The organism is Paenibacillus sp. UNC217MF (genome assembly GCF_000686865.1).
In the GTDB taxonomy this organism is placed as follows: Bacteria; Bacillota; Bacilli; order Paenibacillales; family Paenibacillaceae; genus Paenibacillus_B; species Paenibacillus_B suaedae.
On record NZ_JMLT01000003.1, the window covers coordinates 461,374 to 576,716 of the forward strand.

Here is a 115,343-nt window from a genome sequence, read left to right on the forward strand (position 1 = left end):
GACCTAGCGTTCCTTCTACTGCTGCGCACAAGGCACGAACAGCCCCTGCATTATTGAGAAGCGTCGCATAACGCTCATCGGTCTCCTGCACATGTCCGCTTGCTTGAGTCATGACGACGCCTCCTTTACCTTGATTCGTTATTTATTCCAGCGCTGCGGCAGCAACGCAAATTGACTCGTTAAATGATTCATCAAATTGATGACCTTCGCATACTCCATGCGTGTCGGCCCCAATACGCCTATCGTACCCAACGTCTGGCCATCTATCGTATATGTCGCCGTAATCAAGCTGCAATTGGCAATCGCCTCATGTGGATTTTCCTGCCCGATACGGACTTGGATACCGGTGGGCGCACTGCCTACGACCTTGATAAGCGTCGGTGTTTCCTCAAGCAGCTCCCAGATCGTCTTAATCTTATCAACGTCCTTGAACTCAGGCTGCGCCAACATATTGGTTGTTCCGCTCAAGAATACTTCACGATGGTTGTCATCCCCGATGAGCACACTCTCAACCAGTGTCATCAGTTCTTGCACATGAGAGACGTATCTACCCATCTCATTGCCGACCTCGGTATATAATTGAGAACGAAGCTTATATAATGGAACACCGACGAGCTTCGCGTTGAGCAGGTTCACGACCTGTTCCAGCTCCGACACCGATATTCCCGGAGGAATCGGCACCGTCTTATTCTCTACATGCCCCGTATTGGTAACAACAATAGCTACTGCAGTATCCTCGTTCAGCGGAAGCAGCTGAAAATGGCGGAAGGAAGCTTCAAATACTTCTGGGCCGAGCGCAATCGACGTATAGTTCGTCATCTGCGACAATATCGAAGCCGTATGCTGCACGATTTCTTCCATTGCCGTTATTTTTTCCGCGAACGCGGATTTCAATCGGCCAACCTCTTCACTCGACAACTTATCCAACTGGACTAAGTTATCAACATAGTAGCGATATCCCTTTTGGGAAGGAATGCGACCTGCAGACGTATGCGGCTGCTCCAAAAAGCCGAGCTCTTCCAGATCGGCCATCTCATTGCGAATGGTCGCCGGACTAAATCCGACATCGCCGCGCTTGGAGATGCTGCGGGAACCCACCGGTTCCGCAAAACGGATATAATCATCAATGATGGCATTCAAAATCATACGTTGTCGTTCCGTCAACATGCGCATTCCCTCCTCGTGAATGTTCTAGCTGTAGTCGTTAGCACTCATCAACGTCGAGTGCTAACCGTTAATACAAAAATACCAAACGGACGAGACCATTGTCAAGTCAGTTCGGTACTTTGGGCGTGCCTATTTTATATGTAGAGCCGTATTCAGCAGTATTATTGATCGAATGCATATTATGTTTGTTGTCAGACCACTCCATCTCTCACAGACTGACTCTAACTTAAATCTAATCATACCAATTCACATGACCTTTCCTATATGGTAAAATATAGGTGATAGTTTTGTAGTGAGAAGGGAGGTATCTATTTGAGTACAACTCTCGTTATGTCATTAGGTGAGTTGTTTAAACAAACTAGACGAGCCACTGGTATGACACAGACTGAACTATCTGAACGATCAGGTATTCAAAAAGGTACAGTATCCAAAATCGAGAATGACGAAGTAAAGAGACCTGAGTTTTCAACCGTTCAACCTTTGGCTGCTGCATTGAACATCTCTTTAGATACATTGATAGATTATTATGTAGAGATTGAAAAGAGGCCAGATTCGTTGCTGCACATTCTCCAATTCACGATACAACACCAGAGCAGCAAAGAAACGGTTTGTAAAGTGGCATCCAAGTATCTCGAATCTGCCAACGAAGATAGTTATGATTTAACTAACAAACTGTACACCATCATCAACTCTATCGAAGATTCTACTATTCAGTTGACATTATATAACCTCATCATTGGATATTCACGTTCACATGGAATCATGCCTTACATTGCTAAAGGAATGTATCAGCGCTACCTTATTGAAAGAAATGACTTCAGCAAACTGAAGGAAACCTATCACGATGGGAAATATATACTTCTCTATTCGGATTTCCTATCGCTATCAGAGCGTATTGAGCTCTATTACAAATTAGGGGTTCATGCATATAACATTAGACTATATTCAGAAAGCATCGAGCACTGTAAGGAAATTTTGACTGAGAACATCATCGAACATAAGGTAAATGCACTAGGTATCCTTAGAGATGCTTACTTTGCATTAGAGGAATACGAAGAATCGGAATTTTACGCTCTTCAATACAAACAATTTAACTACCCGTATGTTCAAGATAACATCATCCTAATGGACGCGATGTTCGCTTCACATAGAGGAGAATTTGAGAAAGCACAATTCATGCTCACTTCGTTCCTAGAAACCTGTAAAAGTGATGCAGCAATTCTAGCTATTAATCAACTGCTGCAAATACACATAAAACAAAACAATCACAAAATGGCTGAGGTACTTATTAACAATAATGAGATTAGCCCCATAAGTGAGGATAATCCTTTTGTTTATCAAAAGTATGCAGATCATCTTCATCTTCGCGGACAGTATTACCTGTCTATTGGTGATTATGCAAAATCTATTAACTCCTTGATTCAAGCAGCCTTGTATTATGCTAAAGTCGATGATACATTCAAGGAGAAAGATTGTCTTAATACTGTAATGCGTATCCACTTGGATTATGACATCCCTACGCAGGATACGTTCGAAAAGTTGAGTACATACTATAAGAAAACGGAGGAGTAAGTATGAAGTTTTTTAAGAAGCTCTATTCCCAGTCTTTTCTTTGCACTCTCGTATTTATTACATCTACTGTGGTAGTTTTGTCAGGCGGTCAGGGTGGAATTCATCCTTGGTAGATTCTTTTAGTAATCCTGACTTAATAAGGTCAGGATTACTAATTTACTATATCTATGGCTTTTTCATAAATGCTAGTCCAAATCTCCGCAGAATCAGCACTCAAGTTCAGCTGTAACCTTTTTTGGGTTATGATTTATAGAATTCTTTATTCAAAATCATTAAAAAAGCCGCCGAATAGTCAGCAGCTCCTTTTGTACCTGATATAGGGCACCAAGTGCAATCTTCTGGATCTTCACCAAGTCAGTCCAACACCTTCATCACTGCGATCTCATCACAGCAATGGAGCTTGCTGCAATGAATGCAATCCGTCCATACCTTCTCTGGGAAGATCTCTTTTTCTACAATATCAAAGCCATTTTTCTGAAAAAACTTCGATTCATAGGTTAAGGCCATAACTTTGGGGATAGCTCGCGCCTTTGCTTCTATAAGCAATTCATCCACTAGCATTGTTCCGATGCCTCTCCCTTTATAGTCAGGCGATATGCCCAATGAGCGAATTTCAACCAAGTCAGCTCCAAGCTGGCAGAGCGAGCCACAGCCAATCAGTTCTCCTTCCCATTCAGCAACGACAAAATGTTCAATCTGCTTCGCCAGCACCTCTCTGGAACGAGGAAGCATAATTCCTTGCTGTGCATAAAATTGAATAAGCTCTGCCAGTGATTCAATATCGTTCTCATCTGCCTTGCGAATCGTTGCTACCATAAGTATAGTCCCTCCAACACAATCTCTATCTATGGATGTACATCCCTGATCAACTCCAAAATATGTACGTATTAATATACATCCAACTGCATATATTATCAAGACTATTTTTACCTGCTTCTCCTTATGTGTAAACGTCGTATTAGCGACTCCTTCAAGCAACATCATGTCCATTATTCATTATGTAAAATACGTAAACAAAGAGAGGCCTGAGCAGATTCTGATGAAACCTCTACAGACATGGCTACTATTACAGGCAGGCACCGTATCGAAATCATTCCTTCTCTTTTTACAACAAATAAAAAAAACGAGCAAGAGAAACAAATCCATGTTCTCAAGCTCGTTTTATCTATTATTGTATCTATTACTGTACCTACTACAACAGTACATAACCAATTGTGATGCCGTTGCCCGTTAAGAGACCAGCCATCCTTATCGTCGCACTGTTATTCCTTCGCAGTGAGCGTACCTACAAACTCTCCGAACACATTATTGCCGAACAGCAGACCTTGCTCCGTCAAACGATATCCGTCATCCGTAGCTTCGATTAATCCCTGTTTCAACAGTCGGCGAATCGGATCAGAGAATACTTTGTCCAGCAGCGCCCCATCGAACTGCGACGCGAAGCGTGTGCTGCTCACACCCTCCAGCAAGCGAAGACCAACCATCATGAAGTCCTCCATCGCTTCACTCTCTTCAATGGTGAACGAATCGAGTCTCGGCAAGCTCTGCTTGCAGGCCTCCACATAGGGATTAACGCCTTTAATGTTCAGATGGCGTCCCCGATTCACATAACCGTGCGCACCTGCACCAATGCCATAGTAATCCTCATTGCGCCAGTAGACGGTGTTATGACGGCTCTCATAGCCAGGCTTCGCAAAATTACTGATCTCATATTGCTCATATCCAGCTGCCTTCATCCGATCCATAATGAGCATATACATATCCAGCTCATCCTCTTCGCTTGGCAGCGGAAGCTCATTGCGATGGTACATGGCATGGAACAAAGTGTTCTCTTCTACCTTCAGGCTGTATATCGACAAATGAGGCAAATTCAGCTCCAATGCCTTCGTCACACTATGATCGAGCATTTCGACCGTCTGATTCGGCAAGCCGAACATCAAGTCGATGGACATATTGCTGAAGCCCGCCTTATGTGCATTTTCAATACTGCGATACACATCATCCGTATTATGAATGCGGCCAATGCCATGAAGAAGGTCGTTATTAAACGACTGAACTCCGAAGCTGATCCGGTTCACTCCTCCGTCTCGCATCGCCCGCAGCTTGTCTAAATCCGTCGTACCCGGGTTCGATTCCATACTGAACTCAATCGAGGGACTCCAGTTCGGAAATGCCTTACGAACGGACTCCAGGAAGTAAGACATTTGATCTGGCGTCAAGACCGTTGGGGTACCGCCGCCTACAAATATCGTATCAATGACGCCTGGAGGATACTGCTCCACTGTATATGCCATCTCCTGCTCCATCGCCCGCAAATAATCCATAACAGGCTGTCCTTTCAGTACGTAGGAGTTAAAATCACAGTAATGGCATTTGTTCGTACAAAATGGAATATGAATATATACCGCGCGTGGAGCACGTGCCGGTATTGATGCTTGCTTTGGTGAAGGTTGATTCGCCGGCATGGCGAGACCCTCCTTTCATGGCTGTATGACACCAGCCTATCTAATAATGATCTTTCTAAAAAAGAGGAGGCGTTCCGCCCCCTCCTCCGAATTAGTTATCGTCGATTTTCAATACGGCCATGAACGCTTCCTGCGGCACCTCAACGCTGCCGACCTGCTTCATGCGCTTCTTCCCTTCCTTCTGCTTCTCAAGAAGCTTCCGCTTACGGGAAATATCGCCGCCGTAACATTTCGCGAGTACGTTTTTACGCATTGCCTTAACCGTTTCACGCGCAATGATCTTCGTTCCGATAGATGCCTGAACCGGTACCTCGAACATTTGACGCGGAATCAGTCCACGCAGTTTCTCACAAATGAGTTTACCACGATGGTAGGCACGATCCTTGTGCACGATAACAGACAGCGCATCGACTTGCTCGTTGTTAAGCATGATGTCCATCTTCACAAGATTAGACCTGCGGTAACCGGACAATTCATAGTCGAAGGATGCATATCCTTTTGTGCTTGATTTCAATTGATCGAAGAAGTCATATACGATCTCCGACAATGGAATTTGATACGTAATCGTTACCCGAGTCGTATCCAGATACTGCATATCCACGAAATCACCGCGTTTGCCTTGGCACAGTTCCATAATCGCTCCTACGAAATCGTTAGGAACGATAATAGATGCTTTGACATAAGGCTCTTCTACAAAATCGATCTTTCCCTGCTCTGGATAATTCGACGGGTTATCGATGTCTAGAGAAGTGCCATTCGTCAACGTAACGCGATAGATAACGCTTGGTGCTGTCGTAATGAGCGGAATATTGAATTCACGCTCAATTCTCTCCTGGATAATCTCCATATGCAAAAGACCAAGGAAGCCACAGCGGAAACCAAAGCCAAGCGCTGAGGAAGTTTCCGGTTCGAATGTAAGAGACGCATCGTTCAATTGCAGCTTCTCCAACGCATCCCGCAGATCGTTATAATCCGATGTTTCGATCGGATACAAGCCGCAGAATACCATTGGATTGATCCGACGGTAACCTGGAAGCGGCTCCAGAGTCGGCTTCTTCGCATCCGTGATCGTATCACCGACACGAGTATCCCCTACATTTTTAATACCGGCTACAACAAAGCCAACATCGCCAACATTAAGTTCATCGACAATTGACATACGCGGCTTGAACGCACCAACCTCGATAACTTCAAATGTCTTATCCGTTGCCATCATTTTAATTTTGCTGCCCGCGCGAATTGCACCGTCGATAACGCGAACGTACACGATTACGCCTTTATACGGGTCATAATGGGAGTCGAAGATAAGCGCCTTAAGCGGCTCTTCTGGATCCCCTGTTGGAGCAGGCACCTTCTGCACCACTTGCTCCAAAATTTCCTTAATTCCGATACCTGCTTTGGCAGAAGCATGAACCGCCTCAGAGCAATCCAGACCGATAACTTCTTCGATCTCCTGCTTCACACGGTCAGGCTCCGCACTTGGAAGGTCAATCTTATTAATAACCGGGATGATCTCCAAATCATTATCTAGCGCCAAATATACGTTCGCCAGCGTCTGAGCCTCAATCCCTTGCGCAGCGTCTACAACGAGCAAGGCGCCTTCACAAGCAGCCAAGCTGCGGGATACTTCGTACGTGAAGTCGACGTGTCCCGGTGTATCAATCAGGTTCAGGATATACTCTTCACCGTCATCTGCTGTGTAGTTCAAACGCACAGCCTGCAATTTAATGGTTATCCCACGCTCACGCTCCAGATCCATCTGATCGAGTACTTGAGCTTGCATTTCACGGGACGTTAACGCCCCGGTATATTCTAATATCCGGTCGGCGAGTGTTGATTTACCATGGTCAATATGTGCTATGATGCAAAAATTCCGAATTTTCTTTTGTCGTGACAGCAATTCCGTCATTCGATTTCAATACCCCCACCACTATGCCAAGATTCAATTTATTTATTATACCGGAATGACCCTCTAACAGCAATGGGGGCATGCAATCCTCTCATCCTGGTAACCTTTAAGGCACACACATGTCGCTTAGAATAGTCCATTGAACAAGCCAACAACCGCTTGAATACCAGCTTGCGATGCACGCTGCAGCATACCCGCCGTCTTGTCCGCCAATTGATTCACAGTAGCATCTTTTACCGGAGGAAGAGGCGCTACATTCGTATTGTTGATATCATTTTCATGATTATTCGCCGTATTACGCTCGGTATCTACTGATGTATTACGATACTTTTCTATAGGAGTGGACTCGTTAACTGTCAAACGAGAGTTGTCTTGAGCGGCAGCGTCTTCGTTCATCTGACGGTTATCCGTCGGCAGATTGTCTCGATTCGAATTAGCCCTGGAATATCGTTCAATCGACTCTGGGGCGCTTGTTATGCGAGATGGATCGATCGGGCCATATATGCGCTCAATCCCCGAAGTAGTGATTTCCATGCCGATAAATACACCAAGCGTTAGCAATACCACGATGCCGATCAGTTGTCTCATAAACCGTGTCATGCAAGCGCCCCCTTGGGTTATCCCTTCGTCCCCACAGATTTCGACTGCGTTTTACCCATCACTGTTTTGCCGACATCTTTCCCGTTCGTTGGATTTGGAATTGGCTTATTGACTGGTTTGGCATCCTTTTTCTTCTGGACAATGTCTGCGATATAATCAGCTAATATGTCAGCAGTACGGTATAATTCCTCCATTGTGTTATCCACACCGCCAACTTCAATAACGACACTATTTGGTGAAAGCGATTGATTATACTCTCCATTGCCTTGTAATGCAGTCTTGCCGAATATTCCCCGGGAAATCCCTGGGTAGTTCTTCTCGAGACGTTCATGGATCTCATTTGCAAACTGCTCATTCTTCTTCCAATTTGGATTTAAGTGTCCGATTATAAAATAAACCCTTGCATAATCCTTCCCATTAACTGTTACAGTGGATTCCTTGCGTCTATTCGAATCCCGATGAATGTCGAAGAAAAATTGCAGTTCCTGATTCGCGCTCATTGCCTGCTTCACCGTCTGCTTCGAATACTTATAGGACATGTTCCAGTTGTAGCCCTCTACACTGGAAGAATAGTCTTTGTTGGAATGGGAAGCTCCAATTCCTCTCTTCTCCAGTTGCTCCTGCAGACGCTTGCCAACAAGCGTAATATTCTTCTTGGGATCATTCGGATTGCTGCTTTCTTTTTTTAATAAAGGATTGAAGGATTCACGGTTATGAGAATGATAGATGAACACAACCTTGCGTAATTTCGAGTCTCCTTCTGTTTGCGTGGGAGAATCCCCTTTATCTGTTCCTGGTTTTGTTGGTGGATCTGTGGACTTAGGCGGTTCTTCTGTCCCATTATCGTTCTCTTCTATAACTTCACCATGCGTCACATCTTGTGGAGGCTCTCCGCCATGCTCACCCTGTGCATTCCCACCTTTGTCTAAGGACGTTGGATAATCCTGCGGTTCGATGCCTGTCTGATTGCCAATACTTAGACGAAGTGGAATTGCGGCATCTCTATTAATCCCTGGCACTTCACCAGCTAGCAGCGTTTTTGGGTCAAGCGGATTCACGTTCGTTGCAAGTCTTACAAGGAACTGAGCCACTTGATTGCGTGTGAGTGTGGCCTCCCCCTCCCCTTGTGGAAGACTCGGCATCTCCAAGGCCATCATGTCTACGAAGAATCGTGTCGAGAGCTGTGCTGCAACACCCTTCATGGAAGACAATGGAGAGGAATTCAGCTTATTCTCCGCCATTCCTCCTAGACCTAATACGATAAAAAACATGGCCGTTCCGATAGACAACAATGCAAACGTCCGCCCCATGACAAGCGCCTGCAGCCATTTCCGCTTCCACTTTCCTACATTAAATGTCCGAAACATGTGCTGTCCTCCTTCATCCGTATTCCCTCTCAGCTCAGCTAAGGATGATTCATCTAAGAGAGTACGTTTACTAGAATCTATGAGGACAATCTATGAAATAGAACAATTAATAAATGTAAAATAAGCAACATAAGCACTATAACAATAGACTCTATGAGTCTACCGAAGCTGGGAAGGTGAAAATGATAGATGTTCCCTCGCCAAGTATGCTTCTGGCTATCACCGTACCCCCATGCAATTCTGCCAATTGTTTAGCAATCGCCATCCCCAATCCCGACCCGCGTACAGATTCATCCGTAGAAGTCCCTCGATAATAACGATTGAAAAGGTTTGATAAAGTCTGCTCGTCCATCCCATTCCCATCATCAAAAAACATTACCTCTAGTTCTTGCTCCTTACGGGTTACCTGTACATGCAGCTTCGTCTCCGGCGGATTATGCAAGAAGACGTTTGCACATACATTATCGATCATTCTCCGGAAATAACGCGGATCTAGCGAGAATAGGACCTCTTCTTCTGGCATCGAACAGACGATACGGTCGGTCGCATTTTCGGGCAGCGGCTGCAAATGTCTCAATTCTTCTCGGAGCCAATCCCGCAAATCCACGATTTCCAACTGCAAGGGAAGACTCCCGCTTTGAAGTCGATAGGTTAAATTCAATTCTTGAATGAGCTCATCCATTACCTCTGCCTTCTGCTTCATCATATTTGCGAATTCGGCGATTTCTTGCTCTGACCACCGATATTGAGGGGCGTTTAAGAGATGCGCATATCCAATAATGGATGCAAGCGGTGTTTTCATATCGTGCGAGATGCCTGCGAGCCATTCTTCCCTCAGTCTCTCATTCCCCTTCCGCGCTTCATCCGCTTCCTGCAAGCGCTGGGCCATGCGCTCTAACGCATGAATTACATCCCCGTAAATTCGATAGTTCCGTTTCCATTTGCCATTGGATTTCTGCGAACGAGGGATTCCACGCGCGTTTACTGGCTCCTTATAATTCCCGATCTGAATCTGCCCCGTCCAATTCATAATATGCTGAAGCGGTCTCGCAAGCCGGGCGCTCTGCCACCATGCCATTCCAATAAAAACAAGGATCATTAAGACAATGACAGCTGATACGGCTATCCAGATTAACTGGATGTTGCTGCTTACTGCAAATCCTGCCACATGGATTGATGACTCTGTTGAAATGTGAGGGCGGTACAGCAGCCATGTTTCCTTCGTCTGAGGTTCATAGCGGTAGGATAGACTCCAGCCGTATCGTTCAGGATACGCACTACGAAGGGCGATATCATATGCGGCATACTGTGTGATCCATTCTCCCGGCTTGCGCCACGATTGCAGTTCTCTTCCATCCGCATTAATATGTTGGATCCAGCCATTCTCATCACGCAGCATCTTATCAGCTTCCGTAAAAGCGTCTTCCGTCCCCTTCGCTCGCGCAGCCAGCCATCGTTCAAGCAATATGTCTTTGGAGGAATCGACACCAAATAATACGGTGATCATATGGTTATTAATAGTTGTTACATAGACGCCTAAATGATAAGGAAAAGGAGCATTCTTCTCCGAGTAGGCAGTAATCTCTCCAATCGCATAATGATTCGGAACATCCGGCGGTACATGATATGACTTGATTACATCTCCCTTCTCATTCACAATTTGCAGCCATCCTCCGCTTGTATTGACACGATTCAACAATTCATCATCCCATGTAACTCTACCTTCATCATCAATTGAAATTGATTCTGAGATGAACCCCCACCCATTACGCATAAAATTGCGATTAAGTTCAAGCTCGTTCATCCGATCGACCATCCAGCCGAAGGTAATCAACACGAAGAATAGCAAAATTGCCCCAATCAATATCCATTGACCACCATAATGCCACGCCAACCGCTTCCCCGTCTTCATCTGTTGTCTCCCTGCGCGTATATTGGCTCTGATTGATCGGCCTCTTCCTTCTCAGGCGGGACAAGCTTGTATCCTAGTCCTCGAACCGTGACCAGCAGACGCGGATTGCTCGGTTGATCCTCAATTCGCTCCCGTATTCGGTGAATGTGAACCATGACCGTGTTATCATCGCTGAGCGAATTATACCCCCATACTCGCTCATACAATTCAGATTTCGAGAAAATCCGATTCGGGTGTTCGCAAAAAAACAACAGCAATTGAAATACCATTGCCGGACACTCCGTAACTTTCCCCCGAACACGAAGCTCTCCTGCAGCCGCATCAAGCTGGAAGTCACCATAGCGGTATATCCGCTTCACCTCCGGGAAAGCAGTAGCAATTGAAGGCTCTGACTTCATCTTATTCGTCATATAACGCTTCAACAATGCTTTGGCTCGAGCAGCCAGCTCCAATGGATTGAACGGCTTCGTGACATAGTCATCGCCACCAAGCGCAAACCCCGTTAACTTATCCAAATCCGTCACTCTTGCTGTCACAAAAATAATTGGGGCATCACATTTCTGGCGGATAAAAGGAGCGATATCAAAACCGCTCTTCCCCGGCAGCATCACATCCAAGATGATCAGATCCATTTGTGAATTATCGATACAACGGATTGCCTCTTCCCCGGTCGAGACACAAGTTATGTATTCCATGCCTTCCTTTTGCAGCACTGCTTGAACCATCTTGCTTAGCGCGAGTTCATCCTCAACGATGAGAATGCGTGCCTCTTGCAAATTCATATCCTCCATCTCCCATTCACTGTGAGATTTATATTTCTATCCTACTTTTGTGCCCATTGTATCACACCGTTCTGTCCCCTTTAGCACCGCTTTCTTAACGCAACCTTAACTCTTTAGGCAGAATGGCTTTAAAATTAAGAAACTAATGAGCTCCTGTTTTCTTTCTGTTCAGCTTTGCATTTTACAATAGCAATAAAAGGCGAGCTTAATTTTTTTAAAATAGGGAGGATGAAAACGATGAGAGTACCTCAACGAAAAATTGCTTTATTGACCGCCTGCATCGCAACGAGCCTGATTGTAGCATTGCCTGCACAAGCTGAACAAAAAACAGGAGGTACAGCCGAGATTGAGAAGTCCGTAACTGGACAGATCGTATCCGTACAACCAGAAACAGCTAATAAACTAACACCTGAACTGGTCTCAACATGGATCCAAGAACGAAATGACTCGCAATTGTACCGCTATTTGTCCAAGGAACTGAAAGAAGCAATACCGGAAGGTTACCTACCAAAGCTGCTTCAAGCACTATGGAAAGAGGGCGAGCGTCCAACCCTTGTCGCCCACAAGAGCTTCAGCGGTATTGAATCCTATGTGTGGACAGATGCAACTGGACTGCGAGGAGTTCAAACAGGAATAGCGGGCAATCAGATCGTAACATTACAGATGTACCCGCTTCACAAATGGGAGTCTGATCTTCATCCAACCAAACAAGCTTATAAGCCACCATTTGTGGGACAATGGTTTGTATTCTGGGGCGGCAATAACGAGTTCTTGAACTATCATTACGAATCATTAGTACAGCGGTATGCCTATGATCTGATTATGGAGCGTGATGGATTCAGCTACAAAGGCGATCCGACGAAAAATGAAAGCTACTACGCATTTGGCCAACCAGTCGTAGCTCCGCGAGACGGAACAGTCGTCCGGGTTGAGAACAATGTTGCAGACAATAGTCCTGTTGGCGTCATGAATGAGAAAGAAATGGCGGGGAATTACGTGGTCATTGATCATGGAAACGGGGAATACAGCATGCTTGCTCATTTCAAAAAAGGCAGTGTTGTTGTCAAAAAGGGCGACGTTGTCAAGCAAGGCCAGCTGCTAGGAGAGTGCGGCAATTCAGGCAATTCAAGCGAACCGCACATTCATTTCCAAGTGTCTGATACACCACAATTTGAAGAGGGCATGTCGATCCGCATTCGTTTTGAAGGCGGGATTGACCCTGTGTACGGACAAACGATTACAGGCCAAAGCGCCGTCGCAACGAAGTAAGCACTTACGAATGATCACTTATTCCCTTATATAGGCAACTTCTATGAAATGAGATATCGTTTCTTCATAGAAAGAGAACAACGAATAGGATCGTCAGAGAACAAGCGAAAAGATCGAGTGCAGGCACACTGAGCAGGCCAGAACTCGATCTTTTTCGTTATAGTCGTGGCGTTATTCCATTGCATAACCACGTCATACTTGTATCGACGACTTAATGCGTATACGCATTCACATTCTCCGTATCGACTGCATCATGCAGTGCAGCATTCAACCCACTCGCAATAATATTCGCCATATCCTCCATGAATTCGTCCACTTCCTTCGGCGTAACGACCAAATCATGGCCTAGCGGCTCCAGTACTTCCTTGACAAGCATTAACCGTTCCTGTTCGTTAATATCGTCCAGCATGCCAAGGATTTCTCTCGTCTGATTCGTTTCCTGCTTGAAATGCTCCTTCATATAATCAATTGCATTATTCACAATCGTGGATGCATAGCAGACCGTTGGCACCCCTATTGCTATACACGGTATGCCAAGAATGTCCTTCGTCAATCCACGGCGCTTATTACCTACACCGGAACCTGGATGGATACCGATATCTGCAATTTGGATGGTCGTGTTCACTCGCTCGAGCGCCTTGGACGCCAATGCATCTATCGCAATGATAACATCAGGCTTCGTCCGTTCTACAATTCCCTGTACAATTTCGCTTGATTCAATCCCTGTTACTCCAAGTACTCCAGGTGCAACTGCACTTACCTCTCGGTATCCGGGACTTACTTGATCCGGCATAATTTCGAAGTAATGCCGAGTAACAAGTACGTTCTCAACGACAAGAGGGCCAAGCGCATCCGGCGTGACATTCCAGTTGCCTAGACCAACAATGAGCGCCTTGGAGTCTTGATTCACCCCGACCTCTGCCAAGAACCCTTCGAACAACTGTGCGAATTTGGTTGCCACTCGATCCTGCAGCTGACTATCCTTGCGCCGCAAACCCGGTACTTCAATCGTAATATATCGTCCTGGGAGACGGCCAATGGCTCGTGATCCTTCCTCGGTCTGAACATGAATCTTCGTTACTTTAATCCCGCGAACATCCTCCACTTCTTCGGATACCCCAGGTATTGGAATTGCACTGTCCGGCTGAGCAATTTCTCTCGATTCTAATGCTAAGTCGGTTCGAACTGAATAAGATTTCAAATCTGCTGTCATGGTAAACGCCTCCCGCTACGCACATCATTTTCTAACGTATATTTTGCGCACAGACGCATTTCTTATACGAATCATGATGTAAGCTAAAGCCAACCGTGACAGAGCTTTGAACGTTCCTTATCCATCGTTCGTGTATTCCGATACCAACATGGTAAATGTATTGCTTTTTAAGTTGTGGCGTGATAGAATACTTTAAGTTGTGAATCTATTTTTCTTAAGAACGAGGGAATTGGATTCTGTTGTCGCACTACGATGCAACGGAGGTGAAATCAATGCCAAACATTAAATCCGCTGTTAAACGCGTTAAAACAAACGACAAGCGCCGTCTGTTGAACGCTTCCCAAAAATCAGCACTTCGCACAGCTGTTAAAGCTGCTGACACTGCTTTGGCGAACAACGAAGCAGAAACAGCTAAATCTGCTGTCGCTTTGGCTTCCAAGAAATTGGACAAAGCAGTGACAAAAGGCTTGGTACACAAAAACGCGGCTGCCCGCAAAAAGTCTCGCTTGGCGACGAAATTGAACGCTCTGCTTGCACAAGCGTAAGCTGGAGCCTTTTCATACTTAGCTAGAAGCGAAGAAACCAGAAGATGAACGCCTCGGCGTTCATCTTCTGGTTTCTTTTTGTATTCTTGCTATTCCTTTAGACATCCGCATAATGAAGAGCTCCAAGCCTAGTACCTTCTCTACTCGGCCTGACTTCATTTCATAGTCGAGTTCTGCCGCCTCCGCTATCCATTGCGTCAGCTTATTTCCATCATAGTCACGCGCTTGCTCGTAAGCCATTTTGACGGCGTATGGATGCAGCCCAAGTTGGGAAGCTGCTTGCTGCTGACTGAAGCTGCGGCTCGTCAATTCCTTCACCTGTACCATAATCCGCAATTGCCGTACGATAAGCGCCATAATCTTAATAGGCTCTTCTTTCTGCTTCAACAATTCGTGCAGAGTATCGAGCGCCTGATCCGCTCGCCGTTTGATAATATCTTCAACAAGCTGAAATACATTCTGTTCTGTGTTCTTGGCAATCAAGGAGTGGATGGTCTCTACCACAACCGTTCCGCCTCTCCCTGTGAACAGACAGCACTTCTCAATTTCAGCCGACAATGTCTGCAAATTCGTCCCTGCACTGTTCAGAATTGCACGGATAGCCTCATCCTCGATCGAGCACTCATGCTTCTCCGCTTCCTTGCGAACCCACATCGTCAGCTCGTCTGCGCTAAGCGGCAGGAAAGGAAGCACTGCTCCAGCTGTCTTGGCTTTCTTAACCGTCTTCTTCCGTTCATCCAGCTTGTCCGCCTGCACGAGAAATACAACAATGCTCGTGTCCATTGGATTATCCATATACTCAAGCAATCGCTCCGTCTGATGCTCAATCTTGCCATCCTTCCCAGATGCGAATACTGTCGAATCCTTCACCAGAATACATTTGCGTGGAACTAGAAACGGCATCGTCTCCGCCTCTGCAACGACTGCCTCAACCGGGTGTTCCGAAGTATCCATCTTCATAATTGCTAATTCACGATTATCTTCACCGACTGCATGCTCTATTAAGAATTGTACGAACTCCTGAATCCGATATTTTTCAGTACCGTACAGAATATAGATAGGGCGCGGAAAGCCGCGCTTAATTTCCTTGACGGCTGCTTTAATATCTACCAAATTGCTAGCCTCCCCTTACGATATAACGAACCTCATCATAGCAGACTTTGACACAAAAACAAAGGGACTGGCACAACATCACTGTTGCGCGAGTCCCTTTGTCCCCTAACATCTATAATAAACATTTGCCACGAAGCTCTAGAAACTCCGCACAAATGGTCATTCGACGTACGGGAAAGCATTCTGTCTTCTTGATACCATACTATACGCAAGGACGTAACAATGTGTGCATGATAGCCCTGCATGTAAGCCCTTTTTATTTCGATTGTTGAATTGTTCCTTGAATGACTTCTTTCTCCGCTGGATTGCCTGCGTCCACAATCGGCTCGAGCGCATCATTCTTCAGTTCATACTGGAGCTTACTCGACTTCCCATCCTCTCCGGATGCGACAACTGTCAGCTTCGAGCTGTCTGCCGACCAAATCAGCTCAGATGGCTTCTCTGCTACAGCAATCGTCTGCAGCTTCGTTCGCTCCTGACCATTTAGCTTATAGAGCAGCAGCTGTCCATTGTCCCATGTCGCCATAAGGCTACCGTTCGGTGCCGTCGCTTCGGCTACAGATGTAATAGAAGGGCCAACAAAGGAATTAATTTCCTTCTGTTCTGGCATCTTATCGCTTCCATCCTTCTGAGGCTCTTTCGGCGGCTCTTCTGCCAGAACCTGTTCTGTATCCTTCTGCTGTGGATCCTTCTTCGCATCTTGTTTCTGCCCATCTTGATTTGGCGGCTGTTTGTCTGCATCCGGTCTTGTTCGCGTCTGTCCACCTGCCACAGAACGATCTGCTGAAACTGTCTCCTGATCCTTCTTAGGATGAGAAGTGCTTTCTTTCTTCTCCACATCCTTCGGTGTCGGAATGCCGATCTTCTGTTGGGATGAGTCTTTCATTTCCTTCTGTCTATCTTGAGTAGACTTCTCCTTATCCGCTTCTCCCGTTTCCTCTGTTGTCGCATATGAAGAAGGTTCGGTTGAATTGTTCTGTGGATCGTTATTCGACGGTTTTTCCTTCATCGGAGAGCTAGATTCGGATTTCGTAACTTGAGAACTATCGGATTTGTCTGCAGTCTCGGTCTTCATGAGCTGCTCGTTCCTAAGCTCACTAAACTCGCCAGCCTGTTCCTCTGTAGGCGGCTTGAAGTTGACAATAAATAGACCAAGCACAAGCCCTGCTGCGATGACAGCGCTGGTCGCACGCCAGCGGATTCGTTCGAACCAACGTTGCTGAGTTGATTGAGGCGTCGCAGTTCCCTTGACGATACGCGGCTCGATAGGCGATCCAGTCGCTGCATGGCCTGCTGACACAGCCTCTTGCGGATATGCTTCTGCATTTGGTTCGACCGCAGCTAGCTGCTCATCTCGATCAATGATATCCAGCGCTGGCATAATCGCATCAACTAGGCTGAATTTCGGCTCGACCTTAGGCAGCTGAACTAATTCCGTATGGAGTCGTTCCAATCGCCTAGCCATCTCACTGCAGGCGGGGCAATGGTTAATATGCTCAGTCAGAAGGTGCTGTTCCGAATCATTCAAGTCTCCATCCAATTTCCGCTGCATAAGTTCCATCACCTCTGAACAGTTCATCCTCGCACACCACCTTTCTCGTAATCTTGCAGCATAGTCTGCAGCTGTTGTCTGGCGCGGAATAGATATGATTTCACCGTATTGAGAGGCAAGTTCAAGCTATCAGCAATTTCGTTATACGAGAAATCTTGCAAGTAGCGAAGAACAACGACAGCACGGTGATGTTCCGGCAGTTGATCAATCGCTTCTCGTATATCCTGCGCTGCATGGGAGGATAGGACATCCCTCTCTACGCTTTCATTGCCAAGGAATGTGAGATTATGCTCCTCTATCGATACAGTCGGCTTCGTGCGGCGGAATTTGTCGATGCAAATATTCGTCACGATGCGCTGTACCCAAGTCTTGAACTGTGCTTTCTCCTCATACGATTGAATTTTAGTATATATCCGGATTAAGGCCTCTTGGGACGCGTCCAGTGCATCCTGCTCATTATTCAGTATGTAATAAGCAGTTCGATACACATATTGTTCGATTTCCCGCAAAAGAGTGATAAGCGCGTCTCTATCGCCAGACTGAGCGGATCGAATGAGTCCTGGCTCTACCACCTTGATCCCCCTCTCTTGCATATCCATTGACGTGAGAACGTCTGAAATGGTTGCAGATGATCGTTACCAATTTGTAGATTAATTTTAATACTTGAAATTCCCATCAATAATTCAACATTAGCATAGCAAAAAACACCCTGAAAAGCATATCAAATTGTCACGAAACTTAAAAAATAGAAGAAAGAAACAGGAAAAGAGCACGTCGCATGACGTGCTGTCTGCTCCATTCTATAAATGTATCCTATCACGCTTCGCCCTCACCTTCAAACCACTAGGCGTCAGCTTGAATTGGATCTCCCCTTCCATATCTGTTCGTTTCACAGGAACCTTCGCATCATGCAGTGTATCCAGCACCTTCGGATGAGGGTGTCCATATCGATTATTGCGCCCTGCCGATATGACCCCTATCTGGGGCTTCCATTGCTCAAGCCATTCAGGTGTAGTAGAGGTTTTGCTTCCGTGGTGAGCCACCTTCAAGACGTCGATAGACTTCGATTGCTGCAATGCAACACGCTCGAGCATCTGCCTCTCGCCATCGGCTTCCAGATCTCCTGTAAGCATGAATACCGCCTGCTTCCTACTTGTTGGATGGGTAAGTGTCAATTGGACGACAAGGGAGGCCTCGTTCTGATTGTCTTGAAAGTAAAGGGTAGAACCATCCGTCGAAGGATAAGGATACATCACCTCTAAGGAGCTCCACGAATCTAGCTCCCATCGCTGGCCTGCTTCCCATTTGCGAATAGGGATCCCTTGATCAATCGCAGTGCGGTATAGACTGTTCATCGAGGCGGAATACTTCCATGTCCCGTTCATAATGAACTGCTTCACCGGGATATGCTTCAGTACAGCTTGCAATCCCCCAGCATGGTCTTGATCGGCATGCGTTAACAGAACAGCATCCAATTCTCTGATGCCTCTCTGCTTCAACAACGGAACAACTACCTTCTCCCCTACCTCAAAGGGCACTCTGCGTTCCCTCCAGCGATCTTCTGGCTTGCGAAAATTCACAGTACCCCCGCCATCAATAAGCATGTGTTTGCCCGAAGCCGTTGAGATTAAGATGCTGTCACCCTGACCGACGTCGATAAAACTAACAACTGCATCATTCGAACGCCCCATGGAATATCCTTGCAGCACGATGAACCCAAGCAAGCAAGCGGCTGCAAGCGCAATTGCTCCTCTATATCGATATCCGCCTGCCGGGATCTGGATAAAATCGAGCGGTTGTGTATCATCAGCATGGTTCAAATTATGCCCTCGATCTCTTTCTCTGCGGTTAATCTGCCTCGCATCCCACCAACGCCGAACAGAAGTCAGCGCCAAGGCGAATCCGAGATAGTAAAGAGCGATCCACCATAATGGAGGGGTCGGCCATATGATCGTAGCACCTTCCATTTGTGCCAGCCAATACACTAGTTGGAACGTAACCTCATTCAACCGTTCAACAAGCCAAACGATCGGTACTGCCGCAGGTTCATATAGTGAACCGACAATCAACGATACTGAGCCAATTGGCAGCACAACAACGCTGACGAGGGGGACAATAACAAAATTAGCCAAAAAGGACAACAGCGAAAATTGATTAAAGTAATAGACAGTAAGAGGCAGCGAAACAGCTTGTGCAACCAGTGTAACCGAGAGCGAACTGGCCAATGTCCGCGGCAAAGAAGCCATTAGCCTCATAGCGAGGGGAACAAATAAAATCAGCCCAGCCGTGACAATAAAAGACAATTGAAATCCGACCTGCAGTACATAACGAGGCTGCCATACCGCCATGAAAATGAAGGCAGCTGCCAGAAGATGCAGCCCATCCTTCAACCAGCCTCTCTTTGCCCCATAAAGGGCTAGGAAAGCCATCATACCTGCACGAATAACCGATGGCGACGCCCCCGTCAACAATACATACATCGGGATGAACCCCATCGTGATCGATATGCCCGTCTCCTTCGTCATGCGCAGCAATCGGAAGAGATACAATAGAGCTCCGATAAGTACACCTACGTGCAATCCAGATATGGCGAGTATATGGGTAAGTCCCAACTGCGAGAACTGTTGATAAATATCCGGATCCATATCTCCCCGTGTTCCCAGGATAAGCCCTTGCATATAGCCGCTATGGGGCTGCTTGTACATATGCTCCAATATCGCCGCCAGACGCTCCCTGCCTTGATCCACATATGCCAGCATTCGATTCCACATGATAGTAGGTGCATAGGAAGAGGTCGTCTCAAGTGCTATTTGCGAGGTCATATGCTGTAAACCCGACACCCTTAACAACCAGTCGATTTGTAAATTATGTAAATATTCTCTGTAGCTGAATCCGCCAAAGTTCCCCGCATCACCGGGGATCTCAAGCTTACCTTGTATACGCACCAATTGCCCTCGGTTCCATTGATGCACCTGTTGCAGTTCCTGCTTACTAGATAGCTTGATTTGAACTAACAGCGTCTCCCGTACACTTTCCATTTGCTTCATTTCTGGAGTTCTCCAGCCTGTAACTCCGAATTGGAACTGCATCCGATCTCCGTCCAACTCCGGCGAGGTTAGGATCACCCCTTCCCATTCTCCGTTCAATTCTTGTACCTGCTCTACATAAGAACTAACCCCCTCATCCGACCAGACACTATCTCCACTCTTCACCGTCAATTGATAGTAGAGTAGAGCCATAAGCAGCAGCAGCGCATACAAGACTGCTTGCATACGTCTGCACCAGCCTCCTAAGACACAAAGCGGCAATACCAGCACAATCCCGAGAGCTGCAATCCAAGCTTCTCCATTCGGGAGGACTGCGCTTAGATGGAAGCCTCCGGCAATCATACAGGCAGCCACAACCAACGGTCGACGTGCCAGCATATCATCCCCCCTGCCCATATACAAAAAACCTCTATACTCGCAAGCACTGCTCTTCGCATTTAAATACGAAACGAACAGTGCTGCTTGAGCACAGAGGTTCTTCCTCATCCCTATTCACAACGATACATTTATCATTTATTCGCTAACTTCATCCATTACCGACTCTGCCGGCGGATGATAATGATCAAGTTGACGGAACACAATTCCTTTATGCTCCATCATCGCAGCCACTTTATCGCTGTCCTTCAAATAAGGACGGTGATATACGATCTCGACAACACCACTGTTGGCGAGCATATTGGCACATGTCCAGCAAGGCTGATCCGTCACGTATACCGTAGATCCCTCTCTATCATTCCGATCCGTGAATAGCAGCAAATTCTGTTCTGCATGGATCGTGCGAATGCAGCGCTGCTTCTTAACCATCTGCGCTTCGCCGTCTACGACAACTTTCTCATATTGTTCTGCGATCATGCAGCCAGCCTCACTGCAGTCAGGAATCCCCATCGGAGCGCCATTATAAGCGGTACCAAGCAGCTTCTTGCCCTGTACGAGCACAGCGCCCACATGCCGCCTTGGACAGCGCGAGCGAGTAGACACCATATAGGCAATATCCATAAAATACGTATCCCAGTCTTTGCGCATAGTCGTTGTCATAACTCCAATCCCCATTCTTCTGCCTTTGTCTATGTTGTGTATGTTATCCTTATTGTAAGCAGGCCTGCGCATTCATGCAACTAAAGACATCACAATGTTGCACATTTCACGCATTTTATTCCACACGTACCTGATCCCGGATCTTGGCCATCATCTTCTTGCCGATTCCCTTCACCTTCATGAGATCGTCAACGTGGCGGAAGGCCCCCTTCTTCTCGCGATATTCAATGATTGCTTTCGCTTTACTCGGGCCAATACCTGGAAGTGTCACCAGTGCAGATGCATCAGCTTCATTAATGTTAAGAAGTTGGGATACAGCTCCCTTAGCTCCCTTGTTCCCAGACGCACTGGAATGCTCCTTCTCCGTCTTAAGGACATCCGTTGAAGGAAGTAAACTAGCGGCCTCCGATTGTCCTCCCTTTCCCGCATCAGCACCATCATCCTTATGGGCTACTGTCGATACGGAAGACTGCTGCTTGTTCTGTGCATGTTGTTCCGCGGCGGGAGTCGACTTCGAAGACATCTTCGATTCCGTGATCTGGGCTTCCTTCCCTTCAGCAGTCATTATCGAATCAATCTCATCATTCAAATCCGTCCAAGTCCCTGCTTGCAGTGACCCTTGCGGCTTCACCCATATCCACATACAGATTGCAACACCGATTACTGCTAGACTCATTGCAATTAGCCATCGCATTGGCAATGCTCTGGTCTTCCTCATTCCTTCTCTCATGTCACCACACCCTTCGTCAGCGAATGACGGCATAATGGTCAACCATGTCATCATATGGATCAATAAGCTTGATAAACTTGTGTTCATCACAAATGAATACGAAGTGAACATAATCACGTCCTACGACAACAGCGGAATAGGCAGAAGCAAAGGGAGGGAACGTACTTGAAAGTCGGGTTTATAGGTACGGGAAGCATGGGGTCTACAATCATTGAAGCACTTATTCAATCAGGTGCATTGGAACCATCTCAGCTTATCGCGAGCAATCGCACGAGGAATAAGGTTCAACAGCTGGCTGCGCAATATCCTGGGCTGCAATTGGCCAGCAGCAATGTAGAAACTGTACAAGAAAGCGATATCGTCTTTTTATGTGTGAAGCCTTCAGAATTCAAAGCCGTTCTGAACGAAATCGCACAATATGTAAAGCCTTCTCTCATCGTTGTATCGATAACGAGTCCAGTGCTCATTAGCCATTTGGAGCGGCAGCTGTCCTGCAAGATAGCAAAAATTATACCAAGTGTTACGAATTATGTATGGAGTGGAGCATCCTTATGTATGTATGGAAGCAGAATTCAAACAGAAGACAGGCTACTATTGGAACAGTTGATGATGTCCATAAGTCGTCCAGTTCAGGTATCCGAGCAGTATACGCGCATCACTTCGGATATCTCAAGCTGTGGGCCGGCATTTATCGCCTTTTTCGTGCAGAAATGGATAGAGGCTGCAGTTGAAGTTACAGGAATCGAAAGGAATGAGGCAGAGCGCCTGGCCAGTGAGATGCTGCTTGGTACTGGCAAGCTGCTAACGGAGGGAGGATTCAGCCTGGAGCACTTGAGACAGCGGGTAGCAGTCCCCGGCGGCATTACCGCCGAGGCGCTCCGTCTGTTGGATGGTGAGCTGGATGGGGTATTCCAGCAGCTCATTCAAGTCACCCATGCCAAATATGAGGAGGATCTACACAAGGTCGAATCCCAACTATTTGGCGAAGAACTTAACCGACCACAATGTTAACAAGTCTGCCTTTTACTGCGATGACTTTGCGAACCGTCTTGCCAGCGATGGCATCCTGAACGTTCGCGAGGGACATCGCTTTTTGCTGCATTGCTTCTTCGTCAGCATCTGCTGCTACATTTGCACGGCATACAATCTTGCCATTCACTTGAATAACAATTTCTGCTTCCGCATCAACTGTAAGCGACTCATCATAAGTCGGCCACGCAGCGTACGTAATCGACTCTTGGTAGCCAAGACGCTGCCACAATTCTTCCGCGATATGTGGCGCGAGCGGTGCCAGCAATTGAACGAAGTTCTCCATTGCTTGGCGTGGAAGAACCTCTGTCTTATACGCCTCATTGATGAAGATCATCAATTGACTGATTGCTGTATTGAAGCGGAATCCTTCTATGTCTTCCGTCACCTTCTTGATGGTCTTGTGCCATGTACGAACGAAGGCCGGATCTGCTCCATCCGTTCCGTCAGCAATCTTGCTGTTCAGGGCTCCTGTCTCCTCGTTAATGAACAAGCGCCAGATGCGGCTCAAGAATCGGTAGCTTCCTTCTACACCATTCGTGTTCCATGGCTTCGTCGCTTCCAGTGGACCCATGAACATTTCATAGATGCGCAGCGTATCTCCGCCGAACTCGTTCACAATATCATCTGGATTGATGACATTGCCGCGGGACTTAGACATTTTCTCGCCATTTGTACCAAGGATCATCCCTTGGTTAACAAGCTTCTGGAATGGCTCCTTCGTATCTACGACACCAAGGTCGAACAATACCTTGTGCCAGAAGCGCGCATACAGCAAGTGAAGAACCGCATGCTCAACGCCGCCAATGTACAAATCAACTGGAAGCCATTTCTTTTGCTTCTCTTTGGAGCAGATTTCATCGTTATTGTGCGGATCGATGTAGCGCAGGTAGTACCAGCTGCTTCCCGCCCATTGCGGCATTGTATTCGTTTCACGGCGAGCTTTCATGCCCGTCTCTGGATCAACTGTGTTCACCCATTCGTCTACATTCGCAAGCGGAGATTCTCCAGTTCCTGATGGACGAATCTGATCGACATCCGGCAGTGTAAGCGGAAGTTCGGATTCCGGTACAGGCTTCATTGTTCCGTCTTCCAGATGAAGAATTGGAATCGGCTCTCCCCAGTAGCGTTGACGGCTGAACAACCAGTCGCGCAGGCGATACGTTACCTTGCCTTCGCCCTTGCCTTCAGCTTCAAGCCATTCAATCATGCGCGCCATTGCAGCCGCATTGTCCATTCCGTTCAGGAATTCTGAATTCACATGAGCTCCATCGCCGGAATATACTTCTTCCTGTACATTGCCGCCTTCAATCACTTCGATGATCGGCAGGTCAAATTGCTTCGCGAATTCCCAGTCGCGCTGATCATGTCCAGGAACAGCCATAATTGCACCTGTACCGTATCCAGCAAGCACATAATCCGCAATCCAGATTGGAAGCTTCGCTCCATTCGCCGGGTTCACCGCATAGCTGCCTGTGAATACACCCGTCTTATCCTTCGCCAAATCCGTACGCTCCAGATCGCTCTTGCGTGCCGCCTGCTCTTGATATGCCTTCACAGCAGCTTGCTGTTCAGCCGTCGTGATGCGTTCGACAAGCTCATGCTCAGGAGCCATGACACAGTAAGTTGCACCGAACAGCGTATCTGGACGAGTTGTAAAAACAACCAGTTCCTCTTCGTGACCGTCGATTACAAAGCGAACTTCAGCTCCCTTGGACTTCCCAATCCAATTGCGCTGCATGTCTTTCAAGCTCTCCGGCCAGTCAAGCTCATCCAGATCTTGCAACAAACGCTCTGCATACTCCGTAATCTTCAATACCCACTGACGCATTGGCTTACGAATAACTGGGTGGTTACCACGCTCCGAACGGCCATCGATGACTTCCTCATTCGCAAGTACTGTACCGAGGGCTGGACACCAGTTAACAGGAACTTCTGCAACGTAAGCGAGTCCTCTCTTGTACAACTGAATAAAGATCCACTGCGTCCACTTGTAATATTCCGGATCAGTTGTGCTGAACTCACGATCCCAATCATAAGAGAAGCCCAAGGACTTGATCTGACGACGGAAGTTGTCGATATTCTTCACCGTGAATTCACGCGGATGCTGTCCCGTATCGATCGCATATTGCTCAGCTGGAAGGCCGAATGCGTCCCATGCCATCGGATGAAGGACATTGTATCCTTGCATGCGCTTGTAACGAGACATGATATCTGTAGCCGTATATCCTTCCGGGTGTCCTACATGAAGTCCGGCGCCAGATGGATATGGGAACATATCCAGTGCATAGAAATTTGGCTTGTTCTCATCTTCTGTCGTTGCAAATGTCTTATGTTCATCCCAATAGGATTGCCATTTCGGCTCGATCTGCTGCGGCACGTAACCGTGCGGCTGCTTCGCTTCTTGACTCATGCTTACTCCTCCTACGATGCCCAGACGGCTGCTCGCGCATGTCCGTCATACTTGTGGCAATGAATAAATGTGATTAAAAAAGCCTCCCATCCTTAGCGATAATCGCTAGGGACGAGAGGCATTATTCCCGTGGTACCACCCTAGTTAGCGGACAGCATGCTTTGCTATCCACTCCCTTTACACCATTAACGCTGGCAATACGTCGCAGCTTACCGCTCCTGATTCTGCTGCGCGACTCTGAGGTGAGTTCGCTTCTGCACCATCACCGGCTTGCACCAACCGCCGGCTCTCTGAAGATGGGACCTGAGGTACTATTCCTCTTCGAAGTCTTTCCATTCTACCTATTCAGCTTGAATATGATTATGATGCATCCAAATAGATGCAAGTAGCTATATCATAATGAAAAATTTTCTTATTGTCAATGATCGCCATGCAACTCCAAATCTTTCTTGTTCATTCGCCTTGAATTGAGAAAGTAACACCGAATTCTACATCTCACGACGGATCAATGTGCATATCACATGCATCTTCAGAAACTATGCACATCTATCTTTATGGCTTCACTGCAACAAAAAAGATTCGGCGCGACTCTTCGTCCGGCGACTGCCATTCAAAGTCCGCAAATTGCTCGACATGATCGAAACCAGCTTCTTTCAGCATACGTTCTAACCAGTCTGGATCATAGGCGCGTTCAACATGCTCCTCGTCAATACGCTCGTACAAGCCTCCAGACTGCTGACGAACGAACAAGGTCAGCTGGTGCTCAATCTCCTGGCGTTCTTCATCATAATCCGAAAACCAAATGTAAGAGATATCTTCATCATCATAGGCAAAAGGCTGGGTCTCCGCATAATGTTCGAATTGACGGACATGAAGCACATCGAACAAGAAAACGCCGCCAGATCTCAAGTTGTTATAGGTAGCTTGAAAAGCACGCTTCACGTCGCCCTCTTCTGTCACATAGTTCAAGCTGTCACAGAACGAAACGACGGCATCCGCTTCTCCAGGCATGGCCCAATCGCACATATCTTGATTCACCCAACGCACGTCGCCCTTCAGCGGTCCAGCCTCTATTCCCTTGCTGCTCGCAATTGACAGCATCGATTCTGAAATATCGATGCCGATTACATCATAACCGAGCTTCGCCAGTGGCAATGCCGTACTCCCGGTTCCACAGCCAAGGTCAACGATGGAACGAACCTGGCCGCTTCCAAATCGTTCCCAAGCCTGCCGAGCAAATGACACCCACTGGTCGTATGGCATGTCCTCCATTAAGCGGTCATAAACCTCCGCTACACGCCCATATGAAATCATCTATCTTCACTTCCCCTGCCGGAGGTTGTTCCCTCATTCCATCATTCGTAATGCATGTTGAACGAACGACTTAGCGTGCATTGTCGTTGCCGTACGAGCGAGCCTTATGTGCTTCACGCGCTTCGGCTTGTGCCGCCGACAGTGCCTTGTGAAGCTGTGCCGTATCCATTGCAGCAGCCGTTTCCGTCAATTCGGTCCAATTTCCATTTTGACGAATGAGACCTGCCTTCATCAAGCGGCCGATAGCACGCTTGAATGCTGACTTGCTAATGCCGAAGCGCTGCTTCACAATATCGGCAGGCGTCTCATCGGAATATGGCATTGTGCCGTTTGGGCGCTCCTTCAAGAAGGTGAACAAGCGTTCAGCATCTTGATCCATGCCGACTTCTTTGCGCTCTGCCATCGTTACATTCACGCGCCCATCCTCACGGACATGCGTAATGCGAACACGGACAGACTCACCAAGACGAAGCAGGCGCGGACGGAGTGATTCATGAATGAATCCAATAACACCTTCTCCAACAGGCGCGCCATCTACGACAACGAACGTTCCCATCTTGAGAGCACGGTACACGACCGCATCGCGCCATGTGTTGTTCCAAGACTCAGGAGCTGCGAACATATAAGGTACCAAATCATCTTCACGAGCTGGCAGTGCAATAAGTCGTCCGTAGCGATCCTGTTCCATCCGGACGTATACCTCATCGCCAACCTTCGGGTGAAGCGGTTCGAACTCGGGAAGCTCTCCCTTCGGAAGCAGCAGTTGACGCCCAATCCCCATCTCCAGGAAGCAGCCGTACTTCGGATGAATATCCGCTACCGTAAGCTTAGCAATCTCTCCGAGTGTCAACAAAGGACGCTTCATTGTCGCAGCAATGCGATCTTCCGTGTCATAGTATAAAAACACTTCCACGTAATCGCCAGGCTCTACTTTGCCCGTAAGCTCTGTATAATGCAGCAACACGTCCTGCTCTCCGTTCGTCAAGAAATATCCGTACGGAGATACTTCACGGTCGATTATTAATCGTTGAATCGTTCCTGCTTCCCAAATCATGCAAACTCCACAACTTTCGCATCGGACCACAGCTTCTCAATGTTGTAGTACTCGCGTTCTTCGCGGTGGAACACGTGCACGATTACGTCGCCCAAATCAATGAGAACCCAGCGTGCGGAGTCAAATCCTTCTGTACCGCGCACGTGTCCGCCTACTTCATGCACACGCTTGCGAATTTCATTCGTAATCGCTTGAACTTGTGTATCCGAGTTCCCGTGGCAGATTACGAAATAATCTGCAATGAGGGAAATGCCTTGCAGGTCAAGCGCAATAAGATCCATCGCTTTCTTATCTTCAGCCGCACTTACGGCGATTTCGAGCAATTGTTTAATGTTGTCTGCCATTCAATTACCTCCACATTGTGTTTGAGCCATTCTTATTTTTGTATTTCTAAGCCCATTTCGTGATTAAGTTGCTGACTGTTCAAGTTCTGCCTCCAGTTCGAGGATCAGCCCATTGCGAGCATGGATCGTCAGCGGGAATACCCGGCGGCGGCGCTCAATCAAGAATCGAATGGTCGAGTCAAATCCGGCAATTAACGCCGCATTTAGATTCTGCTCCGCCAGTTCACGTATATGATTAACTCCAGGGAAATCCCGCCCTGGCTCGATGTAATCTGCCAGACACACGACCTTATCCAGCAGGGTCATCTTCTCTCTGCCGGAAGTATGGTACTTGATTGCATCCAGTATTTCTACATCTTCAATTCCATATTCATGCTGCGCCACATGTGCGCCCACAGGCGCATGCCATAATTGCTTGTCATACTCCAGCAATTCGGATGGCATGTTATGTTCCCGAATCATCTGTTCCATTCGATCTGTCTGCCAGTACTTTGCTACATCGTGCAGTATGGCGGCGATATCCGCCTTATTCGGGTCTGCTCCATACTTCTTGGCCAATTGAACGGCTGTTGTCATAACCCCTTGCGTATGCTGCCATCTTACAGCTGGCATCTGGGATTGTACAGCCTCAATCAGTTGTTCGCGCGTCCGATTCATATAGACCCCACCTTGCTATATACTGTTGAACCTCGTCCGGCACAATATACTTGATCGATCGCCCTTCGGCCAATCGCTGCCGAATATCGGTCGATGAGATATCCATCTGCGGCATCTCGCTCTCGATGAGCCGAGAAGACCACGCAGCAGGCAGCTTGGCAGCATCCCAGCTTGATCCAGGACGATGCAATCCAACAAATTGAATCTGCTCCATCAGCTCATCGATGTGATGCCACTGGGGCAAGTAAGCGACCATATCGCCGCCGATAATCCACGCCCACTTGACGTCGGGATACTCCCGGCGCAGCCCATGGACAGTGTCTAGCGTGTAGGATACACCGCCATGCTTAATCTCCCAGTCGCACACTCGAAAATGCGGATTACTTTGCACCGCCAGCCTCGCCATTTCCAAGCGCTGCTCCGCAGAAGCAGCTGGTCGATGCGCTTTATGCGGCGGCACATGCGCTGGCATGAACCATACCTCATCTAAGGAAGCTGTCTCCCTAGCGCATTCCGCTGCCACTAGATGCCCGAGATGAATAGGGTCAAAAGTCCCGCCCATGATCCCTACGAACTTCATTCGGTAGCCCTCCAGTGATCGTTATGGCAGTTCAATCTGCTTGTTATCCGTCGATTCCTTGTACAGCACGATCGTTTTGCCAATGACTTGAACAAGTTCGGATCCGGAGCGTGAAGCAAGCTCCTCTGCGATTTCGCGCGGATCTTCCAAACAATTGTTCAATACCGATACTTTCATCAATTCGCGTTTCTCGATTGCATCCTCAACGTGACGTACGAGTTGATCATTCATACCGCCCTTGCCTACTTGGAAAATAGGCTGCAGATGATGTGCAAGAGAGCGAAGATAGCGTTTTTGTTTACCCGTTAGCATATAAGTTTAACCTGCCTTATCTATTCATGAGTGATAGTATTGAGCCTCTTTCCATGTCTGGAACGTGCGACTCCTTCGTGCCTAAATGTCTTCTGTATTAGAGTATCCACATCTTGAAATTAGGATTGCAGCGTCTCAAGTACGCGCTGCCGCATAAGCGCTGTCGGCGCCTTCAAGCTTGTCCACAATTCAAATGCGATTGCCCCTTGATGAACGAACATGCCGAGCCCATTATGAATCCGGCACCCCTTCGCCTTTGCTGCCTGCAGCAGGGCTGTCTCTAGTGGATTATAGATGATGTCACTTACAAGCATATGGGCTTGCAGCCATTCCGCGGACACGGGTGACGCCTCTATATGGGGATGCATACCGACGGAAGTCGTCTGAATGACGATATCAACATCGTTCGGCGCAATTGCAGGCGCATCGCCCAACATAACTGCTCTTACGTTGCCGAATCCCGACAAATCGTCTGCAAGTGACTGCGCTCGCTCCACCGTACGATTTGCAATGACGAGCTCCTTGCAGCCCTCTGTAAGAAGAGCGTGCGCAATCCCCCGAGCCGCACCGCCAGCCCCTATAATTACAATGCGGGAGGATGGGATATCTGCTTGCATCTCTTCCTTCAAAGAACGAACATATCCAAGACCATCCGTGTTGTAACCATGCAGCTTGCCGTCACGTTGGACAATCGTATTGACCGCACCAATCACCTGAGCGCTGCCATCAATCTCGTCCAAATAAGCCATCACCCGCTCCTTATGCGGAATGGTGACGTTCACCCCTCCGAGACCAAGTGCGCGAATGCCTGCTACGGCATATTCAAGCTGTTCTGGCCTTACATGAAATGCAGTATATATCCCGTTCACTTCCATCGCCTGCAAGGCTGCATTGTGCATGAGCGGCGACTTGGAATGTGCAATCGGATCCCCGATTACCGCATACACCTTGGAACTGCTATTCATGTTCTTTACAAGATTGTTCGAATATGATGCATCCTTATCCGGCATGAACCCCATCCCCCTGCTTATTGACTGTCTCTTCTCTTTCGAAAACTTAAATTAAGGAGTGGCGTGCCAGCACCTTAACTCCCTTAGGCGCATGGATCTCAACCAGCGCGCCAGTTGTACCGTTGCACTTGATCCAGCCCAAGCCGGAAATGAACACGTCTGTCTCTCCTCCACGCCCAATGCGAAGCTGGTGCTTCGTCCATGCTGGAAGCTCGTCAATTCGTTCCCGAGTCGGTGGAGCAAGCAGTTCGCCGCGGTGATCACGATAGAGCTCGTCCGCACGTTCCAGCTTCGTCCGATGGATCGGAAGATCGTTCGACAAGTAGCAAGTGAAGGATTGACGCTCGCCTTCCACGAAATCAAATCGAGCGAACGCGCCAAAGAACAACGTTTGCCCTTCATTTAATTGGTATACCAGTGGCTTCAATGATTTGTCCGGCAGCAGGGAAGATAAGTCCTCCCGGCTCGCAAGCTCAGTCAAGCGGCTCTTGTACACAATCCCCGGTGTATCAATGATATGCTTCCCGTCGTCAAGCGGGATATGGATCATATCAAGCGTCGTTCCCGGGTAGCGAGAAGTGGTAAGCTCGCCATCCAAATCGCTATAGTCCCGAATCAAGCGATTAATCAATGTTGACTTGCCTACATTCGTTGCACCAACGACATAGACATCGCGATTGCCGCGCCACTCGGAAACCTGATCGATCAACCGATCGAAGCCAAGATTGCGCTTCGCGCTCACGAGCGCAATGTCTACAATCCGAATGCCGTGTTCCTTCGCTTGGCGCTGTACCCAATTGATGATGCGGTTCCAATTCGTTACCTTCGGCAGCAAATCGATCTTGTTCACGACGAGCAGTACTGGATTACTCCCCACAAATCGCTGCAAGCCGGAAATAATACTGCCGTCAAAGTCGAATAGATCGACAATGTGTATGACGAGCGCGTCTTCCTCGCCGATACGTCCCAATAGGCGAAGAAACTCGTCCTGATCGAATGCGACGGATATTGCTTCATTATAATTTTTTATCCGAAAGCAGCGCTGGCAAATTACTGGCGTCCGTTCCAACGCTTTTGCCGGCACGTACCCGGATGCTTCCGTACTCTCCGTTTGCAGAGCTGTACCGCACCCGCTGCATTTCCGTGCCATTTGTTCTTCTGTCAATGTCGTTCCTCCTCGTGCCACATTCCTTTTTTACGAAAACGTTTCGTTACGATGCGTTCGACTCGCCGATTAATGCGTGTCATCCAACCCTCATCTTGGATTGCGATTGGATCAACTAATATCGTATACATCCCGATGCGGTTGCCTCCGAGCACATCGGTCAACATTTGATCTCCAACTACCACCGCTTGCTCAGGTGTCAGCCCCATCAGCTTCAATGCTTGATGAAAGGCCCGTTGCGAAGGCTTCCGTGCTGAATTCACAAACGGAATATTAAGCGGCGTCGCAAACCGGGATACTCGCGGATGATCGTTATTCGACACAATCACCACTTGAAACCCCATTTGCTGAGCTTGTTCAAGCCAAGCCGTTAATTCGGGCGTTGCCAAAGGTTCCTTCGCGCCTACAAGCGTATTATCCAAATCCGTAATAATTCCCTTGTATCCTTTGTCCATCAGCTCCGCAAGGTTAATATCGTACACCGTACGAACCCGAAGACGGGGAATAAGCCTTTCCAACAAAGCGGTCACCTCGTTTTCATACGAAAAACTATACCATATTCTTTGTTTTTCGTGCAAAAAAAAGCCGTTCCTATGCGGAACGACTTTCATTTGCCACATTTACGGATACATCTTCCTCGCATTGGATTCACAAAAACAACTACTTATTGGAAAATGGTCACATGCTATATAACCTGTTATCCGATGTGTTTGTACGCCCGAATTGCTTCTTTCAGTTGCTTCACATCTGATTCCATTATAGGATGCCCGCCATACTTCGCCTGCTCGAACTTATTGACGATCACTGCCGCTGGATCGCTTCTGCCCTCTCGCTGATCCGACCATCTCTTGGCAGCTTCACGCACAGTCTCATGCGCTCCCTTGCGCATGCCCTTCCATCTGCAATAGCTTAGCCACAAGTCTGTATGCAGAATGATCTGTTCCTTGTAGGTTAAATTACGCTTCAACAGCCAGAAGAACCGCAGGGAGAACCCGATCGTTCTCCATTTCCACAATAATAGAAGAAAACATACGGCAGCCATCACGATAACAATCCACTTCGCCCCCTGAACGAGCCAAGCTGGAAGTGATGCGTCTTGCCGCTCCTGCTTCGGTTCTGGCTTCTTCTCCTCTTGCTTCTCTTCCGGCTTCTGTTCTTCCTTCTTCTCTGGCTCCGGCTTCTTCTCTTCCTGTTGCAGACGCGGATAGGTGAAGCCAGGCGTCGGCTCAAATGCAACCCAGCCATAGTCACCCATGTATACTTCGACCCAGGAATGAGCCTCTGCATTCGTCACCTGATACGTGCCAGCTCCACTGTCCTGCGATTGCTCGGCCAGCTCATGAGTGGGAACGTCCCCGTTCTGACGCGTTCCTGGTGCGTATCCCTTCACCCAGCGTGTTGGGATGCCAGCAGAACGAAGAAGAATGGCCATCGATGTTGAGAAGTGATCGCAATACCCTTCCTTGATTTCGAACAAAAAGGCATCGACGAAATCCTCGCTCTTGCGCAAGGATAAATTCGGCGCATTTGTATATCGATACTGCGTACGCAAATAATTTTCTACCTTTTTTACCTTGTCGTAATAGTTAGTTTCGTCATGTGTTAATTCCTGCGCCAAATCCTTGACTCGCTGTGGAAGCGTGTTTGGGATCTGCAAATATCTCTGGAATCGATCCGCGTCTGTAGATATTGTTTGTGATGATTTGCGCAAATCTTCCTCGGTAAAAATCGGGACTCGCGAAGTTAGAGTGTAGCTAGTCGGATATTTATCTGTCTTCGGATCTTCATACCTGACTTCCCCTTCCTGCTCGTTCCAACGCAGAACCGCCTCAAGAGAATTACTAATTGACTCTACCGACTCGATCATTCCTAAACCGAATAACACGGGATACGAGTCTTTATTTTGCATCGTAATTGTTTGTTGAATCATTCTTGTAGGAATGTTTCGAGCAGGCTGATCCGCTGCTGTGAGCTGTTGTCGAAGACTAAAAATGGGATTGCGTCTTGGTGTTTTATCCCATCCCTGTCCAGTGTACCAGTCCTTTGATTCCCCTCTCCAGTAGCCGCGCATTTCCGTTGTTACGGACATAACAGGCATATAGTCCATGTTAAAGCCATTGCCCAGCTCTGCATCCGAATGGCTGTAACCGGATGTACTCGTACGAGATCCGCTCCCGCTACCCGTCACTTTCGATACGAGATCCGACATCGGGTTATTCCCATCGCCATAGCGATTGCTCCAAGCGGTATACGGGTCAGTCAAGATTGGCTTGACTTCTGGTACATTAACCCCTACAGAAATAATGAGAGAAATCACGAACACAGCGAGCAGCCCCATTTGCAGCGGGTAACGTACGGATCCGCGCCATATGTTCGGATAGTCCGTGTTCATTTGTTTATAGTGAATACAAATGAGCCAAATCAATGACGCGCCAACAATCCACGCCACCTGCATCCACAATATTTCGTCGGTAAATGAATCCAGTATGCCGAAGATCATAATTTGGACAAGCAGCCATAGGAGAACACGCGCCTTGCCTTGCACGAGCACTACAAGAGATTCGCAGCATAACCATAGTCCTAGCAGAAACCAGATGTAAGGGTGAAATTGAAGGAGCTTGTCCCACCGTTCACCACCATCTATCCATATATTAAATTGTACGAGATTCCGATATACGATATAGCATAAAGCTGGGAGGGCAATGATCAGTCTGCCTATGAATTGGCATGGGAAGAGCATAACTGCACCCCATAATCCAATCATGAACATGCGCGACATGGCTAGCGTCTCGTCGTACCAATACGGTTCCAGCATGACAAGCCATTGCCAGACCATCACAATCATACAGGTCCAGATCATCCTCTCTGTCCAATAGGAGGATAACCACACTTGTATTCGATCATCTGCAGCCTTCTGTACGGTTGAGGTACGTGAAGGAGCGGAGTACGGCTGTTCCGTCTTCATGCGGCCCCACCTCCTAGAAGCTTCGGCAGATCCTGTACTTGAGACAAGGAAATGTAGTGCAAGCGCTGAGAGGCCAGCAAGCGTACAAGAGATTGACTCCTCTCGTTATGCGGGGCTGACACCTCTTCCTTCACATGAATAAAGCTCCCGGAACACCCCAGCTTCGATAATGTCCGTGTGTAAATCAACACATCTGAAGAGGCATGTCCGCTAATGAACGCAAGTGAGGCTCCTTGAAGCATCGATGCATGCTCAGTAAGTGCTGCAAGCTGTTGTTCTTGCTCATCTGATGATTCCAGCTGCACAGTAGACATCCATTGTCGAAATACAGCAATATCTGGTTTGGCCTGATCAGCCGTCCACCAATTCAATCGCTCCCCGATAGTCGCCACATAGGTTGGGCGTTGACACTGAGCACCGTATTGTACAAGGGATGCCATCGTAGATACAGCAGCTTCAAATTTCTCATCCGCCACTGCTTTATTTCCCTCATAGGAAAGTGAACGGCAATCCAACACAACAATGATAGGCGATTGGGACTCTGGATCGAACTGTCTTGTCTTCAACATCCCCGTCTTTGCAGTTGCATTCCAGTGAATGCGAGATAATTTATCTCCGTACACATACTCACGCACACCGTTCTGTTGTGAAGATTCTCTGTGATGACGGACAGAAGATGCTGCATGTACACCGTGACCTACCTGTCGCTCCGCATGTGTCCACCTCGGAATAGGAATGACAGTTGGCATCACATAGAAGACGGATGGCGCATTAAAGCTTCCACTCTGCTCAAACAACCCGAACAGATCCTTGGAGCTGCATAACGCTGGAGCAAATTCATAATATCCTCTTGCCAAAGACGGAGTCCGGTAAGTGACTGCAGCCGAACGGCCAGCGCCTAAGGCAACTGCAGACTCCATCGTATTACAGCGGTTGCCGAAACGGCAGAGCTCATCACGGACAACGAGGTAAGGAATGGGCAGCCAACCTGGTACAGTGACTCGGATGTTAACGTATAATTGCGAATTGGCGGGAAAGAAGACCCCTGATCCGTCGCCAAGCATTCTTGTTCCCCGTACGTTGCGAATGCCGCCAATTAACACTACACCCCAATATACGAGCAGCACAGTCGCCATAGCTAGCAGCATGACTGACGTCTTGCCGCCTTGAAATAAGAAATAGAACAAACACGAGATATACATGCTGGCAACCGATATAATCGTTCGCTTGCGAGCCCCTTTGCGCTGCCACATACGTTGCGAATGACTCATATGCTACGTCCCCAATCGGATTGGTACACGAACACGTTCCGTAATATCGCTTACAATATGCTGGGCTGAAATGCCCTCCATTTTCGCCTCCATGCGCAGTACAATCCGGTGCGTCAATACAAAAGGAAGCAGTTCCTTCACATCATCAGGCGTAACGAAATTCCGCTCATGCATCCATGCTCTCGCCTTCGCAGCCTGCATCAATGCAACGGAAGCGCGCGGGCTCGCTCCGAGCAGGACATGTGCTTGTTCACGTGTAGCCCGTACGATCTCAATCATATAGGCCGCGACTGCATCATCCACATATACATTGCGAACTTCCTCCTGCATCAGCTTAATGGAGGCAATATCCGTCACGGTCTCTGCTCTCTCCGATGGCAGACCTTCCGCATGGCGAATCAGCATCGTACGCTCTGTCTGCTCATCCGGATACCCCAGCTTAAGCTTGAACATGAAACGATCCAGCTGTGCTTCCGGAAGTACATAAGTACCCTCGAATTCAATCGGATTTTGTGTAGCAAACATAACGAAAGGTGAAGGAAGAGAGAAATTCTCCCCATCTACCGTAATATGATGTTCCTCCATTGCTTCCAGCAATGCAGATTGTGTCTTTGTAGTAGCACGGTTAATTTCGTCTACCAGCAGGACATTCGCCATGATTGGGCCCGGACGATAGACAAATTGCTGATCCTTAGGATGGAATATGAATACACCTGTAATATCAGTTGGAAGCAAATCCGGGTTGCACTGCACTCGCCGAAATAAACCATTCATCGTACGAGCTAACGATTTGACGAGTTGCGTCTTGCCTGTCCCGGGAACATCTTCAATAAGAACGTGCCCTCCGGCCAGCATCGCTGTCAGCAGAAGTTCAATTTCTTGGGATTTACCTAAAATACATCGTTCCAATGTCGATTGCATCTTTCGCATTAGGGCATGCAATGATTGGTAGGATGACATGGCAACGACCTCCTATTGGGTTCATTCATTATTTTGTAGAAGAATTAGTAACTTTCCACGTGATAACGTTTTAAAAATACATGCATTTTTTCATTTTACACCATTCAAGGAATAACGTACATGTCCATTCATGGTGAATCTTGTCAAATATCTTCGTTTTATCGCTAAACAATGGATTGTGATCACCAACAAAAAAAGCTCTGACACCATCGAAATAGCGTCAGAACTTTACATGTATCCTTATTCGATTGACGAGATCTGAATAGAACTTCCACTCATCCCTTAGGCCGAATGACAAGAGCAGCTAAAAAAGAAAACACAATCGCAGCGGAAATGCCTGCACTTGTTGTCTTGAACATACCGCTGACAGGTGCTACCCACCCGGAAGCTTTAATCTCGGTCAAGGCTCCATGTACAAGAGAGTTGCCGAAGCTCGTAATCGGAACGGTTACCCCTGCTCCTGCAAATTTAATAAGCGGCTCATACCAGCCAAGTCCGTCGATAATCGCTCCTGCGACAACAAGGATCGTCATCGTGTGCGCCGGAGTCAGCTTGGCAACATCGAACATGAGCTGACCGATTACACAGATTAACCCGCCTATGACAAATGCCCATACATATATCATCCTGCTTCATCCCTTCATTTCAATCGTTACTGCGTGCGCAATGCAAGGAATCGTCTCCCCTTGCTGGAAGGATAGCGGCGAGAGCAGCGCTCCCGTAGCAGCTACAAGCACACGTCTCAGCTTCCGTTCACGCAAACGCTTCAGAATGTGGCCGTATGTAACGACTGCCGAGCATCCGCAGCCACTGCCCCCTGCTTGTACGGCCTGCTTGTTCAAGTCATAGACCATAAGGCCGCAATCATTGAAAGTTGTCCGCTCCATATGCAGTCCGTTCTGTTGGAACAGATCATTGGCGATCGACAGACCGATGGATGCCAAGTCGCCTGTGACAATCAAGTCATAATCCTGAGGCTTGCGATCCAGATCGCTTAAGTGAGTCTGGATCGTATCGACTGCGGCTGGAGCCATTGCCGCCCCCATATTGAATGGATCCTTAATTCCGAGATCGACAATCTTGCCGATCGTAGCTGCAATCACACGAGGCATGGATGAGTATTGCTTCTCTGCCTTGGCAACTACAGCTGCTCCAGCACCTGTTACTGTATATTGCGCCGTAGGCGGCTTCTGGGAACCATATTCGGTCGGATAGCGGAACTGCTTCTCCGCTGTGCAGTTATGGCTGCAAGTAGCTGCCATCACCTTGTTCGCATTGCCCGAATCTACAAGCAGAGAGGCAATCGCAAGCGATTCCATCGATGTCGAACAAGCACCAAACACGCCAATATAAGGAACTCCCAGGGTACGCGCTGCGAAGGAATTGCTAATAATCTGATTAAGCAAATCCCCGCCGACAAAAAAGTTCAGATCGTCCTGCGTAATATGGGAATTTACAATTGCAAGCTGCGTCGCCTGCTCCAATAGTTTACGTTCGGCTTTCTCCCAGCTTTTCTCCTGCATATCAAGCGTATCATGTATATAATCAAAGTCAGCAGCCAGCGGCCCTTCTCCTTCATCAGGACCCACAACTGTTGCCGTGCCAATGATCGCTGGCTCACTCTGGAATCGCCATGTATGACGTCCGATTTGCATCCAAATCCCCCTTCCTCATGCATGCGTTCATAATGCAGCAGCAGGTCAATGCTGGAGTCCAAAGATCAAATAAATCAACGCAACGAAGAACGCCGCTACGGTTCCGAACACAACGACTGACCCAGCCAATTTGAATATGTTCGCTCCTACCCCAAGCACTAAGCCCTCACTGCGATGCTCCAATGCCGCCGAACACATGGAATTGGCGAAGCCAGTAACCGGGACGGCCGTACCCGCGCCTGCCCACTGTGCGATTTTGTCGTATACGCCGAAGCATGTAAGAATGACGGACAGTAAAATTAAGGTGACGACTGTCGGGTTGCCTGCCTCCTTCTCGCTCATTCCTAAATACGTCATATATAGCTGCTGGATAACTTGTCCAATCAAACAAATCGTCCCGCCAACGAGGAACGCACGAATGCAATTTTTGCCTACCGTCCGTGCGGGCTCCCGTCGACTGGCGATTTGCTTGTACTCTTGCTCAGAAAGCGTCCAATTTCCTGATTTCCATTTCGGTGTTCCGGATTTCGTTGATGACGCCATATCTCCACCTCCTGCAACATACTTGTGTAGCATTCATCATTTCACATGCATCATCATTCCTACACAGTATTTGTCTTTTGGAGATGGAATATGTCATGTATCTCATACTGCCTTCATGCACAGCCTACAGCAGTCGCTGCAGGTGCAGCAGAAGCAAGCAAATAGCGAGCAGGACGAACAGAACAAGCACAATACAGCTGAACAACGGTACCATGACCCTGTTATCCAAATTCACTCTTCCTCTCTGCATTACTGGATACGGCCCTATGCGATACATTAGTGTATGCAGTTCCTGATAATCCGCTACAAGCTAAGGAAGAATAGCCTTCAGGATGTCCATATTCGGAGGATTCGTTTATTCGCTATACAAATAAGCGCCCCAGTCCCCCTCAGCACAGAAGCTGAGTTTATGGGCCTGAAAGGCGCTTACTCGTATCAACCACTATTCTATTTCGTAAATCGAATGGTTCCGAAGCATTCTGGCATGTGGAAATTAACTGCACCTGTCGGAGCCCAAGCATCATAAGTGCGAGCACCAAGCTTATCTTGATCAATTCGGAACCAGTTAAGACGGAAATGAGAGCCCACTTCTGGTGTAGTACATTCCAAGTCCTCAAAGCGAATCGCCAATTCATATATCACTCTGCGTACTGGAACATTGACATACGACACAGAGGATAGCAAATGCTCGGCATTCCATTCCGGATGGAAGCCCTTCGGTTCGCCAGGATTGTTCGTAATGTAAGCATCGAATATCACATTATGCGGACTTACATTAAATTCAAAATAAGCACGGCCATCCCCGTCAGGATCAATGAAGCACTCTACTACATCCGCCTCGTACAAAGGGTCATCCCGGTCCGTATATGGGCTGACGATGTAATCATCCTCGCATTCAAATTGCATATGGAACGTCGTATCTGTCCAGCAAGCCCTCACCTTCGTCTGTTGGCGTGGAGCTGCCCCCGTTACTACATCTACTAGCTCTACCGAATCTGTCAAGCTCCAATCTGGCGTGCCGCTTGGCATATAGGTACATGGATAGTCCAGCGGTCTATGCAAATCATTCCCCGTATGTTGTATTCCTTGATGCTTAGCCGATGTCATTCACTCTCTCTCCTTATGCTCTATCATTGTTGTCCTAGCACAAGTGTAATCGATTTCGAGTTAAATAGGTATCACGTGTTAGCCAACAAGCAATAGAAAATGTCGTATGTAAATAAGAGATTGCGACATCGTGCTCCATCCGCTCACACCAAAAAGAGCCGCAAGGCAATCCTCGCTGCTCTGTTCGGTTTTTCGATTTCTTCATGACCAGGCTCAGCTTATTCGTAACAGTTCAATCTCGCTTCACTTTGTAGAACTCATGATACAGCTTCATAAGCGCCCGCTTCTCTATCCGTGACACATACGAACGCGAGATGCCTAATTCCTTCGCAATCTCCCGCTGTGTGCGCTCATCGCCGCCCCCATCTAATCCGAACCGCCCCCGGATAACTTCCTGCTCCCGTTCATCCAATATATCCAGATTGCGATATATTTTGCTCTTCTCGATCTTAAGCTGCACCTTCTCGACGACCTCATCGCTTTCCGTACCAAGGATATCTATAAGAGTGATTTCATTACCTTCCTTGTCAGTCCCAATTGGATCATGCAGCGATACATCCTTGCGTGTCTTCTTCAGCGAACGAAGATGCATCAAAATTTCATTTTCTATACAGCGAGCTGCGAAAGTTGCCAGCTTCGTCCCCTTATTCGGCTGAAAGCTCTCGATCGCTTTAATCAATCCAATCGTGCCGATCGAGATCAGATCCTCAAGATCCTCGCCGGTATTATCGAACTTCTTCACGATGTGGGCAACAAGCCTTAAGTTATGTTCAACTAACATATTTCTCGAATGTGCATTTCCTTCTGCCATCAAGCGCAAATGCTTCATTTCTTCTTCCTCCGCTAATGGCTGGGGGAACGCATTATTTTTAACATAGGATACCAATAAGGAAATCTGCTTAATGAACATGGCGATCGACGACAAAAACCCAAGCATTACTCCACCTCCTAAGACGTAAACACCCTCATGATTTTTCCGATTGAGAACGTTACATTCTATGTGGGCAGCCGCCTATGCGTGCCTGTACGGGGGAAAAGAATATGGCGCAATTCAAAAGGTAAAGCCACGGATCACAGCGTGGAAATAATGCTGCGTCCATGGCTATATATTTGCGAAGTATCAGTTCTTTTTGCTGTAGTCGAATGTAAACTTCACGGGCGTCGACATTCCCTCTATCCAGAGATAGGCGTCGTTCGTTCCCTTTAGATTCCCAACAAGCTTGATCGTGAATTGGAATCTTCCCGTTTCTGAGCTCGTCGTCTGGCCTTCGTACCGGACTTTCCCTTTCGAATCGAGCACTTTCAAATTCACTTTGGACTGGCTTCCACTCATCACCAGACCATCGATCGTTAATTTCCCTGCATCCACATCTATCAGAGCTCTTGCGCCATCAATCGGTGTGACCGCATTGCTTCCCGCAAGATTATATACACCAAATTCATAGAAGGAATATCCGTATTCCGTATTTTTTTGAACGCCTTGGAATTTGACGTACCTAGCTGTGACTGGATCAAAATGAACGGTTTCTTTTCCGGCATGCGCAGTAATGATTCCGTCATTGTCCTTGATCACACTGGTCCAATTCTGATTATCATCGGAGACAAGGAGTTTGTAGGTTTTAGCCCGGGCATTCTCCCAGTCGATGCTAACCGTATCGAACTCCTTGGATTCACCAAGATCGACTTGGAACCAGGTATCATCCACATAGGCGCTCGACCATCTTGTCGAAGAGAATCCGTCTACCGCATTTTCCGGTGCCAATCTCGCAAGGGAGCCTTCTACGGAAGAAGCAGTCGCTGGTTTATTTTCGGCCAGATTGCCAATGAGACTATAAACCTCTTCTTTCAACGCGGCGTAAGCCGTATCCGAAATGATTTGGTCTGCCGACAATTGATCTAGTTTCACATTGAAGCCTTTCAAGTACTTGTCAAACTGGCCCGCATCTGTTCCTTCAAAACGTTTCATCAGTTCTAGATTATTGTTCAGCGAACGAGGGGCTTCAGCTGTCGTAAACTGATTCTGTTCTGCGAATCGATCCACATGTGTTTTCATCGTATCGGCGGTCGCTACCGCTCTGATGATGTAAGTCGTCGTCTTGGATTTGGCAGCGGCCACAGTAACGACCAGTTGATGTTTATCCGGTTTTCCCGCCAGATCAAATGGTGTTCCCGGGGTGTAAGGTTTGCCATCAATCAAGACTGTTACCTTCGCCAATCCGCTTCCATCGTCGTCTTGGATTTTCCACGTAATTTGAAGAGTTTCCGAGTCCGGTATGTTCATATCACCATTTAAAATTTGTCCGTTAATGAATATGTCCGCCTCCGGCGCCGGGCTATTGTGGACGACGTATGTTCCGTTCAAATATTGATACAGCCAGTCATACATTAAACGCAAGCTTGGATCCTTGCTGACTCCCAAGTTGTAAACGGCATTATTTCCTTGGTAATAAGCCCTAAAGCCATTTTGCATCAATCCCGTTTCAACGCCGCTGTTCAAGTATTCGATAAAACGCTCGCGGAGTACGGCGTCCGTCAGCATACCGTCATCAAACTCGACTTCATTCCCCATCCCGTACCGCTTTGCATTATTCGCAGCATCCTCCAGACGGTCAACATCCATTCCACCGAAGAAGTAATTCGGCTGATAAGCAGCAGCATCTATTCCAACGTCTTTCCACATATACATTTTGTATGCCAAAGAGTGAGGAATCCAGAACACCTTCAAATTCATGGCATGCACTTTTTCACTCATCATTCGAGCCACGTCTGGTCCCGTTTCACCTATATCGATTTGTTCTGGCAGCCAGTACATACCGACAAGCTCAAGATTTGAATAGTTCGCAGCATCCCATCTTTGCTGAACCTGATCGAGCCACCACTGTATCGCTTTCCCCCTGTTTTCAAGCGCTTTATCTCTGCCGACAACGGATTCGTTAAAATTCAAGGAACCAGTACCGTCAACGTCGCCAAAATCGGTTAAGGATCCCCCTGGATCCGGAATCATTAACACAACCTTCTCTTTATGATCAGGCTGGTTCAGCTTGGCTCCGACTTCCTTGGTAGCCTCATTCAAGTTCTGCATATCCCCCGTGTCCGCAAAAGTTTTATCCAAATACCATTTCCAGTCTTCTAAGTTCGTTTGCCCTAGGCCGTAATCACGGCCAGCAGGTGAAGCAAGCCCTAGATACAAAATACCATCAAAAAGCCAATCAGTAGGCTCGCCATCCTTATTCACATAACTGATGTTAGGAATAATCCGCTCCTTGCTCCAATCACCCAAACCATTTGCATACTGTCCGTTGTACAGCAAATTCAGATTCCGAATCCCAGCTGTCGCTTCACCCGGCTCTAAAAAATGAGGCTGCTCAGTAAGAACGGTTACTGCCCCGTCTACCTTGCCGTCCGTACCCATTATTTCAACTTCGTCAATGTATTCCCATTGTGAGGGATGCATCGTAAAGATGACTTTCACGTACCGGGCATAAGCCAGCTTGCCATCCGTTTTCCCGCCATTGATTCCGTCCCGGCTTCCATCCCATGTGAAGGTCTCCTGTCGAGGTGGCCCTGACCCCCATAGCAGTTGGGTAGCGTTATGAGAAAGTAATCCCCAATTCTCCTTATCGTCGGAGACATACATCGATACCTCTAGCGGTACGAGGATAGAGTTTGTGGGGAAATCCTGAAAAAAGCGGGCTGATATTTTGCCGATCGACTTTGCCTCGCCCAAATCGAACACGACTTCACGTGCTTTTCCGCGCACATGTCCTACCCACGCCGGGTCATTCCTATCCAACTTTCCATATTTCCCATCTGTAAGCTTATAGCCGTCGTCCGGATGCGATGCGTCCGGCTGTTCAGACCATTCATAGGGAAGACCTAGCGCAAGATTGCGGAATTTCGTCTGATCCTCTGATGATGATACTGCTTGGCGATTTACATCCGGTGTTTGCTTTGCCTGATCCATTTCCGGCCCTCCGTCATCCGTTGGTTGTTCCAATAATTGTGGATTTCCCGCGTCATTCCCTTCTGTCTGGATCGCATCTTCCGTCTCTGTGATGGTCACTGTCGGAACAGTTGACTTCGCCTGTGCCACAGAAACTGAAGTCATCAACAAAACAGCTGCAATCAGGATCGATCCCCATTTTTTGTTCGAATTCATTAATCCAGCTCCTTATAAGTTTTTTTTGGATCCCCACAAAATATTTGGAATACGCATCGAAGCATAGGCTCCACTCCGTACTTTTGCTCCGCAAAAGCGCCCTCTTCGAGAGGCGTAGGACTTCTTTCCGATACTCTTTGTCGGGCATTTTAGAAATACAAGAAACCTGTACACCTCTTTCTCTGTTCTGGATGAACTCTCGATTTTTGATCCCTCCTTTCGTAGCATCCGGCATAAACCATTTGGGAGCACTTTCAGAAAAAAGCTCCTAAAAGCCCGAAAACGAGTGAGCAGTAGCTGAGTAAAGATGTGCCTGCGTATCAGCCTCCAAAAATAGTATTTAGTTAGCGCTTTCAAAATAGAAAGAGTGTTTCGCCTGTTGATCATTTTGAGCGCGATCATGGCCCTATACATTGGAATATGGCTGAAAATTGCTTCCGCATGCGTTCATGATAGAGGGGGACTTGCAGGAGAACAAGCAACATAATTTGATACACTACCGAAATTTTTTTCATACGCCATACGAGAACTACTGTCTGTAAAAATACGAAAACTGATATTTTAAAAAAGGCCAAGTCCGAACTGGACACGGCCTATAAGAACCTATATCATTCCACGTGAACTCATTGATTTGACTCAGGCACAGTCACTTCTGTTTGAAGATCCTCATCGTTTATCTTTGTATGAATTTCGGGAGCAGTGTTGTTGTCAGCAATAAATTGGGCGTCCGCCCAATCTCCGTGATCATTGCCAATTCCATCGCCAGCATCGGTAACGATTAACTTTACTTGTTTCTTCCCACTAATATCAACATCAACAAATTTGGCTGGAGTGTCTCGTCTCATCGTCCCGCTGTCAAACAATTTTTCACCATCGGCCCATACTTGAAAAACTATGGATCCGCTATCGTTATTGTGTGATTCGTGATCAAGGCCTACGTAGCTTTGAAAGCGATCATACCCTTTTCCGGCAATGTCGTAAATGATTTCTGAATTCGCATGCGTTCCAATTCCTTTATCATAGGTGACAATGCCCGAATCAGTTAATAATTTAATCGGGTTCCCTCCGACACTAGCATCTCGATGAATCGTTCCCCAGCCAGTCGTCGCATAAATCCACGGGAGGTCGCTTACATACAATTGTGGAGTGATTTTAAAATGAATCTTATACGTTTTCGTCACTGATCCATCTGCCGAGGTTACCGTAATCACGGTGGTACCCGGAAGTTGATCAGCTGGTGAAATATTTACCTGAACATCGCTATTGGCCGGAATGACTTCCACCGTAGGCACATCCGTTATCGTGCCTTCCAAATATGTCATGTAGTAATCTTTGGTTACCTGATCAAAACTTGAGAAGGATTCCCCGTTGATCTTGATGTCATCTACCAATACCTCTTTCAACAACTTAGCTCCCGCCCAATCAGCATGTGTTGCACTATTGCCGACAGCACCGTCTATTACTTCCAACGTAAGAACATCGACAGTAGAAACATCAATATTGATATGCTGGGGCTCCGCATTATCTTTTATTACACCACTATCATAGAGCTTTTGCCCGTCTCCCCATACTCGAAAGATGACAGAGCTCCCTTGAGTTTCACTGTCTAGGCCAATATCAGAGATAAACCTTGCAAAGTGTTTGCCAATATAATAGGAAACTTTAGAGTAAGCATGGACGCCTAACCCTTTTTCATACCCTTTACCGTTCAGCGTAATCATATTGCCGTCTCCTTGACCACTCCCGCCAACACTTGTATCCTTTTCAACCGGACCCCAACCGTTTGTAACATTGCCGAAAAACTGCATGTCGCTAATAAACGCATCGTCCGTCGGAGGAGAGGATGGAACTTGCACGGAAAATCCTGAGCGTACATGCCCCTGATTTCCGCCACCAGAATTGAACACGGCATCCGCTGAAAGGTGGTTCCAGCCAACCACAGCGTCTTGAGGAGCCGTCACCGCCCAACTCACCGTAACGGAACTGTTATTGCCTTGCGGTGGCATGTTATTAACTGTGGTGGCCGAACTGGGGATTGCTTCCCATCCTGCCGGTACATGCAGATTGAGATTCAGGTCATGGACAGCGACTCTTCCATAATTGGTTATCGTGGTTGTGATCGTTTTGGTCTCACCTGGGGCAATAATAGAAGGTCCGTCAAACGATATACCAACAGCGGAAAGCGCCTGGTTCGGTGTTCCCGTTGCAACACGGTAGGTAACCGCTGAAAATGGTGCAACGTCGGAGACAATTTTGCTGGCATAACTCATTTTTTGACCAGTCCAATAGTCTTCAGCCAAGTAAACCGGAGCATGTTTGAAACCTAATTTTTCCGGTTCAGCAGTGATTGTTGTCGCTGCAGTAGTCCGGTTGACCAATGTAATCATTTTGCTTCCATTAGATAAACATTTCACCCAAACTTCCTTGCCGTCATTATTGACAACACGCTCAAACCCGTCCGTTGAAATCACATTGCTCGTTTCAGGACTGATGCGATACATCATAATCCCGCGAGCCGGGACAGAAGCACTGATTTTGTCAGTGGTCGTTGTTGTTTCATGTGCCCAAAGATCTCGAACCGTGTAGGTTTGATTGTCTACAGACGGGGATATGCCCAATTGGCTCAAACTTATCTCCATATTTGTAGGAGCACCGTTCGCGTTGAAAAACAATACGGCTTTGTCCCCATTAGCCATCGGTTTCAACAATACATAAGTACCGTCGTTTTGCTGCTTGATGGGACGTCCCTGCAATCCGATTGGATCCTGATTCACCGCAGTCACTTCACCATTGGCGTAGATATCTAAAATTTCTTGGGGGGCATTCAGTAAATCGGTGCCCGAGAGCAATGGCGCAGCCATTATGGACCAAAGACCAAATTCGGTTCGATATTCTTCTAGATTCTTGCCCCCGTTGCCGATTTCCAACATATCGGGATCATTCCAATAACCCGGACCGGCATACGGATACAGTTCCATATTCCGAAGGATATGGACTAACATTCTTTCATACGAATCACTGATATCACCAGTAACCCGCCACAGGTTACCTACTTGCTTGCCCCATTCCCACGGATTTTCGTTTCCTCCAACGCTCATACTGAAAACAATGTCCCGTCCTGTAGCTGCAAGCGCATCGCGCATCTTCACATAGCGTTCCTGCAGCGGTTGACCCAGAGGATCACCACAATTATCATACTTTACATAGTCGATTCCCCATTCGGCAAAACGTTGGGCATCTTTCTCTTCATAATTGAGACTCCCCGGATACCACGCACAAGTCCTGTTACCTGCGCTTGCATAAATGCCCATTTTCAGACCGAGAGAGTGAACATAATCGGCGACTTCCTTAATCCCGTCTGGAAACTTTGCCGGATCGGGAACCAAATTGCCGTTTTCATCGCGCTCACTAAGCATCCAACAATCATCGAGGTTAACGTATTGATAGCCCGCTTCTTTCATCCCGGAATCAACCATCTTTTTAGCCGTTTCCTTCACGAGAACGGCATTCACGTCACAATGAAAGGCGTTCCAACCATTCCAGCCCATCGGAGGCGTTTGCGCAAGCCCATTGTCTAGCGCAAAGGCTTGCGAATAATTGAACCCTAACAAACCAATGACCAGTGTAAACAGAAACAAAAGCTTTACTAACGACTTTCGTAACCAAGGATTGTTCATTACACCTATCATCCTTTCTTTTTTTCTCGTCCGGATTGCCAAATGCAACAGTCAGTATAAGTACAGAGCTAGCCCCCTTTCTTCTTTACTACGATTTTCCCTTTCCCGGGTGAATGCTCGGTTTTGATCCCCCCTTTTGCGAAATCCGGTATAAAGCTATTTGTAAGCGATTTCGGAATTTTCATAAAGACGTTACCTGCAAGCACATCATTTGAGATCAAGTAAGGCAAGTCGGTGCTGCAAACCAACCTAGTTTTCGCTTCCATAAGAAAACAAAGATTTTCACGGGCAATAATTTTGTAAAACGATGTGCTTTCATTTAATAAAATAGTGGATTCAAATGTAAACGAATTACAAGAGAGATGAAGCATGAAGTGAAAAGTCAGAAAATACACAGGGAGGAAAGAAACTATGATACAAGTATCGATTATCGGAATTACACTCGTGGTAATCTGGTAACTACTGTATATCCTATACGATTGTATAATTAATAATCTGGTAATATCGTTCGTTTAATTCAGCTTATTTTCCGTTATTATTAGAACACAACATCCGCTATTATTTTGAAGAGAAGTAAGTTGTGATGGCTGCTGTAGAACGAATCTCATCATGAACAAGGTTAAGCCAATACTCTACCGGATTGGGCGACACCAAAAGCCCCCTCCGATATTACCCATATAAATACACTGCTATACAAAACAACCAATGTAAACTATGAATGATCAATTATTTCACATAAGCTATGAGCCATAGACAAAACATAAAAACAAAGAAGAGTATAAAGAAAAACCCGCCAACAATGCGTACATTCGTACGTACCGTTAGCGGGTCTATCTTATCTTTATTCCGTGCTCAGCTCGCAACCCCAATGGATCGAAGGCGCTGAACTAGCAAATCAGTGAAGTGTGCGGCATGATCAGCGGCGACATCCAGATTATCATCGAAGCTGTTCGCCGTATCATCGCCATGTCCGGCAATGTCGGATACAGCCTTGACAGATAATACCGGAATTCCGTATTGCGCTGCTGACTGTACAATCGCCAGCACTTCCATATCAGATACCTTCACGAGAGGGAAAGTGGATTTAATCCCCTCTACACGCTCAGCCTTGCTCATGAATGAATCCAATGTCAGCACTAATCCAAAATCAAGAGTGTATGGAAGCTCTGCTGATGCCGCAGTTTGCCGCGCCACTTTCAGCCACTCCGCATCCGCCTCGTACTTGGCCGGCATTTGCGGAACCTGGCCGAGTTCATACCCAAAACAGGTGGCATCGACGTCACCATACACGAACTGGGTAGCAATTATGACGTCGCCTACGTCCAATCCAGCGCCAAATGCACCTGACGACCCGGAATTGATGATGACATCCGGCTTATAACGCTCAATTACAAGGGTAGCCGCCACTGCTGCATTGACCTTGCCAATCCCGCTCTCCACTAGAATCAAGGATTGACCTTGGTACATCGCTTCTTCGATAATGACTTTGCCTACCTGTATTCTTGCTATAATTTGTGACTGGCTTCGAAAAGGAGCCATTTCTTCTTCCATCGCTGTTATAATCGCAATCCGCATGAAGCCAGCCTCACTATTCTTTCAGATAGGAGATCGGTTTTTCTACAGGCACTTTTGTGCCTCCGAACTCTTTCTCAATATATTTTTGCGTATCTTCGTTGTGGTATAATTCACCTAATTTCAAAATGCCTGGCTCGTTCTGCTTATCAGAGGTCGTCACGAGCACGTTGATATTATGCTTGGTATCCACAGAGATCTCCTCATGGAACAACGAATCCTTCAATACGTTCAATCCGCCTTCCATCGCAACCGTATTCCCGATCAATACCAAATCCACATCTTGAATGACCCGCGGACCTGTCGTATCGTCAATTAGCTTGAATTTCAGATGCTTCGGATTTTCTACAACATCACTTTCCGAACCCGTTCCAATGTCGAACCCATCCTTCAACTTGATGAGCCCTGCTGCCTGCAGCAAGCTTAATCCTCTTGCCGTGTTGGCTGGGTTATCCGCCAGAGCAACAAGAGCACCATCTGGAACGTCCTTAATATCCTTGATCTTCTGCGAATAGATTCCCATCGGCTCTAGATAGGTTGTCGCTACTGCTGCAAGATCAGCTTTGCTGTCTTTATTGTAGCTGACCAAGTACGCCCAAGATTGAAATGCGTTGACGTCTACTTCCCCGTCTTTGGTTGCGTTATTCAGCTCTACTCCGCCATTGATCTCCTTGACTTCGATATTGAGCTTGGCGTCCTTCGCCGCCTGAGATTGCGCGATATGCTTCCAAATCTGAGCGTCCGATCCCTGAGAACCGATCACGATTTTCCCAGCATCGCCTGATGATTTGCCTCCGCAGCCGGCCAGCACCAGTGTCAAAGCCAACCCAACCGCTAATCCGCCCCATACTCTCTTTTTAGTCATTCGATTTACTCCCCCCTATATGTAAAATAAAGATAAGAGCTTTCTTGCTTAATGCATCGTCATCCCGCCTGTTACATTAATCGCCTGGCCGGTCATATACGAAGACAACGGACTTGCCAGGAACAGCACGACATTGGCCACATCCTGAACTTCAGCGGTTCTTCCGAGCGGAATCTGGGAACAATCCTCCGCATAGATTTCCTCTGCGGTCATGCCGCGGATGACTCCACCTTCAATCCGCTCCCGATGCTTCATCGGTGTTTCTACAATTCCCGGACATACCGCATTCACGAGAATGTTATGCCGCGCCAGCTCGATCGCCATCACCTTCGTCAAGCCAAGAACAGCATGCTTGGATGCGCAATACCCACCCATAGCCCGGTAGCCGTTCTTTCCTGCTTGGGAAGCAATTTGAATGATTCTGCCCGGCTTCCCGGCATCGACCATTGCTTTGGCAAATATTTTGGAGACTAGGTACAGCCCCGTAGCATTAATGGAGAACACCTTCTCCCAATCCTCCAGCTTGCTGTCAATCACATAATCCATTGTGGATGTCCCCGCACAGTTCACGACGATATCGGGAACCCCTGCATTCTCTACAACCAATTTGGACCAGCGATCAATATCCTTGGACTTGGACAAGTCCAATTTCGTCTCGATAAGCTGACCATCAGCCTCTCGATAATCAGCTTCGTACGCCAGATCAGCAGAGATGACCGTAGCTCCGCTTTGCAGCAAGATTTGCACGATCCCCTGCCCTATGCCTGACTTCCCGCCTGTGACAATCGCTGTCTGATGCGATAGATTGAGCGTAATCATCGCGATTACAGCACTCTTTCAAACGGATCTCTGCTAATTCCCGCTTCCAGCACAATCTTCGCATATTCTTGCGCAGAGAAGAGAGAATGATCCTTGTAGTTGCCGCATTCCAGAGCCGATACAGCCGGAACCTCTGTTGTCTCCAATACACGCTTCAGCGTTCTCTCCAAAGCGGAAGCAATCTCTTCCGGACTGTGCTCGTTCCACAGAATCAGATAGTATCCCGTTCTGCATCCCATCGGAGAAATATCGATAATCCCTTTAATCTCGTCTCTCATATATGTAGCGAGCAGATGCTCAAGCGTATGAAGCGCTGCCGTTGGAATTGCGTCTTTATTTGGCTGCAAAAAGCGCAGATCGTATTTTTGCACGGTGCTGCCTTTCTCATCATGTTCAACTCCTGCTGCTCTTACATAAGGAGCCTTTACGATTGTGTGATCCAGTTGGAAGCTTTCTACTTTTGCCATTGTTCTTCAGTCCTTTGTCTGTAGTTTGTATTCTATTTAATCCAGTACGCACCTAAGGAGCATACTGCATAAATCAAGTTCACTAATCCGTTGCTAATGCATCGTCTTCTTCGTAAAATAGTCGCCAATGAATTGGCACACAAACACCAGAATTAAGATCAAAATGGTAGCAACTATGGTGATATCATTTTGGAACCGATTATACCCCTTGCTAATTGCCAGACTGCCCAAACCACCCGAGCCAATCGCACCCGCCATCGTCGTCAGCCCGATCAAGTTAATAACCGTCACGGAGGAAGCCCGGATAATCGCATTCAAACCTTCCTTCAAATAGACACGGAACACGATCTCAATCGGCCCTGATCCCATTGACTGAGCTGCTTCCACGATCCCAGGATCTACCTCTACCAGCGCATTTTGAATTTGTCTCGCATAAAAAGGAACGATCCCGATAACTAACGGCACAATTGCTGCTTGCATGCCGATCGATGTCCCCGCAATAAGGCGGGTAAGCGGAACGACAACCGCGATAAGAATAATAAACGGAATAGAGCGAAATAGATTAATGACTTTGTCCAAGACACTGTAAACGAGCTTGTTTTCTAAAATCCCGCCCTTATCAACTACAATCAAGGCTACACCTAGCAAAAGGCCGAAAAGTACCGAGAATAAGGAGGTTACGAACACCATGTAAATCGTTTCATAGATGCTGATCAGAATCTCTTCTCTTAAGTTCCAAATGTTTGGAAAGTTATTCATCAAAAACTCACTCATACCGTTTCACCTACCTTAACGTTCTGCACAAGACGGGAATCAATCATTTCCACCGCAACTTGAATCGACTGTAAATATTCGAGCGCCGCTTCTAGATCGCTAGTTGATCCCGACATGACCACAATCAAATTGCCGATAGGCGTTTGCTGCAATATCTCCACATTCGCATATAAGATATTGGTCGTCACCCTGTAGCGAGCGGTAAGCGCGGAGATAATCGGCTCGCTTGTGCTATCGCCAATGTAGGATATCTTGCACAAAATATCGTTGCCTTTCAGCTGTACCAATGACGGATGCTGGGAGAGCTTCTCCAACGTTTGTTCAATATGAGTAGCCGTGTTAATAAAATCCTGAGTTAACGCATTTTGCGGACGGCTAAAGATTGACACGATATCTCCCTGCTCAATAATCCGACCGTCTTCCATTACGGCAACCTTATTGCAAATTTCTTTGACCACTTGCATTTCATGCGTAATGAGCACGATCGTTAACCCTAAAGTTTGGTTCAATTTCTTCAATAATTCCAATATGGATAGTGTGGTTTTAGGGTCTAAGGCGCTCGTCGCTTCATCGCATAATAGGATTTCCGGATCATTCGCCAGCGCTCTGGCAATCGCCACCCTCTGCTTCTGTCCCCCTGACAATTGAGAGGGATACGCGTCCAATTTATCTGACAAGCCTACTAATTCGAGCAAATCCTTAACCTTTTGCGAGCGTTCACGCTTCGAAAGCTTGGAGCTCTTTAAGGGATAATCTACATTGTCATAGATCGTTCTGGAATTCATCAGGTTGAAGTGCTGAAAGATCATTCCGATCTTCCTCCTAGCTGCCCGCAGTTCCTTGGGGCTCAGAGCCAGCAAGTCCTGACCGTTCACCTCTACACTCCCTGATGCAGGCCGCTGCAGCAGGTTAATGACACGCACCAAGGTACTCTTCCCCGCTCCGCTGTATCCAACAATGCCGTACACGTCACTTGCGTTTACGTGCAGACTAACATCCTGTACAGCAGTAACCGATTGAGGGCCCGTGTCAAACGTCACCCAAATATTCGATAATGAGATCATGATGTCCAACCCTTCCTGGTCGTTCTATGTACTGCCGAATTACCGAAAATTTTATTTCCGTAATTATACACCAGAATAGTCGGAATTACTATATGTAAGTATCATCATACCTTCAACTATATTTTTTCGCTGCTTGTTGAGGTCGGTCTTCCAATTTCGTCTCTTTTACTTGTCATATTCCAAAATGAAAGCGATATAAATATGTATCAATAAAACTTGCACGTATTCGATTATAAAGGGGATGTATTGATGTCCAACGTTTCGTATCCGCTTTCAAAGAAATGGATTCGGTGCACACTGCTGCTGACGCTCTGCTCCACGCTGCTTCTCACCTCACTCGGCACAACTGCCTCTGCCTCGGCTGCTGACGTTACTTCCATTTCAGGCAAAGCTGATATTGTATACCTGCTTGATGACAGCTTGTCCGTTGGCGACAGCCGCATTCTGACCAGACAACAGATTGAATCCCAGTGGGATGGAATCGATCCTGACTATACCGCAGACAAGGCGGTTGAGGCCGTCCGATCCGCACTCCCTGAGAAGGAATACGAAGCGTTATTCCCAATGCGCCTTGGTTCGAAAGAATGGCATGCCTTCAACAAAGATAAGAAAGACTATAATCCCAATCAGACCGACTATTACTCCTATCAAAATCTCATCAATGCCGTCAGCCTTGTAGCCAATGTGAAATACAAAGTTTCGTATCGGGAAGGCAACTATTCTGCTCAAGAAATTTATCGTTTAGAGAAAAAGGGCAAAACCGAAACGCTCATTGTACGCTCCGATGACTTCAATACACCAGAAAACAAGACTAAGCGCATCATCACGCAAATCGTCGATTACGGCGCCTTCTTGAATGAAGGATTGGAGAAGGATCGCAAACGCGATCTCGCGGCGCTGCTTGCCAATCTGTCTCATGAGACTGGCGGAGGTTGGGACACCGCTCCGGGAGGTATGCTGCGCTGGGGGCTCTATTGGAATGAGAACATCGCTGGCAGAACGGGGCAGAATAAATCGGAGTTCGTGGACCCTGCCAGCAGCAAGGAATATCCGGGTGTTCCAGGCAAGAGATACTATGGCCGTGGGCCAATCATGCTGAGCTGGAATTTCAATTACGGGTTAATGAGTGCCATTATATACGGAGATAAACATGTGCTGCTTCGAAATCCGGAATGGATTGCGGCCGACGGCAAGCTTGGTTTTGCAACCGCTATCTTATTCTGGATGACGCCGCAAGCCCCGAAACCTTCCGCCCATGATGTTATGATTGGCAGATGGAAGCCCGCTACGGAGGAAAAAGAAAAAGGATTAGGTTCTGCAGGATTCGGGGTTAGCATCATGGTACTGAATGGACTGGAAGCTAATCTGGATGAATCGAACGGCGCCATCAAGCGCCGCACAGGTCATTATTTGGACATTACAAGTAAAATGGGTGTGGATGTTACAGGCGAGAAGCTCAACACGCTTGGGATGCAGCCTTTTTGATCGTATGGAGAAGCAAGATAATAGCCAACTTACCAACAACAAGATCGAGGAGCATTCACATTCAGGCATATAATCATTCAAACATCAAATCAATTCAATCATTTAATCGACATCCATTTTACCAAAAAGCAACATATAGATCAGAAACTATCAGTTCAGCTACCATGTAAAGCATGAACAGCCTTCCCTATTAAGAGGAGAAGGCTGTTGTCATGATCATCTTCTGTACTTACTTCTGCAATACCATCGGAATCATGCGATACAAAACTAACGCGGCTTCGGCACGACTCGTTGTTTTTTTCGGCAAAAGCTGCTGATTGGATCCTTCGATCAATTTCAGCTTCACAAGTGCTGCTGCACTCCGCCGCGAATAATCTGCAATTTGCTCACGATCCGTAAATGTATTCAATGCATCTTCATTTTCCGACCCATTAATGACCTTCATTTGCAGCAGCGCACGCTCGATGATGGTCATCCACTGCTCCCGCGTCACTTTTGCCTCAGGCTGAAACTCTTTATCCGTAACCCCCTGAATAAGCCCAGCTTTTTTGGCTATCGCGATGTCATGGTAGTAGGATGCGGATGGATCAACGTCAGCAAAATTCGAATCCGCTTCCGCAGTAAGGCCGAGCATACGAACGAGCATGACAACGAGCTCAGCACGTGTTATCTCTTGTTCTGGCGCAAATCGATAGGACGATACGCCATCCAGCACACCGCGTGAGGCAAGTGCTTCAATAGCCTCTTTCGCCCAAGCCTGCTTCTGCAAATCCGTGAACTTTGCTAACTTGTATACAACTTTGTAGTCCTCGTCGTCGTAACCAAGGAACTTCACTTTAAGTACTGAAGGATCATAGTAGCTGAATACAACCGGTGTGGTGCTCCCATCTCCATTCACCCGGACGACAGTTAAATAGTGTGGATGCTGCAGTTGTTCAGTTGTCGGTTCATATGGCAGCTCCATAAGTTGTATCTCTCCGTGCTCCTTGTCAGGCTTAGGCTTCTCCGGTTCTATCACTGATGGCGGTGATGAGGAATTACTGTTGGAACTGTTTCCGCTTCCTGAGCCCTTTCCATTTCCATTTACTTTGTCTGACCCCTGATCCACCTTCACCGTAACCGTGGCCTCTGCCTTTAATAGCGTCCCTTCAACAGCTCCCTTCACCGTATTGCTGCCAACCTTGCTGTAAAGACTAGCATCAATCTAATCCCACACAACTGACACCTGCGCTATCGATAAGTCTGAATACGTCGCCGTTACGACAGAAGGCATCGCTGGCGGTGTTCCGACTACTGTCTCTACGAATACTGGTGATAGACTCGTAATATATGGTGTCTGTGCAGGTGACTCCTTGACATGAACCGTCGCGATCGCTTGAAGATCCGTACCTGCAACTGATCCCGTCACCGTAAATGTTCCAACCTTCGCATACTGTTCAGCCTCAATTGGATTCCATTTGACAGATATCTCCGCTACCGTTAAATCCGAATACGTCGCTGTCACGACTGTCGGCAGCACTGGAAGCTTCCCGACTTCCGTATTCACAACTACCGGAGCAACACTGATAATGTGAGGCTCTCCAGCTATAACGACAGGGATTGCTGCAGTCTCGGCCGTTACGCCATCATAATTTCGTGTCACTTGCAAAATAAGATGAACGATCTGATCCGCAGCTGGACGAACAATCGTACCATCCGGCCGAATAACCGTCTCGTTGTCCGACGATTTGATCGAGACTGTGAAGCCCTGCGGTACAGAAGGAAGCGTTACGTACTTGTCGTTTTTCCCAGGTGGTTGAATAGAAGTAATCCAGTCTGCAATCGAATTTGGAGTGATGGACTTCACAATAATCGATCCCATATCAGGGGCATATTCCGTCGGATTATATAAGGTAATGGAGTTCGAGCCTTTCTTCAGCATAATCTGAATGGTTTTGAGCTGTGCTTTATTCCAATCCGTCCCCGTCAGTGGCACTTCGATCCCTTGCTCCTCATTCGCCCGCACGAACACCGAACGAGGCACGGCGGTTGCATACTCGATCTGCAATTCATAGATGCCATCCCCAGGCACGGTGACTTGTTGAAAGGTAACGGTGTTGTAGTTTCCAACAGGCCCGCCGACAAATCCAACCACACTCCCGGTCATAAACGCGCCATTGCTTCGCAGTACCGCATTTCCTGTCAATACGGCATTCTTCGCATCATACACATCGTTGATATTCACAACGCTTCCTGGCGGCACGATAACAGGGATTGCAGTCGTATGGGTACTCACACCGTCAACCCTCCGCTTTACTTGGAAAATAAGAAGAACTTCTTCCTCTTGGCTCGTTGGCGATATGAGCCCCGTGTGGTCAATGATATCCGGACGCTTGGATTCAAGCAGCTCGATCTCATAGCCCTCCGGCACTGGTGGCAGCGTTAAACGAGTCGCATTCTTCGCAGGCGCTGGAACTGACTTCAATCCCGCAGCGATTGTCTGTATCGGATCCAATGGTTCCTGATTCGCTGGCGTAATGGAAACCGCTGACCCCGCAGCTATCGATAAAGTGACGGTGTCCCCAGCAGTCGGCAGTCCTCGCTCAATCGATCTCGGCAGTCCCAAGCCGATCTCGAATACGTCAACCGCCTGCACGCCCGCCCATCCAGCAGGCAGCTTCCAGCTTCTATCCTTGTAGCCATCCTGGCTGAATGCGATAATCTCCAGCTTATCCTTACGCCATAAGGCAGGTACGAACATCTCTGTACCATCTGCAATCGTTACATCACCGTGCTTCACGACGCGTTTGCCGTTCTGCTTAGAGCTCGTCACTCCATCTGAAAATTGCACAGTGTCCGTTGCGCCATCGTAACTTAGGCGTTCGTACTGATTGAGATACTGCCAGAGCAATGTTGTCGTACTGAATTCCTGCAAAAATCCCGTCAGCCTCACCTTGTCTTTTTTGACAATGTCTTCGCCATGCATGCTCGTGCCGAACAACTCATTGCCACCCTTTCCACCGACAGCAAGCGCTGCTGGCAGCTTCATCTGACTGTCGAACGAACGCCAATCCGCCCACCACGCCATCGGCTGCAGACCGAATAACGGATCACCGCGGTAGCCATGGAAATACTCGCTCGTAACGTCCATTCCTTTATCACGCCAGTATCGCATAATCTTTTTCTGCGTGTCGCTCTCCTGACGATACGTTGTCTTATGATACGGATCCGCATATCCGACGGAAGGCACCCATTCCGTTGGACTCGTTACGAATGCATCGATATGGATCGTCTTCCCTCGAAGCAGCTGAGGGATCTTGACAAGCAAGTCATCGATATTGCGTTGGAATACTCCTGCTCCCCAAGCACGTGTTAGATTAATTTTATAACTCTGGCCACTTACCCAATGGCCTCCCTTTATAAGCTCACCGTTCTCTTCCTTGCGAATGAGATCCTTATTGACGAATTCCTCCCATTGCGGGCTATCTTGATAGGCGTCCGTCATATTGATGTGGAAGCTGATCGTCGTATTGTACTTCTCCGCCTCATCCATGAACCATTTCAGGCTGTCCAGCGCCGTAGCATCACCTGGTCGCTTCAGCTTCGGATTGACGACATTCCAATCTGGATATTTCGAATCGTGGCCATCATGCTGCCAGCCAACCAAATAGATGATTTTCGGCATGCCGCGCGTCATGTGATCCACCTTCTTGATCGCTTCCAGCGCTTCATCCAGCGTTAATTCTATTTTCCCGTTGTCTCCCAAATATAGCTTCATCGTTAAAGTGCCAGTGTAATCTCGCAAAAATGGCCGCGCAGGCTCAGGCTTGATCGTCAGCTTCAATGTATCTGTCAAGCGAATACCGTCTCTAACTACTTCCACGCCGATCTGGACTTCACCAACATCCTGTGTCCCTGCCCTTGCTAGTCCATCATCCCCAATGGTAAACATGTCGATAGGAGCGCTATATGCAATTGTCGTCTTTGCATCATGCCGCAAGTCAATCTCACTGCCATCCTTCAACCAACCCGTCACCTGCAGCTGCGTCACACCGTCCAAAGGCACTGCCATATCGTCGGCGGACAGCTTAACCGATACAAGTGGATTGTCATTATCGGCTGCCCCTTGGGCTTGAATCGTACCGCCGCTAGTGAATAAGCCGAACACCATAGCAAGAACAAGCGCTAATGAAGTGATCCTTGCACTCGATTTCTTCCTGAACATGATTAACCCCCTTCGCATTCCTAGTTGTTGTAGCCCCGTCCTTGTTGCCTTGATCTTGGTTTCTTTGTAACTTGTTTACCTTGACCATACCACTTTTCCTTGCTGTTGCTGCTACCCTTTAATCGCCCCGTCTACCATCCCTTTCACGAAATATTTTTGCAGAAACAAATACACGACCGTGAGCGGCAGCATCCCAATAAAGCAGCCCGCAGCGACCCAACTAATATTGCTATGGAACTGCGAGACGAAGCCCGACAGGGCAACCGGAATCGTCATCATCTCTTTCTTCTGCAAGAAGAATACGGAGAATTGATAGTCATTCCACACCTGCACACCGATCAAAATGACCACTGTAGCCGTGATTGGCTTCAGCAAAGGGAAAATAATTCGCAGAAAAATTCCGTACCGGCTGCAGCCGTCGATCAGCCCCGCCTCGTCCATCTCTCGCGGAACCGTACTGATAAACCCGGTAAACAAAAATATCGTCATCGGCAGCGCAAAAGTGACTTGTGTCAGAATAATCGCCCAGTATGTATTGATTCCGCCTACGTCTACGATGAATTTGTACAAAGGTACGAGAATCGTCAATGCTGGGACAATTAAGCATGAGATGCACAGCGTGTACACGAATTGATTCCACTTGGTCTGATGGCGAGCAAGCGGATACGAAGCACACGCACCGATGAACACGACGAGAATAACCGCAGTAACCGTGATAATCCCATTGTTCATAACAGCTCTTCCTAGCTGAGCATCCTGCCATGCATGAATGAAATTATCCACTTGGAGCTGCTGCAAAGGCATCCATTTGCTGCTTGTATCTTCTATTGGTTTGAAGGACAGATTGACTAAAATGTAAAAAGGGATGCTGTGAATCAGCACGATGAGTACTAGCGCAATATATTTAGCAATCTTCACACATCCACTTCCTTCCGACGAAGCAGTACAAGTGATGAAATACTGATGACCGCGATGATGATGAACATCAGATTCCCGAGCGCTGCCGCGTATCCCGCATCCTGACGGGCGAAATACAGATTGTACATCATCGTGGACAAAGACTGCGTCGCATAGCCTGGTCCGCCGTTCGTCATCGCTACTATGACGTCAAACAGCTTCAAGCCCCCAATGAGATTAAGCACAATATTGATCGTAATTGCCGGCATAAGCAGCGGAAGCGTAATCCGCATGAATCGGCTCCACCAGCCAGCGCCATCGATATTGGCCGCTTCGTGATACTCTTTCGAAACAGACTGTAAGCCTGCCAAAAAAATAATCATCGCAATGCCCATATACTGATACGTGTTAACCAGGACAATCATCCATACCGCACGTGAGCCGTTCGACAGCCAATCCACGGCCTCTCCGCCAAATAAACGGATTGCATCGTTCAGCGCCCCGCCGTCGTACTGAAAGAAGAAGTAGCTGATATAACCCATTATTAATGGGCTGATGATTACGGGAAGGTACACGATCATTCGGACGATCCCTTTCCCTCTTAGCTTCTGATCCAGAAACAAGGCGTAAGCAAGACCCATCACATTTTGAAATACCGTGCTTCCGAAGCCGTAAATAAACGTGTTCAGAATCGTCTGGACAATCTTCTTGTCCGACAGCATTAGCCGATATTTGTCGAAGCCTACCCATGCGTATTGCTGCGAATAGCCGTCCCAATTGGTGAAGGAGATTTTAACTCCCTGGATTAGAGGATAGAAAATGAACACGGCAAACAGCACTAGCGCCGGGACGTACATCAGATTGAGTATTCCAGCAGAATGAACCCATCTGACCATGAAGCCCGAACGCAGCTGCACTCGTCCTTCATGCGTGGCTTCCATCTTCGACGGACTTCTAGCCATATGCATCCCCCTAGATGTGAAAATAGACCCGCAGCAAGACAGATGCAGCCGCGGGTCGATGAATTGCCTATCTGTTATTTAGCAGCACGTAATCTTTCATATTCCTTTTTCATATTTTCCGAGAATTCTCGAGGCGTAATGCCGCCAGCCAGCAGATCCTGGCCGTTCTTGCACATGACGTCCCACATCCCGTTCGGCAAATACACTCTGTCAAAGTACGGGAACACGCGCAAATCTTTGAACTTCTCAAAGTCAGCAGTCAAGCTGCCCGCGTTGGTGGCTACTCCATCAAGTCCAGGAGGGAGTACATTTGCAGCGGCGACCAAGGCTATATTCTCCGGCTTGGCGTAATAGGCCACGAATTTACGAGCCGCCTCGCTGTTCGGGGAATCCTTCCACACGCCCCATGTCGTCTTCTCTCCACCTACAAGCGTTGGCGCATCGCCAGCTGCTACCGAATGAATCGGCATCAAGCCTGCTTTCAGATCAGGATTCAACTTCTTTGCTTCTTCGATAAGGAACGGACCATATATCCCGAATGCAGCTTTTCCTTCTGCGAAGGCTTTAGCGGAATCGCTATATTTCGCAGTCAACACATCCTTGTTCAAATATCCTTTCTCTTGCAAGGATAGGAACATTTGCGGCAGTGCGTCGAATCGGTTCCAATCAAAGGTTCCGTCGAGCAGTTGTGCTCCATCATTCTTCTCAGGGCTTATAAAGACGGACGTCGCATAGAAATCGAAAAATTGTCCGATCGGCCATGAATCCGCGCCTCCGATATGAATTGGCACGACTTCTCCATTACTCTTCGTCTTGATTTCTTCCGCGGCCTTCATCAATTCATCCCATGTCATCGGAACCTGTATGCCATACTTCTCCAGCACTGATGAATTGTACACAGGCCCGCCTTTATCTTGATCCATAGGGAGCACGAACACTTTCCCCTGATCGTCGGTTACAGCAGGTTTGATGGAGGCGTTAAGCTTGCTTGCCCATTCTTCGTCCTTCAGGTCAGCTAAGTACGCTCCGTAACGTACCTTGGCCCATCCGTGAGTCGCGAATACATCTGGCAGTTCATTGGATGCCATTTTCATTTTCATAATGTTCTCATACTCCGCTCCTGGAGCACTGAAATCCACTTTAATGTCTGGATTGTCTTTCATAAATTGATTGGCGATCTCCTGGAGCACCTTCGCTGGCTCGCCAACCACGTTCGTCATAACCGTAAGATTGACCCCGGTTCCTCCCTTGCTTCCTGCACTCTGACCGGGGGCGCTGCTTGATGCCTTCCCTCCAGCTGCATCCCCGCCCGTACTTGCTGTTCCGCATGCCGCAAGCAGACATGCTGCGATAACAAGCAGTGTGAGCATCTTGAACCAATTGTCCCGTTTCATCTGTATCCCCCTTGCCGACGATATGGTCGTTGATTCCGTTTTCTGTATAGAAGATACCATTTATGATTGCGCTTTCATATGCTATAAACCTACAATTACTCCGCTCATTTCTACACTGTCGATTTTCGTATTGACGAACCTGCAAGGAGTACCTATCCTTTAACTTAAGTGAAGGAGGCTGGCGATTATGGCTGCATTCAAGTCACTACGATCCAAGCTGACGCTCGTATATGGCCTGACCATTGTCACTCCATTTGTCATATTGGCATTTGTTCTTCCCATCTACGCCCAGCACGTGCTCATCAGAGAGACGGAGAAGCTGACGGCAGGAACTCTGCGCGCTATGGCCGGCAATATCGAGACCTATCTGGATGATTTGGAACGGCTGACGGCTTCCCCTTATCTGAATGACAATGTCATACAGGCGCTGAAAATTATTGCCGACAATGTATATGAACATGCAAGCGCATACACGAAGCTTCAGACGGATCGCGCCTTAACAGGCACATTGCCCAATTACTTAATCAATACCCGCAAAGATATTCTCAGCACGCTCATCATTACGATGAACGGGAAAGCCTACCTCACAACCAAGAACAGCAGCATTGACCTCGTTCCCGACTTTCCGTTCCAGTACGAATTATGGTATCAAAAAGCAGTGAAAAGAGATGGGAAAGCTGCATTCATCAGTTCTCATTCGCAGACCTACTTAACGAACCCGTCCAACATTCAGGTATTCTCCGTATCCCGATTAATTAAAAATCCAGAATCCGGCCAGCCGCTCGCGGTCATATCTGCCGATGCAGATACGAATGTACTCGATCAGATCACGAAGGACATTCCATTTAACGTTAGTTCTGTCGTCGCAATTACGGATGACATGGGAAATGTAATCTATTCAGGCAAGCCGCTGACCGAGGAAATGCTCAAACAACTTCAGACTCGAGGGAATGAAGACGTACGGAACACCGGATTCGTGACCGTAACCCAGACTATCAAGCCAGCAAATTGGGAAATCACCGTATTCTTATCCAATGACGAGCTTAAGCAGAAGGTGCATTGGATTTACATTACGGCAGCACTCATTTCGATTGGCGGCCTCATTGTCACTTTTTTCGTATTCCGCTACTCATCGCAATGGATCGTTAAACCGATCACGCAGATGAAAGAAGTGATGATAAAAGTGCGCAATGGAAATTTGCAGGCACGTTATGAAGGGGCAGGATCAGACGAGCTGTCTTACCTTGGGCATTCGTTAAATAAAATGGTCATCCAGCTCGATGAGCTCATTAATCGCGAGTATAAAGCGGTTCTGGCACAGCAGCATGCAGAATATCGAGCCTTGCAATCGCAAATTCAGCCCCATTTTCTATACAACGTGCTGTCTGGATTCATCGGGTTGAACCGCATCGGCGATACGAAGAGTCTGGAAACGGCCATTCTTTCACTGAGCGGCATGCTGCGCTACATTCTAGAGGATAATCAATGGACAACGGTCGAACACGAATTCAAGTTTCTAACCAAATATGCGCTGCTGCAGCAGCTTCGCTTCCAAGACAGGCTGACGATTCATATTCACTATGATGATGAAGCTGCTGAGTGCCGTATTCCAAAACTGCTCATCCAGCCTCTATTGGAGAACGCCGTCATCCATGGCATTGAACCCGATGATCAAGATCACACCATTCACGTGTCCGCTTCCATCAAGCAGCAAGACAACGACCCGCTTATCTGTATCGAAGTGCGTGACGACGGTGTTGGATTCGATGCGAAGGCGATGCAATCTCAAGCACATGTTGGTCTTGCCAATGTAAATTCGCGATTGAAGCTCGTCTACCCGAACGCACAACTGAGCATTGTAAGCGAGCCTCATATCGGTACTTGCGTAACGATTCAGATTTCGAAGGAGGACAGCTTATCATGAGGATTTTAGTGGCAGACGACGAGGCCTTGGTAAGAGCCAGTTTGCGAAGTATGCTGGCTGAATTGAACTTGCCTGTCCACGTCATCGGAGAAGCCCGTAACGGAGAAGAAGCCCTTCGGTATGTGGCAGAGCGGCAGCCAGACCTTGTGTTCGTCGATATTCGGATGCCGAAGTTGAATGGTCTGGAGGTCATCGCGCAGAGTCGGGATAACTCCCCTCATACGAAGTGGATTATTGTAAGCGGCCATTCGGAATTCCAATATGCGAAGGAAGCGCTGCGTCTTGGCGCATGCAATTATTTATTGAAGCCATTCAGTCTCGATGAGCTTCAGGATAGCCTAATCCGTGCGCAGGAAATCCATGATGCACATATCTTGGATCTCAATCGCCAGCTTGAACATGCCATTCTTTCTTGTATGCATGGCAGCAGCGGCAATCAAGCAAACCTATGTCAGCTTGGGGCACGGCGATACAAAGTCAACGTGTTCTATTTCGACGGCTGTCTCTCAGAGCAAGAGACGCTTTTGCGGCAGCAGCAGTTCCATGAGCAATTGCAATTGCTGATCCGTAATCAATCTCTAACCACCAGTCTCCATGCCGTCGCATTACCTTTCACTGACGGAAATCCTGCAATCGTATGGTCATGGCCAGTTGCACACCAGCAACATGCGGCGGAGTTTCAAAAGGAGATGGAGGATGCTATGCAGCAAATGTTACAACATGAGCCTACTTCCGATCCCACTCCTATCATTACTACCGTTCAGATCGAAGAATGCGTGAGCCTCCAAGAAGTAGCACAGAAGGTGGAAGAACTTCAGCGAATCGCTCCCCTTCGCATGCTGTTCCCGATGGAGCACACGTTGGCACTTCACGCCCTACTCGAATTGGATCAGCAGCATGAATGGCTCTCTATAAGTCATCTCGGGGAGAGGGTATGCCGATCATTCCGTCAGCAAGACTATCACGGTTATTCTAAAGCCATCGTGTGCATGGAAAAAGAACTTCGCAGATTGTGTGGAACACACTTGGCAGATCTAGCCCTTGTTCATCGGATTCAAGAATCCATATCCTATTCGATTGGAATATCGATAGACAAGATAGAAGATCAAGAATGCTGGTTTGTGCAATTGAAAAGTCTCGGGGATCAGATGATAATCCAGCCTCCACGTCATGAAAGCATGAACAAAGATATCGTGCAGCAAGTCGTTGCTTTTGTTGACGAGCACTATATGCATAACATTGGAATGAAGCAAATCGCGGATATGTTCCATGTGACGCCGAATTATTTAAGCAGCTTATTCCATAAGAAGCATGGCACACCATTTCTGAAATATGTAACGGAAACAAGAATGTTGAAAGCGAAGGATCTGCTGCTCAAGGAGCCTCATCTTAAAGTGCAGGAGGTTGCCGAAGCCGTCGGTTATTACAGTGCACGCCATTTTGCAAAGCTGTTCCGGGACTATTATGAGTGCTATCCATCAGAGCTTAAAGAACAGGGAAAATGAAGAAGAGACGAGTTAAGTTTATGAAAATAAAACTGACGGAGAAAAAATTCCATGTTAACAATAACAAATTGGCAACTTTATACGAATTTGGATCGTTAATATATTGATCTACTATATTACTAAATCCCTCTTACTAGGAAGGAGAAAACGTATGCAACCATCCATTACACGCGACTCTCTTACTCACACGACCTCATCACGACACATACATACCTTTCGATTGCTGTCTGTCGTTCTCACATTTATGATTCTCTTCACCGCATCGTTATCATCGACTGCTAGTGCTGCCTCAGCAGCCAATTCCACAAAAGAATCGCTGCCAAAATTCATACAAGTCGAGGGAGGATATTATTATTCCATCGCGCTGCGCAGTGACGGCTCTGTATGGGCTTGGGGACGCAATCTCAATGGGGAAATGGGCATCCAAGAAACAGTGACCATATACGACTCCTATCCGATTCGACTATTTGAACTGACAGACATCCGTCATATCTCAACAAGCGGAGAAGGTTATCACTTGGCCACAAAAGCCGATGGAACCGTATGGACATGGGGTGCCTCAGGAGACTCTAAAGACGGCCGCCAGCATTCCATTCTGCCACATCAGATTCAAGGAATAAAGCATGCCGTTTCCACAACCGCAACATCCAATAGGGGTGCAGCAGTTCTCAATGACGGGACGGTGTGGTACTGGCCGCGTGCAAAAGGAACAGAGACAGCTCCTGTGAAGCCCGTGCAAGTGAAAGGCCTATCCGAAGTCATCCAAATTGAATCCTCCACAAATAAAATGTATGCAGTAAAAAAAGATGGTACGGTGTGGAGTTGGTCAGATGCAGCAAAACCAACAAAAATCCAAGGACTTTCTGATATTCGCATGATCTCTTCCGGTCATTCCCTGCTTGCTCTCAACAAGAAGGGAAAGGTCTGGAGAGTGAAGGAACAAGGGAAGCCTGTCGCCGTTCAGCCCAAGCTGACAATAAAGTCCATTCGCGCTTATGACGATTACGAACTATTATTAACGACTTCCGGTGAAGTGTACAGCAATGGAGGACGAACACCGACTGGAAAGCAGGGAAAAGTAAACGGTTTGCCTAAAGTTACGGCGATAGCCGCAGGAGCATTCCACAGTCAAGCTATAGCGGAAGATGGGAACGTATGGGGCTGGGGTGGAAATATGTTTTCTTCGATCGGGACAACGAAGAAATTTAAAGACAATATGGTCTATAGCCCTGTTCCTGTAGAACGTACGGCAGACATTTACGTCAATGGCAAGCTCATCAACTCCAGGTATCCTTCTTTCATTCAAACCAATACCGTGCTTCTCCCCGCAGCGACAGTCGCGGCGGCACTCGGTACGAAGCTGCAGTTCAATGCGGAATACGGTGTTGCAATGCCTTACTCCATAACGTATAAGAGCCGAACGTTGTCCTTCGGATATGAACAAGATCGCATTGTTTATGACGGTGGGTTCATTGATCGTGAGAAACCGTTAGTTGGTGCAACTGGTACTACCTCCATACCTTATCAGTTGTTAGAAAAAGGACTTGGTCTTCACGTGACCTGGAATCCCAAACTGCAGCAAATTCATATCGACGATAAAGCATCGGACAGATGATTACCAAAACTGAGGATATCGATGGCTGATTCAAATGAACAAGCATGCATTTCCATAAACCTACATATGTATTGGCTGGGTTACGGGAAACTACGGTTAGAAACGATAAAAAAGACGCTGCCTCATTCAGGCAGCGTCTTTTCGCATCCAGCTCAACCTTGATTTTGTTCCCAGCGTGCTACTTCTTCTCTGACACGCGGCGCAACTTCCGTTCCGAACAGCCGTATCGCTTCCATAACCTCTTCGTGAGGCATAGTGCCATGCGGCATATGCAGCATGAATCGCGTAACCCCTACATGCTTACGGAGCTCGATAATTTTTTGGGCTACCGTCTCGGGATCGCCAACATAGAGAGCACCCTCAGGGCTGCAAGCCGCGTCGTAATTCGCTCTCGTATAAGGAGGCGCTCCTTTTTCCTTCGCTCTCACATTCGTTCTTGCAAATGTGGACGGGAAGAACGTCTCGATTGCTTGCTTCTGCTCCTTCGCGACAAATCCATGAGAATGCGATGCAATCGTTAGACGGCTTACATCGTGGCCTGCTTCCGCAGCAGCTTTCTTGTATAGTTCAGCCTGAGATGCATAATCAAGCGGCTTCACTGGTCCGATGATCGCCAAAACGAATGGAAGTCCCATCTTCCCTGCTCTGACCGCGGATTCCGGACTTCCGGCGCTTCCAATCCACACTGGCAATTGCTCCTGCACAGGACGCGGATAGATGCCTAGTTCATGAATCGCAGGGCGATGCTTCCCGCTCCAGTTCACCTTCTCCGACTTCTGAATCTGCAGCAGCAAATCCAGCTTCTCATCGAACAGCTCTTCATAATCGTTCAGATCACAACCGAACAAAGGGAATGATTCCAGAAACGAACCACGACCAACCATAATTTCTGCACGACCATTAGAGAGGCCATCCACAGTTGCAAAGTCTTGAAATACACGCACAGGATCGGTAGACGACAGGATCGTCACTGCGCTTGTCAGCCGAATTCTTGTCGTCTGAGTTGCTGCTGCAGCTAATACAACCGCAGGAGAGGATGCCGCAAAGTCCGGACGATGATGCTCCCCTATCCCATATACATCCAGCCCTACCCGATCTGCGAGGATCATCTCCTCGACCACTTGCCGCAGCCGCTCTGCGTGGCTAATCGTGATTCCGGTATTCACATCAGGCGTAGTCTCAACAAACGTGCTTATACCTAGTTCCACTATCCATTTCCTCTTTTCCATTGATGTTCATGTCGATGTTCATGTTCATATTTACGCACATAGTAGACGGTATATTAATTTATCACTTATTTTCATGATTTCATAGGTTGGAAATGGGATTTCCATTTATTCTCTGTATATAAAAAAGAAATCGAGTTCCATCGTACATGGAACCCCGAATGGCAGCGGCACTATATTCATGAAGAAACGCAGCATCGTTAATTTTTATTATGACAGAACTATAATGTTGATCAGACGTCAGATTGCCCCTCCCTAATTTCCCATGCGATTCACGTTTTGGTGTCATTTACCGATACATGATAAGGAAGCTTTTATGAATCCTTCATGTTGGAGTGAGAAAATGACCAATCAAACGACGGAATACTGCCCGGAATGCGGGCACAAAATGGAATCCGTGCCGGGGTATGTTACCTGGTGCGAGGAATGCAATTGGAACATCGATCCGGACTGGCGCCCCATCTCTTCACTAGGCCTTGTGGAACGGCTCAATTACCGCATGGGAGTCAAAAAATCACAGCTATTGCTTGAGGAGAATCTGCATACTGATCGGATTACGTATCCCTTAACCTGGCGTAAAGCGCTCGCTTATTTGTTAGCCGGAAGTATCCTTGCAGGTACCTTCAGTCTACCGATTATTGCGGTGTATTGGTTTTTTTATAGCAATTCGTTATTGCTTACTATGCTTGCCATTGTCCCGTTTCTACTATTCATCGGCTTAATGCTGCCCTCCAGGTGGAGACTGTCGGGCCAGCCTCTGCGGCGGGAGGAATATCCCGGATTGTATCGTCTCGCCGATGACATTGCCGCGGCCGTTCAAGCACCGCCGATCGACGAGATTCGGATGACGAATTCATACAATGCGTACTTTACCAAGTTCGGCCGGCGCCGAACCAAGATCATCGGGATTGGAGTACCTCTATTTTCGGCATTGAGTCTATCGGAGAAGATCGCAATCCTCGCCCACGAGACCGCGCATCATGCGCATAAGGATGTGACCCGTTCCTGGTTTATCGTGTCAGCGAGGCGAATTATGGCTTCGTGGTACGAGTTCGTATATCCATACTGCGAAGAAGGAGAAGTGCTCAGGCCTATCTCCACACCGATGCGATATGCCCAGTTGCAGCTGGCCAATCTGATTTTCATCCTGTATTACGGCCTTGGTATTACGGTCTGGGATGAGAGCCAGCGCGCCGAGTATTTGGCCGACCGAGTCGCGGGCGAGATTGCAGGAACAGATGCCGCATGCTCGGCCTTAAGCAAATCTCACTTCGCTCCCGTATTCTGGCTGACGGCTGAACAAATCGCACGCTACCGCTTTAATTCGGATTTGTTCGGGGAATTCCGCCAAAAGATGGAGCATGTCCCCACAAGCGAGCAGAAACGAATCCAACGGATTCGCGATTCCATCACTGTACAATTGGATTCCACTCATCCGCCGACACCGTACAGATTACAGAGTCTACAGCATCATCAAGTACTGACACCGCGATATGTGCCTGACAGCAACCTGAAAAATCAGCTGGAAGAAGAGTTCGCACGCCTGGAGGAAATAAGTCAGCGCTACTTGCTGAATGATATTCGGGCGGCGTTATGATGGAGCTCGCTATGCACCCGTTATCAACGTCCTTGCACTGATCTCTCCTTCGAACTACAATCGAAAGAGCATCCGTATTCTTTACACTACTAGATTGAGAGAAGGTCCATCTATGAATGACAAGAGCAAAGAGCTATTGCAGCAAGCCTATGTACATGCCAATGATCTATCCAGACACCCTGTCCTCTCTCACTACTGGGATCAATGTTCACTTGTCGTGAAGGGCAGTGTATCCCGCGGCAATTGCGATCAGTATTCGGATATTGATTTTGTGTTCTTCTGTGACGAAGATATTCGACAAGCGATTATCAGCGGATATCGGGAAGCAGGTTTAAGCACGACAAAAGATAACGCATTCCAACCGATTGGAGATTGGGAGGGCCATTATCACTTTGAGTCGTTCACTATGTTAGAAGGATATTACGGGGAAAATAACTATCCGCAGGTGTGGGAATTCCAGCAGGCGATCCCTATTCATGATCCTGAGTCACGATTCAAGCATACAATTGCGCAGCAATCTGCTCACTTCTTGTCCAATCCGATCAAGGTTATCAAGCCTCTATACCTCAGCTTGCAGTTTACGCTCGATTGGATGCGGCATCCGCTGAAGCGCGGCGATGCGATTTCCACTAGTCTGCACTGCTCCAAGATTGTAAGGGAGCTATGTCAGCTGTCCTATATTTTGGATGGAAAGAGCTATCCACATGACAAGTGGCTGTCTACTTTTTTATCTACTACCCGCTTCGGCAGCTTGCAGGAAGAACGGATTGTATCCTATTTAAGCGTGATACCAACTGGAGGGTCGATTACTCCTCATATGGAGCTGAATGAATATCCATGCTATCAGCGAGCATGGGAGATGATTGACTCCGTGATTCGTTTTATCCGCGAGCACTATGGGGATTATCCATGGATTGACGAATGGTACTTATATGGGTAGTTTGTACCTTACCAAGTGGTATACCCAGTTGTTGTATTGATGTCTACAGAGTCTAAAGAGTCGACAGCAGTTTGAGGATGTACGTACTACTCCGCCATCGACTCTTTCCTCTGCTTCTGAGCAGGTACAGCAGAGGTAGAAGTAGAAGCGAACAATCGTTTTTTTTGATAATCCAGCAAATACACATCTAATTCCTGACTAATCCTCACAACCTCATCATCTTTGAAATCGTTCTTTTCATTGACAATCGAAATAAGTTGCTTTTTAAGTCGTTCGATTTTCTCAAGCATTTGAAGATCATGGGGGCAGTGAAGATAACACATTATGAATCACCTCGCATAATCGGTGTGTAAATGAAGAACATCCCGAATGCTGATTGCAAATCTAGCAACCTACTAGCCTTCTCCATGTTGTCTACTCTATCGATGACGCTCATATATTTCGTTTCTTCTTATACGTTGAATATATGTAAAATGTTTCCTGAAAAATAAATGAATTTCGATTTTCAGATACATTCCCTCCATGAGCATCGTTTGCTCCATACAGCAAAAAGACATCGACAGTATCCTTGCTTTGCCGATGCCCTCTACTTCGATTTTCCCGAAATCAATTACTTTTTATCCACATGAAGCAATACCTTCGGATGCACGCTGTACGTGTCTGAAATGCTCTCATCTGAAATGACACCTAGTTGTATCAAGCTCTTTATCTTCGCAGTATCCGGCTTGGACAGCAAGCGCCATACTTCCGGGTCAGGCAGAGCCGCATACAGCTTGGCATCATCATATTGTCTATACTGTTGCTGAACCAGCTTCACATGCAAATTGCCCACGTCTATCTCTGACTCTCCCTGCTCTTCACAGTATTGAATAATATCGTTTCGCAGCGCCGACAGCTCATCCTCAATTTCCTTTTGCTGCTGCTTCAGCTTATAATATCTCTTTATCTTCTCATTCTCGATCATTGGATCACGCTCCCTCCTTGCACTGTATGCAGGGTGAAGCCGATCTAAGACCGTGTAACCCGGAAAGCGTAAAATTCGATTCGCACACAAGGGAAGACAATCTGTTCGTTCTCCTCAACACTTCGCGCTATCTATTCTGTCTGCTAAACTGACACTTGCCTTCATCCTTCCACCACCAGACTCGCCCAAATCTCCTTCATCTTCATAACCCCATAAATCATGTCCTCTTCAGACATTCGAGGGAAATAAAAGTACGCACCATACTGATTCATACCTTCACCAGTTTCTTCCTGAATGCAGGTATCAGACCAGTAAATGCCTTCTTCCGAGCACTTTGTACGAAACGTGACATATTGCTCTATGCTGCCTCGCCACCATCCGAAAATGCTTAATCCGGCATCCGCTTCGATCCAATGGAACAAGTGCGATACATGTGCCGTCAACAGATCCTGCAGCAGCTTGAACTTCTTCCCATACACCCGCTTCATTCTTCGTAGATGCCGTTCATATTGGCCATTGTGCATCCAAGAAGCCAACGTGCGCTGCTCCAGCAAGTTGCTCGGATTCGGCTCGAATACCCCCTTCGCTTTAACGAACACGGCGACGAGCGATGTCGGCACAACCGCATAACCGATGCGTATATGTGGGAGCAGCGTGTTGCTGAAGCTTCCGATATAGATGACTCGACCCTCACTATCTAACACTTTCAACGGCTCCAGCGATTTGCCCCGATGACGGAACACGCTGTCATAATCGTCTTCCAAAATGAGCGCATTGTTCTCCGAAGCCCAAGCGAGCAGTTGCTGACGGCGCTCCATTGTCAACACAGCCCCTGTCGGAAACTGGCGGTTAGGCGTCACAAGAAGCAGCTTAGCCTGCCAATCATACGGTATTATCCCCTGTCCATCAATAGGTGCATGAACACAGCTCGCCCCTAGCGTCTGAAAGATATGTATGGCTCCCGTATATCCCGGATTCTCAACAACTACGCGATCCCCAGGACTAATGAACAACTGTGCCGTCAAAGCGAGTGCCTGCTTCGAACCATTGAACACAATCACCTGACTCGGATCAGCAGCTATGCCCCGTGCTCGTCTTATATATTGGGCAATACTGTCTCTAAGCCTATCATCGCCTAATGTGGACACCAATCGGTTCATTCGGTCACTGCTGTGCAGCAATCTGGCCTGCGCATACAAGCTGCGATTCCACTCTTTATCCGGAAACCATTGTGTACCAGGACCGAACTCTTTGAAATTCGCTACTCTCAAGCCGGCCTTGATGCGTATTCCGCTATTTTCATCCCGCCGTTCCTCGATCTCCTTCAGACGCATCCCCCAGTCGGACAATACGTTCAGCTCTTGACAGGGAGTATCAATTCCTCTCTTGGTTGAGGGCTGGAACGCAACAAAGGTTCCCTTTCCCACCCCGCTTGAAATATAACCTTCAGCAGACAACATATCGTACACCTCATTGACAGTTCCCCGAGATAGCCCGAACAGGGCAGCCATTTCCCGGCTCGATGGCAGTCTTGTATCCTTTACAAATACTTGTGCGGCAATGGAATCTCGGATGGCATGATACAGTGCGAGGCGTTTGGATGGATATTGATCCAGATAGGAATGGTAAGGAATGTGGAATTGCATAGACTTATCCTCCGTCACCAATGGTCTAGTAAAACTAATCTAAATTGGATCTTTTTCATTGTCAATTCGTGAGGTAAGCTAAATACTACACAAACAAGATCGAATGGAGTAATCGGAGGAGGTCTTTGTTAATGCGAAGAAAAGAATTCGAAGTCATGGACACAGTGGAAACCGAGCAATTTATGCAAGAAATGAGCTTTGGCATTCTCGGGACGATCAATGAGGATGGATGGCCAGAGCTTACCCCGCTTAATTTTGTATATCACAACGGCTTTATTTATTTTCACGGCAGCGTATCAGGACGCAAGATGAAGAACATCAAGGCAGATCAACGTGTTACATTCTCTGTGGCGAAGGAGTACGCAATCATTCCCTCCTATTTCACTGAAGCGAAGCTGGCCTGCCCTGCAACAGCCTTCTTCAAATCGGTTCTGATCAAAGGCCATGCGGAAAAGGTGTCGGATCTAACAGAGAAAGCGAAAGCATTGACCGCCTTTATGCAGAAGCTTCAGCCAGAGGGAGGCTATGCTCCGATTGATCCGGAGGATCCAGACTATACGGGTCAGATCAAAAGCACCTCCGTTGTCCGCATCAACGTGCATGAGTTATCAGCCAAGTATAAATTCGGACAAAATATGAAAGAAGAGAAATTTGAAATCGTGACGAATGGTCTGCTGGAACGAGATAAAGACTTAGACAAGGAAACCGTAGCCATGATGGAAGCACTCTGTCCGTATCATCGGATGAATGACGGCGATTAGAAATGACGAATTCTCAGATGAAATAAGACACTAGAAATAAAGCCCTGTTGGATTTTATGTAAAATGGAAATCTTCGCGACACCATTTGTACAGAATAAACCAACAGGGCTATTCACAATTTTTCATTATTAGAGTGCACAGCTTTAAGACGATTTATCAGGAGTGTATAGTGTCTTGCAAACAGCCAACGACTAGAAGAGATAGATATGTAGTAGTTTTGTCTATTGGGAACTCGATACGGTCGTATCTAGAAGTGGAAAATCAACATAATGGTACATCAAACCGCGCGCCAGTCCGGCCTTTGCAGCGATATCACCAACCTCGGCAGCTGAATATCCTTTATCTGCATACACAAGTATGGCTGCTTGCAATATTTCTTGTTTTCGCTGTTTTCGAATTTCTTCGTCCTGTTCCTTTGTACGTGGAGACAAGAGAAACCCTCTTTTCATTGACATTCATGTCATCCAAAGTTATACAAGTATTCATAATAACCATCAACGTAGAGGATGTTTCCAAGAGTGGCTTCTTTTGACGTAGGAAACGAACATATTAGAATAATACCTTTGACGCTTCTTTGGTAAAAGGAAGCAGCTCATCCACACTTCCATCACGTATTTTTGCAGCCCATGCGGGATCGACGAGCAAAGCCCGGCCTATCGCTACCAAATCAAATTCATCTTGCTCAAGTCTCTCGATCAAGCCGTCAATGTTTACATTCTGAGCCCCTTTACCCTCCGCAAAGAAACTTAAAAATTCACTGTCTAATCCCACAGAGCCTACAGTTATTACAGGTTTTCCTGTAATCTTCTTCGTCCATCCAGCTAAATTAAGAGAAGAACCTTCGAATTCAGGTTCCCAAAAACGTCGAGTCGAGCAATGAAATACATCTACCCCTGCATCTACCAACGGAGATAAAAATTGAGCCAGCTCATCTGGTGTATAGGCCAATTTAGCCGTAAAGGGTCTTATTTTCCATTGAGAGAAACGGAAAATGATCGGGAAGTCTGGGCCAACAGCATCTCTGCAAGCTTTCACAATCTCAACTGCAAAACGCGTCCGTTCTACGATCCCGCCTCCATACTCGTCCTTTCGTTGATTCGTTTGTTCCCAGAAAAATTGGTCGATAAGATAGCCATGTGCCCCATGGAGCTCAATACCGTCAAAGCCAATTCTTTGCGCATCTGCTGCACCTTGAGCAAATGCATCCACTACCATGTCAATTTCGTTCTTCGTCATCGGTTCATTCACCTTCAAGCCATCAGCTGTTATACCCGATGGGCCAATAGGCAAAGCCTCTGGATTCGGCGCTTGCCCAACTGCGCGCTGGGTTCCGACATGCCATAGCTGTGGAATAATTCTTCCCCCCGCCTTATGTACCGACTGAACGATCCTAGACCAACCATCTAGGGCGTCTTCTCCATAAAATCTCGGAATATTCGGGTGTGACGCTGCTGCAGGATGATTAATGACTGTACCTTCCGTTATAATAAGCCCAACACTGCACGACGTCTATAGTACGCCTCCACATCCTCCCCTGGAATACCCTCTGGAGAGAACATGCGCGTCATAGGCGCCATGACAATGCGATTGCTCAGCGTTAGTGGGCCAATCGAGAAAGGTTTAAACAAAGCTTCAACTGATGGGGTTTGCTTCATGCTTTTCCTCCTTTTTTCTTTAAAATATACTGCTTGAGATATACTGCCTTTTATCATTATACAATATTTCACATTTAAACTTGACCACGATGGAGCCATTTTGTCCACATCATCGGATACAGAATAAAGCCATATCATCTTAGACCCTTCACGACTTCATTCATGTTTATTCTTCCTTAGCTCTATCAGACGACAACACCTCCGACTCAATGGGAATCGGAGGTGCTACGTAATGGAAAGGTTACACTTGCTCGACGATGACAGCGACGCCGTGGCCGCCGCCGACACACAAGGTGGCGAGCCCAGTGGCTGCTTGCCTGCGCTTCATGGCATGCAACAGCGTCACGAGGATACGCGCACCGCTGGCGCCAATCGGATGCCCGAGTGCAATGGCACCGCCGTTCACATTGACGATTGCTGGATCGATCCCAAGCTCATTGATGACGGCAATCGATTGGGCGGCGAAAGCTTCATTTATTTCCGCCAGGTCAATATCCGCCAGCGACATGCCCGCCTTCTTTACCGCCGCCTGCGCGGCTGATACAGGGCCCATGCCCATATAGGCTGGATCCACGCCGGTGCAGGCATAGCCGCGGACGCGCGCCAGCACGGACAGCCCAAGCTGCTTCGCCATACGCCCAGAGCAGACCACTAGCGCTGCCGCCCCATCGTTAATGCCGGAAGCATTTCCGGCTGTTACCGTGCCGTCTGGCTGGAATGCAGGCTTGAGTCGGGCCAGGGCAGCAGCCGTCACATCAGGACGGAAATGCTCATCGGCTTCAATCGTCGCCAGCCCCTTCTTGGTTCGAATCTCCACTGGCACGATTTCAGCGGAGAACTCACTGCGCTCCCATGCCTCGCGAGCCCGCTGTTGACTCGTCAGAGCGAAGGCATCTTGCTCTTCTCGCGCAATGCCATATTTCGCCGCAATATTTTCCGCAGTTTTGCCCATATGAATGTCACATATTGAGCAGGTAAGTCCGTCTTTGAGGATGCTGTCCTCAATTACCCCATTCCCAAGCCGGTATCCCGTTCTGCCTTGCGCCAATACATAGGGCGCAAGCGACATATTTTCCATGCCGCCCGCAACAATGAGATCTGCATCATCAGCCTTGATAGCCTGCGCAGCCATGATGACCGCCTTCAAACCTGAGCCGCATATTTTGTTAATCGTAACGGCCGGAACCTCGCAGGGAAGCCCTGCCTTCATTGCGGCCAGACGTGCTGGCCCTTGGCCGCTGCCCGCCTGCAGCACATTGCCCATGATCACTTCATGCACCGATCCCGGCTGCACCCCGGCTCGCACCAGTGCTTCTGTGATAACCCGCGCTCCCAGTTCAACAGCCGGTACTTCGCTCAATCCGCCCATGAACGCACCGATCGGCGTTCGTACAGCGCTTGCAATTACAACGTCAGACAGATCGCCACCCCCATCTGCAATGCATTATTTAGTCACTGATAGTGACTAATAGTCACCGATAGTAACTGATAGACATTGATATTTACTGATAACCATCGATAGTTACTAAGTGCAATAGATAATCATTCAAGTCATCGCTATGCAAACATAGCTCGTTATATCTCAATACAACTTTACGAACATAGGTCAGCAATAAAGAAGCGCCCGATTGGTTCAAACCGATTTGACGCAAGGATCGAGAATATGCCGCAGCGCCTCGATGAACACTTGATTTTCCTGCTCCGTTCCTATGGATACACGAATCGTATCCGGATAGCCAAGCAAACTGCCCGCGCGCACCACCACGCCCCGCTCCAGTAACGAGCGGAATACGTCGTCACCAGAACAATTCAGCTTCACCATCAGGAAGTTGGCGTGCGATGGGTAGCAGGACAGACCCAACTGCTTCAATTCCGCAACCAGCTTGGTTCTCTCCGCCTCATTCCGCCGGGCACAGTCTTCGGCGAACGTCGTATCGTCCAGTGAGGCAAGAGCCGCAGCTTGCGCCATTCGATTCGAATTGAACGGCTCCTTTACCTTGATCAGCTCCTGCACGATGCTCGGATGCATCATACCGTAGCCTGCTCGCAGCGCAGCCAAGCCATAAATCTTAGAGAACGTGCGCAAGATGACCAGATTGGGATAGCTGGCAAGCAGAGGTATGGTCTGTAAGTTGTCCGGGTCGGACACATACTCGTAATATGCCTCGTCGATGACCAGCAAAATATGTCGTGGTACCTGTTCGATGAATGCAAGCAGCTCGCTTCGCCTCACAATTGTCCCTGTTGGATTGTTCGGGTTGCATATGAAGATCATCTTCGTCCTTCTGCCGATCGCCTTCAACATGCCGTCCAGATCATGAACGCCCTCGATGAGCGGCACCGCAATGGGAATGCCGCCCTCAATACGAACGTTCGTATCGTAACGAGGGAATGTGACATCGGCCATTATCGCCTCGTCCCCGGCGGCGATATAGCTCCGCGTCAGTAAACGGATAATTTCGTCGGAACCATTGCCGACAATGAAATATTCAGGCTCCACGCCCAGATGAGCTGACAGCTTCTCCGCCAATTCGGGAGCGGTTCCTTCCGGATACAAGGCGCACTTCTCCATTTCGCGTACAATAGCCTGGGCGGCCAATTCCGAACAGCCGTATGGATTTTCATTAGATGCGAGCTTGATGATATCCGTAAGGCCGAACTCCCTTTTTACCTCTTCAATCGGTTTTCCCGGCACGTACACGCCGAGCGGCTCGATTTCTTTTCTTGTCGGGATCTTGACAGACACTTGCATACACGCTCCTCCTTAGCCCTTTACTCCGATGCCCGAGGCGTTGCGTTCGCCGCGTTCAATGCTGGGCTTATTCGGAACGTCGCCTCGGTTTTGTGACGAATCTCTTCTACGTCAGCTCCTTGCTGTGTCTCGATCAAGACCATGCCTTCTTCGGTAAAATCAAATACGGCCAAGTCGGTAATTAACCTGTCGACGACTCGTTTTCCCGTCAGCGGCAAACTGCACTCGCGCTTGATTTTAGATTCACCATGCTTATTCACATGCTCCATTATGACGACGATGCGCCGGGCACCGTTCACTAGATCCATGGCGCCTCCCATGCCTTTAATCATTTTGCCAGGAATCATCCAATTCGCCAGATCACCCTGCTCCGATACTTCCATCCCGCCCAGAATGGCAAGATCGATATGACCACCGCGGATCATGGCGAACGATTCGGCACTGTCGAAGTAGGACGCCCCTTCCACAGCGCTTACCGTCTCCTTGCCTGCGTTAATCAGATCCGGATCCTCGCTCCCCTCCAATGGGTATGGCCCGATGCCGAGCAGGCCGTTCTCCGAATGGAGCATCACATCGAACTCTGGCGGAATGATGCCTGCAATGAGGGTCGGCATGCCGATGCCGAGATTGACTGTCATCCCATCCGCAATCTCCAGCACTGCTCGCCGCACGATGGCTTGACGTGCATCACTCATGCGAATCCCTCCGTTCCTTGCTGCGTCGCCGACTGGACAACGCGCCGTTCCACCCGCTTTTCATATCCGGTTCCGTGAAGTACCCGCTGCACATAGATACCGGGCGTATGAATATGATTCGGATCCAATTGTCCCGGCTCGACCAGCTCCTCCACCTCGGCAATTGTAATTTTCCCTGCTGCTGCTGCCAGTGGATTGAAATTCTGGGCTGTCTTCCGGTAGATCAGATTTCCGAGCGTATCCCCCTTCCACGCCTTCACGAACGCAAAATCGCCGACAATCGCCTCTTCCATCAGGTATGTTCGGCCGTTGAACTCTTTAAGCTCCTTGCCTTCCGCTATCGGCGTGCCGACGCCGGTAGCCGTATAGAAGGCCGGGATACCGGCTCCGCCCGCGCGAATGCGCTCAGCCAGTGTGCCCTGCGGAACGAGCTCAACCTCCAGCTCACCGTTCAGAAGCTGGCGTTCGAATATTTTGTTCTCCCCAACATATGAGGAGATCATCTTCTTAATCTGGCGGTTCGCGAGCAGGAGACCGAGCCCCCAATCATCCACGCCACAATTGTTGCTCACAACGGTCAGATTTTTTACACCGCTGTCTCTCAGCGCCGCAATAGCCAGCTCGGGGATCCCGCATAGGCCGAATCCACCCACGATCAAGGTAGCGCCGTCCTGAATTCCCTTTATCGCCTCAGCGGCGGAATGCACGACTTTCCTATCCTTCATGCCATGCGCTCCTTTCATCAGCGTATCTTACACCTCATGCTCACACCTACACGGTTCGCGACGCTTCCGGCGAACCCGCGCACCAGCTGTACATGTATTGACTATCCTCGTAGGACAGCGCTTGCTTGACAACGCGCAGCGGACGGAACGTGTCGATCATGACCGCAAGCTCTGTCGTTTCCTTTTTGCCGATGCTGTCTTCGATCTTGCCAGGATGCGGTCCGTGCGGGATGCCTGATGGATGCAAGGTAATGGAGCCTTCCTTCACTCCCTTGCGGCTCATGAAGTTGCCCCTGACATAATAGAGCACCTCGTCGCTGTCTACATTGCTGTGGAAATAGGGGGCAGGAATTCCATCGGGATGATAATCGTATAATCGAGGCACGAAGGAGCAAATGACAAAGTTATTCCCCTCGAAGGTCTGGTGAATCGGCGGCGGCATATGAATGCGGCCCGTTATTGGCTCGAAATCGGCAATATTGAAAATCCACGGGTACAAATACCCATCCCAGCCTACAACATCAAAAGGATGATGGTTGAATATATGCAGATGGATATATCCTCTAGACTTCGTTTTTACTTCGAATTCACCAAGCTGAGCGTAAGTCTCCAGCTTATCCGGCCCGCGGAAATCCCGTTCGCAGAACGGACTATGCTCCAAAAGCTGGCCATGCGGGTTGCGATAGCGCTTCGGCGTTGTAATCCAACTGTTCGTTTCCACGACCAGGAGCTTTGTACGTCCGCCCCCCAGCTCCGGTATGACGCGATAGATCGTGCCGATCGGTATGTTGATATAATCCCCTGGACGGTAATGGAGCGTGCCGAACATCGTCTCCACGGCACCCTCTCCTTCATGTACGAACAACAGTTCATCCCCGTCCCCGTTCCGGTAGAAATAATCCATCGGCTGATTGACATTCGCAGTCGCGATAAGCAGATCCTCATTGCCAAGCATATAGCGTCTGCCAGCGACGGCGTCGTCCGCATCCATGCAATCGCCAGTCAATAGATGTCGGTGGCGAAGCGCTCCCTGCTCTTCGAACTCAATATCGAAGGCGGCATGCACTTCCGCCTTGCTGATAGCCGTCGGCGGATAATGGTGATACAAGATCGACTGAATGCCGGAGAACCCTTTCGTTCCCATCACTTGCTCACGGTACAGGGTGCCGTCCGGCTTGCGGAACATCGTATGCCTCTTTCCAGGGATGTCTCCCATGCGGCGGTAATAGGCCATAACACGAATCCTCCTCTTTCCAATTCAATACCGGTTGAGCGGCTTCTTCGCCTAACCGATGGTATTACGCAGCAAGCCAAGTCCCGTGACCTCTAATTCGACGACATCGCCGGGCTCCAGCCAGCGGTGAACCTCCGGCCCCAGTTCGAGAAGGCAGCCGGTTCCGACCGTACCCGATCCAATAATATCCCCAGGATACAATGTGACGTCTGACGATGCCCGCGCTAGCATGTTCCCGAACGTATAGTGGAGGTCGCGCATATTACCTCGTGACAACTCGGCACCATTAACGCGAGCCGTCATCTCCAAGTCATGGCGCTCGCCTGTACGATACCGTTCGAGCTCGTCCTTGGTGACTAGATAGGGTCCGAGCGAGGTGGCAAAATCCTTGCCCTTGGCCGGACCTAGGCCAACCTTCACTTCCTCCCGTTGGATATCGCGCGCACTCCAGTCGTTCATGATACAATAGCCGAATATATAGGAATCAGCCTCTTCGGCAGTAATATCGCGTCCTTCCTTGCCGATGACGCAGGCCACCTCCAGCTCGTAATCCAGAGCGGAGGTGGCGGTCGGTTTGCGGATAAGCGCGTTCGGGCCTACAATGGCCTGATGGTTGCTAAAATAAAACACCGGGAACTGGTACCATTCCGGCATGATATCAAGTCCCCGTCTCCGCCTCGCCCCGATCACATGTGCTTCGAAGGCGTAGAAATCGCGGACACTCGGCGGCTTCGGAAGCGGCGCGAGCAAGGAGACATCGGATGCCGGATAGATGCCCTTAAGCGAGTGCATCGCCTTCGCATCTGAGCCAAGGCGGCTGTCGATTCGCTCGGCCTCCTCCATATAATCCTCATGGCGGCGCACAAATTCCAGCAATTCGCTCGGCAGCCGCCCTGCACTGACCTCATGCATATCGACGACGCAGCCTTCCCGCAGCCAACCGGAACGCGGCGAGCCGGTTCCAGTGTCAAATGTCACGAACTTCATAGAACCTCCCGCTTTCCGTATACCACTACCTTTTTCTTTCCAATATGAAGGTGTCAGAAGCGGCACGGGTGTAAACTTGGCCGGCCATGCGTCCAATCGGAAGCAGCTTCTCCATGTCGATTTTACCATCGGCATACAGCTCGTCGCTGATATGCATCATTACGACCTTGCCGATAACAAGGCTGCCAGCGCCCGGCTGATCGCCGAAATGCAGGATATCATGGAGAACGCACTCCATGTGAATGGCACTTTCCTGAACCCGGTAGGGGCGAATGAGCTCGCTAGGGATCGGGGTCAAGCCCGTGACTTGAAATTCATCCACCTCAGGATCGAATTCAGCAGCTGTCTCATTCATCGGCTCGACAATCTGTTCCCCAACAATGTTGACCACGAATTCGCCGGTTGCTTCAATATTGACGAGCGTGTCCTTCTTGCATCCGTCCGTCCCTCGGCGCATCGGGGCGAAGCAGATCATAAGCGGATCCGCGCAGATTGCTGTGAAAAAACTGAACGGCGCCAGGTTCGCCATACCGTTCGAATCGATCGTGGACACAAAAGCAATCGGTCGCGGCAGGATGGAGCCTATCATCAGCTTATAAGCGTCTCTCCAATGCAGATCATGCGGTGTAATATTCATGCGGCTTCTACTCCTTCCTGCGGCGCTGGGCTACAAGTTGCCGCGGCGCTCCTGCTCCCGTTCGATCGATTCGAACAAGGCCTTGAAATTGCCTTCGCCGAAGCCAATAGCTCCTTTGCGTTGAATAATCTCGAAAAACAACGTCGGTCTATCGACAAGTGGCTTCGTGAAGATTTGCAGCAAATAGCCTTCATCATCGCGATCCACCAAAATTTTCAATTCCTGAAGCTTGGCAATATCTTCGTCGATGCTTCCAACCCGTTCCGTCAGCATTTCATAGTAGGAATCGGGCGTGTTCAGGAACTCGACCCCGTTCTCGCGAAGCGCCGTAACCGTAGAGACAATATCGTTCGTCAGCAGGGCTAGATGCTGTACACCCGCTCCTTTGTAATATTCCAGATACTCCTGAATCTGCGATTTGCGCTTGGCAGTCGCTGGCTCGTTGATCGGGAATTTAATTCTGCCGCCATTATGCATCACTTTAGACATCAAGGCCGAATATTCCGTGCTGATGTCCTTGTCATCGAAATGAATCATTTGCTTGAAGCCCATCACATTTTCATAGTAAGCTACCCATTCTTCCATTTGTTCCACGTTGCCGACGACATGATCGATGCCGATCAGTCCGGACGATTGATGTGGAAGGGTATCTTCGATGGATTGATAGCCAGGAAGGAACAATCCTTCGTAATTATCCCGCTCGATCAGCGTATGAATCGTATCTCCATATGTGCCTATAATCGCTTTTTTGACCTTGCCGTGCTCATCCGAATATTCGACCGGCTCCATAATGGGAATTCCGCCGCGTGAGACCGCATCCTTGTAAGCCTTTTCAACATTACTAACCCGCAATGCAACATCTTTGACCCCGTCCCCGTGCAATTTGACGAACTCGGCAATTGGATGGTCGTCAGAGAGAGCGCCGGAGAGTACGAACCGAATTTTATTCTGCTCGATTACATACGATACTTGCTCCCGGTTTCCGGTTTCCAGTCCAGAGTAGGCAATAGGGCGGAATCCATACCCTTTTACGAAATAGTGCATCGCTTGCTTTGCGTTCCCTGTATAAAGTTCAATGTAGTCGATTTCTTGAATTGGGAAAATCTCTTTCTCCGTTAATTCGAAAACCTCTTGTCTCTTCATTCAACATCCTCCTACACTCACATGGATTGCTTCCACTGAGAGTATATGATGGATACCAATATCTAGCAAAAGTGTACTCGAACGCGCCCATGCTCCAACGCACGGTGGAAGAACCGCGGCTGAACTGATACGCATGAATTCGGCGGGGATAAACCGCATCGACGCACTATCGCAGTGAGGAAGCAAACAAGTGGAGCGTATCTTTATTGAATTGAATGTGAAAGTTTTTTGAACAAATAGAAGGAAATAGACGTCTTCTTGTCAAAAAGTAAAGCGTAAGCGCATTCGTGGTATTCATTTCGAATTGGAGTTGATCGACGATATGTGTGCCAAGCGTTCCGGCGACCCGGCGATTGAGCAATTGCTGGAGGCCATAATGAAGCTGCAAAGCATTGAGGAATGTTATGATTTTTTTGAGGAATTGACGACACCCAAAGAATTGCAGGCACTGTCCCAACGGTTGGAAGTCGCCAAATTGCTGTTGAACGGCAACACGTATATGGAAATCGAAGCGGAGACTGGCGCAAGCACGGCCATTATTTCGCGCGTCAAGCGTATCCTGCACAATGGCAACGGAAGTTACCGGCTCATGCTCAGCAGACTTGAGCAGCAATCGTAATATAATTCGGTGCTTACAGTGTTACGGGCTCGTCAAAGCCGACACATGTTAAGCGGGGGAGTTAGCACATGTCGGCCTCTCTACCCGTCTTGCTTGACTTTTCGATCCAAATTGGCCGAAGTGCGGTGCAACTGTCGCGCCCCGCATTTTTTTCAGCGTGGGGGACAAATGCTGAATATGACAGTATGCTTATTTTCCGCATCAGCCAGAAAACAACATTTCATTTGCAAGCAGCATTACGCTGCTTAATTTCCCTCTAAAAACCTGAACAACATATTCATTGGCTATACACTCGAAAATATCATCATGAAAAGTAAAAATATAGTGTCGCGTCCCATAACTCTTGCTTAAAATTAGAGTGTACTGAATTGATTTTCTTTTGTTCCTTTACCCAGGAAGAATTTTTGATTTCGTGCATCTCATAACCTTCAAGCCCATGCTCATAGAGCGGATGTCCATGCAACACTTCATCATTAACTCCACCGAATCTAATGCTGTAACACCTTTCAAATTGGATAAGTGCAACATAATCTTTCGATTGTGGATCAAGTACGTGAATGATGTTTGTACTTTCATCCCAATCGGGGTTACTAGTGCCTATATAGTATAATAAATAGGTTTTGTATCCATTTGACACAACATGAGGAAGCGGAGCTCCAACATCCTGCGGAAATGTTGTTTTAATGGGTATAGCTGTTTCTTCACCCTTCAGTAAGGATACTTTCCTGTTCAATATTCTGCGCTCATCAATTAGGTCATACATTTCTTGATCTATTTTGTTTCTCTTTTTATTTAAAATGCTTTTTATTTGCGAAAGCCTTTGCTCAATCTCCATGATGCTCGCCATTAGTTCCTTCACGCCTCCTAATTTATCTAAATAAGAGATTTCGCCGCCCTCCCCCCTACAATCTTCCTTCGCTGCATGTCTCCCTGTCTCCCCGCACAAAATGAATCAGGGCTGCCTCTGCGTTATGAACACAACGCAGAGGCAGCCCCTCTCCTCACAGCAATTATACCTGCGGACCGGCAAGCTTGATTGATTCCGCTACATCGCTGAATTTTATTTCGAAATTGCGAGCAAAGATCTCCGCCAGCTGCTTCGCCTTACGATCATAAGCCGATTTATCCGCCCACATGTTCCTCGGATCAAGCAGTTCATGGGGAATGAATGGTACTGCATCAGGGATAAGCATGCCGAATACAGGATGAGAAGTGAAGGCTGCTTTCTCGATACTTCCATTCATAATCGCCTTGACCATCGCCCTTGTGTACGACAGATTCATCCGCTCGCCAATCCCGTAAGGACCGCCGCTCCATCCTGTATTGACCAAATAAACCTTCACACCGTATTTCGTGATTTTGTCGCCGAGCATTTCTGCGTATACATCCGGTCTCAAGGGGAGAAATGGAGCTCCAAAGCATGCCGAGAATGTCGCTTCTGGTTCGACTACGCCGCGTTCCGTACCTACCATTTTGGATGTATAGCCGGACAGGAAGTGATACATCGCCTGCTCCTTCGTCAGCTTGGATACGGGAGGCAGGACGCCAAAGGCATCGGCGGTCAAAAAGATAATGACATTCGGATGGCCTGCGGTACCGGGAATGATCGAGTTATGAATATAATCAATCGGATAAGCGGCCCGCGTGTTCTCCGTTAGTGTATTACTATGGTAATCTGCCTCACCGGTTACGGTGTCAATCCACACATTTTCCAGGACAGAGCCGAACCGGATTGCATTCCAGATTTGCGGCTCTTTCTCCTGCGACAGCCCGATGCATTTGGCATAGCAGCCGCCTTCGAAATTGAATACGCCCGCATCGGACCAGCCATGCTCATCATCGCCGACTAAGCCGCGATCCGGATCAGCCGACAAAGTCGTCTTCCCTGTTCCCGATAATCCAAAAAACAATGCCGTGTCTCCATCCTCCCCGACATTCGCCGAGCAGTGCATCGGCATGACGCCACGGAAGGGAAGCAAATAGTTCAGCACGCTGAAAATCGATTTCTTTATCTCGCCTGCGTAATGGGTACCGCCGATGAGCACAGTCTTTCTCTCGAATGAGATCGCAATGAACGTCTCGGAATTCGTCCCGTCGACAGCGGGATCCGCCTTCATGCCAGGCATTGCAATCACAGTAAAATCAGGTTCATGAGTTAACAGCTCATTCGTTGTTGGACGTATAAACAATTGCTGAACGAATAAATTTTGCCACGCGTATTCATTAATAAAGCGGACAGGCAAACGATAAGCCAGGTCTGCCCCTGCATAACCGTCGAATACAAAGAGCTTGCGGTTCTTCATATAGTTGATCGTTTTGTTATACAACGAGTCGAATTGCTCAGAGGTGATAGCCTGATTCACCTCGCCCCAAGCGACATGGTCTGCTGTGTCCGACTCTCTGACGATGAACTTATCCTTCGGGGAACGTCCCGTATATTTGCCCGTTGTGACTTGCAAAGCGCCAGTCGAAGTCAGATGACCTTCTCCGTTGCAGAGAGCGGATTCCACCAGCTTGGCAACCGCCAGGTTCCTCTGAGATTCATCTACATACAGACCAGCCAATTGAGTGCTTTCCTTATTTTTCGCGATCACGGTTATCCTCCCTATTCCACTGTTACCGAGTTCTTGTTTCATCCCGTCTCCAACAACTAAGAAAATGTATATTTTATCCTTTTTCATTAATGTATACTATAAATAAATAATACGCAATATATAAAAGCGAATTGGGTGAATCCAATTATTTATTACGTCATTTTGAAAATGTTTTCACAATAGACAAATAAAAAAGGTGTCCATGCTTCTCTAAGAGATGAACTCTCTTTTAAAAAAGCATAACACCTTTTTCCCCATTTCTGGCTTACTTCCCTCAGCTTCCTTGACGCTATCCCTTCTATATATAAGTCAGAAAATAGGATCAACTTCTACTTCGCCCAAACGGATCGCACAACAATTCCTTCATCACTCAACCGTTGCCGCAAGCTTTGGGCAAAGGCAAGCGCATGTGTGCCATCACCATGAATGCATACCGTATCGGCTTGAATCGCTACATCATCACCCTGGACAGCGTGGACAACCCCTTCTTTTACCATGCGAATGACCTGCTGTACCGCTTCTTCAGTATCCGTGATCAGCGCATTGGACTCCCGACGCGGCGTCAAAGAACCATCCGCTTGGTACGTCCGGTCTGCGAATACTTCATGCGCACAGCGAAGTCCAACGGCTTGACCCGCCTTTACCAGTTCACTTCCCGATAGTCCGAATAACACCAGCTCTGGATTCATATCATGGACAGCTCGGGCAATCGCCTCAGCCAGCGCGCAGTTGCTTGCAGCCATGTTGTACAAGGCGCCATGCGGCTTCACATGCTGCATCTTGCCGCCAGCCGCTGTAACAAATCCGTATAGCGCCCCCACTTGATAGACGACCAAATCATAGGCTTCCTCAGGAGTGATGTCGAGGTTGCGCCGTCCGAATCCAGCTAGATCTGGTAGTCCGGGATGAGCCCCAATTGCTGCCCCACGCTCAAGTGCTGCTGCTACAGTCCGCTTCATGACGGAAGGATCGCCAGCATGGAAACCACAAGCAATATTCACGGATGTTACGAACGGCAAAATTGCTTCATCCGAGCCGAGCCGATATGCGCCAAAGCTCTCTCCCATATCACAGTTTATATCGATTTGATGCATAGTACTTTCCCTCCTAACGAATCCGCAGGGATAGTCCCTGCCGGAATTGGGCAATCTCTTGTTCCCGCTTCACATACAAATCCTGTGCTTCTTCTTGTGTAACCTCTGCAAATCGAATATACCCGCCTGGTCTCACTTGGGCGATGAGCGGCAAATCCACACTAATTACATGAGCGATTCGCGGATATCCACCGACCGTTTGTCGATCCGCCAACAACACGATCGGATTGCCTTCCGGCGGTACTTGAATCGTGCCTGTGCTAACGGCAGACGAGATCATGTCAACAGGTTCTGCCACTGTCAACGGCACATCTGCGAGCCGGTAGCCCATTCTGTCCGACTGCGTCGTGACGCGGAATGGCTCCGTCCATAATCGATGCTTGCTTTCTTCACTGAATGTATCGAATTCAGGACCACGGACGACGCGAAGCACCGGATTTTCTTTGTAAGCAGGACGAATCGCAAAGCTGGCCCCCCATGGCATGACAATCGTTTCAAGGGAACATAAATTGAACGGTTCGGCAGCTTCTCCCATCTCCAGCACATCTCCAGCTTCAAGCGCTCGACCATGCAATCCACCTATTCCTGCTCGCAAATAAGTGCTGCGACTACCCATCGCTTCCGGGACGGATAGCCCGCCGCTTATTGCCAAATAGGTTCTGCAGCCCGATACAGTTCTCCCGAATTGTAATGTGCTTCCTGCAGGAACATACACGGGACGCCATAGCGGAATGCTCATTCCATCAATGCTAGGAGACAAGTTGCCCCCCGCTAGAGCGATTACGGCGCCCTTTTCAAATATAAGCTGCGGCCCAAGCAACGTAATCTCTAAAGCTGCCGCACCCTCTTCATTGCCTGCCAGCAAGTTTGCCAGCCTGAGTGCGACCCCATCCATTGCGCCACTTGTTAGTACACCGTACTTTTGCAACCCAAAGCGGCCGAGATCCTGAACCGTTGTCAGCATGCCCGCCGATTTTACCCGGATACACATGACCCGCGCTCCTCCCATTTCGTGTATTCCTCTTCTGTAATAGGCAAAAAGCGTATTCTATCCCCTGCTCTTAGCAAAGTTGGAGGATTCATATCCGGACGAAATAACGGTACGGGTGTCCGACCGATCAACTGCCAGCCGCCGGGCGTGACGATTGGATACACTCCCGTTTGCATGCCGGCAATTCCTACTGTCCCTGATGGAATCGCAAGCCGTGGAGTGGAACGCCTTGGTGCGGCAATCCGCTTCGACATTCCTCCCAGAAACGGAAAACCTGGCGCAAACCCAAGCAAATAGACTACATATTCCCCGCTGCTATGAATGTGAACAACTTCATCCGGTGACAGCTGGTTAATCGCGGCGACTTCATTCAAATCAGGACCGAAGCTCCCACCATAGCATACCGGTATATCGACAGTTCGAATATTGCATTCAAGCTTCATATGTAACGATTGGGCAACAGCAATTTCCAGTCGCGCTTGTGCCTCATCATACCGCAACTGACCCGGATTATAAAATACAGTTACAGTCGTATAAGAAGGGACGTATTCAATCATCCCTTGCATCGGATGTTCGTCAAGGTAGAGTGACAACAACCGAACTTGCTCATGTGCAGCCTGCCCGATGAGGGTACCAAATTCCACGACAACCGCCGAATCTCCGAGCGGAAAATATCTCATGCAGCTCCCCCTTACGATATTGTTGAGTTCATGATAGCATGATTTCAATTCCTCTATCCATGCCAGGTTCGCAATACGCAAATTGATAGGCGTTAACGTTATTTGATAAGATGTACACCCCCGTTATTTCTGATCATCCATATAGGAAAATCTGCATGAAAAGGAAAAAGAGCAAGCTGCAAGGCATCCGCCTGCATCCTGCTCTCCACTGAACCTAAATTTATTCCGTTACGATATCATGGACAAGCACTGGTGCCTCTGCATGGTCGCTAATCCGAATGTTCTCATAAATCTTAGCAATGACGTCATCCACGTTCTCACGATTTGCATGAATCGTTACCAAGGACTCGCCTGCCTTAACCGCATCTCCAATCTTCTTGTTCAGCATCAAGCCTACAGCAAGATCGATTTCGGACTCCTTCGTTGCGCGGCCAGCGCCAAGCAGCATCGCTGCTGTACCAATCTCGTCAGCGACGATTTCTGCCACTACGCCGTCTTCCTTAGCAGGAACTTCGATCTTATAAGCAGCCTGCGGCAGCTTGTTCGGATCGTCGACGACCTCTGGATTGCCGCCTTGGTTCGCGATGAATTCCTTGAACTTCTCCAACGCCTTGCCGTTCGTGATGACTTCCTTCAGCTTCTCTTCCGCCTCTTCCAAGGAGGACGCCTTGCCAGCAAGGAATACCATCTGTCTGCCAAGCGCGAAGCACAGCTCTTCCAGATCCTCAGGGCCATGTCCACGCAGTGTATCAATCGCTTCCTGTACTTCAAGCGAGTTGCCGATTGCACGTCCAAGGGGTTGGCTCATATCGGATATAACAGCCATCGTCTTGCGACCAACATTGTTGCCGATGCTGACCATCGCATGCGCCAATTCCTTCGCATCCTCAGCCGTCTTCATAAAGGCCCCTGCTCCAGTCTTCACATCGAGTACGATGGCATCGGAACCTGCCGCAATCTTCTTGCTCATAATGGAGCTTGCAATAAGCGGAATGGAATTGACAGTTGCTGTAACGTCACGCAGGGCATACAACTTCTTGTCCGCAGGCGTTAAGTTGCCTGTCTGACCGATTACCGCAATCTTATGGTTATTGACTAGGTTTACGAACTCGTCCTTCGTAATTTCCACATGGAACCCTTCGATTGCCTCGAGCTTATCAATCGTACCGCCTGTATGACCAAGCCCACGGCCTGACATCTTGGCTACTGGAATATCCAATGCCGCAACTAGAGGGGCGAGTACAAGCGTCGTCGTATCGCCAACACCGCCAGTTGAATGCTTATCGACCTTAACGCCCTCAATTGCTGAGAGATCAATCGTTTCACCGGAGTTGACCATGGCCATCGTCAAATCAGCCCGCTCCCGCTCCGTCATATCTTGAAAATAAATGGCCATCGCAAATGCACTGACTTGATAATCCGGGATATCACCTTTGGTATAGCCATCAATAACAAAGTTAATTTCCTCTGTCGTCAGTTCCTTGCCGTCACGCTTCTTCGCAATCAGATCCACCATTCTCATCGTTGATTCTCCTCGCTCTCCATTGGATATGTGCTTGAACGCAGGTTCGTTCATCATTCTTAACCAAAAACGAATTCACTATAATGCCAACCCTATAAACGCCTTTGCTTGTTGCTAATGACAAAACTACTTACAGCGAAATAGCTGTCTCCAACGCCACTTCCATCATGTCATTGAACGTTGTTTGACGCTCTTGCGATGTCGTTTCCTCACCTGTCAGCAAGTGGTCACTAACTGTTAAGATTGTCAATGCATTCACACCATATTTCGCAGCCAGTGTGTACAGAGCCGTTGTTTCCATTTCCACGGCCAATACGCCATAATCCATCAGCTTCTGAACAACAGACTTGTCATCGCGGTAGAACATGTCGGAAGTGAAGATGTTGCCGACATGAACGTTCATTCCCTTCGCAACCGCATTCTCATAAGCCCCCTTCAGCAAGGAGAAGCTGGCGATTGGAGAGTAGTCATATCCGCCGAAGACATGACGGTTCATGCTGGAATCTGTACAAGTTGCTTGAGCAAGCACGACATCACGCACATGAACGTCCTTCTGCATCGCACCGCAAGTACCTACACGGAACAAGTTCTTCACACCGTACTCATTGATCAGCTCATTTACATAAATGCTTGTTGTCGGAACCCCCATGCCCGTACCTTGTACGGAGATGCGCTTGCCTTTGTAAGTTCCCGTGAAGCCGAGCATCCCGCGAACCTCGTTATAGCAAGTAATATCCTCCAAGTACGTTTCTGCGATATATTTCGCACGCAATGGATCTCCTGGCAACAATATCGTTTCTGCAACGTCGCCTTGTTTCGCTCCAATGTGTACACTCATAGTTATGTTCCTCCAGTATGATGAATTATTTCAAATCCGAATTATTTCAAATCAGATAAAAAGCTCTTGCCATACGCTGGTGCCGCAACTGCAAAGTTCTCGGCAACCGTTGCCGCGATATCTGCAAATGTTCCACGAAGTGGAAGCTCCTTGCCTCCATCTACAAAGCGCGAAGAATATGCAATCAGTGGAACGTACTCCCTCGTATGGTCAGTGCCTTTGTACGTTGGATCATTGCCATGGTCTGCTGTAATGAGGAGCAGATCCTCATCCGTCATCTTCGCAAATACTTCAGGCAGCCGAGCATCATATTCCTCTAGCGCACGTCCATAACCCGCTGGATCGCGGCGATGTCCGTACAATGCATCGAAGTCAACGAGATTTATGAAACTTAATCCCTTGAATGGCTCATCCAGTGTCGCGATAAATTTATCCATGCCGTCCATATTAGACTTTGTTCGAATTGCTTGTGTAATTCCTTCGCCATCATAAATATCTGAAATTTTGCCTAATGCGATCACATCGTAGCCTTGATCCTGCAGCTCATTCATTGTTGTGCGGCCAAATGGCTTCAAGGCATAATCATGTCTGTTCGACGTACGCGTGAAGTTCCCAGGCTCCCCTACAAATGGACGAGCAATAATTCGTCCAAGCATGTAAGGGTCATCTCGAGTAATTTCGCGACAGAACTCACAAATCTCGTACAGTTCCTTCAATGGAACTACCTCTTCATGCGCTGCAATCTGTAGAACAGAATCCGCAGAAGTATAAATAATGAGAGCGCCTGTCTTCACATGCTCTTCACCGAGCTCATCGATAATTTCAGTTCCGCTTGCCGGCTTGTTGCCGATTACCTTGCGTCCCGTCTTCGCCTCAATGCGTTCAATCAGTTCCGCTGGGAATCCATCCGGAAACACGCGGAATGGAGTATCAATATATAGTCCCATAATCTCCCAATGTCCAGTCATTGTATCTTTGCCGCGGGAGGTTTCTTGCATTTTGCCATAATAGCCTAGGGGACGTTCGGCCACCTCTATGCCAGGAATCGAACGAATATTGGACAAGCCGAGTGCAGCCATATTAGGCATGTTCAGCCCTCCGCATTCCTGTGCGATATGCCCGAGTGTATCTGAGCCTACATCATCGAATTGTGCCGCATCAGGTGCTTCACCGATGCCTACCGAGTCCATAACGATAAGATGAATCCTTTTGAATGTTGTCATCATGTCGTTCCCCTTTCCCAAGCTGATTTAGATGCTTACAACGTCCACTTAACCAGAAGTGGACGTTGTGAATATAGTTATAGGAAAATACCTGCAACAATCGCAGACAATACGCTTACCATCGTAGCGCCGTACAGCAAGCGAAGACCGAAGCGTGCCACTACGTTGCCTTGCTTCTCATGAAGTCCCTTCACTGCACCAGAAATGATGCCGATCGAGGAGAAGTTCGCGAACGATACCAAGAATACAGATACGATACCTGTAGTACGCTCAGACAGAGCTAGCTTGCCAAGATCCAGCATCGCGACGAATTCGTTCGCTACCATCTTCGTTGCCATAATGCTTCCCGCATCGACCGCTTCCTTCCAAGGTACCCCCATCAGGAATGCGAATGGTGCGAACACATAGCCAAGCACTTCTTGGAATGAAATTCCGAAGATACTGCCGAAGATGCCGTTGATAAGTGCAATCAAGGCAACAAAACCGATCAGCATCGCAGCAACAGTAATCGCGACCTTGAAGCCGTCCATAATGTATTCGCCCAGCATTTCGAAGAACGATTGCTTATGCTCTTCCTGCACTTCCAGAATATCTTCTTCCTTCGATACCTTATATGGATTTAAAATCGAAGCGATAATAAATCCGCCAAATAGGTTCAATACAAGCGCAGTTACTACATATTTAGGCTGAATCATTGTCATATAAGCACCGACAATGGACATCGATACTGTCGACATCGCAGAAGCACAAAGTGTATATAAGCGGCGCTCCGGCAGCAATCCAATTTGCTTTTTCACCGAAATAAATACTTCGGACTGACCCAGAATTGCAGATGCTACTGCGTTGTATGATTCCAGCTTACCCATACCGTTAACCTTGCTCAATCCAAGACCGATGTACTTAATAATGAACGGCAAGATTTTCGTGTATTGCAAAATACCAATCAAGGCGGAAATAAAAACAATCGGCAGCAAAACGTTTAAGAAAAATTGAGTTCCTTGAATATCATTCACGATTCCGCCAAACACAAAGTTAATGCCTTCGGCTGCATAACCGAGCAATGATTCAAAAACTTTAGCAAATTTGCCGATTATCACTTCCCCGACACTTGTATTCAACAACACAAATGCCAGAATTGCCTGCAACACGACCATTATGGCCAATGGACGATAGCGAATGTTGCGTCGATCCTTACTTGCGATATATGTGAGTCCGAATACAGCCAGCAGACCAATGATCGCAATTACAAATTTCATGTAAAGTTCCCCCCATGCTAGAGCATGCATCGATTTCTTAAAAATGATTTAGAGCACCTTGTTACCGCTTTCAAATCGAACGTAATTTCTATCTTTGTTTTACTCGCTATCCTTTTCCATATCGGCACCTGAAAACGCGCCAGGAAGCAGTTGGGACATTGTCCATTCCTCTGTGTCACCCTTAAGATTCGTCAAGTAAATCTTCGTATCACCATGGCAGAACTCTGCCAACACTTGGCGACAAGCTCCACACGGAGATACAGGCCCTTCCGTATCCGCAACTACAGCAACAGCTTCTACCTTACGTTTGCCTTCCGATACAGCCTTGAATACAGCCGTTCGTTCCGCACAGTTCGTCAAGCCATAGGATGCGTTCTCTACGTTGCAGCCACGATAAATGGTTCCATCCGCTAATATAGCCGCCCCAACCTGGAAATGAGAATATGGTGCGTAAGCCTGCTTGCGCGCCTCCAGCGCTTCTTGAATCAACTGTTCTTTCATGGGCTGATCCTCCTCATTGGACAGTGAATCATCCCTTCCATAAGCGACTCGCCTACCGAAGGAATGATTCACGTCTCTATTTTAATAAGAAGATGTCGATGTAATGCCATTCATGATGCTGACGCCAGAGCTTGCTCCAATTCGAGTTGCTCCCGCTTCAATCATGTTGTTCACATCTTCCAAGCTGCGAACACCGCCAGAAGCCTTCACACCTGTCTGCTGGCCAACCGTCTTGCGCATAAGTGCTACATCTTCACGAGTCGCACCGCCTGTCGAGAAGCCTGTAGATGTCTTCACGAAGTCAGCTCCTGCCTTCACAGCCAGTTCACAAGCGCGAACCTTCTGCTCATCAGTAAGCAGGCAAGTCTCAATAATGACCTTGACGAGCGCTTTGCCTGAAGCCGCTTTCACAACCGCCTCGATGTCCTTCAGTACGAATTCATCGTTGCCGGCCTTCAGCTCTCCAATATTAATAACCATATCAACTTCGGTTGCACCACCTGCAATCGCATCTTGTGTCTCCAATGCCTTAACAGCAGATGTAGATGCACCGAGTGGGAATCCAATAACCGTACATACCTTAACTTCTGTACCAGCAAGCTGCTCTGCACAGTAAGCAACCCAAGTCGGGTTAACGCACACCGAAGCGAATTGATACTGCTTCGCTTCCTCAACCAGCTTGGCAATATCCGCTTGAACAGCGTCTGCCTTCAACATCGTATGGTCAATCATACGTGCTATGCTCATGCTGCACACCCCTTATATTCTTGTGTCATATCCATTTAACAAATGTAATATTGATTTCATGGGTATCATATCATGCGGTCTGAACAGATGTAAAGCTTGCTCAGAAATTTTGTTCATTACAATATTATGAACAGCTTTCTTACAATATTTTGAACAAAAAGCGCATAAAAAATCCCTCAGAATAGAATATGAGGCTTCGCCTCCACGTACCTACTCTAAGGGCTTTCATTGTCGCTGCATAGCGGTAATTATTGCAATAATGCTTGCGCCGTAAATTGATCGGTTACGAGTATATTGGCATATTTACCAACAAGCGCTGCACGGATCGCATCAATCTTGCGCTGTCCCCCTGCTACAAGTATTGACTTGTCCTTCTCTCGCAAATCCGACAAATCAATTCCTACGGTTCGATCATTAATTCCTTCACTGCAAATGCGGCCCTCCGCATCGAAGAATCGCGAGCATATATCACCAACACCTCTGCTCTGCAGCAGCTTCTTCTCTTCACTGCTGAAGTAGCCAAGCTGGAACAACAATGCATCATCATTCACCGTACCCACGGTGAACACCGCAATATTGGCCTGCTTGCCAAGCTGAATGATTCGGCGAATATGCCGATCCTCCTCCACCATTTGCTTCAAGGCGACGCTGTCAAATATAACGGGCAGCGGCAAATAACGGGCAATCGTATGAAAGGCTGATGCAAACAGATTCACCGTCTCCGCCGCATAAGTATTCACATGCGAGTGGCTAATGCCTCCCTTGAGCTGTACGACCTCAACGCCTCGAACCGGCTTCTGTTGAAGCTGCTGTGCAACTGCATGCATCGTACGTCCCCATGTTACACCGATAATATCTGTATCTTGAACCGTTTCGGCTAAATACTCAGCTGCTCGCTTGCTAATATGTTTCTGAATTTCCTTGTATTCGTTCGCCGGCGAATAGCAGACGAGTGCCGTATCCAGTCCATACCGATGTCTAAGTCGTGCTCCCAATGCGTCCAGATCCTCAAGCGGATCGACAATATCGATCCGTACGAACCCTTGCTCCTTCGCATATTGCAGCAGCCGGGATACAGTCGGACGGGATACCCCTAACTTGGCTGCAATGTCCATCTGGCTATAATCCGATAAATAATATAATCTTGCCGCTTCAATACTCAATCGCTGTTTGTCATGATCCATGTCTACAACCCACTTTTGTGAAATGATTCTATGAATATGCCGTCAACACGCATAGGCAAGACAGCCGCAACCTTACTTCATTGAACCTATACTATCATAATCTGCAGATATGTAAACGCTCACGAACGAATCAGAGACTTCTGCCCAATTGCGAACAATCGTGAAACATTAGCTCCAAATCCTATATTTCCATCACTTTATGAAGCCTTATACTAATATTCAATAATTCAGTAATTACCAATCCCAAGCGGGGAAATTATTTAAACATGCGAACAATCATGTCACAATCAGGCATGCTGAAATATTCTCCCGCTTCAATCTTCATAAGCGCCAGACCTTGAATCATGGACCAATACAGCGTAGCCAGCCGCTTGGCATCCCCGCCGTGAATCTCACCCCTGCGCTGACCTTCCTCTATTATCCCTACCATATGCTTCATTGGACTGGTTAATTGCTGCATCTGTGACTTCACGGAATCCGGCATCGATTGATACGTAGAGGCTTGCAGCATAATGTGATGATAATACACGGCCTCTTCGCGCTCCGCGAACGCACTTAAAATTTGCTGCGTCATCCATGCAATCTGATCCAAGCTATTCCCTTGACTCGACACCGTCATCAGCATCAATTGATCGGAAGATTGCAGTGCCCGTTCCACTAAGGTTGCGAATATCTCATCCTTCGACTCAAAATAATGATAGACAAGACCATGACTCAAAGAAGCTTCCTTCGCAATGTCGCTAATCTTGGTAGCTACGAATCCTCTATTGGAAAATACCTTTAAAGCGCTGCTTAAAATCTGTTCCTTACGCTCGTCCCGAATCAACTTATTTTGATCCGCATTTCTAGGTGACATATACATACAGCTCTGCACGAACAGCAGCTAATGGAACTAGCAACCGCATGGCTGAGCCCCCTCCTTTACACAATGAATCATTCTACGAATGCCTATACAGATGTATGATCCGAATGCTTCGACTGTACAGCATTTGACGCATGAAACCGCTCATTCCCCATCAAGACACCCATCGGCAGAACCAGGGCCGCAGCTATAACCAACAGCCAGAAGCCGGAATGAATAGATGCGACGAGCGACGCTCTTAATGCTGCGGCTGCATGGTCTGGTAACAGCGATGTGGACCCAATCAGCATTTGCGCATTGCTCAACTTATCCAGTACTGCCGAATCCAGCTGCAAAACCGAAGCCTGACGCTGAATTTCTGTTGCCAGATGCTGATTTACAATGGCCGCCATAATGGATGCTCCAAGCACGCCGCCAATCGTACGAAAGAAGGTAACCATCGAGGTGGCGACTCCTCTGTATCGTTCAGGTGCAGTAAGTGTTGCAGCCGTCTGCGCATTCGGCATAAGGATTCCAATCCCGACACCTATTAAGGCTGTATTTCCCCTAACATACCACATATTTACGTCAAGCGGCAGAGTCGTAAATAAGAATGCACTCATTCCCATAAGACTTGACGCGAGCAGCACCGATCCCCTCCAACTGAGCCGCTTCATCAGCATTGTTCCCAGTACAGTACCAACCATAACCGAGAACATCATCGGCGTTAGCGCATTCCTCGCATCCTTCACGTTTCCCCCAAGCCCCGCCTGAATGAAAAATGGAATGTAGAGCAAAGCACCATACATAATCATCCCTTGAACAAAGGAAGCTAGCGAAACGCCAGCAATCGTCCGATTGCGGAATAAGTGAAGAGGGATAATGGCCTCAGATGCCCGCAGCTCGATCCCGATAAATAGAACCAGTGCCAGTGCCCCACCTAGCAACATAAGCAGCACTTCCCACGATCCCCAAGCATAGTCCTCACCCGCCAGCTTGAATGCCAACAAGAGAATAACAGTTGTCACAATAAGAAGCAGCGCACCGGCATAATCTACCTTCGGCTTGCCTGTATCAGCGCGTGATTCAACCAATGACCAGCACATGATGAGGATTGCTGCGATACCAAACGGAATATTCACGAAGAAGTTCCAATGCCAGTTGAGCTGTTCCGTAATAAAAGCGCCGATTGTCGGCCCAACGACAGAAGAGAGTGCATATACCCCCATAAAGAGAGCTTGGAATTTGCCTGCACGTTCCTGCGGAATAATCGTAAAAATAAGCGTGAACGTAATCGGCATGAGGAAACCAGCTCCAAGTCCTTGAATTCCTCGAAAGGCAATAAGCTGAGTCATTGAAGTTGCGAGCCCACATAGCAGGGAGCCTCCCGTGAAGAGGGCCAATCCTGCAATATAAAATCGCTTGCGCCCATACATATCGGACAGCTTCCCCACTACCGGTATGATCGCTGTTGATGCCAGCATGTAAATCGTGAATACCCACGATACAACATCTAGCCCACCAATTTTCTGAACAATGGAGGGCAGTGCAGTAGATACAATTGTTTGATCCAAGGACGACAGGAAAATACTTAACAGCAGGGCTGCTATCGTCCAATTTCGTTTGTTACGGTTCATTTCCATACGAATGTTCCTTTCTGCAATGCGGTAATTTGATGCGTGTTTTTATATTGACTAATTATTCAATCAAAAATATTGTAGAACCACCCTCACAAATAATCAAGTTAATATTCGGAATTCACCCTCTCTTTTTTTGTATTCATGAACAAGATCATCAAATAACCGCCTCAAAGGTGGTTTTTTGTTTCTCGCGTTTCACGCTCTCAACTGGCTAAAGCCTAAATAACAAAAACGAGAACCCGCTCCAATTCGCTTTGGAGGAGATTCCCGTTTTTGTTATTTACTATTTATAAGTTCCAAATAGCTTTCGGCAATTTTCATCAAGCTTTCTTTGCTGATTTTATCGCTGTTTCCTTGGACATTATAGGCGTATCTTTTCTTTTTGTCCGGGCTCTCGTATACCCATGTCAGATTGTGCACATGCGAAGGACCAAATTCTGTATGCAGCATTTCTACCCCCTTCACTTGAACCTTTTCCTGTTCAAACTCACTTTGCTCGTCAATATACATTCCTCCATTCTTTTTGTTCAGATTAGTGATCGTAACCTGGATTGTATCCTCTCCATTTCGATAAGTGACCCAAATGTTGGAAAATTGATCTGTCATTTTAATTGGCATCATGGCATATCCCTTTTTGGACTTTTCTGCCTGCTTTCTCAGTTTTTCCGCCATCGCCTTTTTTTCTTCCGGAGAAGGCGGATTTACTTCCTGAGCATTTTTAAAGAGCACTTCCGCTTCTTTGAATTTATAATTACCATTGACACTGTCTGCAATCTTAACGGATTTATCCGTAATCTTATCGCGCAATTGAGCGAGATTTTGGAATGGAGTCAACTTCGTTCCAAGATTTGTTTGATGATCCGGGTTATTGGCAACCATATAGAACAGCCCAGCTTCCCCGTTCTTTAGCACCTTCTCCTTAAGTTCAAAAAATGCATTGAACCGCTTTCTTTCATCTTCCGATTCTGTTTTTCCGGCCTCTAGCGTCTTCGTCGATTTCGTCTCATATACGACTTCGCCATCCTTGTTCTTCAAAGAATGATACTGTACGGCCGCGTAACTCGTAGAGGTCATCAACATCATCCCTACAACCGCAGTCAAAGCAACTTTATATTTCATGAAAAATCTCTCCTTTTCTTTTGGCTCAGCACGTAATATTTGCATAACCTTTCATGTCAAGTCGGCATCGGGGATGCACGGATTCATCAAATTAGCCCGTTTCAATCTGCAAGTCGACCTTGAATTTTGCCGTATTCCATCCGGCACCTCTGCGATGATTGACTTAACTCCGCGTCATTCAAGCCCTCCCCCCCTTTCACTCTATACAACGAACAGCTGGGCTAAAAATGTGACAACATAAAAAAATCATTCCGGTAACCACCGGATCTGACGACAAAAAACCTGGATCATCCGCCGTAATATGGCTGGCCTTGTTCTTGAACCGATTCAATCATAAGGCGTGCAGCCTGATCTGACCGGTTAAAATAACCCCACAAAGTGACGTGTAGCCTTTGAAGCTTATTCCGATTACTTTGCGGGGACCCCGGAAGTTTTGATATGTAAAAGAAAACGGGAACCCGCTCCAATTCGCTTTGGAGCAGCCCCCATTTTTTAGTCGTTTATTATTCCAAATAACTTTCAGCAATTTTCATCAAGGCTTCTTTGCTTACCTTATTTATATCTCCATCTATCGTATAGACGTATCTTACCTTTTTGTCAGGGCTCTCGTATACCCATCTCAACTCATGCCACTTTGAACGACCCCAATCTGTATACAGCATTTCTACTCCCTTCACTTGAACCTTCTCCTGCTTAAACTCTACTTTCTCGTCAATATACAATCCAGCGTTCATGCTCTTTCCACTCAGATTAGTGACATTAACCCCGATTTTATCCTCTCCATTTTGATACGTAGCATTGAGAATGAAAAACTGATTTGTCATTTCAACCGGCATCATGGCATATCCCTGATTGGATTCTTCCGCCTGCTTTCTCAGTTTTTCCGCCAGCGCCTTTTGTTCTTTCAGAGAAGGTGGGTTTACTTCCTGAGCATTTCTAAAGAGCACATCCGCTTCTTTGAATTTATAATTTCCATTGACACTGTCTGGAATCTTGATGGACTTATCCGTAATCTTTTCGCGTAATTGAGAGAGATTTTGGAATGGCATCGCCTTCGTTCCAAGATTTGTTTGATGATCCGGGTTATTGGCAACCAGATAGAACAGTCCAGCTTCACCGCTCTTTAACATCTTCTCCTTAAGTTCATGAAATGCCTTGAAATGCTCTTGTACATCTTTCGTTTCTGCTGGTCCCATCTCTTTCGCCGATTTAGTCTCATATACGACTTCGCCATCCTTATTCGACAATGAATTATACTGAACGGCCGCGTAACCCGTGGAAGCCATTAACATCGTCCCTACAATCACAGTCAAAGAAACTTTATATTTCACAAAAAACCTCTCTTTTTTTTGGGGTTCGGCATGCAAAATACTCATGATCTTTCCTGTCAAGTCGGCGTCGGGAATGCGCGGGTCATTAAATAATTTTTTTAAATCCCGATCCTTGTCCATATTCATACACTCCCAGCCCCTTTACATGAGCATAATGCTCTCGGAATTTTGCAGCCGTACGTTCGTATTTTTTACGCAGGCTTGCGCTGCTTTTACCCAAAATCAAACCGATCTCCTGGTAGCTCTTATCCTCGACGCAACGTAAAATTAATAAGTTCCGCTCTTCGGCCGTTAATTTTGACAAGGCTCGATGAACGGATTCATCAAAATAGTTAGCTTCAATCTGCAAATCGACATCTTTATTTTCCTTCTCGTCCCGGTAAAAAAACGGCAAATATTTCACCAGCTTCCGCTTGCGGATCATATCAATGCATTGATGATAAGCAATCTTGTACAACCAGGCTCGAAAGGGGACCTCACTCTGATATTTCCGCAAATTGCGAAATGTCTTTAAAAATACTTCCTGTGCGTTATCCTCCGCTTCGGTATAATTGCCGAGCATGTGATAACAATAGAGAAAAATCGGTTTTTGGTATTTCTCCATAATCATTTCAAATTTTGCTGTGTTCCCATCCAGAACCTCTGCGATGATCTGACTTAACTCCGCGTCATCCAAGCCCTACTCCCCCCTTCCACTCTATACAACGAACAACTGGGCTAAGAATGTGACAACATGAAAAATAATTTCGGTAACTATAGGATATGACGACAATAAAACGACCTGCGGATTAAGGTAAATTGAGGATAAAAGGGCACGCAACGACCAATTCGTTCCCAGCACTTATGAGGGGATGTAAATGGGGACATAATCTGTCCATATGTAGGGTTTAACCTTTCCTTGTTTCTAAAAAGGAAACTGAAGAATGGGAGGCCGCCAGCATTTCAAAAAAAAACTATGCTACGCAAATCTCGATAGAAAAAGAGGCCGGGTTTCTCGTAGCGTTGAAACGGCCCCTTTCCGACATTATTTGATTTTTTCCAATATCATTTTCCCAGACGAAGTCGTTACATCCAGAACAGGCGACTCCGATGTGGCCTGATTGACACTTGCCTCGAAATTTCTCTTGCTTTCCTTATGCTCGAGCGTTACCGGAATTTTCAAATCGGCACGTTCCAGCTTCGTATCGCCTACAATTCGAAATACCGCGTCCGGCTGGACTCGAATGGTCGCATTGCCCGAACTTGTATGAACGCGAACCGATTCATGGAATGGATCAATAGCCACATCTACGTTGCCAGAGGAAGCCTCTACACTTCCTTTTCCCGCCATTCTTCCGAGTTCAATGTTGCCCGAACTAGCTTCCACTTTATATTCCTTCCCCGCATATCCTTCAACGGATATGTTTCCGGACGAAGCTTCGACAGACAATTGGCCAGCTTCAATCTCACCTGTCGTAATATTACCGCTCGAAGCTTCTATCTTCAATTCCTCATAGACCTTCGCGGGAACTTCAACCTCTAGCGATAGAGATATGTTGGAATATAACTTTCCCATTATTGGCCCCACCTTGATCGCTAGCTGATCTTGATCCATTTCCGTGGACAGGAGTTGTTCTTTCTCTTCTTCGCTGCCATCGAATGTACCTTTTAATTGAACTTGAATCGAATCGCTAGTTCCAATCTTATATTGGATGTTGGAGCTCTTTGTCTGAATCGAGATGCGAGATACATTCCCAGCGTCCAAAGATCGCTCTACATGAACAGGGATATCTTTCGTAGAAAGCACATTTGATATTCCTTGCTTACATGCGCTTAGGCCGAGTAGAATAGGGATCATCAACATAGCAGTTATCCATCTTTTGTTATTCAATTTGATTAATCTCCTTTATGAAATTACAAGATAATTACATGATATTGGAATGATTTATCCGTATGACGCTGATTAGGATCACCGCTACTTCAACTTGTGAATTCCTCGAAGCCTCATTACCTCATCCATGAATCATCATTTGTAATGCGTCCAATCGTACAAACTGCAATAGTCTTATCTGTCAGGTCGCAGACGCAGCATGGGCTCGCAGATCTACATATCGCTGCAAAAATTCGGAGGCTTTACTAACGGCACAGGTCTCTGGCAGCCGCTTATACGCCGAGCAAGCAGTCATCTTATAATCAGGATGAACGGAATAAGACTTCCAATAATACGGGATGTCGCTAGGTGACGCTAATTGCCATGCAGCTTCGCCAGTCAGACTAGGGGTGAACGAACACAAGTCAATAGGCATGGATAACCCTTTGCCATCAGCCTTCACATAACTTTCCTTATAGGTCCACAGCTCGATAAAGTGCTCCATCCGTTCGTTTACTGGTACAGAGTCAAGCACCCGCTTCTCATCGATTGACAAAATGCTTGCAAAGCTCCCTAGCTCCATATCTTCATCAATCTGTTCTATATCAATCCCTACTGGGTGATCCTGATCGTTCGCAATGCCGACAACCCATGTTCCTGAATGCGAGATATTGAATTGAATGTGATGGTAAGGCCCACTCATATAAGGCTTGCCGAACTGATCCGCTTGAATCGCAATTTGATCAGATGAACAGCCTGTCATCTCTATTATTAAGCTCTTGGCAACGAGCTCACTTAGCACACAACGAATAGAGTCCATCTCTCGATAGAAACGGCCTACCCTCTCTCTTCGCTCTGGCGATAGAAAAGGCAGCCAGTCGTTCAGCCTGATCATGCTGTCAATTCGAACGGCAATTACTTTCATGATGCCTCCTTCTGCCATACATTCCTGATATATGACAAAAATTATACACCCACCCCAATCATACTACAATATTTCCCTTTATTTCCTCTACATACGATCCACGTGAATAAAATAAAAAACACCCAACTGCACGAGTTGAGTGCCACTGAGTAACGGTTACTAGATGACTGGTTTCACTGATTCCACATATACATCAACAACCAATTCCCCACCAGAACAATGAGAAAGATAGCAGCCCACACATGCTTTCCTACCACGTGCAGCGATAATGCAGCCAGACCAAAAAAAGCGGCCTCGAACAGCGCTCGGATCCAGCCTTCAAGCGGTATCATTGCCTTGGGAGAGCCAAATGTCCCCCATATCAACATCGCCACGATAACGGAACCACCACCGAGCAAAACCTTCGTTAGAGTACTGTTGCCCCTCTGTATTCCCCAATACGCAAAAGCTGCCAATGTACAAAGCTCCAACACGAACCGCAATCCTAAATTACATATTTGCAACACGTAGATGAACGTATCCATGCTCTCTCCCTCCATCTGATAGGAATCCACACCAAAAAACAAACGATGTTATTGAATTAACTAATTACATTAGTTATAATATATCTAGATGGGGTCAATTGTCTATTGGGCATTGGCTATTTACAATTAACTAACAGTGAATGAACTGAATGACTTAACAACAGAGGAGAAATGAACATGTCACCAAGAGTTGGTTTGACTCCCGCAATGATACTAGAAGCAGCTACCCTAATTGCGGACAAACAGGGGATCGAAGCAGTTACGCTGGCTTCATTAGCACAGCAGCTGAAGGTACGCCCCCCGTCCCTATATAATCACGTTGACGGTTTGCAGGGAATACGACTTTTGTTGTCTATTCATGGCCTGGAGCAATTAAACCACGCCTTGACACGTGCAGCTATTGGACGTTCAGGCGATGAGGCTGTTCGCTCGATAGGCAAAGCATATGTTGCCTTCGTCCGCAATCACCCTGGACTCTATGATGCAACACTCCTAGCCCCTGATCCACAAAACGCGGATGTGCAGCGTGTCAGTACGGAAATTGTTGAACTGGTCGTTCAAGTCCTGCATGCATATGAACTTACTGGCGATGCTGCGATTCATGCTGCACGCGGTCTTCGCAGCTTACTGCACGGGTTCGCATCATTGGAGCAAAAGGGAGGCTTCGGCATTCCCCTCGACCTCGATGTCAGCCTAGAACTGCTAATCGATGCTTTTATTGCCGGCATTCACACGATCAAGGAATCTGCAGGGTCGCAATAGACAGCAATCCCACTCAACCAAAATCAAGAATTGAAACATCGTTTAGACTAGCAACTTATTATTCGATACCAGTAGGACGCGTAAATGCCGGTCGAATGATCGGCATTTGTTCATCCGTGTATGCTGCTGACGAAATTTTGAACATTCCCCCTACGCACATATCCGCCTGTTCCATTCTAATCCGAGCAGCGGGTGATTCATGTGGATGAAGAAATTCAACGATTGGAACAGGATCAGCAATCGGTATCTAAGTACGCAGAGCAGTATCAGCGCTTTCCCGAGCAGATGAATCAGTCTAGAAATTCCGTCTCCCAGATTGTCGAGGAGCATCGCTTGAAGCTCGTGCGTATCGATCCATACGGCAAGATTGAAGAAGCACAGCAGAGTAATGAGCAGATGCTTGATCGCCTGAAGCTTGGAGAAGTTCCTGTCACGGCACAGCATGCCGAGCGCGCAAGCCTACTGCTCGCTGAAGCTGTCCAGATCACGCAGCGTCTAGCGGACTTGAAGTTGAAGAATGCTCGTGATATCCAGTCGATAGTGACGAAGCTGTCCCAATATGCAGCCCAGGATAGGGAACTGTCTGCATTGACTGCACGTGCACAGACGCAATATCGAGGCAAGTACTGGGAACAGGCTTGGAGGCAGTATCGTGAGGAGCTTCAGGCTGTAGATACCGTACAATCCGCACTTCGTCGAGTGACCCAATGGTGCGATGAGGACGTGCAGGAATATGAACAAGCAAGAAGCGAACTCGATCACATCCTTGCAATCCTTCAGCCGCTTGATCAAGCGGCTGAACAGTACAACGACTTAATCCACAAGCTCGATCGCAAGTTGGAGGAAGCGAAGCAGATGCAAGTATCTGCTGAAGACAGCTTCGCTCAAGGCTTGCATACGATCGATCGCCATCGTATCTACTCCAACTGGCTGCAGCAGGAGAAGAGCTTGGCAGCCATGCAATCCAGCATACGCCAGCTCCTGGCACAGCAGCCGTATGATATGGATTTACTTACAGATACGGGAACACGATTCATGAATGAAGCAAATCAATTCTTGAGTGCAGTCGAACGTGCCGCGATTCAAAAACAAAATGTGGAACAGGAACTGGCTAGAATGGAGCAGCGATATCGTTCATCCAGCGCCAAATATGGCAGCAGGCTGAATGTTCACCAATATGGCTCACAGTTCTCATCCATTAGCACTGACGTTGATCGGTTAATGCATAATGGTGCTTATGACGAGGCCGCACGCAAATCAGGCATCCTTACAGCAATGGAGCAAGCTTACGAATCGATCATAAGACAAGAAAGACAGCAAGAGGAAGCGGCCGCACGGCAAGCAGCTAATCGCAATACGAGCGGCAACTCATCTGGAGGATCAAGCTGGGGCAACAACAATAATTCTAATTCCTCAGGCGGATCAAGCTGGTAAGCAACATGTTGAAGGATAACACAATTGGATAACACAACTGTAGGTAACTTTGCTCATCTAGTTACCTTAGGTTATCTTAGGTTATAACAGGGTAACCATTGCTACCTCGCAAGTGCTGCATAGCAAGAAGAGAGCTATCCCAGTCACAGTATTCCAGTGTAAGGATAGCTCTCTTTCGATTGTAGAAGCATTACGTAAAGGACATGCACATATAGCTGAGTGTCCCCATCTCATAGCTGCGATGAATGACCTTCGGATCATAGGCAGCTCCTGCACTTCCAAGCGCAATGAAGAATGGGACAAAATGTTCTGCCCGCGGTACTGCTAATGCAGCATGCGGAGCATGCTCCCGATAAGCTGCCAGTTCACTCCATTGCTTCTTCTCCAGCTTCTCAATGAGCCAGTCATCGAACTGAACTGCCCAAGCTTCCGGCTCTGTCTGCTCCCACTTCAACATGCGCAAATTATGCACGGTCGCTCCGCTGCCTATGAGAAGAATATCCTCATCCAACTCACTTAGTGCCTCACCGATTAGCAGCTGCTGCTCTGCGGGAAGGAATGGGTTTACCGAGATTTGTACGACCGGAATATTCGCATTCGGATACAAATGCTTCAACAACGACCATGAACCATGATCTAGACCGCGTGATTCATCACGGTTTACGGCAATCCCACGTGCTGACAAGCAGCGTTCTACTTCAGTGGCAATTTCGATGGAACCTGTAGCCGGATACTTCACCTGAAACAATTCATCTGGAAAACCATAGAAATCATAGATCGTCTCATACGTTCCAGTTTGGAACGATATTGTAGTCTCTTCGGTTTCCCAATGGGCACTGAACAGAACAATCGCCTTCGGCTGCATGCTTGCTCCGAGCTCAGTTAGAAAACGAGTATATTCATTATCCAATATGGCAATCATCGGCGAACCGTGACTAAGAAAGATTGATTTTGGCATCTCGATTCTCCTTTATTGTTCAACTATGCTGTATCCTGGAGCCTAGCCGCAGCTAGGCATCCATTCATAACGTTTGAATTGTAAATCGCAACGATTAATAAGCTGCTGTGAAGCGACGGCCTGTAAATTGCGGGTTCTCCACTTCATCCAAGATGGCCACGGAGAAATCTTCTGCTGAGATGCGGCTGTTGCCTTCTGCGTCTACAACCAATTGGTCAGTACCAGTACGATATTGTCCAGTACGCTCTCCTGGCTCGATCATGGCAGCAGGACTTACATTCGTCCATGCCAATGTGGATTCATGACGATATACATCAAGCGCGTCACGGTGAGCGAGTGCAATTGGCTTCCATGCATCTGGGAAGTCCGGAGTATCCACCACTTGAACGCCTGGAGCCACTTCAAGACTGCCCGCTCCGCCAACGGAAATCAAGCGCTCAACACCTGCCTGTTTCACCCCGTTAATCAAGGCGCGAGTAGCTTCGACAAGCGCAGATTCTTCACCCATCTTAGGACCGATGGAACTAATCACAACATCATGGCCTGCTGTACGCTCCGCAACACTTGCAGAATTCAGAATATCTCCGGTTACCACTGTCAAGTTCGCATGCGACTGTGCAACACGTGAAGCATCACGAACAACTGCCGTTACCTCATGTCCTCTAGTCAAAGCCTCGTTCACAATACGTTGTCCAATTGTACCTGTAGCACCATATACTGCAATTTTCATAATCATCGATCTTCCCTTCTATATTCAATATTCGTTATTGCCTTCAAGTAAGTACCTTCAAGTAAGTACCTTCAAGTAAGCAGTGCACGCTCACAACCACAATAAAACTTTAATGTAATAAAGGAAGTTACAACTAACCCGCGAAAAACTCCATTAGTCACTGGAGTATTTCTAATTCGGATTGATAACCGCCTGCATCCTAGAACGATTTACTCATTCTCTTCCATTCGATCCTTCAGGTCAACTGCCAGATGATCCAAGGTCATTTCTGCCAGCACCTGCTCCATGGCGGATTGCGCACGCAGCATAACCAGTTGTAACACCGATTCTATATTGGCTCCGATTGGACACTTCGGATTCGGATGATCATGGAACCCGAACAACTCTCCCTCTTCAACAGCCTCTACAGCACGATATACATCAAGAAGCGTAATATCGCCTGCCAGCTTGCTTAACGTTGCCCCACCAGTTCCAGGTCGTACATCGACGAGTCCAGCCTTTTTCAATTGAGACGTTACCCGCCGGATAACAACAGGATTCGTGTTGACGCTGCCCGCCATCCACTCCGACGTATGATGGGCGTTCGGTTCAAGCGCCAGCAAGGATAGAATGTGGACGGCTACACTAAAGCGGCTGCTTATCTTCATGCTGCTCACCCTTTCGTGTAACCATTATAGTTACAACCAGTTTGAATTGTCAAGCTTCCTTTTTCCACCTACAAATGAATAGCGGCCACGCCATTCGATATATTGGCGCACACCGCTATCTCACTTAGTGATAACACACTGTAATCCTCGCAATTCCCTATATGTCAAGCTGCCTATTTTGAATTTTGGCACAAATTACAGAAGCAAAGCGCTTATCTTTATGTGCAAATTGAAATGTAGGACATTTATTTGTACGTTTCCCTAGTAACTAAATTCGGATTCAACCAAATGATTCCACAAACAGGAAAGCTATATTATACACAAACATACAGAATGAGGACAAGTATTCATAAAGGAGGAGACACGTAATAAACCGCAAAACGCACTATTGGAATCATCGAAAAGCTGTTTACTCGATGTCTTATGACCTTGCACAAGCTTCCATTAAAAGCAACGGTAATACGACCCTACGTTAAAGCACGGAAGCAAAAAGGCTGCAAAGAGCCCTTATAAATCAAAATTCATAGAGATTCATTTTCCCGAGATATGTACACCTATGCAAATGTTCCAAAAGTGTTATGCATGCTCGATATTGCGAAGCGGAAGCGCATCAGGAGAAGGTTCATATACTTGTTCAAAAAAACGACTGGCCCCTGTATGCAGCAAATCATAGTAGTTGTGGAACAATTGATCCGCTTCCTTACCTAACCACACATCTGGCAACAGTTCTTCAGGGAAGTCAGGATCAATGAATAAAAACTTCCGGTACCAGTGAACCAGTTTGCTCTTCTCTACGAAGCAGTAGCCGTCAGGTATGGTGTCCCCCTGCTGCTGCATCGTGAGCAATTTTTCATAACTTGGGCGGTATACCTCAATAAATTCAGCATAAGCCGCATTAATCTCATCGATGTTCCAGCACTTCTGCACCAACTGCCTAGATTTGCTCCAAGCGATATGATCCGCCTTAAAAATTTCCACATATCCAGATATCCCGCGTGATTCCACGATGTCCCTTACCTTGTCAGTTAAATCGTTAGGACTGATCCAGGTGCTCGTCGTCAACATGCCAAAGCCGAGCCATGCCAGTTCCTTGCGCAATTGATCCCGTATGCCCCGATCCTTTTCGGGAATGTTGTAGCTCGCAATGCACCATTTGCCGTCCCACACATCTGTCTCTTGCTTATAAATGCGGGCCGCCGCCTCATCCAAGCGCCGCTTGCCGCGCGGGGACATTGAATAATAGCTGCGATTTCCCACCTTGCGCGACTCCAGCCATCCTTGGCGCAGCATGCGTGAGATAGCGGCCCGTACGGCCTGTTCGGTCAAACCGAATTCACCCATCAGGGCGGTCAGGCTCCCAACCCAGATTTCGCTACCATAATGACGTACATACTCGCCGTATATGGTAAACAGCATCGATTGCGGCCTCATGTTCACCACTCCTAGTCGATCACGTGATTTCCAAATGTTGTATCTCGTCAAATTGTATCACTTGATTCTCCATAGCTCAAGCAAAATGGAGGGCATGTCGGAGTGGAGGAACCACCGCTCAGCTTGTCAAGATAGCTTCTGCTCTTCTTCCGCCTTGCGGCGCAAAGCCGTGAGCCGCTCTGCCATCGTATTTTTATAGAAAATCGCCTGCGTAAACGTTCCTTTGCCGACTAGATTGATTCGCGTCTCTGCCGTCACCTCGCACACCATGCGCTTAGCCCCCACCTCGATACATACAGCTCGAAATGTTACCTCCTGTCCGGCGACCGCAGGCCCTACATGCTTTATATCAAGAGCGAGCCCCGAAGCTTCTTCCTCTTCGTCCAAAAAAGGAACGATCATCTCTCGACCAGCCTTCTCCATATAGTAAATCATGGTGACGGTAGACATCACTTCGTGAATGGCCGTGCCGTCAAAAGCAGGATACATATCCGGTGTAACAGTCACAGCAAAAGCTATTTCAGCGCCTGGAACCAATCCTTGCTTCACGTCGATTCCTCCTCGCCAAAAAAATCAACCATGCCCATTCAGGCTGCCGGCCAGGTCATATTCGCTCAATTATAGTGGCGATGCCTTGACCGACACCGATGCACATCGCAGCCAAGCCGTAACGAACCTCTCGGCGCTCCATCTCATTGAGCAGTGTCGTTAATATCCGAGCCCCGCTGCACCCGAGCGGATGCCCAATCGCAATCGCCCCGCCGTTCACATTCACCCGTACCGGGTCGATATTCAACTCCCGCATGCTGGCAATTGCCTGTGCAGCAAATGCTTCATTCAGCTCGAACAGATCAATGTCCTCGATACTCAGTCCAGCCTGCTGAAGTGCTTTGCGCGCGGCCGGCACGGGGCCGATTCCCATCACGGACGGATCTACGCCAGCAGATGCAGCAGCAACTACGCGGGCGCGTGGGCGAAATCCAAGCGAATGGGCGGCCTCCTGTTCCATAATGAGCAGCGCCGCTGCCCCGTCGTTCAGTCCCGACGAGTTCCCGGCCGTCACAGTTCCCCCTTGCTTGAAGGCCGGCTTCAACTTCTGCAACTGCTCCAGCGTCGTCTCAGGACGAGGATGTTCATCCTGCTCGATCTTCATGATCTGGCCCTTGCGCCCAGTCACCTCCACCGGAACAAGCTCGGCTGCAAACTTCCCCGCTGCTTGGGCTTCAGCATACTTCCGTTGGCTGGATAGCGCAAACTCATCCTGCGCCTCCCGACTGACGCCGTATTGCTCCGCCACGTTCTCCGCCGTCTCCCCTAGACTGATGGGAGGATAGAGAGTGGCCAGCTTGTCATTGGTCATCCTCCAGCCCAAAGTCGTATCGTAGATCTGCTGGTGCCCACGCTGAAAAGCGGCCTCCGGCTTCATCATCACATAAGGTGCCCGCGTCATGCTCTCCGTTCCGGCAGCAATATACATATGTCCCGCCCCTGCCATAATGGCATAGGCGCTTTGCTGAACGGCCTCCATGCCAGATCCACATAGGCGATTTACCGTCACGCCCGGCACCTCGACCGGCATTCCAGCCAGCAGCAGCGACATGCGCGCCACATTGCGGCAATCCTCCCCCGCTTGATTTGCACAGCCAACAATAACGCCGTCTACCCGCTCCGGGGCGACTGGATTCCGCTCCAACAGGCTGCGAATAACGATCGCGCCCAGATCATCGGCGCGCACACCCTTGAGCGCTCCGCCGTAGCGTCCGATCGGCGTACGTATCGCATCAATAATTACGGGTGTTGCCATCTTGTTCCCCCCCCAATATCATAGGAATAGAAGCCTTGGCCGCGGCGGGAGCCAAACCGGCCTGCTAGCACGAGCTTGCGCAGTAGCGGAGCTGGGCGGTACCGCTCTTCACCCAGATCGCGGTGGAGCCCGCTCAGAACCGCCAGCACATCATCCAGCCCGATTCTGTCTGCCCATTCAAGCGGACCGTACGGATAACCGGTTCCCAGCTTCATAGCCGTATCGATATCCGCAGCGGAAGCCGTCCCTTCCATTAGAGCGAAGGCAGCTTCATTTACGATTAAGGCGAGAATGCGCGGGAAGACGAGCCCCGCCTCATCCTGCACAATGTCTACCTGTTTACCCAAAGAGCGGAACAGTTCCTCCAGACGATGAAGGGTTTCCTTTGATGTCTGCAAGGCAGGAGCCACTTCAATCAACTCGCGTTCTTCCAGGGGTGCGAGCGTTCCGAATCCGCATATTCGCTTCGGTTGAGATGCCCATGATGCGATCTCAGTGGCAGAGAGAGCTAACGAGGTAGCCGCGATTGGTATTTCTGGCGGTAATAGCCGATCCATTTTCACGATGTTGGCCTGCTTTTCAAGCACATCATCATTGGTTACTTCCATACCGTATCGAACCGAGGAGAGGGCATCCCTGCACTCCTCCGACTCTGCCAAGGAAATAATCTGATATCCGCTTCGTTCTAGCAGCACATGAAGGCCTTCGCGCAGCGGGCCGTTCCCATCCAACAGGATCGTGTTATTGGTCATATGAATAAAACCCCTCTCCTGTCTTCCTGCCTAAGCTTCCTGCCTGCACCATGCGCTGCTGTATCCGGCTCGGCTTGAAGCGGCTCTCATGATTGAACCGGGTATAAACCGATTCCGTTGTCGCCAGGTTCACGTCGAGACCAATTAGATCCTGCAGCTCGAACGGCCCCATTTTGAAACCGCCAGCCTGCTTCATAATGCGATCAATCTGCTCCGGTTTAGCCACTCGGTCGCTTATGATGCGCAGCGCTTCATTATAATAAGGTCGGGCGACGCGGTTGACGATAAATCCGGGCGAGTCCTCCGCCAACACAGGCACCTTGCCAAGTTCCTCCGCAAACCTGC

At 47.8% G+C, this 115,343-nt stretch carries 102 protein-coding genes, 1 pseudogene and 1 other annotated feature (2 of these 104 only partly in view); of the genes and pseudogenes, 14 read left to right on the plus strand and 89 right to left on the minus strand.

Annotation, left to right across the window (positions count from 1 at the left end):
• Both BP95_RS0102250 and hrcA read right to left on the minus strand, forming a co-directional pair.
• A protein-coding gene (locus BP95_RS0102250) for a TCP-1/cpn60 chaperonin family protein (protein ID WP_028531302.1) crosses the window boundary here: on the minus strand, nucleotides 1-112 show its start. The gene continues 1,484 nt to the left of window position 1, outside the view; only the first 112 of its 1,596 coding nucleotides appear in the window; the start codon lies at nucleotides 110-112; its stop codon lies beyond the left edge, outside the window.
• 26 nt (nucleotides 113-138) lie between these two features.
• Nucleotides 139-1,167 carry a heat-inducible transcriptional repressor HrcA gene (gene hrcA / locus BP95_RS0102255; protein WP_021256828.1) on the minus strand — a complete coding sequence of 343 codons (1,029 nt, stop codon included), beginning with the start codon at nucleotides 1,165-1,167 and terminating at the stop codon, nucleotides 139-141.
• Between the two features lie 312 nt (nucleotides 1,168-1,479).
• Here hrcA and BP95_RS0102260 point away from each other — a divergent pair, with 312 nt between their 5' ends.
• Nucleotides 1,480-2,739 (plus strand): helix-turn-helix domain-containing protein, encoded by a 1,260-nt coding sequence (locus BP95_RS0102260; RefSeq protein ID WP_021256829.1) that lies wholly within the window; start codon nucleotides 1,480-1,482, stop codon nucleotides 2,737-2,739.
• Between the two features lie 354 nt (nucleotides 2,740-3,093).
• On the opposite strand, the gene BP95_RS0102265 is transcribed toward BP95_RS0102260, so the two are convergent.
• The 7 genes from BP95_RS0102265 to BP95_RS0102295 form a co-directional block, all read right to left on the minus strand.
• Nucleotides 3,094-3,555, minus strand: a complete 462-nt coding sequence (locus BP95_RS0102265; protein ID WP_021256830.1) for an N-acetyltransferase — start codon at nucleotides 3,553-3,555, stop codon at nucleotides 3,094-3,096.
• A 446-nt stretch (nucleotides 3,556-4,001) separates the two neighbouring features.
• Complete coding sequence (gene hemW, locus BP95_RS0102270; protein ID WP_051613967.1) at nucleotides 4,002-5,204, minus strand: radical SAM family heme chaperone HemW; 1,203 nt, start codon at nucleotides 5,202-5,204, stop codon at nucleotides 4,002-4,004.
• A 91-nt stretch (nucleotides 5,205-5,295) separates the two neighbouring features.
• The gene (lepA, locus tag BP95_RS0102275; protein WP_021256832.1) at nucleotides 5,296-7,113 is read right to left on the minus strand and encodes a translation elongation factor 4; all 1,818 of its coding nucleotides are present in this window, start codon (nucleotides 7,111-7,113) and stop codon (nucleotides 5,296-5,298) included.
• 126 nt (nucleotides 7,114-7,239) lie between these two features.
• On the minus strand, nucleotides 7,240-7,713 hold the full coding sequence (locus BP95_RS0102280; protein ID WP_021256833.1) for a DUF3679 domain-containing protein: 474 nt from the start codon (nucleotides 7,711-7,713) through the stop codon (nucleotides 7,240-7,242).
• A 17-nt stretch (nucleotides 7,714-7,730) separates the two neighbouring features.
• On the minus strand, nucleotides 7,731-9,080 hold the full coding sequence (locus BP95_RS0102285; RefSeq protein ID WP_021256834.1) for a stage II sporulation protein P: 1,350 nt from the start codon (nucleotides 9,078-9,080) through the stop codon (nucleotides 7,731-7,733).
• Nucleotides 9,081-9,231: 151 nt separating this feature from the next.
• Nucleotides 9,232-10,992, minus strand: coding sequence for a sensor histidine kinase (locus tag BP95_RS0102290; protein WP_021256835.1), 1,761 nt, complete (start codon nucleotides 10,990-10,992; stop codon nucleotides 9,232-9,234).
• The gene (locus BP95_RS0102295; RefSeq protein WP_021256836.1) at nucleotides 10,989-11,774 is read right to left on the minus strand and encodes a response regulator transcription factor; all 786 of its coding nucleotides are present in this window, start codon (nucleotides 11,772-11,774) and stop codon (nucleotides 10,989-10,991) included. Before BP95_RS0102295 ends, BP95_RS0102290 begins: the two co-directional genes overlap by 4 nt.
• A 237-nt stretch (nucleotides 11,775-12,011) precedes the next feature.
• Between BP95_RS0102295 and BP95_RS0102300 the strand changes: the two genes are divergently transcribed.
• Entirely contained in the window at nucleotides 12,012-13,043 is a 1,032-nt protein-coding gene (locus tag BP95_RS0102300; RefSeq protein ID WP_028531304.1) for a M23 family metallopeptidase, read from the plus strand.
• A gap of 211 nt (nucleotides 13,044-13,254) precedes the next feature.
• On the opposite strand, the gene gpr is transcribed toward BP95_RS0102300, so the two are convergent.
• Nucleotides 13,255-14,256 carry a GPR endopeptidase gene (gpr, locus tag BP95_RS0102305; protein ID WP_021256838.1) on the minus strand — a complete coding sequence of 334 codons (1,002 nt, stop codon included), beginning with the start codon at nucleotides 14,254-14,256 and terminating at the stop codon, nucleotides 13,255-13,257.
• A gap of 272 nt (nucleotides 14,257-14,528) precedes the next feature.
• Here gpr and rpsT point away from each other — a divergent pair, with 272 nt between their 5' ends.
• Nucleotides 14,529-14,801, plus strand: coding sequence for a 30S ribosomal protein S20 (rpsT, locus tag BP95_RS0102310; protein ID WP_021256839.1), 273 nt, complete (start codon nucleotides 14,529-14,531; stop codon nucleotides 14,799-14,801).
• 60 nt (nucleotides 14,802-14,861) lie between these two features.
• Here rpsT and holA read toward each other — a convergent pair whose 3' ends face one another.
• The 6 genes from holA to BP95_RS31710 all read right to left on the minus strand — a co-directional run bounded on the left by holA (nucleotide 14,862) and on the right by BP95_RS31710 (nucleotide 22,242).
• Nucleotides 14,862-15,914, minus strand: a complete 1,053-nt coding sequence (gene holA / locus BP95_RS0102315; protein WP_021256840.1) for a DNA polymerase III subunit delta — start codon at nucleotides 15,912-15,914, stop codon at nucleotides 14,862-14,864.
• 256 nt (nucleotides 15,915-16,170) lie between these two features.
• Complete coding sequence (locus BP95_RS0102320; RefSeq protein WP_021256841.1) at nucleotides 16,171-17,493, minus strand: anti-sigma factor family protein; 1,323 nt, start codon at nucleotides 17,491-17,493, stop codon at nucleotides 16,171-16,173.
• Nucleotides 17,490-18,038 (minus strand): RNA polymerase sigma factor, encoded by a 549-nt coding sequence (locus tag BP95_RS0102325; RefSeq protein ID WP_021256842.1) that lies wholly within the window; start codon nucleotides 18,036-18,038, stop codon nucleotides 17,490-17,492. The genes BP95_RS0102320 and BP95_RS0102325 overlap by 4 nt, the downstream gene beginning before the upstream one ends.
• A 228-nt stretch (nucleotides 18,039-18,266) precedes the next feature.
• Complete coding sequence (locus BP95_RS0102330) at nucleotides 18,267-20,891, minus strand: ComEC/Rec2 family competence protein (protein WP_028531305.1); 2,625 nt, start codon at nucleotides 20,889-20,891, stop codon at nucleotides 18,267-18,269.
• A gap of 135 nt (nucleotides 20,892-21,026) precedes the next feature.
• Nucleotides 21,027-21,548 (minus strand): deoxycytidylate deaminase, encoded by a 522-nt coding sequence (locus tag BP95_RS0102335; protein ID WP_021256844.1) that lies wholly within the window; start codon nucleotides 21,546-21,548, stop codon nucleotides 21,027-21,029.
• A 115-nt stretch (nucleotides 21,549-21,663) separates the two neighbouring features.
• A complete protein-coding gene (locus BP95_RS31710) occupies nucleotides 21,664-22,242 on the minus strand; it encodes a ComEA family DNA-binding protein (RefSeq protein ID WP_231515030.1) in 579 nt (192 codons plus the stop codon).
• 201 nt (nucleotides 22,243-22,443) lie between these two features.
• Between BP95_RS31710 and comER the strand changes: the two genes are divergently transcribed.
• Complete coding sequence (gene comER / locus BP95_RS0102345; RefSeq protein WP_021256846.1) at nucleotides 22,444-23,289, plus strand: late competence protein ComER; 846 nt, start codon at nucleotides 22,444-22,446, stop codon at nucleotides 23,287-23,289.
• Here comER and leuS read toward each other — a convergent pair.
• From leuS to BP95_RS0102480, 26 genes are all read right to left on the minus strand, one after another.
• Nucleotides 23,270-25,720, minus strand: a complete 2,451-nt coding sequence (gene leuS / locus BP95_RS0102350; RefSeq protein WP_021256847.1) for a leucine--tRNA ligase — start codon at nucleotides 25,718-25,720, stop codon at nucleotides 23,270-23,272. The genes comER and leuS overlap by 20 nt on opposite strands.
• Before the next feature lie 104 nt (nucleotides 25,721-25,824).
• Nucleotides 25,825-26,054, minus strand: a binding site (T-box leader).
• Between the two features lie 218 nt (nucleotides 26,055-26,272).
• A complete protein-coding gene (locus tag BP95_RS0102355; RefSeq protein WP_021256848.1) occupies nucleotides 26,273-27,034 on the minus strand; it encodes a class I SAM-dependent DNA methyltransferase in 762 nt (253 codons plus the stop codon).
• Nucleotides 27,035-27,104: 70 nt separating this feature from the next.
• Nucleotides 27,105-28,088, minus strand: coding sequence for a CvfB family protein (locus BP95_RS0102360; protein WP_021256849.1), 984 nt, complete (start codon nucleotides 28,086-28,088; stop codon nucleotides 27,105-27,107).
• Nucleotides 28,085-28,432, minus strand: coding sequence for a ribosome silencing factor (rsfS, locus tag BP95_RS0102365; RefSeq protein WP_021256850.1), 348 nt, complete (start codon nucleotides 28,430-28,432; stop codon nucleotides 28,085-28,087). The genes BP95_RS0102360 and rsfS overlap by 4 nt, the downstream gene beginning before the upstream one ends.
• Before the next feature lie 63 nt (nucleotides 28,433-28,495).
• Nucleotides 28,496-29,089 (minus strand): bis(5'-nucleosyl)-tetraphosphatase (symmetrical) YqeK, encoded by a 594-nt coding sequence (gene yqeK, locus BP95_RS0102370; RefSeq protein WP_028531306.1) that lies wholly within the window; start codon nucleotides 29,087-29,089, stop codon nucleotides 28,496-28,498.
• Nucleotides 29,061-29,669: a nicotinate-nucleotide adenylyltransferase gene (nadD, locus tag BP95_RS0102375; protein ID WP_021256852.1), complete on the minus strand. Its 609-nt coding sequence runs from the start codon at nucleotides 29,667-29,669 to the stop codon at nucleotides 29,061-29,063. The genes yqeK and nadD overlap by 29 nt, the downstream gene beginning before the upstream one ends.
• A gap of 21 nt (nucleotides 29,670-29,690) precedes the next feature.
• The gene (gene yhbY / locus BP95_RS0102380; protein ID WP_021256853.1) at nucleotides 29,691-29,981 is read right to left on the minus strand and encodes a ribosome assembly RNA-binding protein YhbY; all 291 of its coding nucleotides are present in this window, start codon (nucleotides 29,979-29,981) and stop codon (nucleotides 29,691-29,693) included.
• Nucleotides 29,982-30,100: 119 nt separating this feature from the next.
• On the minus strand, nucleotides 30,101-30,991 hold the full coding sequence (aroE, locus tag BP95_RS0102385) for a shikimate dehydrogenase (protein ID WP_028531307.1): 891 nt from the start codon (nucleotides 30,989-30,991) through the stop codon (nucleotides 30,101-30,103).
• Between the two features lie 46 nt (nucleotides 30,992-31,037).
• The gene (yqeH, locus tag BP95_RS0102390) at nucleotides 31,038-32,141 is read right to left on the minus strand and encodes a ribosome biogenesis GTPase YqeH (RefSeq protein ID WP_090511614.1); all 1,104 of its coding nucleotides are present in this window, start codon (nucleotides 32,139-32,141) and stop codon (nucleotides 31,038-31,040) included.
• 11 nt (nucleotides 32,142-32,152) lie between these two features.
• Nucleotides 32,153-32,677 carry a YqeG family HAD IIIA-type phosphatase gene (locus BP95_RS0102395; RefSeq protein ID WP_028531308.1) on the minus strand — a complete coding sequence of 175 codons (525 nt, stop codon included), beginning with the start codon at nucleotides 32,675-32,677 and terminating at the stop codon, nucleotides 32,153-32,155.
• Between the two features lie 176 nt (nucleotides 32,678-32,853).
• Entirely contained in the window at nucleotides 32,854-35,121 is a 2,268-nt protein-coding gene (locus BP95_RS0102400; protein ID WP_028531309.1) for a transglutaminase TgpA family protein, read from the minus strand.
• Nucleotides 35,118-36,392, minus strand: coding sequence for a DUF58 domain-containing protein (locus tag BP95_RS0102405; RefSeq protein WP_028531310.1), 1,275 nt, complete (start codon nucleotides 36,390-36,392; stop codon nucleotides 35,118-35,120). Before BP95_RS0102405 ends, BP95_RS0102400 begins: the two co-directional genes overlap by 4 nt.
• Nucleotides 36,393-36,395: 3 nt before the next feature.
• Nucleotides 36,396-37,352 carry an AAA family ATPase gene (locus tag BP95_RS0102410; protein WP_028531311.1) on the minus strand — a complete coding sequence of 319 codons (957 nt, stop codon included), beginning with the start codon at nucleotides 37,350-37,352 and terminating at the stop codon, nucleotides 36,396-36,398.
• A gap of 275 nt (nucleotides 37,353-37,627) precedes the next feature.
• Complete coding sequence (gene spoVAE, locus BP95_RS0102415) at nucleotides 37,628-37,978, minus strand: stage V sporulation protein AE (RefSeq protein WP_021256860.1); 351 nt, start codon at nucleotides 37,976-37,978, stop codon at nucleotides 37,628-37,630.
• A 6-nt stretch (nucleotides 37,979-37,984) separates the two neighbouring features.
• A complete protein-coding gene (gene spoVAD / locus BP95_RS0102420; protein WP_021256861.1) occupies nucleotides 37,985-39,007 on the minus strand; it encodes a stage V sporulation protein AD in 1,023 nt (340 codons plus the stop codon).
• Nucleotides 39,008-39,052: 45 nt separating this feature from the next.
• On the minus strand, nucleotides 39,053-39,550 hold the full coding sequence (spoVAC, locus tag BP95_RS0102425) for a stage V sporulation protein AC (protein ID WP_021256862.1): 498 nt from the start codon (nucleotides 39,548-39,550) through the stop codon (nucleotides 39,053-39,055).
• Nucleotides 39,551-39,997: 447 nt separating this feature from the next.
• Nucleotides 39,998-40,657 carry a carbohydrate-binding family 9-like protein gene (locus BP95_RS0102430; RefSeq protein WP_021256863.1) on the minus strand — a complete coding sequence of 220 codons (660 nt, stop codon included), beginning with the start codon at nucleotides 40,655-40,657 and terminating at the stop codon, nucleotides 39,998-40,000.
• Nucleotides 40,658-40,889: 232 nt separating this feature from the next.
• Nucleotides 40,890-41,594: an RNA polymerase sporulation sigma factor SigK gene (gene sigK, locus BP95_RS0102435; RefSeq protein WP_021256864.1), complete on the minus strand. Its 705-nt coding sequence runs from the start codon at nucleotides 41,592-41,594 to the stop codon at nucleotides 40,890-40,892.
• A 183-nt stretch (nucleotides 41,595-41,777) separates the two neighbouring features.
• Complete coding sequence (locus BP95_RS32215) at nucleotides 41,778-44,816, minus strand: DUF4855 domain-containing protein (protein ID WP_081819788.1); 3,039 nt, start codon at nucleotides 44,814-44,816, stop codon at nucleotides 41,778-41,780.
• Nucleotides 44,817-45,439: 623 nt separating this feature from the next.
• Nucleotides 45,440-48,493, minus strand: a complete 3,054-nt coding sequence (locus BP95_RS31715; protein ID WP_051613968.1) for an NPCBM/NEW2 domain-containing protein — start codon at nucleotides 48,491-48,493, stop codon at nucleotides 45,440-45,442.
• Between the two features lie 852 nt (nucleotides 48,494-49,345).
• Nucleotides 49,346-50,068 (minus strand): 5'-methylthioadenosine/S-adenosylhomocysteine nucleosidase, encoded by a 723-nt coding sequence (gene mtnN / locus BP95_RS0102455; RefSeq protein WP_028531313.1) that lies wholly within the window; start codon nucleotides 50,066-50,068, stop codon nucleotides 49,346-49,348.
• A 13-nt stretch (nucleotides 50,069-50,081) separates the two neighbouring features.
• Nucleotides 50,082-50,930 carry a MetQ/NlpA family ABC transporter substrate-binding protein gene (locus BP95_RS0102460; RefSeq protein WP_021256870.1) on the minus strand — a complete coding sequence of 283 codons (849 nt, stop codon included), beginning with the start codon at nucleotides 50,928-50,930 and terminating at the stop codon, nucleotides 50,082-50,084.
• Between the two features lie 48 nt (nucleotides 50,931-50,978).
• Nucleotides 50,979-51,749, minus strand: coding sequence for an SDR family NAD(P)-dependent oxidoreductase (locus tag BP95_RS0102465; protein WP_021256871.1), 771 nt, complete (start codon nucleotides 51,747-51,749; stop codon nucleotides 50,979-50,981).
• 5 nt (nucleotides 51,750-51,754) lie between these two features.
• The gene (locus BP95_RS0102470; protein ID WP_021256872.1) at nucleotides 51,755-52,216 is read right to left on the minus strand and encodes an S-ribosylhomocysteine lyase; all 462 of its coding nucleotides are present in this window, start codon (nucleotides 52,214-52,216) and stop codon (nucleotides 51,755-51,757) included.
• A 93-nt stretch (nucleotides 52,217-52,309) separates the two neighbouring features.
• A complete protein-coding gene (locus BP95_RS0102475; RefSeq protein ID WP_021256873.1) occupies nucleotides 52,310-52,990 on the minus strand; it encodes a methionine ABC transporter permease in 681 nt (226 codons plus the stop codon).
• The gene (locus tag BP95_RS0102480) at nucleotides 52,987-54,054 is read right to left on the minus strand and encodes a methionine ABC transporter ATP-binding protein (RefSeq protein ID WP_028531314.1); all 1,068 of its coding nucleotides are present in this window, start codon (nucleotides 54,052-54,054) and stop codon (nucleotides 52,987-52,989) included. Before BP95_RS0102480 ends, BP95_RS0102475 begins: the two co-directional genes overlap by 4 nt.
• Nucleotides 54,055-54,303: 249 nt before the next feature.
• On the opposite strand from BP95_RS0102480, the gene BP95_RS0102485 reads away from it, so the two are divergent.
• Nucleotides 54,304-55,539 carry a chitinase gene (locus BP95_RS0102485; RefSeq protein WP_028531315.1) on the plus strand — a complete coding sequence of 412 codons (1,236 nt, stop codon included), beginning with the start codon at nucleotides 54,304-54,306 and terminating at the stop codon, nucleotides 55,537-55,539.
• A gap of 229 nt (nucleotides 55,540-55,768) precedes the next feature.
• Here BP95_RS0102485 and BP95_RS0102490 read toward each other — a convergent pair whose 3' ends face one another.
• From BP95_RS0102490 to BP95_RS0102510, 5 genes are all read right to left on the minus strand, one after another.
• Nucleotides 55,769-56,704: an S-layer homology domain-containing protein gene (locus BP95_RS0102490; RefSeq protein WP_028531316.1), complete on the minus strand. Its 936-nt coding sequence runs from the start codon at nucleotides 56,702-56,704 to the stop codon at nucleotides 55,769-55,771.
• Between the two features lie 39 nt (nucleotides 56,705-56,743).
• Nucleotides 56,744-59,743 carry an Ig-like domain-containing protein gene (locus BP95_RS31720; protein ID WP_028531317.1) on the minus strand — a complete coding sequence of 1,000 codons (3,000 nt, stop codon included), beginning with the start codon at nucleotides 59,741-59,743 and terminating at the stop codon, nucleotides 56,744-56,746.
• Nucleotides 59,744-59,854: 111 nt separating this feature from the next.
• On the minus strand, nucleotides 59,855-60,661 hold the full coding sequence (locus BP95_RS0102500) for a carbohydrate ABC transporter permease (RefSeq protein ID WP_021256877.1): 807 nt from the start codon (nucleotides 60,659-60,661) through the stop codon (nucleotides 59,855-59,857).
• The gene (locus tag BP95_RS0102505; protein WP_081677106.1) at nucleotides 60,658-61,536 is read right to left on the minus strand and encodes a carbohydrate ABC transporter permease; all 879 of its coding nucleotides are present in this window, start codon (nucleotides 61,534-61,536) and stop codon (nucleotides 60,658-60,660) included. Before BP95_RS0102505 ends, BP95_RS0102500 begins: the two co-directional genes overlap by 4 nt.
• A gap of 140 nt (nucleotides 61,537-61,676) precedes the next feature.
• Nucleotides 61,677-62,996 carry an ABC transporter substrate-binding protein gene (locus BP95_RS0102510; RefSeq protein WP_028531319.1) on the minus strand — a complete coding sequence of 440 codons (1,320 nt, stop codon included), beginning with the start codon at nucleotides 62,994-62,996 and terminating at the stop codon, nucleotides 61,677-61,679.
• A gap of 187 nt (nucleotides 62,997-63,183) precedes the next feature.
• Between BP95_RS0102510 and BP95_RS0102515 the strand changes: the two genes are divergently transcribed.
• The 3 genes from BP95_RS0102515 (at nucleotide 63,184) to BP95_RS0102525 (ending at nucleotide 68,040) form a co-directional block, all read left to right on the plus strand.
• A complete protein-coding gene (locus tag BP95_RS0102515; protein WP_021256880.1) occupies nucleotides 63,184-64,920 on the plus strand; it encodes a cache domain-containing sensor histidine kinase in 1,737 nt (578 codons plus the stop codon).
• Complete coding sequence (locus BP95_RS0102520; protein WP_028531321.1) at nucleotides 64,917-66,425, plus strand: response regulator; 1,509 nt, start codon at nucleotides 64,917-64,919, stop codon at nucleotides 66,423-66,425. The genes BP95_RS0102515 and BP95_RS0102520 overlap by 4 nt, the downstream gene beginning before the upstream one ends.
• A 151-nt stretch (nucleotides 66,426-66,576) precedes the next feature.
• Nucleotides 66,577-68,040 carry a stalk domain-containing protein gene (locus tag BP95_RS0102525; RefSeq protein ID WP_028531322.1) on the plus strand — a complete coding sequence of 488 codons (1,464 nt, stop codon included), beginning with the start codon at nucleotides 66,577-66,579 and terminating at the stop codon, nucleotides 68,038-68,040.
• A 152-nt stretch (nucleotides 68,041-68,192) separates the two neighbouring features.
• Here the strand turns inward: BP95_RS0102525 and BP95_RS0102530 are convergent, their stop codons facing one another.
• Complete coding sequence (locus tag BP95_RS0102530) at nucleotides 68,193-69,248, minus strand: LLM class flavin-dependent oxidoreductase (protein ID WP_021256883.1); 1,056 nt, start codon at nucleotides 69,246-69,248, stop codon at nucleotides 68,193-68,195.
• 361 nt (nucleotides 69,249-69,609) lie between these two features.
• On the opposite strand from BP95_RS0102530, the gene BP95_RS0102535 reads away from it, so the two are divergent.
• Together BP95_RS0102535 and BP95_RS0102540 are read left to right on the plus strand one after the other, a co-directional pair.
• The gene (locus BP95_RS0102535; RefSeq protein ID WP_028531323.1) at nucleotides 69,610-70,863 is read left to right on the plus strand and encodes a M48 family metallopeptidase; all 1,254 of its coding nucleotides are present in this window, start codon (nucleotides 69,610-69,612) and stop codon (nucleotides 70,861-70,863) included.
• Between the two features lie 112 nt (nucleotides 70,864-70,975).
• Nucleotides 70,976-71,803, plus strand: coding sequence for a hypothetical protein (locus tag BP95_RS0102540; protein ID WP_028531324.1), 828 nt, complete (start codon nucleotides 70,976-70,978; stop codon nucleotides 71,801-71,803).
• Between the two features lie 86 nt (nucleotides 71,804-71,889).
• Here BP95_RS0102540 and BP95_RS34165 read toward each other — a convergent pair whose 3' ends face one another.
• The 3 genes from BP95_RS34165 to pdxR all read right to left on the minus strand — a co-directional run bounded on the left by BP95_RS34165 (nucleotide 71,890) and on the right by pdxR (nucleotide 74,413).
• Nucleotides 71,890-72,126: an aspartyl-phosphate phosphatase Spo0E family protein gene (locus BP95_RS34165; protein WP_036666505.1), complete on the minus strand. Its 237-nt coding sequence runs from the start codon at nucleotides 72,124-72,126 to the stop codon at nucleotides 71,890-71,892.
• Nucleotides 72,127-72,413: 287 nt separating this feature from the next.
• Nucleotides 72,414-72,767 (minus strand): hypothetical protein, encoded by a 354-nt coding sequence (locus tag BP95_RS0102555; protein WP_021256887.1) that lies wholly within the window; start codon nucleotides 72,765-72,767, stop codon nucleotides 72,414-72,416.
• Between the two features lie 161 nt (nucleotides 72,768-72,928).
• Entirely contained in the window at nucleotides 72,929-74,413 is a 1,485-nt protein-coding gene (gene pdxR / locus BP95_RS0102560) for a MocR-like pyridoxine biosynthesis transcription factor PdxR (RefSeq protein WP_028531325.1), read from the minus strand.
• Nucleotides 74,414-74,544: 131 nt separating this feature from the next.
• Here pdxR and BP95_RS0102565 point away from each other — a divergent pair, with 131 nt between their 5' ends.
• Nucleotides 74,545-75,174, plus strand: a complete 630-nt coding sequence (locus BP95_RS0102565) for a pyridoxamine 5'-phosphate oxidase family protein (RefSeq protein ID WP_028531326.1) — start codon at nucleotides 74,545-74,547, stop codon at nucleotides 75,172-75,174.
• 221 nt (nucleotides 75,175-75,395) lie between these two features.
• Here BP95_RS0102565 and BP95_RS0102570 read toward each other — a convergent pair whose 3' ends face one another.
• The 10 genes and pseudogenes from BP95_RS0102570 to hppD form a co-directional block, all read right to left on the minus strand.
• Nucleotides 75,396-75,605, minus strand: coding sequence for a TetR/AcrR family transcriptional regulator (locus tag BP95_RS0102570; protein ID WP_028531327.1), 210 nt, complete (start codon nucleotides 75,603-75,605; stop codon nucleotides 75,396-75,398).
• A 118-nt stretch (nucleotides 75,606-75,723) separates the two neighbouring features.
• A pseudogene (locus BP95_RS29415) lies at nucleotides 75,724-76,829 on the minus strand (NADH:flavin oxidoreductase).
• A 241-nt stretch (nucleotides 76,830-77,070) separates the two neighbouring features.
• On the minus strand, nucleotides 77,071-78,249 hold the full coding sequence (locus tag BP95_RS0102580) for an acetyl-CoA C-acetyltransferase (protein ID WP_028531328.1): 1,179 nt from the start codon (nucleotides 78,247-78,249) through the stop codon (nucleotides 77,071-77,073).
• 213 nt (nucleotides 78,250-78,462) lie between these two features.
• On the minus strand, nucleotides 78,463-79,581 hold the full coding sequence (gene hisC / locus BP95_RS0102585; RefSeq protein ID WP_028531329.1) for a histidinol-phosphate transaminase: 1,119 nt from the start codon (nucleotides 79,579-79,581) through the stop codon (nucleotides 78,463-78,465).
• Nucleotides 79,582-79,601: 20 nt separating this feature from the next.
• Entirely contained in the window at nucleotides 79,602-80,276 is a 675-nt protein-coding gene (locus BP95_RS0102590; RefSeq protein ID WP_021256894.1) for a 3-oxoacid CoA-transferase subunit B, read from the minus strand.
• A complete protein-coding gene (locus tag BP95_RS0102595) occupies nucleotides 80,273-81,001 on the minus strand; it encodes a CoA transferase subunit A (RefSeq protein ID WP_028531330.1) in 729 nt (242 codons plus the stop codon). The genes BP95_RS0102590 and BP95_RS0102595 overlap by 4 nt, the downstream gene beginning before the upstream one ends.
• Before the next feature lie 46 nt (nucleotides 81,002-81,047).
• Nucleotides 81,048-82,235 carry a homogentisate 1,2-dioxygenase gene (locus BP95_RS0102600; RefSeq protein ID WP_028531331.1) on the minus strand — a complete coding sequence of 396 codons (1,188 nt, stop codon included), beginning with the start codon at nucleotides 82,233-82,235 and terminating at the stop codon, nucleotides 81,048-81,050.
• A gap of 51 nt (nucleotides 82,236-82,286) precedes the next feature.
• Entirely contained in the window at nucleotides 82,287-83,222 is a 936-nt protein-coding gene (locus BP95_RS0102605) for a fumarylacetoacetate hydrolase family protein (protein WP_021256897.1), read from the minus strand.
• A 25-nt stretch (nucleotides 83,223-83,247) separates the two neighbouring features.
• Nucleotides 83,248-83,859 (minus strand): flavin reductase family protein, encoded by a 612-nt coding sequence (locus BP95_RS0102610; RefSeq protein ID WP_028531332.1) that lies wholly within the window; start codon nucleotides 83,857-83,859, stop codon nucleotides 83,248-83,250.
• Between the two features lie 30 nt (nucleotides 83,860-83,889).
• Nucleotides 83,890-85,002 carry a 4-hydroxyphenylpyruvate dioxygenase gene (gene hppD / locus BP95_RS0102615; RefSeq protein WP_021256899.1) on the minus strand — a complete coding sequence of 371 codons (1,113 nt, stop codon included), beginning with the start codon at nucleotides 85,000-85,002 and terminating at the stop codon, nucleotides 83,890-83,892.
• 322 nt (nucleotides 85,003-85,324) lie between these two features.
• Between hppD and BP95_RS0102620 the strand changes: the two genes are divergently transcribed.
• Nucleotides 85,325-85,621 carry a YerC/YecD family TrpR-related protein gene (locus BP95_RS0102620; RefSeq protein WP_021256900.1) on the plus strand — a complete coding sequence of 99 codons (297 nt, stop codon included), beginning with the start codon at nucleotides 85,325-85,327 and terminating at the stop codon, nucleotides 85,619-85,621.
• A gap of 304 nt (nucleotides 85,622-85,925) precedes the next feature.
• On the opposite strand, the gene BP95_RS29420 is transcribed toward BP95_RS0102620, so the two are convergent.
• From BP95_RS29420 to BP95_RS0102725, 20 genes are all read right to left on the minus strand, one after another.
• Nucleotides 85,926-86,468, minus strand: coding sequence for a hypothetical protein (locus tag BP95_RS29420; RefSeq protein ID WP_021256901.1), 543 nt, complete (start codon nucleotides 86,466-86,468; stop codon nucleotides 85,926-85,928).
• A 163-nt stretch (nucleotides 86,469-86,631) separates the two neighbouring features.
• Entirely contained in the window at nucleotides 86,632-88,257 is a 1,626-nt protein-coding gene (gene pckA, locus BP95_RS0102630; protein WP_419181949.1) for a phosphoenolpyruvate carboxykinase (ATP), read from the minus strand.
• Between the two features lie 287 nt (nucleotides 88,258-88,544).
• Complete coding sequence (locus BP95_RS0102635) at nucleotides 88,545-89,309, minus strand: LamB/YcsF family protein (RefSeq protein ID WP_028531334.1); 765 nt, start codon at nucleotides 89,307-89,309, stop codon at nucleotides 88,545-88,547.
• Nucleotides 89,310-89,322: 13 nt separating this feature from the next.
• A complete protein-coding gene (locus BP95_RS0102640) occupies nucleotides 89,323-90,300 on the minus strand; it encodes a 5-oxoprolinase subunit C family protein (protein WP_028531335.1) in 978 nt (325 codons plus the stop codon).
• Entirely contained in the window at nucleotides 90,285-90,980 is a 696-nt protein-coding gene (pxpB, locus tag BP95_RS0102645; protein WP_028531336.1) for a 5-oxoprolinase subunit PxpB, read from the minus strand. The genes BP95_RS0102640 and pxpB overlap by 16 nt, the downstream gene beginning before the upstream one ends.
• A 220-nt stretch (nucleotides 90,981-91,200) precedes the next feature.
• Nucleotides 91,201-92,502: a pyrimidine-nucleoside phosphorylase gene (locus BP95_RS0102655; RefSeq protein WP_028531337.1), complete on the minus strand. Its 1,302-nt coding sequence runs from the start codon at nucleotides 92,500-92,502 to the stop codon at nucleotides 91,201-91,203.
• Between the two features lie 130 nt (nucleotides 92,503-92,632).
• A complete protein-coding gene (gene deoD / locus BP95_RS0102660) occupies nucleotides 92,633-93,340 on the minus strand; it encodes a purine-nucleoside phosphorylase (RefSeq protein WP_028531338.1) in 708 nt (235 codons plus the stop codon).
• Between the two features lie 41 nt (nucleotides 93,341-93,381).
• Nucleotides 93,382-94,563 (minus strand): phosphopentomutase, encoded by a 1,182-nt coding sequence (deoB, locus tag BP95_RS0102665; RefSeq protein ID WP_028531339.1) that lies wholly within the window; start codon nucleotides 94,561-94,563, stop codon nucleotides 93,382-93,384.
• A 77-nt stretch (nucleotides 94,564-94,640) separates the two neighbouring features.
• Entirely contained in the window at nucleotides 94,641-95,819 is a 1,179-nt protein-coding gene (locus tag BP95_RS0102670; RefSeq protein WP_021256909.1) for a NupC/NupG family nucleoside CNT transporter, read from the minus strand.
• A 99-nt stretch (nucleotides 95,820-95,918) separates the two neighbouring features.
• Entirely contained in the window at nucleotides 95,919-96,320 is a 402-nt protein-coding gene (locus tag BP95_RS0102675) for a cytidine deaminase (protein WP_028531340.1), read from the minus strand.
• Nucleotides 96,321-96,401: 81 nt separating this feature from the next.
• Nucleotides 96,402-97,067 (minus strand): deoxyribose-phosphate aldolase, encoded by a 666-nt coding sequence (gene deoC / locus BP95_RS0102680; RefSeq protein WP_021256911.1) that lies wholly within the window; start codon nucleotides 97,065-97,067, stop codon nucleotides 96,402-96,404.
• 248 nt (nucleotides 97,068-97,315) lie between these two features.
• Entirely contained in the window at nucleotides 97,316-98,251 is a 936-nt protein-coding gene (locus BP95_RS0102685; protein WP_028531341.1) for a sugar-binding transcriptional regulator, read from the minus strand.
• Between the two features lie 256 nt (nucleotides 98,252-98,507).
• Nucleotides 98,508-99,107, minus strand: a complete 600-nt coding sequence (locus tag BP95_RS0102690; RefSeq protein ID WP_028531342.1) for a TetR/AcrR family transcriptional regulator — start codon at nucleotides 99,105-99,107, stop codon at nucleotides 98,508-98,510.
• A gap of 92 nt (nucleotides 99,108-99,199) precedes the next feature.
• The gene (locus BP95_RS29425) at nucleotides 99,200-100,729 is read right to left on the minus strand and encodes an MDR family MFS transporter (RefSeq protein WP_197035271.1); all 1,530 of its coding nucleotides are present in this window, start codon (nucleotides 100,727-100,729) and stop codon (nucleotides 99,200-99,202) included.
• 279 nt (nucleotides 100,730-101,008) lie between these two features.
• Nucleotides 101,009-101,851 (minus strand): DUF4367 domain-containing protein, encoded by an 843-nt coding sequence (locus tag BP95_RS0102700; RefSeq protein ID WP_028531343.1) that lies wholly within the window; start codon nucleotides 101,849-101,851, stop codon nucleotides 101,009-101,011.
• A gap of 503 nt (nucleotides 101,852-102,354) precedes the next feature.
• Complete coding sequence (locus BP95_RS0102705; protein ID WP_081819793.1) at nucleotides 102,355-103,308, minus strand: DUF4367 domain-containing protein; 954 nt, start codon at nucleotides 103,306-103,308, stop codon at nucleotides 102,355-102,357.
• Nucleotides 103,268-103,858, minus strand: coding sequence for an RNA polymerase sigma factor (locus BP95_RS0102710; RefSeq protein ID WP_021256917.1), 591 nt, complete (start codon nucleotides 103,856-103,858; stop codon nucleotides 103,268-103,270). The genes BP95_RS0102705 and BP95_RS0102710 overlap by 41 nt, the downstream gene beginning before the upstream one ends.
• A 348-nt stretch (nucleotides 103,859-104,206) precedes the next feature.
• The gene (locus BP95_RS0102715) at nucleotides 104,207-105,052 is read right to left on the minus strand and encodes a DUF4097 family beta strand repeat-containing protein (RefSeq protein WP_021256918.1); all 846 of its coding nucleotides are present in this window, start codon (nucleotides 105,050-105,052) and stop codon (nucleotides 104,207-104,209) included.
• Nucleotides 105,053-105,233: 181 nt separating this feature from the next.
• The gene (locus tag BP95_RS0102720) at nucleotides 105,234-105,956 is read right to left on the minus strand and encodes a 4'-phosphopantetheinyl transferase family protein (RefSeq protein ID WP_021256919.1); all 723 of its coding nucleotides are present in this window, start codon (nucleotides 105,954-105,956) and stop codon (nucleotides 105,234-105,236) included.
• 173 nt (nucleotides 105,957-106,129) lie between these two features.
• Entirely contained in the window at nucleotides 106,130-106,480 is a 351-nt protein-coding gene (locus tag BP95_RS0102725; RefSeq protein ID WP_021256920.1) for a YrdB family protein, read from the minus strand.
• A 177-nt stretch (nucleotides 106,481-106,657) separates the two neighbouring features.
• On the opposite strand from BP95_RS0102725, the gene BP95_RS0102730 reads away from it, so the two are divergent.
• Complete coding sequence (locus BP95_RS0102730) at nucleotides 106,658-107,242, plus strand: TetR/AcrR family transcriptional regulator (RefSeq protein ID WP_028531346.1); 585 nt, start codon at nucleotides 106,658-106,660, stop codon at nucleotides 107,240-107,242.
• A 201-nt stretch (nucleotides 107,243-107,443) separates the two neighbouring features.
• Complete coding sequence (locus tag BP95_RS0102735) at nucleotides 107,444-108,676, plus strand: hypothetical protein (RefSeq protein WP_028531347.1); 1,233 nt, start codon at nucleotides 107,444-107,446, stop codon at nucleotides 108,674-108,676.
• A gap of 190 nt (nucleotides 108,677-108,866) precedes the next feature.
• On the opposite strand, the gene BP95_RS0102740 is transcribed toward BP95_RS0102735, so the two are convergent.
• From BP95_RS0102740 to BP95_RS0102775, 8 genes are all read right to left on the minus strand, one after another.
• Nucleotides 108,867-109,634: a DODA-type extradiol aromatic ring-opening family dioxygenase gene (locus BP95_RS0102740; RefSeq protein WP_021256923.1), complete on the minus strand. Its 768-nt coding sequence runs from the start codon at nucleotides 109,632-109,634 to the stop codon at nucleotides 108,867-108,869.
• Nucleotides 109,635-109,728: 94 nt separating this feature from the next.
• Nucleotides 109,729-110,364, minus strand: a complete 636-nt coding sequence (locus tag BP95_RS0102745) for an NAD(P)-dependent oxidoreductase (protein ID WP_028531348.1) — start codon at nucleotides 110,362-110,364, stop codon at nucleotides 109,729-109,731.
• A 209-nt stretch (nucleotides 110,365-110,573) separates the two neighbouring features.
• On the minus strand, nucleotides 110,574-111,011 hold the full coding sequence (locus BP95_RS0102750) for an Rrf2 family transcriptional regulator (protein ID WP_021256925.1): 438 nt from the start codon (nucleotides 111,009-111,011) through the stop codon (nucleotides 110,574-110,576).
• Between the two features lie 576 nt (nucleotides 111,012-111,587).
• Complete coding sequence (gene paaX / locus BP95_RS0102755) at nucleotides 111,588-112,442, minus strand: phenylacetic acid degradation operon negative regulatory protein PaaX (RefSeq protein WP_028531349.1); 855 nt, start codon at nucleotides 112,440-112,442, stop codon at nucleotides 111,588-111,590.
• A gap of 126 nt (nucleotides 112,443-112,568) precedes the next feature.
• Nucleotides 112,569-112,991: a thioesterase family protein gene (locus BP95_RS0102760; RefSeq protein ID WP_028531350.1), complete on the minus strand. Its 423-nt coding sequence runs from the start codon at nucleotides 112,989-112,991 to the stop codon at nucleotides 112,569-112,571.
• 55 nt (nucleotides 112,992-113,046) lie between these two features.
• Nucleotides 113,047-114,246: a thiolase family protein gene (locus BP95_RS0102765; protein ID WP_021256928.1), complete on the minus strand. Its 1,200-nt coding sequence runs from the start codon at nucleotides 114,244-114,246 to the stop codon at nucleotides 113,047-113,049.
• On the minus strand, nucleotides 114,231-114,998 hold the full coding sequence (locus BP95_RS0102770; RefSeq protein WP_028531351.1) for a 3-hydroxyacyl-CoA dehydrogenase family protein: 768 nt from the start codon (nucleotides 114,996-114,998) through the stop codon (nucleotides 114,231-114,233). The genes BP95_RS0102765 and BP95_RS0102770 overlap by 16 nt, the downstream gene beginning before the upstream one ends.
• Nucleotides 114,988-115,343, minus strand: the 3' end of a protein-coding gene (locus tag BP95_RS0102775; RefSeq protein WP_051613970.1) for a 3-hydroxyacyl-CoA dehydrogenase family protein. 523 nt of this gene lie beyond the right edge of the window; 356 of the gene's 879 nt are visible here — the last part of the coding sequence; its start codon lies off the right edge, out of view; it ends in the stop codon at nucleotides 114,988-114,990. Before BP95_RS0102775 ends, BP95_RS0102770 begins: the two co-directional genes overlap by 11 nt.

Excerpts from the sequence above, each read along its gene's own strand:
- hrcA (WP_021256828.1), bottom strand. The coding sequence starts at position 1,167 with ATGTTGACGGAACGACAACGTATGATTTTGAATGCCATCATTGATGAT.
- BP95_RS0102265 (WP_021256830.1), bottom strand. The coding sequence starts at position 3,555 with ATGGTAGCAACGATTCGCAAGGCAGATGAGAACGATATTGAATCACTG.
- hemW (WP_051613967.1), bottom strand. The coding sequence starts at position 5,204 with ATGCCGGCGAATCAACCTTCACCAAAGCAAGCATCAATACCGGCACGT.
- lepA (WP_021256832.1), bottom strand. The coding sequence starts at position 7,113 with ATGACGGAATTGCTGTCACGACAAAAGAAAATTCGGAATTTTTGCATC.
- BP95_RS0102280 (WP_021256833.1), bottom strand. The coding sequence starts at position 7,713 with ATGACACGGTTTATGAGACAACTGATCGGCATCGTGGTATTGCTAACG.
- BP95_RS0102285 (WP_021256834.1), bottom strand. The coding sequence starts at position 9,080 with ATGTTTCGGACATTTAATGTAGGAAAGTGGAAGCGGAAATGGCTGCAG.
- BP95_RS0102290 (WP_021256835.1), bottom strand. The coding sequence starts at position 10,992 with ATGAAGACGGGGAAGCGGTTGGCGTGGCATTATGGTGGTCAATGGATA.
- BP95_RS0102295 (WP_021256836.1), bottom strand. The coding sequence starts at position 11,774 with ATGAATTTGCAAGAGGCACGCATTCTCATCGTTGAGGATGAACTCGCG.
- BP95_RS0102300 (WP_028531304.1), top strand. The coding sequence starts at position 12,012 with ATGAGAGTACCTCAACGAAAAATTGCTTTATTGACCGCCTGCATCGCA.
- gpr (WP_021256838.1), bottom strand. The coding sequence starts at position 14,256 with ATGACAGCAGATTTGAAATCTTATTCAGTTCGAACCGACTTAGCATTA.
- rpsT (WP_021256839.1), top strand. The coding sequence starts at position 14,529 with ATGCCAAACATTAAATCCGCTGTTAAACGCGTTAAAACAAACGACAAG.
- BP95_RS0102320 (WP_021256841.1), bottom strand. The coding sequence starts at position 17,493 with ATGAACTGTTCAGAGGTGATGGAACTTATGCAGCGGAAATTGGATGGA.
- BP95_RS0102330 (WP_028531305.1), bottom strand. The coding sequence starts at position 20,891 with ATGCTGGCACGTCGACCGTTGGTTGTGGCTGCCTGTATGATTGCCGGA.
- BP95_RS0102335 (WP_021256844.1), bottom strand. The coding sequence starts at position 21,548 with ATGACAACGACTATGCGCAAAGACTGGGATACGTATTTTATGGATATT.
- BP95_RS31710 (WP_231515030.1), bottom strand. The coding sequence starts at position 22,242 with ATGCGATGGCTAATTGCAATGAGTCTAGCAGTAATCGGTGTTGCAATC.
- leuS (WP_021256847.1), bottom strand. The coding sequence starts at position 25,720 with ATGAGTCAAGAAGCGAAGCAGCCGCACGGTTACGTGCCGCAGCAGATC.
- BP95_RS0102355 (WP_021256848.1), bottom strand. The coding sequence starts at position 27,034 with ATGATTTCATATGGGCGTGTAGCGGAGGTTTATGACCGCTTAATGGAG.
- BP95_RS0102360 (WP_021256849.1), bottom strand. The coding sequence starts at position 28,088 with ATGATTTGGGAAGCAGGAACGATTCAACGATTAATAATCGACCGTGAA.
- rsfS (WP_021256850.1), bottom strand. The coding sequence starts at position 28,432 with ATGGCAGACAACATTAAACAATTGCTCGAAATCGCCGTAAGTGCGGCT.
- yqeK (WP_028531306.1), bottom strand. The coding sequence starts at position 29,089 with ATGAATCGGACGCGCGAACAACTGATTGAGGCTGTACAATCCCAGATG.
- nadD (WP_021256852.1), bottom strand. The coding sequence starts at position 29,669 with ATGAAGTTCGTAGGGATCATGGGCGGGACTTTTGACCCTATTCATCTC.
- yhbY (WP_021256853.1), bottom strand. The coding sequence starts at position 29,981 with ATGCTAACGGGTAAACAAAAACGCTATCTTCGCTCTCTTGCACATCAT.
- aroE (WP_028531307.1), bottom strand. The coding sequence starts at position 30,991 with ATGCCGGATAAGGATGCATCATATTCGAACAATCTTGTAAAGAACATG.
- yqeH (WP_090511614.1), bottom strand. The coding sequence starts at position 32,141 with ATGGCACGGAAATGCAGCGGGTGCGGTACAGCTCTGCAAACGGAGAGT.
- BP95_RS0102400 (WP_028531309.1), bottom strand. The coding sequence starts at position 35,121 with ATGAAGACGGAACAGCCGTACTCCGCTCCTTCACGTACCTCAACCGTA.
- BP95_RS0102405 (WP_028531310.1), bottom strand. The coding sequence starts at position 36,392 with ATGAGTCATTCGCAACGTATGTGGCAGCGCAAAGGGGCTCGCAAGCGA.
- BP95_RS0102410 (WP_028531311.1), bottom strand. The coding sequence starts at position 37,352 with ATGTCATCCTACCAATCATTGCATGCCCTAATGCGAAAGATGCAATCG.
- spoVAE (WP_021256860.1), bottom strand. The coding sequence starts at position 37,978 with ATGATATATGTATGGGCATTTGTCATAGGCGGGTTAATCTGTGTAATC.
- spoVAD (WP_021256861.1), bottom strand. The coding sequence starts at position 39,007 with ATGCAAATCGGACGTCATACATGGCGATTCCAGAGTGAGCCAGCGATC.
- spoVAC (WP_021256862.1), bottom strand. The coding sequence starts at position 39,550 with ATGGCGTCATCAACGAAATCCGGAACACCGAAATGGAAATCAGGAAAT.
- BP95_RS0102430 (WP_021256863.1), bottom strand. The coding sequence starts at position 40,657 with ATGACATCGGCTAAGCATCAAGGAATACAACATACGGGGAATGATTTG.
- sigK (WP_021256864.1), bottom strand. The coding sequence starts at position 41,594 with ATGCTTGGGTTTTTGTCGTCGATCGCCATGTTCATTAAGCAGATTTCC.
- BP95_RS32215 (WP_081819788.1), bottom strand. The coding sequence starts at position 44,816 with ATGAATTCGAACAAAAAATGGGGATCGATCCTGATTGCAGCTGTTTTG.
- BP95_RS31715 (WP_051613968.1), bottom strand. The coding sequence starts at position 48,493 with ATGAACAATCCTTGGTTACGAAAGTCGTTAGTAAAGCTTTTGTTTCTG.
- mtnN (WP_028531313.1), bottom strand. The coding sequence starts at position 50,068 with ATGCGGATTGCGATTATAACAGCGATGGAAGAAGAAATGGCTCCTTTT.
- BP95_RS0102460 (WP_021256870.1), bottom strand. The coding sequence starts at position 50,930 with ATGACTAAAAAGAGAGTATGGGGCGGATTAGCGGTTGGGTTGGCTTTG.
- BP95_RS0102465 (WP_021256871.1), bottom strand. The coding sequence starts at position 51,749 with ATGATTACGCTCAATCTATCGCATCAGACAGCGATTGTCACAGGCGGG.
- BP95_RS0102470 (WP_021256872.1), bottom strand. The coding sequence starts at position 52,216 with ATGGCAAAAGTAGAAAGCTTCCAACTGGATCACACAATCGTAAAGGCT.
- BP95_RS0102475 (WP_021256873.1), bottom strand. The coding sequence starts at position 52,990 with ATGAGTGAGTTTTTGATGAATAACTTTCCAAACATTTGGAACTTAAGA.
- BP95_RS0102480 (WP_028531314.1), bottom strand. The coding sequence starts at position 54,054 with ATGATCTCATTATCGAATATTTGGGTGACGTTTGACACGGGCCCTCAA.
- BP95_RS0102485 (WP_028531315.1), top strand. The coding sequence starts at position 54,304 with ATGTCCAACGTTTCGTATCCGCTTTCAAAGAAATGGATTCGGTGCACA.
- BP95_RS31720 (WP_028531317.1), bottom strand. The coding sequence starts at position 59,743 with ATGTTCAGGAAGAAATCGAGTGCAAGGATCACTTCATTAGCGCTTGTT.
- BP95_RS0102505 (WP_081677106.1), bottom strand. The coding sequence starts at position 61,536 with ATGGTCAGATGGGTTCATTCTGCTGGAATACTCAATCTGATGTACGTC.
- BP95_RS0102510 (WP_028531319.1), bottom strand. The coding sequence starts at position 62,996 with ATGAAACGGGACAATTGGTTCAAGATGCTCACACTGCTTGTTATCGCA.
- BP95_RS0102515 (WP_021256880.1), top strand. The coding sequence starts at position 63,184 with ATGGCTGCATTCAAGTCACTACGATCCAAGCTGACGCTCGTATATGGC.
- BP95_RS0102520 (WP_028531321.1), top strand. The coding sequence starts at position 64,917 with ATGAGGATTTTAGTGGCAGACGACGAGGCCTTGGTAAGAGCCAGTTTG.
- BP95_RS0102525 (WP_028531322.1), top strand. The coding sequence starts at position 66,577 with ATGCAACCATCCATTACACGCGACTCTCTTACTCACACGACCTCATCA.
- BP95_RS0102535 (WP_028531323.1), top strand. The coding sequence starts at position 69,610 with ATGACCAATCAAACGACGGAATACTGCCCGGAATGCGGGCACAAAATG.
- BP95_RS0102540 (WP_028531324.1), top strand. The coding sequence starts at position 70,976 with ATGAATGACAAGAGCAAAGAGCTATTGCAGCAAGCCTATGTACATGCC.
- BP95_RS34165 (WP_036666505.1), bottom strand. The coding sequence starts at position 72,126 with ATGTGTTATCTTCACTGCCCCCATGATCTTCAAATGCTTGAGAAAATC.
- BP95_RS0102555 (WP_021256887.1), bottom strand. The coding sequence starts at position 72,767 with ATGATCGAGAATGAGAAGATAAAGAGATATTATAAGCTGAAGCAGCAG.
- pdxR (WP_028531325.1), bottom strand. The coding sequence starts at position 74,413 with ATGCAATTCCACATTCCTTACCATTCCTATCTGGATCAATATCCATCC.
- BP95_RS0102565 (WP_028531326.1), top strand. The coding sequence starts at position 74,545 with ATGCGAAGAAAAGAATTCGAAGTCATGGACACAGTGGAAACCGAGCAA.
- hisC (WP_028531329.1), bottom strand. The coding sequence starts at position 79,581 with ATGCAAGTGTCTGTCAAGATCCCGACAAGAAAAGAAATCGAGCCGCTC.
- BP95_RS0102590 (WP_021256894.1), bottom strand. The coding sequence starts at position 80,276 with ATGAGTGATGCACGTCAAGCCATCGTGCGGCGAGCAGTGCTGGAGATT.
- BP95_RS0102595 (WP_028531330.1), bottom strand. The coding sequence starts at position 81,001 with ATGAAGGATAGGAAAGTCGTGCATTCCGCCGCTGAGGCGATAAAGGGA.
- BP95_RS0102600 (WP_028531331.1), bottom strand. The coding sequence starts at position 82,235 with ATGGCCTATTACCGCCGCATGGGAGACATCCCTGGAAAGAGGCATACG.
- BP95_RS0102605 (WP_021256897.1), bottom strand. The coding sequence starts at position 83,222 with ATGAAGTTCGTGACATTTGACACTGGAACCGGCTCGCCGCGTTCCGGT.
- BP95_RS0102610 (WP_028531332.1), bottom strand. The coding sequence starts at position 83,859 with ATGAATATTACACCGCATGATCTGCATTGGAGAGACGCTTATAAGCTG.
- hppD (WP_021256899.1), bottom strand. The coding sequence starts at position 85,002 with ATGAAGAGACAAGAGGTTTTCGAATTAACGGAGAAAGAGATTTTCCCA.
- BP95_RS0102620 (WP_021256900.1), top strand. The coding sequence starts at position 85,325 with ATGTGTGCCAAGCGTTCCGGCGACCCGGCGATTGAGCAATTGCTGGAG.
- BP95_RS29420 (WP_021256901.1), bottom strand. The coding sequence starts at position 86,468 with ATGGCGAGCATCATGGAGATTGAGCAAAGGCTTTCGCAAATAAAAAGC.
- pckA (WP_419181949.1), bottom strand. The coding sequence starts at position 88,257 with ATGAAACAAGAACTCGGTAACAGTGGAATAGGGAGGATAACCGTGATC.
- BP95_RS0102635 (WP_028531334.1), bottom strand. The coding sequence starts at position 89,309 with ATGCATCAAATCGATATAAACTGTGATATGGGAGAGAGCTTTGGCGCA.
- BP95_RS0102640 (WP_028531335.1), bottom strand. The coding sequence starts at position 90,300 with ATGTGTATCCGGGTAAAATCGGCGGGCATGCTGACAACGGTTCAGGAT.
- pxpB (WP_028531336.1), bottom strand. The coding sequence starts at position 90,980 with ATGAGATATTTTCCGCTCGGAGATTCGGCGGTTGTCGTGGAATTTGGT.
- BP95_RS0102655 (WP_028531337.1), bottom strand. The coding sequence starts at position 92,502 with ATGAGAATGGTGGATCTGATTGCGAAGAAGCGTGACGGCAAGGAACTG.
- deoD (WP_028531338.1), bottom strand. The coding sequence starts at position 93,340 with ATGAGTGTACACATTGGAGCGAAACAAGGCGACGTTGCAGAAACGATA.
- deoB (WP_028531339.1), bottom strand. The coding sequence starts at position 94,563 with ATGACAACATTCAAAAGGATTCATCTTATCGTTATGGACTCGGTAGGC.
- BP95_RS0102670 (WP_021256909.1), bottom strand. The coding sequence starts at position 95,819 with ATGAAATTTGTAATTGCGATCATTGGTCTGCTGGCTGTATTCGGACTC.
- BP95_RS0102675 (WP_028531340.1), bottom strand. The coding sequence starts at position 96,320 with ATGAAAGAACAGTTGATTCAAGAAGCGCTGGAGGCGCGCAAGCAGGCT.
- deoC (WP_021256911.1), bottom strand. The coding sequence starts at position 97,067 with ATGAGCATAGCACGTATGATTGACCATACGATGTTGAAGGCAGACGCT.
- BP95_RS0102685 (WP_028531341.1), bottom strand. The coding sequence starts at position 98,251 with ATGGATCATGACAAACAGCGATTGAGTATTGAAGCGGCAAGATTATAT.
- BP95_RS0102690 (WP_028531342.1), bottom strand. The coding sequence starts at position 99,107 with ATGTCACCTAGAAATGCGGATCAAAATAAGTTGATTCGGGACGAGCGT.
- BP95_RS29425 (WP_197035271.1), bottom strand. The coding sequence starts at position 100,729 with ATGAACCGTAACAAACGAAATTGGACGATAGCAGCCCTGCTGTTAAGT.
- BP95_RS0102700 (WP_028531343.1), bottom strand. The coding sequence starts at position 101,851 with ATGAAATATAAAGTTGCTTTGACTGCGGTTGTAGGGATGATGTTGATG.
- BP95_RS0102705 (WP_081819793.1), bottom strand. The coding sequence starts at position 103,308 with ATGAATATGGACAAGGATCGGGATTTAAAAAAATTATTTAATGACCCG.
- BP95_RS0102720 (WP_021256919.1), bottom strand. The coding sequence starts at position 105,956 with ATGAAAGTAATTGCCGTTCGAATTGACAGCATGATCAGGCTGAACGAC.
- BP95_RS0102725 (WP_021256920.1), bottom strand. The coding sequence starts at position 106,480 with ATGGATACGTTCATCTACGTGTTGCAAATATGTAATTTAGGATTGCGG.
- BP95_RS0102730 (WP_028531346.1), top strand. The coding sequence starts at position 106,658 with ATGTCACCAAGAGTTGGTTTGACTCCCGCAATGATACTAGAAGCAGCT.
- BP95_RS0102740 (WP_021256923.1), bottom strand. The coding sequence starts at position 109,634 with ATGCCAAAATCAATCTTTCTTAGTCACGGTTCGCCGATGATTGCCATA.
- BP95_RS0102745 (WP_028531348.1), bottom strand. The coding sequence starts at position 110,364 with ATGAAAATTGCAGTATATGGTGCTACAGGTACAATTGGACAACGTATT.
- BP95_RS0102750 (WP_021256925.1), bottom strand. The coding sequence starts at position 111,011 with ATGAAGATAAGCAGCCGCTTTAGTGTAGCCGTCCACATTCTATCCTTG.
- paaX (WP_028531349.1), bottom strand. The coding sequence starts at position 112,442 with ATGAGGCCGCAATCGATGCTGTTTACCATATACGGCGAGTATGTACGT.
- BP95_RS0102765 (WP_021256928.1), bottom strand. The coding sequence starts at position 114,246 with ATGGCAACACCCGTAATTATTGATGCGATACGTACGCCGATCGGACGC.
- BP95_RS0102770 (WP_028531351.1), bottom strand. The coding sequence starts at position 114,998 with ATGACCAATAACACGATCCTGTTGGATGGGAACGGCCCGCTGCGCGAA.